This window comes from Olivibacter sp. 47 (genome assembly GCF_030372825.1).
Lineage (GTDB): Bacteria > Bacteroidota > Bacteroidia > Sphingobacteriales > Sphingobacteriaceae > Olivibacter > Olivibacter oleidegradans.
The window spans coordinates 697,281-812,623 of the sequence record NZ_JAUCNR010000001.1; the positions used below are offsets into that span (position 1 = coordinate 697,281).

At 41.3% G+C, this 115,343-nt stretch carries 90 protein-coding genes, 1 tRNA gene and 1 pseudogene (1 of these 92 only partly in view); 38 read left to right on the plus strand and 54 right to left on the minus strand.

The genetic code is table 11. The features are described from left to right. Window positions 1–56: 56 nt before the first annotated feature. From pstC to QT327_RS03060, 3 genes are read right to left on the minus strand one after another with little or no spacing between them, the layout of a single operon-like run. Complete coding sequence (pstC, locus tag QT327_RS03050; protein ID WP_289551989.1) at window positions 57–803, minus strand: phosphate ABC transporter permease subunit PstC; 747 nt, start codon at window positions 801–803, stop codon at window positions 57–59. Continuing rightward, window positions 800–1,756 carry a PstS family phosphate ABC transporter substrate-binding protein gene (locus tag QT327_RS03055; protein WP_013667759.1) on the minus strand — a complete coding sequence of 319 codons (957 nt, stop codon included), beginning with the start codon at window positions 1,754–1,756 and terminating at the stop codon, window positions 800–802. Before QT327_RS03055 ends, pstC begins: the two co-directional genes overlap by 4 nt. Further along, window positions 1,753–2,127, minus strand: coding sequence for a winged helix-turn-helix transcriptional regulator (locus QT327_RS03060; RefSeq protein WP_013667760.1), 375 nt, complete (start codon window positions 2,125–2,127; stop codon window positions 1,753–1,755). The genes QT327_RS03055 and QT327_RS03060 overlap by 4 nt, the downstream gene beginning before the upstream one ends. Before the next feature lie 251 nt (window positions 2,128–2,378). Here QT327_RS03060 and QT327_RS03065 point away from each other — a divergent pair, with 251 nt between their 5' ends. Beyond that, a complete protein-coding gene (locus QT327_RS03065; protein WP_130858436.1) occupies window positions 2,379–2,723 on the plus strand; it encodes a helix-turn-helix domain-containing protein in 345 nt (114 codons plus the stop codon). Window positions 2,724–2,843: 120 nt separating this feature from the next. On the opposite strand, the gene QT327_RS03070 is transcribed toward QT327_RS03065, so the two are convergent. From QT327_RS03070 to QT327_RS03105, 8 genes are all read right to left on the minus strand, one after another. Next, entirely contained in the window at window positions 2,844–3,023 is a 180-nt protein-coding gene (locus QT327_RS03070; protein ID WP_013667762.1) for a hypothetical protein, read from the minus strand. Window positions 3,024–3,288: 265 nt separating this feature from the next. Continuing rightward, window positions 3,289–4,092, minus strand: coding sequence for a methionine ABC transporter substrate-binding lipoprotein MetQ (metQ, locus tag QT327_RS03075; protein WP_013667764.1), 804 nt, complete (start codon window positions 4,090–4,092; stop codon window positions 3,289–3,291). A gap of 11 nt (window positions 4,093–4,103) precedes the next feature. Continuing rightward, the gene (metI, locus tag QT327_RS03080) at window positions 4,104–4,760 is read right to left on the minus strand and encodes a methionine ABC transporter permease MetI (protein WP_149105972.1); all 657 of its coding nucleotides are present in this window, start codon (window positions 4,758–4,760) and stop codon (window positions 4,104–4,106) included. Continuing rightward, on the minus strand, window positions 4,753–5,787 hold the full coding sequence (locus QT327_RS03085; protein ID WP_130858442.1) for a methionine ABC transporter ATP-binding protein: 1,035 nt from the start codon (window positions 5,785–5,787) through the stop codon (window positions 4,753–4,755). Before QT327_RS03085 ends, metI begins: the two co-directional genes overlap by 8 nt. A 137-nt stretch (window positions 5,788–5,924) precedes the next feature. Next, a complete protein-coding gene (locus tag QT327_RS03090; protein WP_149105973.1) occupies window positions 5,925–8,363 on the minus strand; it encodes a serine hydrolase in 2,439 nt (812 codons plus the stop codon). After that, the gene (locus QT327_RS03095) at window positions 8,360–10,465 is read right to left on the minus strand and encodes a S9 family peptidase (protein WP_130858444.1); all 2,106 of its coding nucleotides are present in this window, start codon (window positions 10,463–10,465) and stop codon (window positions 8,360–8,362) included. The genes QT327_RS03090 and QT327_RS03095 overlap by 4 nt, the downstream gene beginning before the upstream one ends. Before the next feature lie 31 nt (window positions 10,466–10,496). Next, entirely contained in the window at window positions 10,497–11,909 is a 1,413-nt protein-coding gene (locus tag QT327_RS03100) for a SusD/RagB family nutrient-binding outer membrane lipoprotein (protein ID WP_130858445.1), read from the minus strand. A gap of 10 nt (window positions 11,910–11,919) precedes the next feature. Then, window positions 11,920–15,072: a SusC/RagA family TonB-linked outer membrane protein gene (locus QT327_RS03105; RefSeq protein WP_130858446.1), complete on the minus strand. Its 3,153-nt coding sequence runs from the start codon at window positions 15,070–15,072 to the stop codon at window positions 11,920–11,922. A 281-nt stretch (window positions 15,073–15,353) separates the two neighbouring features. Here QT327_RS03105 and QT327_RS03110 point away from each other — a divergent pair, with 281 nt between their 5' ends. Both QT327_RS03110 and QT327_RS03115 read left to right on the plus strand, forming a co-directional pair. Next, window positions 15,354–16,979: a dihydroxyacetone kinase subunit DhaK gene (locus QT327_RS03110; RefSeq protein WP_130858447.1), complete on the plus strand. Its 1,626-nt coding sequence runs from the start codon at window positions 15,354–15,356 to the stop codon at window positions 16,977–16,979. 70 nt (window positions 16,980–17,049) lie between these two features. Continuing rightward, window positions 17,050–17,292: a hypothetical protein gene (locus tag QT327_RS03115; RefSeq protein WP_130858448.1), complete on the plus strand. Its 243-nt coding sequence runs from the start codon at window positions 17,050–17,052 to the stop codon at window positions 17,290–17,292. A 157-nt stretch (window positions 17,293–17,449) separates the two neighbouring features. Here QT327_RS03115 and QT327_RS03120 read toward each other — a convergent pair whose 3' ends face one another. Further along, complete coding sequence (locus QT327_RS03120) at window positions 17,450–18,025, minus strand: hypothetical protein (protein WP_289551991.1); 576 nt, start codon at window positions 18,023–18,025, stop codon at window positions 17,450–17,452. A 367-nt stretch (window positions 18,026–18,392) separates the two neighbouring features. Between QT327_RS03120 and QT327_RS03125 the strand changes: the two genes are divergently transcribed. The 4 genes from QT327_RS03125 (at window position 18,393) to QT327_RS03140 (ending at window position 22,201) form a co-directional block, all read left to right on the plus strand. Then, complete coding sequence (locus tag QT327_RS03125; protein ID WP_130858450.1) at window positions 18,393–19,670, plus strand: NAD(P)/FAD-dependent oxidoreductase; 1,278 nt, start codon at window positions 18,393–18,395, stop codon at window positions 19,668–19,670. 124 nt (window positions 19,671–19,794) lie between these two features. Next, window positions 19,795–21,042 (plus strand): gluzincin family metallopeptidase, encoded by a 1,248-nt coding sequence (locus QT327_RS03130; protein ID WP_289551992.1) that lies wholly within the window; start codon window positions 19,795–19,797, stop codon window positions 21,040–21,042. After that, the gene (locus tag QT327_RS03135; protein WP_289551993.1) at window positions 21,039–21,764 is read left to right on the plus strand and encodes a M1 family aminopeptidase; all 726 of its coding nucleotides are present in this window, start codon (window positions 21,039–21,041) and stop codon (window positions 21,762–21,764) included. The genes QT327_RS03130 and QT327_RS03135 overlap by 4 nt, the downstream gene beginning before the upstream one ends. 11 nt (window positions 21,765–21,775) lie before the next feature. Then, window positions 21,776–22,201, plus strand: coding sequence for an acyl-CoA thioesterase (locus QT327_RS03140; protein ID WP_130858452.1), 426 nt, complete (start codon window positions 21,776–21,778; stop codon window positions 22,199–22,201). A gap of 74 nt (window positions 22,202–22,275) precedes the next feature. On the opposite strand, the gene QT327_RS03145 is transcribed toward QT327_RS03140, so the two are convergent. Beyond that, window positions 22,276–23,145, minus strand: a complete 870-nt coding sequence (locus QT327_RS03145; protein WP_130858453.1) for an SDR family oxidoreductase — start codon at window positions 23,143–23,145, stop codon at window positions 22,276–22,278. A gap of 319 nt (window positions 23,146–23,464) precedes the next feature. Between QT327_RS03145 and QT327_RS03150 the strand changes: the two genes are divergently transcribed. Together QT327_RS03150 and QT327_RS03155 are read left to right on the plus strand one after the other, a co-directional pair. Further along, complete coding sequence (locus tag QT327_RS03150; protein WP_289551995.1) at window positions 23,465–23,803, plus strand: hypothetical protein; 339 nt, start codon at window positions 23,465–23,467, stop codon at window positions 23,801–23,803. Window positions 23,804–23,931: 128 nt separating this feature from the next. After that, window positions 23,932–24,717, plus strand: a complete 786-nt coding sequence (locus tag QT327_RS03155; RefSeq protein ID WP_289551996.1) for a BamA/TamA family outer membrane protein — start codon at window positions 23,932–23,934, stop codon at window positions 24,715–24,717. A gap of 80 nt (window positions 24,718–24,797) precedes the next feature. Here the strand turns inward: QT327_RS03155 and QT327_RS03160 are convergent, their stop codons facing one another. The 3 genes from QT327_RS03160 to QT327_RS03170 form a co-directional block, all read right to left on the minus strand. Further along, entirely contained in the window at window positions 24,798–25,013 is a 216-nt protein-coding gene (locus tag QT327_RS03160; protein ID WP_013667779.1) for a DUF2905 domain-containing protein, read from the minus strand. A 16-nt stretch (window positions 25,014–25,029) separates the two neighbouring features. Continuing rightward, window positions 25,030–26,283, minus strand: coding sequence for an MFS transporter (locus tag QT327_RS03165; RefSeq protein ID WP_149105977.1), 1,254 nt, complete (start codon window positions 26,281–26,283; stop codon window positions 25,030–25,032). A 239-nt stretch (window positions 26,284–26,522) separates the two neighbouring features. Next, window positions 26,523–28,016: a gluconokinase gene (locus QT327_RS03170; protein WP_130858456.1), complete on the minus strand. Its 1,494-nt coding sequence runs from the start codon at window positions 28,014–28,016 to the stop codon at window positions 26,523–26,525. A gap of 469 nt (window positions 28,017–28,485) precedes the next feature. Here QT327_RS03170 and QT327_RS03175 point away from each other — a divergent pair, with 469 nt between their 5' ends. Continuing rightward, on the plus strand, window positions 28,486–28,680 hold the full coding sequence (locus QT327_RS03175; RefSeq protein WP_013667783.1) for a hypothetical protein: 195 nt from the start codon (window positions 28,486–28,488) through the stop codon (window positions 28,678–28,680). Between the two features lie 155 nt (window positions 28,681–28,835). Next, window positions 28,836–29,306, plus strand: coding sequence for an LIC11966 family surface protein (locus tag QT327_RS03180; RefSeq protein ID WP_130858457.1), 471 nt, complete (start codon window positions 28,836–28,838; stop codon window positions 29,304–29,306). 119 nt (window positions 29,307–29,425) lie between these two features. On the opposite strand, the gene QT327_RS03185 is transcribed toward QT327_RS03180, so the two are convergent. Next, window positions 29,426–30,790, minus strand: a complete 1,365-nt coding sequence (locus QT327_RS03185) for a sulfatase-like hydrolase/transferase (protein ID WP_130858458.1) — start codon at window positions 30,788–30,790, stop codon at window positions 29,426–29,428. 200 nt (window positions 30,791–30,990) lie between these two features. Between QT327_RS03185 and QT327_RS03190 the strand changes: the two genes are divergently transcribed. From QT327_RS03190 to QT327_RS03200, 3 genes and pseudogenes are all read left to right on the plus strand, one after another. Beyond that, window positions 30,991–32,025, plus strand: a complete 1,035-nt coding sequence (locus QT327_RS03190) for an LLM class flavin-dependent oxidoreductase (protein ID WP_130858459.1) — start codon at window positions 30,991–30,993, stop codon at window positions 32,023–32,025. 254 nt (window positions 32,026–32,279) lie between these two features. Next, window positions 32,280–33,212 (plus strand): endonuclease/exonuclease/phosphatase family protein, encoded by a 933-nt coding sequence (locus QT327_RS03195; RefSeq protein WP_130858460.1) that lies wholly within the window; start codon window positions 32,280–32,282, stop codon window positions 33,210–33,212. 41 nt (window positions 33,213–33,253) lie between these two features. Further along, window positions 33,254–35,565: pseudogene (locus QT327_RS03200) on the plus strand (GH92 family glycosyl hydrolase). Window positions 35,566–35,615: 50 nt separating this feature from the next. On the opposite strand, the gene QT327_RS03205 reads toward QT327_RS03200, so the two are convergent. The 3 genes from QT327_RS03205 to QT327_RS03215 are packed head-to-tail and all read right to left on the minus strand — an operon-like array spanning window position 35,616 to window position 36,857. Continuing rightward, entirely contained in the window at window positions 35,616–35,975 is a 360-nt protein-coding gene (locus QT327_RS03205; RefSeq protein WP_013667789.1) for a hypothetical protein, read from the minus strand. Between the two features lie 46 nt (window positions 35,976–36,021). Continuing rightward, window positions 36,022–36,450 carry a nuclear transport factor 2 family protein gene (locus tag QT327_RS03210; protein WP_130858462.1) on the minus strand — a complete coding sequence of 143 codons (429 nt, stop codon included), beginning with the start codon at window positions 36,448–36,450 and terminating at the stop codon, window positions 36,022–36,024. A 5-nt stretch (window positions 36,451–36,455) separates the two neighbouring features. Continuing rightward, on the minus strand, window positions 36,456–36,857 hold the full coding sequence (locus tag QT327_RS03215; protein ID WP_130858463.1) for a hypothetical protein: 402 nt from the start codon (window positions 36,855–36,857) through the stop codon (window positions 36,456–36,458). Between the two features lie 74 nt (window positions 36,858–36,931). Here QT327_RS03215 and QT327_RS03220 point away from each other — a divergent pair, with 74 nt between their 5' ends. Continuing rightward, complete coding sequence (locus QT327_RS03220) at window positions 36,932–37,906, plus strand: AraC family transcriptional regulator (protein ID WP_130858464.1); 975 nt, start codon at window positions 36,932–36,934, stop codon at window positions 37,904–37,906. Window positions 37,907–38,027: 121 nt separating this feature from the next. Continuing rightward, the gene (locus tag QT327_RS03225; protein ID WP_130858465.1) at window positions 38,028–40,307 is read left to right on the plus strand and encodes a GH92 family glycosyl hydrolase; all 2,280 of its coding nucleotides are present in this window, start codon (window positions 38,028–38,030) and stop codon (window positions 40,305–40,307) included. A 118-nt stretch (window positions 40,308–40,425) separates the two neighbouring features. Here the strand turns inward: QT327_RS03225 and galB are convergent, their stop codons facing one another. From galB to QT327_RS03245, 4 genes are read right to left on the minus strand one after another with little or no spacing between them, the layout of a single operon-like run. After that, a complete protein-coding gene (gene galB / locus QT327_RS03230) occupies window positions 40,426–42,861 on the minus strand; it encodes a beta-galactosidase GalB (protein WP_130858466.1) in 2,436 nt (811 codons plus the stop codon). Between the two features lie 11 nt (window positions 42,862–42,872). Then, window positions 42,873–45,413, minus strand: coding sequence for a glycoside hydrolase 5 family protein (locus QT327_RS03235; RefSeq protein WP_130858467.1), 2,541 nt, complete (start codon window positions 45,411–45,413; stop codon window positions 42,873–42,875). Window position 45,414: 1 nt separating this feature from the next. Next, on the minus strand, window positions 45,415–46,914 hold the full coding sequence (locus QT327_RS03240) for a RagB/SusD family nutrient uptake outer membrane protein (protein ID WP_130858468.1): 1,500 nt from the start codon (window positions 46,912–46,914) through the stop codon (window positions 45,415–45,417). Between the two features lie 18 nt (window positions 46,915–46,932). After that, window positions 46,933–50,034, minus strand: a complete 3,102-nt coding sequence (locus tag QT327_RS03245; RefSeq protein ID WP_210421323.1) for a SusC/RagA family TonB-linked outer membrane protein — start codon at window positions 50,032–50,034, stop codon at window positions 46,933–46,935. Between the two features lie 258 nt (window positions 50,035–50,292). Between QT327_RS03245 and QT327_RS03250 the strand changes: the two genes are divergently transcribed. Beyond that, window positions 50,293–54,426 (plus strand): hybrid sensor histidine kinase/response regulator transcription factor, encoded by a 4,134-nt coding sequence (locus QT327_RS03250; RefSeq protein ID WP_289552000.1) that lies wholly within the window; start codon window positions 50,293–50,295, stop codon window positions 54,424–54,426. Window positions 54,427–54,514: 88 nt separating this feature from the next. On the opposite strand, the gene QT327_RS03255 is transcribed toward QT327_RS03250, so the two are convergent. Beyond that, window positions 54,515–54,958, minus strand: a complete 444-nt coding sequence (locus tag QT327_RS03255; RefSeq protein ID WP_013667795.1) for a YybH family protein — start codon at window positions 54,956–54,958, stop codon at window positions 54,515–54,517. Window positions 54,959–55,377: 419 nt separating this feature from the next. On the opposite strand from QT327_RS03255, the gene QT327_RS03260 reads away from it, so the two are divergent. After that, the gene (locus tag QT327_RS03260; protein WP_207303820.1) at window positions 55,378–56,616 is read left to right on the plus strand and encodes a YaiO family outer membrane beta-barrel protein; all 1,239 of its coding nucleotides are present in this window, start codon (window positions 55,378–55,380) and stop codon (window positions 56,614–56,616) included. On the opposite strand, the gene QT327_RS03265 is transcribed toward QT327_RS03260, so the two are convergent. The 5 genes from QT327_RS03265 to QT327_RS03285 all read right to left on the minus strand — a co-directional run bounded on the left by QT327_RS03265 (window position 56,613) and on the right by QT327_RS03285 (window position 65,955). Then, a complete protein-coding gene (locus QT327_RS03265; protein WP_207303821.1) occupies window positions 56,613–59,957 on the minus strand; it encodes a sulfatase-like hydrolase/transferase in 3,345 nt (1,114 codons plus the stop codon). The genes QT327_RS03260 and QT327_RS03265 overlap by 4 nt on opposite strands. Before the next feature lie 119 nt (window positions 59,958–60,076). Further along, window positions 60,077–61,153 carry a hypothetical protein gene (locus tag QT327_RS03270; RefSeq protein ID WP_289552001.1) on the minus strand — a complete coding sequence of 359 codons (1,077 nt, stop codon included), beginning with the start codon at window positions 61,151–61,153 and terminating at the stop codon, window positions 60,077–60,079. Between the two features lie 19 nt (window positions 61,154–61,172). After that, the gene (locus QT327_RS03275; protein ID WP_130858473.1) at window positions 61,173–61,535 is read right to left on the minus strand and encodes a response regulator transcription factor; all 363 of its coding nucleotides are present in this window, start codon (window positions 61,533–61,535) and stop codon (window positions 61,173–61,175) included. A 7-nt stretch (window positions 61,536–61,542) separates the two neighbouring features. Continuing rightward, window positions 61,543–65,448 carry a PAS domain S-box protein gene (locus QT327_RS03280; RefSeq protein WP_130858474.1) on the minus strand — a complete coding sequence of 1,302 codons (3,906 nt, stop codon included), beginning with the start codon at window positions 65,446–65,448 and terminating at the stop codon, window positions 61,543–61,545. A 192-nt stretch (window positions 65,449–65,640) separates the two neighbouring features. Continuing rightward, window positions 65,641–65,955, minus strand: a complete 315-nt coding sequence (locus QT327_RS03285; RefSeq protein WP_130858475.1) for a hypothetical protein — start codon at window positions 65,953–65,955, stop codon at window positions 65,641–65,643. A 203-nt stretch (window positions 65,956–66,158) separates the two neighbouring features. Between QT327_RS03285 and QT327_RS03290 the strand changes: the two genes are divergently transcribed. From QT327_RS03290 to QT327_RS03305, 4 genes are all read left to right on the plus strand, one after another. After that, window positions 66,159–66,944, plus strand: coding sequence for an alpha/beta fold hydrolase (locus QT327_RS03290; protein ID WP_242627404.1), 786 nt, complete (start codon window positions 66,159–66,161; stop codon window positions 66,942–66,944). Window positions 66,945–67,075: 131 nt separating this feature from the next. Then, window positions 67,076–67,459 (plus strand): co-chaperone GroES, encoded by a 384-nt coding sequence (locus QT327_RS03295; protein WP_013667798.1) that lies wholly within the window; start codon window positions 67,076–67,078, stop codon window positions 67,457–67,459. Between the two features lie 91 nt (window positions 67,460–67,550). Next, window positions 67,551–67,763, plus strand: coding sequence for a hypothetical protein (locus QT327_RS03300; protein WP_130858477.1), 213 nt, complete (start codon window positions 67,551–67,553; stop codon window positions 67,761–67,763). A 69-nt stretch (window positions 67,764–67,832) separates the two neighbouring features. Next, window positions 67,833–68,102, plus strand: coding sequence for a hypothetical protein (locus QT327_RS03305; RefSeq protein WP_130858478.1), 270 nt, complete (start codon window positions 67,833–67,835; stop codon window positions 68,100–68,102). 75 nt (window positions 68,103–68,177) lie between these two features. Here the strand turns inward: QT327_RS03305 and QT327_RS03310 are convergent, their stop codons facing one another. Both QT327_RS03310 and QT327_RS03315 read right to left on the minus strand, forming a co-directional pair. After that, a complete protein-coding gene (locus QT327_RS03310; protein ID WP_013667801.1) occupies window positions 68,178–69,428 on the minus strand; it encodes a PQQ-dependent sugar dehydrogenase in 1,251 nt (416 codons plus the stop codon). Window positions 69,429–69,491: 63 nt separating this feature from the next. Continuing rightward, the gene (locus QT327_RS03315; RefSeq protein WP_289552002.1) at window positions 69,492–70,211 is read right to left on the minus strand and encodes a DUF92 domain-containing protein; all 720 of its coding nucleotides are present in this window, start codon (window positions 70,209–70,211) and stop codon (window positions 69,492–69,494) included. Between the two features lie 73 nt (window positions 70,212–70,284). On the opposite strand from QT327_RS03315, the gene QT327_RS03320 reads away from it, so the two are divergent. From QT327_RS03320 to QT327_RS03345, 6 genes are all read left to right on the plus strand, one after another. Beyond that, window positions 70,285–70,458, plus strand: a complete 174-nt coding sequence (locus tag QT327_RS03320; protein WP_013667803.1) for a hypothetical protein — start codon at window positions 70,285–70,287, stop codon at window positions 70,456–70,458. A 152-nt stretch (window positions 70,459–70,610) separates the two neighbouring features. Beyond that, on the plus strand, window positions 70,611–71,282 hold the full coding sequence (locus QT327_RS03325) for a YceI family protein (protein WP_130858480.1): 672 nt from the start codon (window positions 70,611–70,613) through the stop codon (window positions 71,280–71,282). A gap of 230 nt (window positions 71,283–71,512) precedes the next feature. Next, window positions 71,513–72,136 carry a bifunctional 4-hydroxy-2-oxoglutarate aldolase/2-dehydro-3-deoxy-phosphogluconate aldolase gene (locus tag QT327_RS03330; RefSeq protein ID WP_289552003.1) on the plus strand — a complete coding sequence of 208 codons (624 nt, stop codon included), beginning with the start codon at window positions 71,513–71,515 and terminating at the stop codon, window positions 72,134–72,136. An 11-nt stretch (window positions 72,137–72,147) separates the two neighbouring features. Further along, the gene (gene dgoD, locus QT327_RS03335; protein ID WP_013667806.1) at window positions 72,148–73,296 is read left to right on the plus strand and encodes a galactonate dehydratase; all 1,149 of its coding nucleotides are present in this window, start codon (window positions 72,148–72,150) and stop codon (window positions 73,294–73,296) included. Between the two features lie 97 nt (window positions 73,297–73,393). Continuing rightward, a complete protein-coding gene (locus QT327_RS03340) occupies window positions 73,394–74,701 on the plus strand; it encodes an MFS transporter (protein WP_130858482.1) in 1,308 nt (435 codons plus the stop codon). After that, on the plus strand, window positions 74,701–75,672 hold the full coding sequence (locus tag QT327_RS03345) for a 2-dehydro-3-deoxygalactonokinase (protein WP_130858483.1): 972 nt from the start codon (window positions 74,701–74,703) through the stop codon (window positions 75,670–75,672). The genes QT327_RS03340 and QT327_RS03345 overlap by 1 nt, the downstream gene beginning before the upstream one ends. A gap of 2 nt (window positions 75,673–75,674) precedes the next feature. Here the strand turns inward: QT327_RS03345 and QT327_RS03350 are convergent, their stop codons facing one another. The 7 genes from QT327_RS03350 to QT327_RS03380 all read right to left on the minus strand — a co-directional run bounded on the left by QT327_RS03350 (window position 75,675) and on the right by QT327_RS03380 (window position 84,033). After that, on the minus strand, window positions 75,675–76,895 hold the full coding sequence (locus QT327_RS03350) for an MFS transporter (protein WP_013667809.1): 1,221 nt from the start codon (window positions 76,893–76,895) through the stop codon (window positions 75,675–75,677). Beyond that, the gene (locus tag QT327_RS03355; RefSeq protein WP_130858484.1) at window positions 76,895–78,010 is read right to left on the minus strand and encodes a galactose oxidase; all 1,116 of its coding nucleotides are present in this window, start codon (window positions 78,008–78,010) and stop codon (window positions 76,895–76,897) included. Before QT327_RS03355 ends, QT327_RS03350 begins: the two co-directional genes overlap by 1 nt. Before the next feature lie 26 nt (window positions 78,011–78,036). Then, window positions 78,037–78,972, minus strand: a complete 936-nt coding sequence (locus tag QT327_RS03360; protein WP_130858485.1) for a dihydrodipicolinate synthase family protein — start codon at window positions 78,970–78,972, stop codon at window positions 78,037–78,039. A gap of 74 nt (window positions 78,973–79,046) precedes the next feature. Further along, entirely contained in the window at window positions 79,047–80,192 is a 1,146-nt protein-coding gene (locus tag QT327_RS03365) for a sialidase family protein (protein WP_130858486.1), read from the minus strand. Further along, window positions 80,189–81,151, minus strand: coding sequence for a dihydrodipicolinate synthase family protein (locus tag QT327_RS03370; RefSeq protein WP_289552005.1), 963 nt, complete (start codon window positions 81,149–81,151; stop codon window positions 80,189–80,191). Before QT327_RS03370 ends, QT327_RS03365 begins: the two co-directional genes overlap by 4 nt. A 70-nt stretch (window positions 81,152–81,221) precedes the next feature. Beyond that, window positions 81,222–82,484 carry a sialidase family protein gene (locus QT327_RS03375; protein WP_242627406.1) on the minus strand — a complete coding sequence of 421 codons (1,263 nt, stop codon included), beginning with the start codon at window positions 82,482–82,484 and terminating at the stop codon, window positions 81,222–81,224. A gap of 112 nt (window positions 82,485–82,596) precedes the next feature. Continuing rightward, window positions 82,597–84,033, minus strand: coding sequence for an aminotransferase-like domain-containing protein (locus tag QT327_RS03380; protein ID WP_289552008.1), 1,437 nt, complete (start codon window positions 84,031–84,033; stop codon window positions 82,597–82,599). A 238-nt stretch (window positions 84,034–84,271) separates the two neighbouring features. Between QT327_RS03380 and QT327_RS03385 the strand changes: the two genes are divergently transcribed. From QT327_RS03385 to QT327_RS03400, 4 genes are all read left to right on the plus strand, one after another. Beyond that, complete coding sequence (locus QT327_RS03385; protein WP_013667816.1) at window positions 84,272–85,234, plus strand: ketopantoate reductase family protein; 963 nt, start codon at window positions 84,272–84,274, stop codon at window positions 85,232–85,234. Window positions 85,235–85,252: 18 nt separating this feature from the next. Continuing rightward, window positions 85,253–85,996 carry an SDR family oxidoreductase gene (locus tag QT327_RS03390; RefSeq protein WP_130858489.1) on the plus strand — a complete coding sequence of 248 codons (744 nt, stop codon included), beginning with the start codon at window positions 85,253–85,255 and terminating at the stop codon, window positions 85,994–85,996. Between the two features lie 518 nt (window positions 85,997–86,514). After that, on the plus strand, window positions 86,515–87,627 hold the full coding sequence (locus QT327_RS03395; protein WP_130858490.1) for a helix-turn-helix domain-containing protein: 1,113 nt from the start codon (window positions 86,515–86,517) through the stop codon (window positions 87,625–87,627). A 337-nt stretch (window positions 87,628–87,964) separates the two neighbouring features. Then, window positions 87,965–88,912, plus strand: a complete 948-nt coding sequence (locus tag QT327_RS03400; RefSeq protein WP_289552009.1) for a hypothetical protein — start codon at window positions 87,965–87,967, stop codon at window positions 88,910–88,912. Between the two features lie 85 nt (window positions 88,913–88,997). Here the strand turns inward: QT327_RS03400 and QT327_RS03405 are convergent, their stop codons facing one another. From QT327_RS03405 to QT327_RS03445, 9 genes are all read right to left on the minus strand, one after another. After that, window positions 88,998–89,639, minus strand: coding sequence for a DNA alkylation repair protein (locus QT327_RS03405; protein WP_289552010.1), 642 nt, complete (start codon window positions 89,637–89,639; stop codon window positions 88,998–89,000). Between the two features lie 224 nt (window positions 89,640–89,863). Continuing rightward, window positions 89,864–90,703 carry an SRPBCC family protein gene (locus QT327_RS03410; RefSeq protein WP_165447093.1) on the minus strand — a complete coding sequence of 280 codons (840 nt, stop codon included), beginning with the start codon at window positions 90,701–90,703 and terminating at the stop codon, window positions 89,864–89,866. Next, entirely contained in the window at window positions 90,703–91,026 is a 324-nt protein-coding gene (locus tag QT327_RS03415) for an ArsR/SmtB family transcription factor (protein ID WP_502910520.1), read from the minus strand. Before QT327_RS03415 ends, QT327_RS03410 begins: the two co-directional genes overlap by 1 nt. 460 nt (window positions 91,027–91,486) lie before the next feature. Beyond that, window positions 91,487–91,560: transfer RNA gene (locus QT327_RS03420), tRNA-Pro, on the minus strand. A gap of 74 nt (window positions 91,561–91,634) precedes the next feature. Beyond that, on the minus strand, window positions 91,635–92,783 hold the full coding sequence (locus QT327_RS03425; protein WP_289552012.1) for a glycerate kinase family protein: 1,149 nt from the start codon (window positions 92,781–92,783) through the stop codon (window positions 91,635–91,637). 21 nt (window positions 92,784–92,804) lie between these two features. Next, a complete protein-coding gene (locus QT327_RS03430) occupies window positions 92,805–95,849 on the minus strand; it encodes an efflux RND transporter permease subunit (protein WP_289552013.1) in 3,045 nt (1,014 codons plus the stop codon). 124 nt (window positions 95,850–95,973) lie between these two features. Next, complete coding sequence (locus QT327_RS03435; protein ID WP_289552014.1) at window positions 95,974–97,017, minus strand: efflux RND transporter periplasmic adaptor subunit; 1,044 nt, start codon at window positions 97,015–97,017, stop codon at window positions 95,974–95,976. 4 nt (window positions 97,018–97,021) lie between these two features. Next, complete coding sequence (locus tag QT327_RS03440) at window positions 97,022–98,386, minus strand: TolC family protein (protein WP_289552016.1); 1,365 nt, start codon at window positions 98,384–98,386, stop codon at window positions 97,022–97,024. 111 nt (window positions 98,387–98,497) lie between these two features. Then, window positions 98,498–99,067: a TetR/AcrR family transcriptional regulator gene (locus tag QT327_RS03445; RefSeq protein WP_289552017.1), complete on the minus strand. Its 570-nt coding sequence runs from the start codon at window positions 99,065–99,067 to the stop codon at window positions 98,498–98,500. A gap of 333 nt (window positions 99,068–99,400) precedes the next feature. On the opposite strand from QT327_RS03445, the gene QT327_RS03450 reads away from it, so the two are divergent. Further along, on the plus strand, window positions 99,401–101,455 hold the full coding sequence (locus tag QT327_RS03450) for a M13 family metallopeptidase (protein ID WP_289552018.1): 2,055 nt from the start codon (window positions 99,401–99,403) through the stop codon (window positions 101,453–101,455). Between the two features lie 78 nt (window positions 101,456–101,533). Here QT327_RS03450 and QT327_RS03455 read toward each other — a convergent pair whose 3' ends face one another. Then, complete coding sequence (locus QT327_RS03455; RefSeq protein ID WP_289552019.1) at window positions 101,534–102,613, minus strand: PLP-dependent cysteine synthase family protein; 1,080 nt, start codon at window positions 102,611–102,613, stop codon at window positions 101,534–101,536. A 370-nt stretch (window positions 102,614–102,983) separates the two neighbouring features. On the opposite strand from QT327_RS03455, the gene QT327_RS03460 reads away from it, so the two are divergent. The 3 genes from QT327_RS03460 (at window position 102,984) to QT327_RS03470 (ending at window position 105,119) form a co-directional block, all read left to right on the plus strand. Then, window positions 102,984–104,009, plus strand: a complete 1,026-nt coding sequence (locus QT327_RS03460; RefSeq protein ID WP_289552020.1) for a sensor histidine kinase — start codon at window positions 102,984–102,986, stop codon at window positions 104,007–104,009. After that, window positions 104,006–104,713 (plus strand): LytR/AlgR family response regulator transcription factor, encoded by a 708-nt coding sequence (locus tag QT327_RS03465; RefSeq protein ID WP_130858500.1) that lies wholly within the window; start codon window positions 104,006–104,008, stop codon window positions 104,711–104,713. The genes QT327_RS03460 and QT327_RS03465 overlap by 4 nt, the downstream gene beginning before the upstream one ends. Before the next feature lie 157 nt (window positions 104,714–104,870). Further along, window positions 104,871–105,119: a hypothetical protein gene (locus QT327_RS03470; RefSeq protein WP_289552021.1), complete on the plus strand. Its 249-nt coding sequence runs from the start codon at window positions 104,871–104,873 to the stop codon at window positions 105,117–105,119. 249 nt (window positions 105,120–105,368) lie between these two features. Here QT327_RS03470 and QT327_RS03475 read toward each other — a convergent pair whose 3' ends face one another. The 4 genes from QT327_RS03475 to QT327_RS03490 form a co-directional block, all read right to left on the minus strand. After that, window positions 105,369–106,313, minus strand: coding sequence for a phytase (locus QT327_RS03475; RefSeq protein WP_289552023.1), 945 nt, complete (start codon window positions 106,311–106,313; stop codon window positions 105,369–105,371). 303 nt (window positions 106,314–106,616) lie between these two features. Continuing rightward, window positions 106,617–108,251 (minus strand): tetratricopeptide repeat protein, encoded by a 1,635-nt coding sequence (locus QT327_RS03480; RefSeq protein WP_289552025.1) that lies wholly within the window; start codon window positions 108,249–108,251, stop codon window positions 106,617–106,619. A gap of 160 nt (window positions 108,252–108,411) precedes the next feature. Then, window positions 108,412–111,240, minus strand: coding sequence for a TonB-dependent receptor (locus tag QT327_RS03485; RefSeq protein ID WP_289552026.1), 2,829 nt, complete (start codon window positions 111,238–111,240; stop codon window positions 108,412–108,414). Between the two features lie 343 nt (window positions 111,241–111,583). After that, window positions 111,584–112,465: a hypothetical protein gene (locus QT327_RS03490; RefSeq protein WP_013667864.1), complete on the minus strand. Its 882-nt coding sequence runs from the start codon at window positions 112,463–112,465 to the stop codon at window positions 111,584–111,586. Window positions 112,466–112,538: 73 nt separating this feature from the next. Here QT327_RS03490 and QT327_RS03495 point away from each other — a divergent pair, with 73 nt between their 5' ends. Then, window positions 112,539–113,870, plus strand: a complete 1,332-nt coding sequence (locus QT327_RS03495; protein ID WP_289552027.1) for an MBL fold metallo-hydrolase — start codon at window positions 112,539–112,541, stop codon at window positions 113,868–113,870. A gap of 136 nt (window positions 113,871–114,006) precedes the next feature. Beyond that, window positions 114,007–114,684 carry a tRNA (5-methylaminomethyl-2-thiouridine)(34)-methyltransferase MnmC2 gene (gene mnmC2 / locus QT327_RS03500; protein WP_289552028.1) on the plus strand — a complete coding sequence of 226 codons (678 nt, stop codon included), beginning with the start codon at window positions 114,007–114,009 and terminating at the stop codon, window positions 114,682–114,684. Between the two features lie 123 nt (window positions 114,685–114,807). Here the strand turns inward: mnmC2 and QT327_RS03505 are convergent, their stop codons facing one another. Further along, on the minus strand, window positions 114,808–115,343 hold the 3' portion of the coding sequence (locus tag QT327_RS03505) for a TIGR02757 family protein (RefSeq protein WP_289552029.1). 331 nt of this gene lie beyond the right edge of the window; the window shows 536 of its 867 coding nt (coding positions 332–867); the start codon falls outside the window, past its right edge; the stop codon is at window positions 114,808–114,810.

Genomic DNA, 115,343 nt, shown 5'->3' on the forward strand with positions numbered 1-115,343 from the left:
AAACATAAGCGCAGCATCGTACAGAGGAACCGACATCATTTCGCCAAAGTTATTAGCTAATAAGGCCGGCAAGGATAAGCCGGGTCAAAGATCGACTGCGGCGCAATGGGTACATTGCCGCAAACCATCAAAACGGCTATTGTTTCGCCAAATGCCCTGGATACAGCCAGCACGATGGCGGCTATGATTCCCGGCATCGCCTTCCTTAAAACTACCTTTTTGATGGTCTCCCACTTCGTAGCACCCAATGAAAGCGATGCCTCCCGCAGTTCCTTCGGAATGGTTTGCAAAACCTCAACTATAATACTTACAATTAGCGGAAATATCATAACAGCCAATACGATCCCGCCGGCTAAAACCGTAAAACCGGTTGAGAAATCAACAAAAAAAGGGGCAACATACTTTTGGACTAAAGGCACAACAAATAGCACTCCCCATACACCGTAAATAACCGGTGGAATACCCGCCAACATGTTGATCATAGGTAAAAAGAAATTCTTAAACCGATTGGGCGCATATTCAGAGACATAGATCGCAGTAAGCAAACATAATGGAATAGCAATCGCTATAGACATGCCCGTCACCCACAATGTCCCCATAATGAAAGGGTAAAACCCGAAGGATCCTTTTAGGGGACGCCATACATTCGAACTTATTAACTCCCAGACGGAATAGTCTTGTAAAATAGGCAAAGAGCGCCAATAAAGTCCAACACCTATCAACAAAACCATTGATACGGATAAAATGGAGAAAACGAGCATCGCTCCACTAATTACTTTATCCTTGAACAAACGTATTTTCATTTTATTTTTGCTAATTCCTGAGCCGTTAATTCTTTATTCAAACTCACGTAGCCATTCTCAGGTAAGCGAGCCTGCCCTTTTGCTGAAAGAATATATTCTAAGAAGGATATGAGTATTTTGTTTTTTGGTTTGCCATGGAATAAGAGGCCAAGTGTTCTTGCTGGCGGGGAAGGGTAACGACCGTCACCGATTGCTTGATTTAAACTATCAAGATTTTGATAATAATACTCATAAGGGTCAATTTGTCCATTTTTGTTCCAATCAATAGGAATGATTTGCACATTCTGCTGCGGCTTTCGATCTTTTAAACTATAAACGTAATTCAAGTTACTGAAACCAATCGATAATGGATCTCGCATAATCGCTTGAGCCTGGCCCGGATCACCAAACACACCTATTCCCAACAGATCCTCTTGGGAAGCGTCAAGAAATTTCGCCCATGTTTCCGCAGCACCGGCTGCATCAGATCGAACATACACGTGCATGTCGTAGTCATTGTCAATACCTGCTAACTGATTCCAACGGGTGATTTTTGCTTTCAAAAAAACATCAATAAATTCCTCTTTTGTTAATCCACGCTTTACAATCTGTTCTGCCGCAGGGTTGTTGGCATTACAAGTTGCCACGACGGCATCATTTGCTACGTTGACTAGAAAAGCGCCCTTCTCGAACTCCTCCGGATGAATATCACGCGACACCATACCGATATCTACCATATCGGATAATACGTCAGCGATTCCTTTACCGGCACCTCCCGCTGAAATATTGAAACGTACGTTTGGATGATTTTCTTTAAAATCTTCACTCCACTGTATGAGCATCGGATAAAGCGCAAAAGCACCCGATATAGATATGGTCTCCTGATTTTCCTGTCGTTCTTTTTCTGTGTAGGTACACCCGATTATTCCAAGCAAAACGCCACCTATCAATCCGAAAGATAAGTATTTTATCATTTGTTAAGTTGATTCAATTTTCTTGCTCGGAAACATCTACCCCAATTACTTATTTCTTCAATCACGCCCTTTAGCTCATACGCGATGGCCGTTAGCTGATACTCCGTATATATTGGCCGTTCCCTACAGGCACCTTTTGTTATCAACCCGTTTCGTTCCAGCACTTTTAGTTCTTTTGATAAAGCCCTAGGTGAAATATTTCCGATATATTCTTTTATTTCGTTAAAGCGCTTATGTCCTTTGGCTAAAGCAACAATCAATTTTAAACTCCATTTACCACCTATAGCATTTTGTGCCTCATGGATAGAAGATAGGTCAATAGCAAAGTCAGGCAAAATCGAATCAAGCGGGTATTCTTTAGTTGTTTCCATTTTCTATCACTTACTGCTAAATAAGATAAGGGGTAAAGTTAATAGAAAAAATCAAAAATCTACAAAAACCATAGACATTATATTTATAAATAGGGAGGTTGTCTACGATCGTTATTAGCATTTGTTATGATGTAATAAAAAAATAAATAAAGTCTATTGGTTTAGTAGACTTTCTTGTTTACTTTTGTTGACTACAGTATAGTTACAAAGAAGGATGGCGGACACGATTATCTAGACAAAAAGATTCAAGGATGACAAATGCGGAATTACTTTATCAAATAAAAAGTCATAGAAAAGCCAAAGGCTTGTCGCAAGGCGATATGGCGAATAAGTTGAACATTGTTCTTAAGACGTACCAGAACATAGAAAGCGGCATCACTCGCTTGGATATTGAGCGATTGAAACAAATCGCAAGTCTAATTGACTTAAATTTAAGCACTGTATTTAATCAATCACCGGAGACAATGGCGGGCAAAAATATAGAGAAGGAACTATACCATAAATTGCTTATGGAAAAAGAAACGTACATCACAAAGCTAGAAAATGATATCAAGTTCTACCAAGAAATCTTACGTGAAAACAAGCATTTTTTATAAGAAGTAGAAGTGAATGTAACGCCCCCATCAGCGGAAATTCCTTTGAAGTCGCGGGTAGATTCGAACTACCGTAAAAGGTCGTGCAGACCTCCACCTAACCGCTCGGTCACGCGACATTTTTTAAAGATCTTGACTACCCTCCCCATTGTTTAAGGATTTAACTTCATTTTTCTTTTGGCGTTTTTTTTCTCTTATCGACGTATTTTCATCGCTTTCTATTTCCAGGCAACGCAAGCAATAGTCATATTGAACATCTATGTATACTTGCTCTTCGTCGGATTCAATTCCCCCTCTTTTCATGATTTAATATTTTAAATAATAATCCCTCATAGGTGGCAAACAGCGCTTACTATTCAGTCCTTAAAGTAGTATCTAAAGCACCACCTACCAAAAACACAGAATGATTTTTCAAACAAAGATAAAGAATTTTTAATAAAGAATATTAAGTCTATAAAATTAGTATACTATATTTTACTGCTTATTAAAGTGACTAGGAGATCGTTTACACACGCACGTATTTTGCAGACGCGCAAACGTTCGTTCGGACCATAAACTCCTCAATCACTTACCAACCCTTGATAGCGCCTCCTTTAAATACTTTTTCTGCGACAGCCTCCACTTCGGGGGATTGGTAGGCTTCAACAAATTTTTTCACCTTTTCTTCATGCTGATTGTCAGTACGAGATACGATTATGTTTACATAAGGCGATTTTTCATCTTCCACGAAAATCCCATCCTTTTTCGCAACCAGTCCAATAGAAGCGGCAAAGGTATTGTTTATGATCGCTACCGTAACCTGGGCATCATCTAAAGATCTCGGCAACTGAGGCGCTTCCAATTCGAGAATTCGCAAACTTTTCGGATTCTCAACAATATCATTGACTGTGGGTAATAGACCGACACCGTCTTTTAATTTGATCAAGCCGACTTTCTCCATTAGCAACAAAGCACGCCCGCCATTAGTAGGATCATTAGGAATAATAATGGTATTACCCACTTGCAATTGATCGATATTTTTTATTTTCTTCGAATAACCAGCCAATGGAAAAACGAATGTGTTACCTAAAATAGCGAAATCATAACCTCGTTGCTTTGCCTGCACATCCAAATAGGGCTTGTTTTGAAAAACATTCACATCAATATCATTTTGCCGAAGCGCCTCATTCGGCATCACATAGTCGTTAAACTGCACAAGCTCGACTTCCAGTCCGTATTTTTCTTTTGCCACTCGTTGGGCCGCTTCAGCGAGGCTATACTCCGGACCGGCTTCCACACCTACTTTGATGTGATTGGGATTATTTTTAGATGCATTTCCACAAGATGCAAACACAATTAAAAGGATTATCCCTAACAAGCTAAAATTCTTCATAAATTCTTCAATTATTTTCTATGATCTACCTTCTTTGAAATAAAATCGCCTAGAAACTGAATAAGGAATACCAGCGCAACGAGCAATAGAAGCACAACATTCATTACTACGGCATCGTAGCCTACATAGCCATATTGGTAACCGATATGCCCCAATCCCCCAGCCCCCACAGCCCCACCCATAGCTGAATAACCAACTAAGGTAATAAGCGTTATGCTTGCACTGTTTATAATGGCGGGAAGGGCTTCGGGTAATAATACTTTACGAACAACCTGAATAGGCTTAGCTCCCATGGCTCTTGCTGCTTCAACCAGTCCGTGCGGCACTTCCAACAAGCAGTTCTCAATCATTCTGGCAATAAAGGGCGCAGCACCGATACTTAAGGGCACTAGGGCGGCCCCAACTCCGATGGATGTACCTACTACCAAACGGGTGAAAGGAATCATCCAAACGATAAGAATAATAAAGGGAATCGAACGAAAGACGTTTACAACTACCGCGATAACTCTATTTAACTTTCTGTTAGCCAACATCTGTTCTTCGCGTGTCATAAACAATAAAACACCCGTCGGCAAACCCAAACAGAAACCAAAAAAACCCGATACAAAGGTCATAACGATTGTTTCCCAGGTTCCTTTTAATAGCATCAGCAGCATTGCGTCAGACATAACCTATGACCTCCACCTCTAATTTTTTGTCTTTAAAATAATTAATCACATTTGTTATCGCATCGATACTACCACTGATTTTCAATAACATAACACCGACTTGCATATCTCCTAGCGTATCCATTTTCGCATTCAATACTTCATAATCAATGCCAAATAACTTGACAATGGAAGAAAGCAAAGGCTGATCAGTGCTAGCTCCATTAAAACGCACTTTTAACAATAAATCCTTGCCGTTATCTTCAGAAACCTGTACTAAACGATTCAGATACTCGTGTGCGATATCTACGTGAAGGGAAGAATTTATAAATTGCTGCGTTAAATCAGTCTTTGCATTTGAAAATATTTCTCGTACACTGCCCCGCTCTATTACTCTCCCTTCCGATAAAACAGCAACATCATCACAAATTGCCTTCACTACATCCATTTCATGGGTGATTAGGACAATCGTTATATTTAATCGTTTATTGATATCTTTTAACAAGTTTAAAATGGATCGAGTTGTCGCCGGATCGAGCGCACTGGTTGCTTCATCGCAAAGCAAAACAGCAGGATCGCTCGCTAATGCTCTGGCTATGGCTACACGCTGTTTTTGCCCACCCGATAAGCTAGCGGGATATTCGTCACTTTTACTCTCCAAACCAACTAAATCCAACAGTTCTTTAACTTTTAATTGAATATGTTCTTTTGATGTGCCAATTAACTCAAGGGGAAAAGCGATATTTTCGAAAACTGTTCGCGAGGACAATAAATTAAAATGCTGAAATATCATACCGATCTTTCGTCTGACATCGATGAGTTTACCTGGTGACAATGTCATAAGATCCACATCATTAATCAGCACTTGACCTTGGGTAGGTCTTTCAAGTAAATTAATACATCTTATGAGCGTGCTTTTCCCAGCACCCGATGAACCAATAATTCCATATATACGACCTTCCGGAATTTTCAAGTTGACCTCGGTAAGCGCCTTAATATCGATGTTTTTCTTCCGAAAAACTTTGCTTATATCCTTTAGTTCAATCATATATTTACCGTCCGTAAAGCCGACGATGTCCTGATGTATTATTGATATATCAAAACCAAATTACAGCCTCAACAAGAATAGAGAGGCAAAGGTAGAATAAAAGTTAAAAATCTACAACTCTAATAGACTATTAAGGTTTATTCGGTTGTATCCTTATTACATACATAATGATAAAAAACACCTGATATCTCAGCCAGGTATTGTTGCGCCAACTTTTCATCGACTCCCATAGAAAGTAATATGAGTACATATTTCCTTCCGTCCGGTAAAAAAACGATACCTGAATCATGGCACACCTTGTTGATTGAGCCGGTTTTATTAGCCACTTTGACGTCCGCTGGCAACTCTGCAGGGATTATGCCTCGAAAATGCTGCTTCATCAGTATATCGAGCATTTGTTCGCTCGATCTGCTGTTAATCATTTCGCCTCTTGCCAGTTGTACGAACAAGAGTGATAGATCATAGGCGCTTACCATATTGTTCATTCCATGTGCAAAGGCTTTACTATCTTCCACACCTCGAAGAATTTTCATTTCCTTCGCTCCTAAACGTTCCATTGTCTTCATCACATTCTTTGCCCCCACTAGATCTATTACAATGTTAGTCGCAAGGTTACTACTCTGTGTTATCATTCGCAAAAGCAAATCGGCAAGCGCCGCCTTCTTTCCTATTAATGAATAAAGTCCTTGTTCACTGTCGTCCCGTGCGTCAATTGCATAACTACTACCATCATAAATGCTTTTGAATTCGTTATAAACTTCAACAGAGTCCGACAGCGCTAACTTACCGCGTTCTATTTGCCTAAATGTCTCCGCCAATACAGGTGTCTTCATTGTACTGGCAGCATGAAACAATTGGTGTTCATTATAGAAAAAGGTATCGTTATCCGATAAATCTTTAAATGCTATCGCGAAAGTTCCGGGATTTCCTTTTTGAAGAACTTTCTCTATTTTTCTCTTTAACATTAAGGTATCATTTATGGCGTTTTTATCAGGTTTGAGAATTACCGACTCCCAGTCGTTATCTGCATCAGTAAAGGTCGATATGAAGTTCGCCTCACGGATTGATTTGTCGGGATTCAAAGAAAAGGATAACATGGGCGCTGAACTTCGATCCCGGTTGTCAAAAGCTAGATTAAAGATATCTCCATGAAAGTGCCGTAACGATGCATTTAATTGCGGTGAATTTAAGAATCGTATTTTTAACGAATCATGTTCGGCTTTAATACGAACCTTTCCCAATAACTTATTGGTATATACACCGGTATAGGCTTCTAAAGGTAAACTTAACTTTAACGTGGAGTCGGGACGCAGCTGTTTCTCTATAGAATCTTGTTTAATGCTCGCGTTATCTGCTTCTTTTTTATAGCCGGCGATCCAATCAAAGGACTGTGTTTGTAAATAATAATCTAGCAAGTGATTAATGATGGACCAATAGGCTCCCGACGATAATTGATTAGTCAATACAACAATGCCCAAACGTTTCTGTGGTACCATTGCGATTTGTGAAACAAAACCCGTCAAAAGTCCACCATGCCCGATTACCTCATACCCTCTATAGTCGTATTTTCTGAAACCTAAAGCGTATCCATAGAAATTTTTCTGTGCAGGCTGAAGCCAAGCAGGCTCCTTCGATATCGGCATAGGTCTTACGATCTTCCAAAGCTCCTGCGTCGCGTTCGATGCAAACAAGCGTCCTCCGTTTAATGTTAATCCCGAGTCCAATTGCGCGGCTACCCATTTCGTCATATCAACGGCACAGGATGCTATCCCTCCCGCTGGGTTTCCTGCATCGCCAATATTCTGATCAAAAAAACTGGCAACTACCTTCAATTGGCCTTTTCGTTTCACATGTGCATAAGCAACGTTTTTTTGCTGTTTAAGCATGGAAAACCGGCTTATGCTGTGTTGCATACCTACAACATCGAAAATTCTCTTTTTAATAAAATCTTCCCAAGTTATACCCGACACCTTTTCAATCACTTCACCAGCTGCTATATAGAGAATATTATCATAGGCATATACAGACCGAAAGTCATGTTGAAGGGGTACGTCCGCCAACTTCCGTAATAATTCTTGTCGACTAAAGGTAGAGGGTGGAAACAACAACAAATCATTGGCATATGCGGGTAATCCGCTGTGGTGCACCAATAGATCACGTATCGTTAAATGACTTGTAACATAAGCATCATTCAGTTGAAACCAGGGCAAGTACTTGATTACTCGATCTTCCCATTTTAACTTTCCCTCCTCTACCAATAAGGCTAGAGCCGTTGCCGTAAAGGCTTTACTATTGGAAGCAATACTAAAAAGTGTTTCTTCTGTCACAGGTGCGGCTTCGCCTAACCTCCTCACACCGTAGCCTTTAGTCAGTATGATTTTTCCATCTTTTACAATACCGACGCTTAGCCCCGGCACATCAAAAGTCTTCAGCACCTGATGCACATAGTTGTCAAAGCCTTGGGGTAGAGATAAATCCTGCGCAAGTACCAAGCTGGCCGGAAGCAAGAAACAAAGGAAACTATAAATGAATACCTGTAATCTCAGATACTGAATCTTAAAAATAAAAATTTTCACTTCTCTGTTTTTATTAACGTTTTTTCAAAAAAATCAGCGACTGCGCGGTCAACCTTTAATTGGTTATGATAGCGCATCCAATGATGTGTCTCGTCAGGAATCATAATCGTTTCCAAGTGAATCGATTTCCTCTTTAAACGCTCAATTAAATCAATACTTTGGTGAAAGTCGACATTGCCATCGTCATCACCGTGTATAATTAATGTAGGCGATTTCCAATGATCAACCCACGAAACGGGTGATGACTCCTTAGTTAACTGCATAGCTAGATCCAAGTCAGGCGCCGGTTCAGTCGCACGGAGGTTAATCCGTTCCATGTAATTATGTACACCATGAATATCGACACCTGCCGCAAAAAGGTCTGCATTTTTGCCGAGGGCCAAGGCAGTAAGGTATCCACCATAAGAACCTCCATAGACGCCTATGCGTTGTGCATCTACATCTTTGCGCTTTGCAAGCCATTCACCGGCCGATTGGATGTCTTGATATTCCGATGCGCCAAATCGTCCTGCATTAGCCGGTTTGTGAAACTCGAAACCATAACCGATACCCAGACGGTAATTAACTGCCAATACAACGAAACCCTTGCTCACCAAGTATTGATTCAAGGCATAAGTGTTGGCATAATAATCACCATAGTGCCATCCTGCTAGCATTTGTCGTTGCGGACCGCCGTGAATGAACAGGATGGCCGGATGCCGTTTAACTTTATTCTTAGGCTCAAACAGTTGCCCGTATACGGTTTTTCCATCTATCGATTTCCAACTTACCGACTTTGGCTTTATTAAGGAAGCATCACGAAGTGATTGGGGGATTAACTTTTCTCCAATGAGCTTTACGGAGGCATTGACTTGAAATGGCATCACTGCCGGTGTCGGAGCTAGTTGTTCGGTTGATTTAACAAATACTACGTGCCCGCCATCTCCCGTAAGCTGTGGAAAAGCCTCAATCCCTGTTCCTTTTGTTAACGCTTCCATTTGACTGTGACTAACGGACACTCGATACAGGTGACGTCGGTCGATATCATCGTTATTTTCACCTGTATTAGCACTGAATAGCAGCCACTTTCTATCAGCACTTAAATGTACGTGCTCCACCATAAAGTTCCCTGGTGTAAGCAATGAGGCTTCGCCACCTGCTGATGAAATGCTATATAAATGTGGCCAGCCGTCATGATAAGATAAAAACACAATACGTTCTTTATCCGCCCAATGCAAATTAAAACCTCCATCTGTAGTTGGAACTGAACCACTTAGGCTATGGGGAGAAGACCATATTTTCGTACTGCGACCATCATCCAAATCGCAGCGCCAAATCGTCCAAGGCCTCGCTTTTTGTACCGTTAACGAGTCTGAGGCACCACCAATGGCTGCTGTCCTTACGAAAACAACCGCAGTGCCATCAGGCGCCCATCGAGGGGATAAATCCCGACTAAAATCCGGTGCTAACCATTGAATGGGTGTTTTTATATCATGAAATACGCCAATGAGTGAATGATCATCCCGATCGGAGACAAAAACAACTTTAGAACCATCCGGCGAAAATTGGGCCCCGCCATTTTTACCACGAGCAAAGAATAAAGGCTTCGCTTCTTGCCCACCATTAATGGGAACCGTCCAAAGCTGTCCATCTTGCTCAAATAAAACCTCCTTGCTATCCGGTGCAATGATGGGATAATCTCCTTCTCCTAAACATATTGGATCTCCGCCTTCAAAGGGTATGCTCCAAACTTCTACTTTTGGCTTAATAGGGAGAGATGAAGGATTTCTTGGCTCACTCTCGTCAAAGGCACCATGATCACCGCCTTTTACATAAACTACCCATCTCCCATCGTTCGAAATTTTAAGACCACTCAGTTCTTGCCCATCGTCTGCTAAGAAGTTGGTTAACCGACGCAATTCAAAAGTTGGTCCTTCAGCAACCCATATGTTTCGCTTCCCTTGCTCATTGATTGCCAATCCTATTTTACTTCCCGTACCACCCGTTACTAAGGAAGAAGGAAAGGGATAGGATGTAAGTGTTTCTAAACTCAATTCCTGCGACTTACAAAAGAAGCAACCAATAACAAAAAGACAACCAAGAATATTCTTTTTAAGGTGCATATTTTATTGTTCTAAAACTAAGCGATAGCTATTAAGGTTGATCCCACCAAAGTGGGGTATCTAAGGGCTCATCTGCCGGCACATTACTACTATTTCGGCCACGTTCATCAGCGGGATAAGCAACTCGTCTAATAAAATTATTTAGATAAGCGTTCAATGGCAACCTAAAATCTTTATATTGATAGTCATTTCTTCGCATATCATTCCAAGCTTCGGGATTCAAATAGGTAACAACGTATTTTTCTTTGAAGATCAGTTCCAAACTTAGGTTAGCTGCTCCAACTGCTACCGTTCTATTTTGCAGGTACGCATCCCTATCAGAAACAGCCACGCCCAGTTTGTCCATATGGGCTTGGATGCCTGCTAAATAAGCCTCGTAAGCACGATTATTGTTTCCAACACGTAATGCAGCCTCTGCTTCAACAAATTTAAGTTCTGCGTAAGTCATAATAACCAACGGAGCTGCTTCTGCGGTAAGAGGTGAATTGGTACTGATATAACATTCATCGTGGACTGTATTCGGACCTCCAACATTGCCCTGACCATTGCGAGTTCCAACGTAGTTGCCATTAATAGTCTTATCAGTAATTTTAGCGATGCGCGGATCTTCGAAACCATAGGTAGCCCCATTCAGATGATTAACAAAATTATCTGATAACCAACCACCTAATAGATTATTAGCATTATTTCTAGCAATCTGCGCCCATGGATTTATACCTAGAAAAGTATTCATGCTAGACTCGTCATCCGTTGATTGATAAGAGCTATCCAATGCGGCGAGAACAGCCGTTGGATCATAGCTCGACTTTTTGGACAGCTTATTCAGCAAGCGTGCTCTCAATCCGTAGGCAGTTTTAATCCATGCGCTTACATCTCCGTGGTGCATTAAATCCGAGGTTTCATCCAATTCGCTTGTAACGCCGGTTTTTCGTAGGTCTGCTATTCCTCGGTCAATCAGTTGAAGGGACTCGCTGTACAGTGCATCCTCACTGTCATAAGCCGGCGTTAATATATCATTAGCATAAAAGGCTTGTGAGAAAGGGGCTCTTCCCCAAACATCGGCTACCAAACCTAGCTGATAAGCCATCAATATTCTACCTGCTCCTGCATGGTGAAACGCATCTGTTGAATCGGCCTTTTGGATCATATCATATAGATCGGCCATTGCGTAATAAACGTCATTCCATTCTTCTGAATCATCCGTTACTTGATAGGTGTCAGCTGCCCCACTAGCTGAGGGATTTGCCAGATATTGCGTATAATAGCTTGTAATCAGACCAAACTGTTGCATATTCAACGCTGCTTTTTGCGTCGCTGTTGTCAACATGGCATTGATTGGTGGATCTTGCACCAAATTGGGATTTTCGTTCAGATCAAAATAATCCTTGCAACTTGAACATAAAATAATTCCCAGTAGCGCTATATATATAAATTTTGCCTTCATAATCGTATGTTTAAAAACCAACATTTAAAGTAAACAAAAAGCTTCTAACGGATGGATAAGTCATTCCCGCAAAAGCATCCACATTAGAACCGCTATTTGTTGTTGTGCTCTCCGGGTCGAAACCCGAGTAATCTGTCCATAAAGCCAAGTTGTTTCCGGTGACCGACAACTGAACGCTTTTTACAAAACTATTTTGCAACCACTTTTGTGGAAATCGATATCCTAACGAAACCGAACGAAGGCGTACCCATGAAGCGTCTTCTACAAAGTTCTCGGATACACCGCGGTGGATGATTCTATAATAGCCATCGCCATAATTAAGTCCCGTGGCAGGGTCAACACCCTGACCGAGCCATACCTCCTTTGTATTTGGTGTGCCGTCTGCCAATACACCCTCAAAAACCATATGGTCATTTCTATTTTCCGTGTACTTGGCCATGCCAAAGGCTGAGTAAAAATTCGCTAATTGATTATATCGCTCCTGACCCACTCGGGCGTCAATAAGAAAGGATAAAGACAGATCTTTATAATTAAAGGTATTGCTCCATCCTCCTAACCAATCCGGCTGCACATTTCCTAACTTCTTCTTATTAGCAACCGCATCCAGTATTGGAAAACCGTTATCCCCTATTAAAAGTGGTCTGTTCGGATCAATTTCATCCGATTGATCCAAACCTTGCGCTATTTCGTCCGGTGTATAATAACGTCTTAATACCCGACCATATAAGTCGCCATAGGCTTCTCCGGGGATCAGCCACATGTATACGTTGGAACTCAAATAACCAAATTCATTTCCCGCCTCTATTTGCGTTAAATCTTCCCGAAGCGATAAAACTTTATTTCTGTTCATTGAAAAATTCAAGCGCGTATCCCAACTGAAATCATCGAACTGAACAGGTCTTGCATTAACAGAGAGCTCTATCCCCTGATTGCGCATACTGCCCGCATTAACCGCGGCGTTCACATAACCGATACTTGAAGATACCGGAATCTTAATAATTTGATCTTTGCTTACAGAATGATAATAATTAAAATCGAAACTTAATCTGTTTTGTAAGAAAGCCATGCTTAAACCGGTTTCCCAGGTGTCTGTAAATTCCGGCTTCAACAGTGGGTCACCTAATAAGTTTGGTCGCGTAAACCCACTATACCCTGTGGGGAGACCGCGGTAGATTGCTAAGCCACGACTGGTTGAATATGGGTCAGCGTCCTTACCGATCCTAGCATAGGAGAAACGGAACTTGGCATTATCAATGCCGTCAGGCAATTTCAGATGATCAGAGAACACATAACTAAGTGTGGCAGATGGATAAAAGAAGGAGTTCCGTGGATTTACCAAGGAGGAAGTGATATCATTTCTACCGGTTAGTGTTAAATATAGATAGTTTTTATAGTTAAAGGAAAGTTCACCAAAAATACCCATGAGCCTGTATTTCTCTTCATAAGTGTCAGCCTGAATTGTTTTGGCGTTTGGTAATGAAAACCAATCATATACACTTAAATTAGATCCCTCTGTATTTTCCCGCCTGATATAACGATCGTATAAATCGTGTCCCAACCGTAAAGTCGCACCGAAATCATCTGAAAACTGGTGATCAGCGCTTGCAATGAAAGTGCTATTGATGGAACGGAAGTTTTGATTATAAACCCGCATGAAACCTAGCCCGGGATTCGCATCGGTTCCGTTTTCTTCCACCAATCGCTCACCTACCAAATCTCTAAACCCTAGGGCCGTGCCCAAACGATTATCACGATAAGTATCTATTCCGGCCCGATAAGAAAGGTTTAACCACTCAATTGGTTTATAGGAGAAGTTGACATTTCCTATAAATCGTAAAACGTCATCTTTAAAACGATTGGTTTCGGCTACGTATCGAGGGTTGGTCGTTGTTCCGTAAGAACGCATCGTGCCATTGTCTTCTAAATAGTCATTCACGTCATGACGGGGCGACCAATAAATTAATTGCTCAATGTACCTACCGGCATTACCCCGATAACCACCCGAATTATTAACACTCATGTTGACACCGCCATTGAACTTTTCGCTTAATTTAAAGGTCGTATTCAATCGGGCCTGGTAATTCTTGAAATCTGTCGCCGGTAATACCCCTTCTTGATTTAGCTGGGACAAGGAAGATAGGAAAGTAATCTTTTCTGAGCCACCCGACAATGTCAACGTATTTTTAAACTGAGAACCTGTCCTAAACGCATCTTTAACATGGTCATATAACTGGGCAGGATGCGTTGGATCAATAGCGCGTGCGTCGGCTACCGTTGGTCCCCAAGACGGCCAGAAAGACGCTGGATCATACTCTCCTTGCCACCCCTGCGTATAGGTGTTTTGCAACTCGGGGAAACGCGCAACGTTTTCAAAACCGGCTGTTCCTTGATAGTCAATTTTCAAACTACCGGACTTACCTGACTTCGTGGTAATAACGACCACGCCATTGGCACCCCGTAAACCATATAAAGCGGTAGCGGCGCCTCCTCGTAAGATATTAATGGTTTCTATATCATCAGGATTGACGTCAACCGCTCTATTGCTCAATCCTCTACCTTCTGCTCCTTCGCCTTGAACGGATGTACTGTTATCCATTAATACGCCATCGATCACAAATAAGGGCTGATTATCCCGTGCAGGATCCAATGAGTTGATACCCCGTATCTGGATCCTTGCTCCCTGCCCGGGTGCTCCACCGGTACTACTGATGGTAACTCCCGCAACCTTACCTTGTAAAGCATTTACCATATTAGGTTGCTTATTATAGTTGAGCTCTTCAGCTGTCACTTTTTGCGCAGTATATCCTAACGAACGCTCATCTCTTCGAATACCTAAAGCAGTCACCACCACTTCGTCTAATCCGGAGGCGATGGGTTTTAAACGGGCATCAACACGTGTTTCAGCGCCGACAGTAAGTTCTAATGGTTCCATGCCTATGTAAGAAAACACAAGGATACTTCCGCGGGTGGCAACTAGCTCATAAATACCTTGTGCGTTGGTTTGTGTTCGCCGTTCGGTGCCCTTGATGGTTACCGTTACACCGGATAAACTTTCTCCCGTGTTTATATCAATAACCCTACCCTGAATGGTCTTTTCTTGTGCATAGGCATAGCTTGAACTCAGCACAAAAAGAAACAACAGAAATTGTCTTAATTTTTTCATATCATTTTGTTTAGTTAATTAGGTGGCAAACAACTTAAATAAACATGAAGTTCAAACTCTTCATACATCGAAAAGCGAACAGCTATAAAAAACTAATCCCTTGATTTAATACGTTTATAATGGTAAGGCCAATTTAAAAAGAAATCTTTGGATTATGCGTTTTTTGTAGTATTTTTTTTCGAAAACGAAAAATAACGCATAAAACTTCTTCAGTTTTACAATCTTACCAATAAATGAACATCTAAGAGAAATTCTTCATTAACTTGCCAAAAAAATCGATCATGAAATTCTTTATCAATAAAGTGGATCAAATCGTAAATGAAGCGATAGACGGACTCTTAACTAATCCTAATTTGGTTAAATTGGATAGTTTCCCAGAAGTACGTGTTGTACTACGCAAAGATTGGGACAAGTCAAAAGTTGCAGTCATCTCCGGTGGCGGATCCGGGCATGAACCTGCCCACGCCGGCTTTGTAGGAAAAGGGATGCTAACAGCCGCCGTTTGCGGAGACATATTTGCCTCTCCATCCGTTGATGCCGTTTTATCAGCCATCTTAGCTACGGCTGGTTCTAAAGGGTGTCTACTTATTATAAAGAATTATACAGGCGATCGGCTCAATTTCGGCCTAGCTGCGGAACAAGCACGAGCACTTGGTCTTCAGGTCGAGATTGTAACCGTTGATGATGATATTGCACTTGGCACCGATGTAAAAAGAAGAGGTCTGGCGGGGACATTATTCGTTCATAAAATAGCAGGGTATCTAGCCGAGGAAGGCAAGTCGCTGCAGGAAATTGTAGAGGCAGCACACCATGTGATTGATAACACGATATCCATCGGGCTATCACTTACCGAATGTCAACATTTAGGGCAAGAACCTACCATGCGATTAAATGACAATGAAGTTGAACTAGGCTTGGGTATACATGGAGAACCCGGAATAGAAGTTATTCCTTACGCACAAGCTGATAAGCTCATGGAGCTGGTGGTCGACAAATTAGCACAGCACTTACCTGAAGAGAACGGAAAATACGCCATGATTTTCAACAACATGGGAAGTGTAAGTCCAATAGAAATGAACTTATTGCTCAATAGTTTTCGTAAAACACATTTGGCCGATAAGGTTGAATATGTTGTTGGCCCGGCGGCACTGATGTCGTCTATTAACATGAGCGGCTTCTCCGTTTCGCTGCTCGCGTTAAATAACGACCTTGAAAGGGCGTTAATAGCACCTGTTAATCTCGCTACTTGGCAAATACAGACGTTTTCGAAACCGAACGTTGTACCACACCCGATGCTTCCTAAAACCATTCCGTACGAAGCATCAAGCAATAGTCGTGTACAACAATTTATAGAATGCATTGCTGAACTTTTGATTTTGTCGGAAGCGGAAATCAATAAATTGGATATACAAGTTGGCGATGGGGATGCGGGCTCTACTTTTGCAATTGCCGGACGGCGCTTGTTATCGTCCATTCATGCACTACCTTTAAATGAGCCTGAAAAATTATTGTCAAGTATAGGTCGTATCTTATCAAGGGAAACCGGTGGTTCCAGTGGTGTTCTTTTATCCATCCTGTTTACCGCCGCCGGAAATGAATTTTCAACCTTACAAGACATGGGGCAAGCGCTTCTGCAAGGATTAAAGAAAATGAACACATACGGCGGGGCTCAAGTAGGTGATCGCACCATGGTGGATGCACTGCAACCCGCTTTTGAAGCATTGGCTCAACAAAAGGATCTTCAGGAAGTAGCGAAGCAAGCTCGAAAAGGTGCCGATGGAACAAAGAATATAACCAAGACCAAATTCGGCCGCTCCGCATATCTGTCCGAAGCTGTATTAAAAAGTGTACCGGACCCGGGCGCAGAAATTGTCGCGCGTATATTTGAACGTATTGCTTCTTTATAAAACAGCGAAGCGCTATCAAAGGGTTTATATCGGCGAGGCAATTGTATTTTAATTTAAGTATGTTTGCAGCATGGAGCAAGCATTAACACACGAGTTACTGAATAAATTAAAGGAGGACGGCTTCACCGTTCTTTTCGCGCCCGGACAGCATCATCAGCAATCTTATGTATTTATACCCATCGGAGTGGATGTTGATGAATTCCAACGTTTAACAGCGCTTCCCGATTATCAGCAAGATGCTTTTTTTACGCTGGAAGAAGCATTACTTATGGAGGAAAGCGAGTTATTTAAGCATAAAGTAATTACTAGTTAGCGGCACTTTTCTTATTGTTAAATACAGTAACTTTAATCAGCATCAACAAAGGCATCTCCCCCAATAAATAACATATTCATAGAAGGCCTTGCCGGACTACCTGAAGCACCTACTGCAAACGAGCGACGTACTTCCCGACCGTCATTATAACGAAGAGTCAACGTATGTTCATCAATAGTATAAGTGCCGGCATTTTTACTTTTTTCCAGGCAGCGGAGCTCGGTGTACTGATGCCTGAATTAGTTCCTTCTTCGAAGTACTGATTATCTAGAAAGCTAATCTTATTAATGATCAGTGCATGGGTACCGTTGCCATAGTCTCCGCCGCTCGTCCGCTTATATACGTTTTTTAATGGTAGGCTCTTATGATATGCATAAGCTGGGAACCAATTTCCTGAGCCTAATTTGTAGTCAACAGTTTTTCCTTTATAATTAGTGAGGTAATAGACACCGTTCTTTAATTGCCACTTGCCCCAAGCTTTCGGCTTTTGCTGTTTGGAAGTACCAATCTCCACTTCATCGAGCGGCTCTTCACCTACCTCAAAATAATCGCCGTTTTTAAATAGCACAAGGGGTTCAAAGGTAATGGACACCGGATAGCCGCTAATCGCTCTAAAAAACCAACCTTCAATTGCCAACGGTCCTTGCCTTATATCTTTTTCTTTTTGTTGGCTGTTAGTAATTGGGATGACGCCAATCGTAAAAAAAACAAAAATCAACAATCTCTTTTTCATAAGATATTTCTTTTCAATAGTTCTCACTAACTCCAAGACTGGTTCAAATATAATGAGCTGCCTGAAAAGAAAACATCCTAAAAAACCATGATATTGTTATAGCTATTCTTAGCCACTTATAAAGACACCGTGCGATAAAGCTTGTAGTTTCATGTTTATCCGTAAAAATGTATTCCTTCCTGTTACCTAAATTAGTCATTACAACTTAATAATTACGAATAAGAGCCGAAGACGATTCTTTTCTATGCCAAACAATATGTACTTTGTACCAGTTAAATAGGTGACCTGCACGTGCTGGATCAGAAATTCAAAAAATTAACCTAGGATTCAGGACCTGGTATTGTTAAAACAAAAAACAATAACATATATGAAAATAGTAGTTGTTGGCGGTGGATTTGCCGGCATTAATTTCATAAAATCCATCGAATCGGATAAAAGATTCGAAATCACTTTGGTGGATAAAAATAATTATCACTTTTTCCCTCCGCTCCTCTATCAAGTCGCTTCCGCATTTATTGAACCGTCCAATATTAGCTACCCCTTTCGCCGAATGTTTCAGAAAAAAGATAATTTGCGTTTTCACATGGGTAGTTTAATTCAAGTGAATGTATCGGAAAACACAATCGATACAGATACAGGAACTTTATCATATGATTACCTTGTTCTCGCATTAGGTACAGAGACAAACTATTTCGGCATGGAGTCGGTAAAAAACGACTCGCTACCCATGAAAACAATAGACGAAGCCCTTCATTTACGCAACCATATTCTCTTAAATATGGAGAAAGTAGTCAGAATGCAGGACACCGCTCGGCGAGATGGCTTACTTAATATTGTTGTGGCGGGAGGTGGGCCTACCGGTGTTGAGTTTGCGGGAATGTTGGCTGAATTAGGCGGTTATATAGCGGCAAAAGAATATCCTGAGATCAAAGATTTTAGATCGCATATTTACCTTGTCAATTCCGGGCCTGTATTACTGGGCCCTATGAGTAAAACTGCCCAACAAGAAGCGGAGAAAGTTTTAACCAAGTTAGGTGTTAATGTGATTTTAAATGCGGCAGTAAAGGATTACCTCAATGGGCGTGTCATCTTGTCGAATGGAAGGACAATTGAGACGGAAGCGCTTATCTGGGCTACGGGAGTTATAGCACGAGAAGTTCCCGGATTACCATCGCAGGTTATAACCCGGGGACGGCGGATTATAGTCGACGCTTTTAATAAAGTAGTAGATACTGCCAATATTTTTGCCATTGGCGATATATGCTATCAAACAACGGACCCCCATTTTCCTGAGGGCCACCCACAGCTTGCTCAAGTGGCTATACAACAGGGAAAATTACTGGCAAAGAATTTATCCCGGGCAGTTAGCGGTCAAGAACAAAAATCTTTTCACTATAAAGATAAGGGAAGCATGGCCATCATTTCCAAATACAAAGCAGTAGCTGATCTTCCAAAGTTTTCTTTTAAAGGATTTTTTGCCTGGGTGCTTTGGTTATTTATCCATATAATCCCCTTAATAGGGTTTAGAAATAAGATGAAGCTGATATTCAGCTGGATGTGGTCTTTTATTACCAATGATCCTACCCTACGTTTAATATTTCGGCCAGGCTCGCATCAAAAGAAGAGAGATAAAGACGATTTTTAATTGGTTTCAGAACGAAACAGCATTTATCTTAAATAAACGTCCGCCAGATTAGCTATTTTTACACTGGCAAATCCCGGACAACAGCAATTTAATAGAATTTTCCATCCTTTACATTCGTTCTTCAATGAAAACCACAAAAATCTTAACGCTTTTTTTCTCATTATTTATAGCGATGGAGTTTAGCGTGATAGACGCCTTTGCTCAATTTTATCCCGAAAAAATCTTTGCACCGGACTTCTATACCTATAAAGGAGACGAATACAGAAGTGCCAGTGGCAAACCTGGCCCTAAATATTGGCAAAATCAGGCAGATTACCGTATACAGGCATCTTTTGACACACTTAACTATAATTTGGAGGGAATAGTGGAAATCCGCTATCAGAATAACAGCCCAGATAAACTAGACCAACTTTGGCTTCAGCTGGACCAAAACAATACCTTGGCTAGTACACGAGGGAATCGAATACAAGCACCGATCGCAGCTGTAGATGCGCGTAAAGGCTATCTAATCAGCTCGGTTAAAATAGAAAGGAACGGGGAATGGGTAGATGCAAGTTATCTAATTGAAGACACCCGCATGCAGATCCGACTGGCAGCTCACCCACTAAAGTCGGGTGAACAACTCAAGCTTTCCATCAAATATGCTTATACTTTACAGAAACAGGGCGGTGGAGGGCGTTCCGGCTATCTAGATACTAAAAACGGTAAGATTTTTGAATTTTCTTATTGGTATCCGCGCTTATGTGTCTATGATGATTATTATGGCTGGAATACGCTACCTTTTATGGGTAGCGGAGAAATGTATCTCGATTATGGAAATATTGATTTTTCGATAACCGCACCCGCCGGTGCCTTGGTCGTTGCTACAGGCGATCTAATCAATAAAGAAGAAGTTTTAACAGAGAAAACATTAGCCCGGCTTGCCAAAGCTCAAGAATCGGACGCAACGGTCATGATACGCTCAGCATCAGAATTAAAAGAAGGCTTAACAAAAAACAAACGTGGCACGGTAACCTGGCATTTTAATATGAAAAATACGCGCGACGTAGCCTGGGCGTTATCCTCTGCTTTTATTTGGGACGCAGCGCGCATTAATCTACCGGATGGTAAAACAGCCTTGGCACAGTCGGTATATCCTATTGAATCTACAACCGACTCGATTGCTTGGCCAAGGTCAACGGAAATGATCAAAGCTTCAGTGGAACACTATTCAAAAAAATGGTTTGCATTTCCATATCCGGTAGCTACCAGCGTCGCTGGGCCTGTTGGCGGCATGGAGTTTCCCGGCATGGCTTTTAATGGTTATCAAGCGAAACCCTATATCATGTATCTTTTGGCATCACACGAAATAGGACATACTTGTTTCCAATGATCGTAGGATCTAATGAGCGTCGTTATCCTTTTATGGATGAAGGATTCAATACTTTTCTTAATATTTTGGCGCAGGAAGAATTTAATGATGGGGAATTTGCTCCCAAAAGAGACGGTGAGTATGCACCGGGAGGTGGACATCCGGCGGATGAAATTGTTAAAGTGATTGCGGAAAGCGGAGAAGCTAATACGCTAATGACGCCTCCCGACGCCATGGATCGTAAATATGTGCATCCTCTCGCCTATTTCAAATCTGCTTTTGGTTTGGTTTTACTTAGGGATGTCATTCTCGGACCGGAAAGATTCGACTACGCATTCCGACAATATATTCATAATTGGGCTTATAAACATCCACAACCGGCAGACTTCTTCCGTTCGATAGAAAACGGTGCAGGAGAAGACCTATCCTGGTTTTGGAGGGCTTGGTATTATAATAATTGGCAGTTAGATCAAGCCATTAAAGGGGTGAGCTATGTAAATGGAGAACCAAAAAACGGAGTAATTATCACGGTGGAAAACAAACAACAAATGGCTATGCCTATTTTGGCACGCATTAAAGAAAGTAATGGTACAGTTCACAATTTCACCGTTCCTGTAGAAATTTGGCAACGGGGAGCTGATGCTACGTTTAATGTGAGCACGCAATCAAAAATAATAAGTGTTGAATTAGATCCCGAGCATAAAATTCCGGACATCGACCGATCAAATAATAGTTGGAAATAAATTAGAGGACAATGGAATTTTTAAATTTAAGGTGGGCAGATCTCGATCCTAATTTTCATTTGAGACATAGTGTTTATTATGACCTTGCAGCCCAGGAAAGAATTGCAATTTTAGATCGTTACGGCATAAATGCTGCTGTTATGATCGATCAACATTTTGGGCCGGTACTATTTAAAGAGGAGTGCGTATTTAAACGGGAAATCCGATTATCTTCCCGTATATATATTGACACAAAAGTTCTGAAAATGAAACGCGACGCTTCTTTTTGGGTAATTCAACACAGCTTTATAGCGGAAACGGATACATTACACGCCCTTCTTAAAGTGGAAGGAAGTTGGATGGATACCATCAAACGAAAATTAGCACGCCCTGTCCCTCCAATCGTACTTGAAGGTATGGAAAACTTCCCTAAAACAGCAGATTTTGAATACATCTAAACTTGTAGATGTACGCTTAGCCGCGAAGTCTTTATTTGCTAAAGATTTCGCGACTAGGCGTTAGAAAGTACGCATTAGAAAAAAGAAGCGTAATCTTGAGCAAAAGTTCGAAAATTCCGGGGCGATCTGCCTGTTATTGTTTTTACCGCAGCACTTACTCCTGCGGCCTCTCCCCTAGCGTAATGAGCATAATCTTCTATTAGCCCCGCCGCCTGCCATTGAGGAAACCCGAAGCGAATTAGCTCTTGATACATTTCATCGGGTCCTACATTTATAAATCGGATGGGCCGACCCAATTCTTCTGAAAAACAAGCAGCTATTTCCTCATGCGTGATTGCCTCTGGGCCTGTAAGATCGTAAATCCGATTTTCGTGTCCTTTACCAGTCAGCACTTCGCCAGCCACCCTAGCAATATCGCGGATATCAATTAAACTTATACGAGCATTGCCAATGGGCGCAAAAAACAATCCTTGTTCGGAAATAAGCTTTCTAAAACCTAATAGCCCCTGCATATATAAATTAGGTCGTAAAAAAGTATAAGGTATGCCACTGGCCGCTATTTTCTGCTCAACCACAGCATGATATCTTAAAAAACGCACAGGGGAAACCGGATCTGCTGCAAATTGGGACAATTTAACCAAGTGTTCAACACCTTCCTCTTTCGCCGCTTTCACTAAATTTAACTGCAAGAATTCGGCCTGTTCAGAGGAATCTGTTAGCAGAAATACTTTTTTTATCCCTTCTAATGCTTTTTTGAGACTATTCATATTGGCAAGATCTCCGTGAACAATCTCCGCCCCTTTATATTGAATTAAGCTTGTTTGTTTTGCGCCTTCCCTTGTTAGCGCTTTAAATGAGACATTTTTTTCAGCTAAATAAGCGGTTAATTGTGTGCCTACCGCGCCCGTTGCGCCGACTATTAAAATAGATGCTTTGCTTGTCATAACGTTATATTTATATCGCAAAATTCGGCTTGATGAACCATTCAAAATTGTAAGAAAACGAAATGTTTATTTTACCAATGTTGCTTTATCGATAGAAATATTACACGAATCATCTAAACATAAAATAATCATTTCGTGTTATGGATATTGCTCGGGCGAAAAGCAATTGAAATTTTTGGATTGAAAATTGTTTACGTTCGTTCTGAACATGTTTAAAACAAAGAAGAATATTTTGAAATTTAACAGCTCGTTTAATTCCCGGAAGTCGCTTCTTCGTAAGCACCAAACGTTTAAAAAACACTTAAAGACATGGCTAAGCATGTTCTGTTTGTTAAATGTATATGTATTTAGCTACGGACAAGATACAACTGCAGTGAGAATAGATGAACCTAAGCAGAAAGCTGATTCAACTTTTTATCAATATGATATCAGTGATTTAATAAGGAACATTATCCATCCTAAGAGAAAACCTGATTCGCTTAAGAAGAAATCAGGTATTACCCCTATGCCTAATATAGCTTACAATCCAAGTATTGGAGCCCAGATTGGAATTAAGGCAGTGGCAGGAAAAGTTTTAGGAAACGACCCCAACACGTTGATGTCGGTTGCTGCTACTTCAGCTTCGATTACTACAAAAGGCATCATTACTTTTACTTAAGTCATAACGTTTACACACCCGGGAATAAATGGAATTTACAAGGAAGCTTAGTAGCTGCAAGAACCGTATCACCCGACTTTGGGATTGGAATTGGGCACGCGGGCGGTGACACTGACGAAGACCGGGTATTGACCAATCCCGAACGTAGAGGCTATACGCAACATGCACAATACTATAACTTCCGAGAAAAAATCTACAAACAGATTCAGGAAAACCTATTTCTCGGAGCAGGTGTATCTTTTGATATCCGTAGGAAAATTGTAGACAGACAAATAGATCAGGGACTTACTCCTTATCATATCTATAACGAGCGATATGGTTTTAAGCAAGAAGACTATATGGCGAATGGCTTCCTGTTCAATGTACAATATACTACCCGCGATAATCAAAATCGTGCGTATAAAGGTATTTATTCCGACGTTGGCATCCGCGTTAATCAAACATGGATAGGAAGTAGCCAAAGTGCTGTACAGATTACGACCGATTTTCGCAAATATTGGAGCTTGTCGAAACGCAACCCTGAACATGTTATCGCATTCTGGAATTGGGGCTCTTATCTCGTCAGTGGAGCCCTACCTTATTTGGAGCTACCTGGTACAGGTAAAGACCCAAGTTTCCGGAGTGGCCGGGGTTATACCGTTTCATATTTTAAGGGTCCATTGTATTTTTATTCGGAAGTTGAATATCGTTTCCCCATTACACGAAACAAGTTCCTGAGTGGTGTTACTTTTTTCCATGTACAAACTGCGAATGACGATCTAGGCACTAAGCTATTCCAGCGTTGGCAACCAGGGGGAGGAGCAGGACTTCGTGTACTCTTCAACAAAGCGACCCGCACCAATCTTTGCCTCGATTATGCTTTTGGTCGATATGGCGCCCGTGGTTTTTTCCTCGGACTGAACGAAGCCTTTTAGCAAATTCTCAAGTCAGTCCAAGGAAATATACCTATTCCGATAGGCAGAAAAAAGTTAGGCAGCTGCATTCGATGTATCGGTTATTCCAAAAATTTCCGATACATCCAAATCAACAAACTTATAAAAACAGATAAGATGACCATGCTGGTAATGGGCATAAAAAAAGTGAATCCCGGTTTTTCTATGCGAATATCCCCAGGGAGCTTTCCGAACCAATTCAGATTAGAATTGGTAAAGTACATAATACAGCCTATAACTACCAAAAGACTTCCTATGTAGATTACTACCTTAGCCATACTTTTTTTAAATTTGTTAATTTATTTCATCCTGTTCAACTTCCGATCGTTCTTTCCGGCGTCCAAGTGCCATCAACGGAGATACCGTAAAAGAAATCAAACCTATTAATACAATTGCTCCGCCTAATATAAAAAACGTGCGGCCGATTCCAATATAATCAGCTATAAACCCCGTGCTCAACAAACCGATGACGGAGGGTAATATCGCAATACTATAGAACATGGAAAATACCCTTCCCATCATAGCGGGATCAATTTCCTCTTGAATAATCGTCGTAAAACTCGCGTTATAAATAGAGGCGGCGACACCGCCAATGGCGGTTAAAATTGCAAAGAAAATAAAACCGTTCATCGGTAACATACCGGAAATAGCTAAAGAAAGGCCCAACAGTATGTGCATGTAGTTAATTAAAATAACTTTACTGGCATTGGGTTTAAAAACCCCTAATAACCCGCCTCCCACTAACATTCCTATTCCCCATACGACTTCAATTAAGCTCATTTCAAATTTGCCACCTCCAAAATGCTGTAATGTCAACAACGGAAAAAGGACGGCTACCGGCATAATGCAAAACGTGGCTAAAATGGAAAAAAGAAACAAATAAGATAGTCCTCTATTCTTTGTAACGGCACGGACCCCAATCACGATATCCCGTCCTACTTGTTCAATACTTGCTTTATCTAATATTTGTTGAGCTGGATTTGGAATACGTATAAACAGTAACGACAAAATTGCAATAAAAGCGCCAACAACATCGAGTAAAAGAACATGACCAATATCTAAAAGACCGATGGCAAATGCGCCCAATGCGGGTCCCGCAATATTGGAAACAGATTGGATAATTTGATTAATACCCGCTATACGTAATAGCTGCGATTCAGGTGCCAACAAAGGCACAGACGCTTGCATGGCTGGCATATGAAAAGCAGACCCAGCCGAGCGGAGTCCCAACAACAAATAGATATATATTAACTCAAAATGACCTGCATAAAAAAGTAAGGACATAGCGATGGTGCAAATGCTTATAAAGCCGTCTGCAAAAATCATCGTCTTTTTTCGGTCCCACCGATCGATGAAGACACCGGCAAAGGGCCCTATAAGAGCTTGTGGCAAAAGACCGGCAATAGCCGCATAAGCTAACACCTCTGCGGAGCCCGTTTCTATGCTCAACCAAATGATAACCGCAAAATTAACTGCTGAACTACTTAATAAGGATATAAATTGACCCGTCCAGATAACGAGAAACTTTCTTTTCCAAGAGATTTCCATAAAAAAATGATTAATACCTCAAGAACCTATTGAACTCAAGGATGTTAAACAGAATCTAAAATAAAAGTAATGTTCCAGGAGATGTCCTGAAATAAGATAAGTGTTAAAGAAGTGCTCTTATTAAGCCCTATCTCTATACATAACAATTCTAACGGAAAAAATTAGCCTCATCGGTTATAATTTTAATTGAGAGCAAAATTAACTAAATGCTCCTTATCTCGCAAGTATACTGAACTACGTTAAAATTCGTCTTTTAATTTGATATACAATCGCTCGAAAATTTTAAAATTATTCATATAAGCCTCATGGTCCGCTTGTTTTGGCAAAAAAGAAGAAATGGTTACATCTTGATCATTATAAATAGAAAAGCCATCGATTAATTGTAATGCATTCATACCAACAATGGTCGCTCCCATCGCTGAACTTTCAATGGTCTTTCGAACAAATACTTGTTTGTTGAATATATCTGCAAGCATTTGTACCCAATCACTTGATCGGGCAAAACCGCCGCTCACGAAAATGCAACGGAAAGAACCGGAGGCCTCCTCCAAAGCCCGCGCCACACTGTACAAGCCAAAGAGTACACCTTCCATCATGGCTCTAATAAAATGGGCTTGTTTATGATGCTTTTGAACACCAAAGAAGACGCCTTTTGCATTTGCGTCCCAATGGGGAGCACGTTCGCCTGTCAAATAAGGCAGGAAAACCAAACCATTGGATCCGGGGCTTATCGCAGCGGCTTGTTGAGTCAATAAGGGAATTGTTTCCTCCAACGCTTGTCCATTTGAAGACACAAAACCTTCCTGATACCACTGCAGAATATTGGCGCCGTTATTCACTGCCCCACCCAGCACATAGGTTTCAGGTGATATTACGTAGCTGAAAATCCGTTCCTTTTCATCCCGTGCCGGTTTGTCTGATACCACGCGTATAGCCCCACTGGTTCCAATCGTAACAGAGGCAACGCCTGCATCCATGGCTTGTGCACCTATATTGGCTAAACAGCCATCACTTCCACCTACAATAAAGGGAGTATCGATCGGAAGCCTCATAAAATCGGCATAGTGCGCGTTTAGGCCTCTTGAAATATGCGTAATCGGCACTAATGAAGATAAACGCTCGGCAGAAAGATCTAGTAACGACAATGCAGGATTATACCATTGCTGCTTAGCCGTTTCCAATAATCCCGTGGCAGAAGCTATGGATACGTCAACGATATAGGTTCCAAATAATTTAAAGAATACGTATTCCTTAATAGAGATAAATTTATATGCCGCCTTAAAAATATCAACCTGGTTTTCTTTCATCCACCCAAGCTTGCAAAGTGGCGACATGGGATGAATAGGTGTACCTGTCTTCAAATATATATCGTGGCCTAAAGATGTGCCCTTTAATTGCGTCGCAAATGCTTCACTCCTGGTGTCCGCCCAGATAATACAATTGGTTAGCGGCCTTCCCGCTGAGTCTACGGCCATAAGGCCATGCATCGCACTACTGAAACTGATACCGCGTAATGCCGTCGCTGCCTGATTTCCATTCATAACTTGACGCACTGCGGCGATACAGTTGATGACGGCTTCGAACAGGACTTCGGGATCTTGTTCACTATAAGTGGGTAAAGGAGAAATAACCGGATAGGACATGCGGTGTTCGGTTATCACCTGCCCTTGTAAATTAAAAGCCAAAGCCTTTGTACTCGTAGTTCCAATATCCACGGCTATAATATATTCCATATGAAGTAAGCTCCTCAGCTTTAAAATGATTTTATCTCTCCATTAAGAAGAGAAAATTGTAAAATATAAATATAGTGGTTAGTCCTTTATTCGAAGAGTTTTATAGCAGAAAATATTACACATAATGGATTTTCCGAAATTGCGTGCTCTTTACATTGCAATATTCAGCAATCTCTTATTTCCTCCCGGAAATAAGAAGCATATTTTTCTCATCGGACAATCAAAAAATTACGTATATCACAACAGCAGCAGTCTGTCAAGTATTTACTTAGAACTAACGTTGCGAGAAACACAAAATCACTTCAATAACAGAGAAAAAAAACTATTTATCGCCAACTACACTTCTTTTCGATAAAAACAAGCAAACAAAAAACCATGAAAACACCGAAACATCGCCAGATTCTCACATTAGCTAAATAAAATTTCATATCTTTATTTTTTCCTGCATTCAAACATCGTTTTTTCGCATATGACAAGATTTATCAAAATAATGCATCCAACAGGATTGACTGAATGGATACATATTGATCAGATTTTTTCGTTTTATCCCTTAGAAAACCCCACACCCACACAACAAACCATACTAAACTTAGTCAATGGAAATAAAGTAACCATTTCACAAACAGTGGATGAAGTATTAAAGCAGTTAAAAGATCTTCGATAAAATTCGGTCGCTGGTCTGAGAGAAGAATAGCAACAAGCTGACCATCTCGCTTTAAGCTCATTGCTTCCTTAAAAACCCCTAAAAACAGCGATTTACACGTACTAAATGCGAAATTATCTTTGCTCTAAAAAAGTATTTATCTTAAAAGAATTTCCATGAAAAAAGTATTTATCGGTTTATCTATGATCTTATGTTTACTGACCGCTTATAATTGCAGTCAACCAAAAGATCCTGCGGCGTATAACAATGAATTAATGACCGTAATTAATGACAACGAAAAGCATATTAACGACATGAACGCTGCCATGACTGCTGCCGATTACAGCAAAGCATCAGAGGTAAGAAAAGCTTGGGAAACAAGTTTAAGTGAGCAGATTGCAAAAGTAGAAAAAGCGGGCGATTTTAATGGTGACGAAGTGCTTCAAAAAGGGATATTAAGCGGCTTGAAAGCTTATCAAAAAATTGTAACCGACGATTATCCGAAGCTAATTGATATACGCGCCAATAAAAAAGAAGACCCTCAAACCGAACAACAATTGCTAGAAAATATTAATAACGCCTTCGAAACCGCTGCCAATGACGTCAACAAAGCTTCGAACGATTTCGAAAGTAAATACGCGAAGTAATATTTCTATTGACCCTACACTACCTATTGCTAGAAAAGAAAATCGTACCTGAATATAGGGGCCTGTTTTCCAACACAGAAGACAGCCCCTTCTTCTGCTACCGGCGCGCTACTTAATTTCTATTTGGATGTTGCGTTGAAAGCATCAAACAACTTTTTTAGCTCTTTTGCTTTTTCAGGGAATTCGTCGATAACATTGGTTCGCTCACTCGGGTCATAGGAAACATTAAAAAGTTCTTTGGCTGCAGGATAAGCTTTTCCTGAATTATTATTTATGCCAGCTGGCAACTCCCGATATTTCCAACTACCACTTCTTACTGCTTCCACGTTGCCATGATTAACCAAGTAAATAGGACGGTGTTCAAAATCCAGATCTTTAGCTTTTCCCATGAGCAATGGGGCGATTGATTGCCCATCCAATTCGCGTGCTTTAGGTAATGAGGCATCCGTCAATTCAGCTAAAGTAGGTAATACATCTACGTTGCTAATCGCACTTCGCAGTACGGCTCCTTTTGGTGTGCGTCCTTTCCAGTAAACAATAAACGGCACACGTACCCCGCCCTCATAAGTCTGTGCTTTAGACCCCTTGAACATGCCCGCAGTGCCCACATGCCAATTTTTTGTAACACCGTCGCCACTCATTCTAATAGGATACTCAATCCATGGTCCGTTATCACTGGAAAAAATCAACATGGTATTATCGGCCAATCCTTGCTCTTCCAATGTTTTCCACATCAAAGCCAGCTGCTTATCCAAATCTTCTACAACAGCACCCAAGGCTCCTCCAAAGTGCAACGCTTTCATCCGATCGGCTTCGGCAGCTAAAGCGACCGGTAAGTGAGGCATATTATGGGCGTAGTATAGAAAAAAGGGTTGATCTTTCCTTTGTTCTTTAATAAAACGGATAACTTCTTCGCTGTAAATCCGACTTAAATTAGAATCGGCGGGACCTTGTATCGCAGGCTTTCGGTTTCGAAAAATTTTAATTGTCGTATCTGTTTTCACGTAGGGATCGCGATAATCATGGCTATACAACATGCCAAAAAATGAATCAAAGCCCTGCCCCGTTGGATAGTTGAAATCATGCTTATCTCCTAGGTGCCATTTTCCTACTAAAGCGGTGCGATACCCCACTTCTTTTAACATTTCGGCAATGGTTATTTCTTCGTCCGGCAGCCCTAATGTTGATCCAGGGCCTATCGGATCCGGAAGATTATAACGAGAAGCATAACGTCCGGTCAATAAGGATGCACGTGAAGGCGTACAGGAAGGACTCGTCACCATGAAATCGGTAGCACGAACCCCATTAGCAGCCATTGAATCCAAAAAAGGGGTCGATATGCTAGGGCTACCATAACAACCTAAATCGGAGTACCCCATATCATCGGCCAATACAAGAATAATATTGGGACGCTCTTGCGCGCTTCCGGAACCGAACAGGTAAAAACAATATAAGGCTGTAAGAATTATTTTTTTTATCCACATAGGCTGTAAAATTATAGATTCAGTCGTTAAGACCCAATCATTTTTGCAAGAATCTATAAACTTATTATCCTACATCAAGAACAGACAATAAACGAGTTCTTACCTTTGATTACAATTAACAGTAAAGCCCTTAATGACGGCAATACCTTACAAAGGGTACCCTTAAGGCGATTACTTTTAGGAAATTACGAAAAATTACTATGGAATTAGGTTTAAGCATGTTTGGCGATTTATCGTATAATCACGATACAAAGACCTTTCAATCCGCTCAGGAGCGGATTAAAGAAATACTGGAAGAAATAAAATTGGCAGATGAAGTCGGACTAGATGTTTTCGGCATTGGCGAGCACCACCGCCCTGATTTCGCTGTTTCCAGTCCGGAGATTATACTGGCTGCGGCAGCTGGTATGACTAAACAGATTAAACTGACCAGTTCGGTAACGGTACTCAGTTCAACGGATCCTGTCCGCACCTATCAGAATTTTTCCAGTGTGGATTTGATATCAAACGGTCGGGCCGAAATTACAGTCGGACGAGGTAGTTTCACCGAATCCTTCCCTCTGTTTGGATATAACCTAGGCGATTACAATGGTCTGTTTGCGGAAAAATTAGATCTCTTACTTGCTATTAATAAAAACGAAGTGATTACTTGGAAAGGCCGATTCCGCGCACCTTTGGAAGAACAACAGGTACTACCCCGCGCTACCGGAAAGGGCTTGGATATTTGGGTTGCCGTTGGAGGTACTCCTCAATCGGTCATGAGAGCAGGTCGGTTAGGACTGCCATTAATCATCGCCATTATCGGTGGCATGCCGATACAATTTAAACCTTTTTTTGAATTGTATAAACAGGAATACATAAAGGCTGGTCATGATCCGGCAAAAATGCGGATCGCTACGCATTCACATGGACTGATTGGCACGCATGGTCAAGAGCTAGCCGATCGTTATTTCCCTTTATATGCTGAGCAAATGAATCGCATCGGGAAAGACCGCGGCTGGGCACCGTATACAAAAGAGCAGTTTGAAGGTGGCCGAAGCCGTGATGGTGCCCTTTTTATCGGCGATGTCAATCAGGTGGTGGATAAAATACTTTATCACCAGGAACTTTTTGGCTTGACCCGCTTTCTGCTACATGCCGATGTGGGTGCCCCTCCGCATAAAGAATTGATGACAACCATTGAATTGTTAGGTACCAAAGTAGCGCCGGCAGTGCGAAAAGCGCTGGGTAAATAAAACTTACTCAGGCTAAAGATCGTTTACGTAAGCTGAAACAATGCCTGAAAAATTCCGATTGTGCTTAAACAACATGTAAAGACAAAAATACATAGTAAACTTTATTTTCGCGCCAAAAAGCTTAGTTTTGTAGGAGCCATTGACTTAGTATAACCAGGTAGCCGTTCCCGTCTTTCTCCATTTTCAAATTCGGTAACTAAAACACTGATTACGCTAAATCAATTTAGCTTTATTAAAACTAAAACAAACGATCAATGTATTTACTAAAGAAAAAAAGCTTGCTTTTGCTAATCTGTCTTAGCTTACTCTCCTCTTCTCTATTTGCACAACGTTTTTACGTGGCTACTTATAATATTCGAAATGATAATAACAAAGAGGATGCTGCACGTGGCGATGGCTGGAAACAACGTTATCCCATTATCGCCGACTTAATTCGGTTTCATGAATTTGATATCTTTGGCACACAGGAAGGCTTATATCATCAACTGGAAGACCTGAAAAGCAGCTTACCTAATTATAACTATACCGGTGTAGGACGTGATGACGGAAAGCAGGCAGGCGAATACTCCGCGATATTTTATAATATGGAAAAATTTGATTTGCTAGATCACGGAGATTTTTGGCTTTCCACGCAAACAGACTATCCTAATAAGGGCTGGGACGCTGTTCTTCCTCGGATTTGTAGCTGGGCCAAGCTGCAAGTAAAAGCAAATGGGAAAACGCTCTACTTTTTTAACGTGCATTTTGATCATGTGGGTACGACTGCCAGAAAGGAAAGTGCGAAACTTATTCTGAGTAAGGTCAAAGAATTGGCAGGAAATCACACCGCCATTCTTACCGGCGACTTTAACGTCGATCAGCATAGCGACAGTTATCAAGTATTGGAGCAATCTCATATTTTACAAGATGCTTTTGAGGCGGCTCCTTTCAGATACGTAACGAACGGCACTTTCAATAACTTCAATCCAAATAGTAAAACGGACAGTCGCATCGATCACATTTTCTTAACAACAGACTTTAAAGTTCATAAATATGGCATTCTGACCGACACTTATCGCTCGATGCTACAAAATCCGCAAGATGCCTATCAATCGGGTAATTTCCCTAAAGAAGTGCGGTTAACAGATCATCGTGCACGTGTACCTTCAGATCATTTTCCGGTCATGATCAGTCTTGACATGCCTTAATCTTTTCCTCTACTATTTGTGCTATCTGAAAAAACTAAAAAATGAAATTGAAAGCCCACTTTAAAACGACTTTTATTGTTACAGCCCTGCTCTTTACGCGCACATTCATTATGGGCCAAGAAAACACTGATCCTGTTTCATATGTGAACACATTGGTTGGTACGCAATCCAAATTCGAGCTCTCTACCGGCAATACCTATCCCGCCATTGCTCTGCCCTGGGGCATGAACTTTTGGGTTCCGCAAACCGGTAAAATGGGCGATGGATGGGTTTACACCTATACAGCTGACAAGATAAAGGGTTTTAAACAGACTCATCAACAAGTCCTTGGATGAACGACTATGGACAATTCTCCTTGATGCCATTAACGGACAAACCGGTATTCGACGAAGACGAGCGTGCCAGTTGGTTTTCCCATAAAGCGGAGATCGCAAAGCCTTATTATTATAAGGTGTATTTAGCGGATCACGATGTGGTCACCGAAATTACGCCGACCGAAAGGGCGGCCATGTTTCGGTTCACATTCCCTGAAACGAAAAACGCCTATGTAACTATCGACGCTTTTGATAAAGGCTCTTATGTTAAGGTTATACCCGAGGAACGCAAAATAATCGGGTACACCACACGCAACAGTGGCGGAGTGCCCGACAACTTCAAAAATTATTTCGTTATTGTTTTCGATAAGGATTTTACTTATCAGGCAACGGTTGATCAAAAGCGCATTCAAGAGAAACCTTTGGAAGTACAAGCAGATCATAGCGGGGCTATTATTGGTTTTGCTACCGCTAAAGGCGAACAAGTACATGCACGGGTTGCTTCCTCTTTCATAAGCTTTGAACAGGCGGCTATCAACCTGAAAGAACTGGGTGCCGACAATTTTGATCAACTTGCATCAAGGGGAAAAGAGGTATGGAACAAAACGCTCGGTAAGATTGAAATTGCCGATGAAAACATCAATAACCTACGTACTTTTTACTCTTGTCTGTACCGTTCGGTTCTCTTCCCAAGGAGCTTTTATGAAATAAACGCCGAAGGGAAAATCGTTCATTATAGTCCATACAATGGAAAGGTTTTGCCAGGCTATATGTTTACGGATACCGGATTTTGGGACACCTTCCGTTCTTTATTTCCATTCCTTAATCTCTTATATCCTTCAATGAATGTGAAAATGCAAGAAGGGTTGGTAAATGCCTATAAAGAGAGTGGTTTCTTACCCGAATGGGCCAGTCCGGGACACCGCGACATTATGGTAGGCAACAACTCCGCTTCTGTAGTAGCAGATGCCTATATTAAAGGTCTAAAGGGTTATGACATCGAAACCCTATGGGAGGCATTAAAACATGGCGCTAATAACGTGCACCCCACAGTCTCCGCATCCGGACGTAAAGGTTATCAAGAATACAATCAATACGGCTATATCCCCAATGATCTAGACATTAATCAGAACGTTGCCCGTACCCTGGAATATGCGTATGACGACTGGGCAATCTATACCTTAGGAAAAAAACTTAACAAGCCGCAAAAAGAAATAGCCATCTATGCAAAAAGGGCCATGAATTATAAAAATGTGTTCGACATTCACTACAAGCTGATGCGTGGCCGAAAAGCGGATGGCAGCTTTTCCGGCGCATTTAAGGGCACTGATTGGAGCCGAGATTTTACGGAAGGAAATAGTTGGCATTACAGCTGGTCGGTCTTCCATGACCCGCAGGGCTTGATTGACCTAATGGGCGGTAATGGCGCTTTTACCAAAATGCTCGACTCGGTTTTTATTATTCCAGGTGCTGAAGGTATGAAAAGCCGCTCCATGATACATGAAATGCGGGAAATGCAAGTGATGAATATGGGGCAGTATGCTCATGGAAACCAACCGATTCAGCATATGATCTACTTATATAACTATGCAGCTGAGCCATGGAAAACACAGTATTGGGCTCGGGAGGTTATGGATAAGCTTTATGCCGCTGGTCCGGACGGCTATTGTGGAGATGAAGACAATGGTCAGACTTCCGCTTGGTATGTCTTCTCAGCGCTCGGATTTTATCCGGTATGTCCTGGAACCGACCAATATGTTATTGGCTCACCTTTATTTAAGGTGGTTAAACTGCATTTAGAGAATGGTAAGCAAGTAACCATTAAGGCACCTAGGAACAGCAGCGATCACCGCTACATTAATCGCGTTGAATTGAACGGTAAAGCTTATGGTAAGAATTATTTTCTACACAGTGATTTACAGGGTGGAGCGAATATTGTCTATCAAATGGAAAAAACACCCAACAAAGAAAGAGGTATAGCACCAACCGACGCACCTTATTCTTTCAGTAAGGAAATAGAAAAGACCTTAGAGAAATAAGAAACATCAAAGGAAGTCTCCTAGGTAGGCTTCCTTTGATGTTTTGTTTCCTATCGCTCCAATTCTAGCTCATCTGGATCTATTTGTCCCCTATGAGACACAACCTCCTTATGTAAGTGGTATTTTAATTGACCTTTTACATGCATTGTGTTCACCTTTGCCAGCTCGTGAAGTTTTACCAAAACATCATTGCTGTATTGCTTTGCGTCATCAATAGATAAGGAAGGATTGAACTCGATCAACTTATTGGCGATGTCTTCCACAGTCCCCTCCATCATATACCCTAAGGTATAAATTACCTGATCCACCACAGGTGCATTTGAATCAAAATTAGCAGGTATTTTCAATGGTTCTGCCATATCTTTATAGTCATCAAAAGATAAGGATACTGTCTTGCTTGATTTTTCCATAGCTGTTCATATTATTATAATATAACCCATAATGCTGAATAGTGTTTTAGTTACTGCCACCAAGCGCCTCTGATACAGCATAACTATCTTCCAGTAGGCGGTATTGACTTATCAACCCTTCTTGTACTCTTATCAGAATAGAGAAAAGTGAATCAACGACCTGATCAGTAGGCAGCATTTTCGTAGAGAATTCGCCTACAACAATCGCTACTTCATCGTCAACAAACAGATACTGAATCGAGGCTGTCAGTGGTTTCGTATTCGACCATAGATCCTCGAAAAACATACGTATCTCTGACTTGGCACTCCTTTTACCCAACCAGCTAGCACGACTAAAATTACCGGGAATATACCAATCCACCGATTCAGCAAACAGTCTCATGATTTTCGTTAAATCTCTATTGGCCAAAGCCTCCATGTAATTGTATACCACATCTCTTGTTTGCGCGCTTTGAGCAGTTGCTATCGTTTTCATATGTTTTATGTATTAACTAATTTTTTTGTATTTGATGAGCCCTCTCGGAGATAGCGATGCTGCAAATATGCCATGAGTGCTACCCAAATAGCTACCAGACTAACTGCTAGATTCCCAACAGGCGACAGACGAAAGGCATCGGTTATCAAAATCAGGACACTGACTAATACCCAAATGATATCAAGTGTAATAACGAGCTTTACACCTTGTGGCTTTGCTTGACTTCGACGGCTCGCGTAGTAAACCAAGCAGGCAAAAGCTACTAAAAAGGCACCCACTGCAACGAGCGGAATCCCATTTGATACTTTAAAAAGCTCAGCAATATTTTCGGATAAAACAATTAATAACAAACCCGTTGCACCTGAGCTTAGTGCATTCACAAACATTACTTTTTTTAATCTTTCCATAGCTGTTTTTTTTTATCAAAATTATCTTTCATTGCTAAGGAAAAATTGATATTTTGCGACAATCTGAAAACAACATGCAAATCCTCGCGGTACATCTACAGGCTTTTATTAATTACTTATCTATCCGTCAGCATGGAAAAAACCTGCTAGATAACGATCGTTTACCAACCTCGCTATCTACCCATCTGCATGATGGACATACCGTTATTTCGACCGATTTGTTCTATGATATCCTTGATCAGGTAAGACTGCAATTACAAGATGAGTATCTTGGACTGCGCGTTGGTAGTTTCCTTAACTTAAACGCATTAGGCCTCATTTATCAGATATCTTTGCAAGCAACCAGTGTAGAAGAAGGACTGTATTATTTACGCAACTTTGTCGACGCCACTTTACCCATTGTCCAACTAGACAGCAGACTTTCTCAAGGAAGATATACGATTCAGCTTTCCATTAAAGATGGCCCGAATCATCTTAGCCAGATCGTACTGGAGTGTGTACAAACGATTATTATGAAAGAGCTTCGGATGATGTGCGTAGAAGGTATCGAGATTCAGGCGCGCTCGCCCTATTACGACAGCCACTATCCGGAAGACTTCACCTATGGGAAACACCACGAAATCGAATTCGAGAACATCGTGTTAAAGTCGACAATCAGAAGCTATCGTAAGCATTGTTTAGATTACCTGGTTCCTCAATACTTACAATTCATTGAGCGAATCAAAATGGATGACGAGACCTTTGCCAATAAAGTAAAAATTGCGGCACTGAATCTAGCTACACCAGCCCTTCCCAAGTTAGAACAGGTTGCAGAAAATTTTAATCTCAGCCCGCGTACATTTCAGCGCATTTTAGCAAAAGAGCAATTAAGCTTCCGGATGCTGACAGATAGTTTAAATAAAGAACTTGCTTTGCTTTTATTACGACACGATGGCTATGCCATCGCTGACATTGGCTACCTACTAGGCTATGCTGAACCCGCCTCTTTCTTGCACAGTTTTAAAAAATGGTATGGACAAGCACCCGGTGCCATTAAACGGCAACTATAAAAATCTCTTTAATTACTGCTAAAACATATTAGTAATTTCAAAAACAAAATACTAAGCTTATATTTACGGCAAATAAGTTTATACCTTTTGGCTTAAAGTACATAGTCAACACTTTACAATCATGAAACGACCAACTATTTTAACCATTTTACTTTCAGTGGTATTTGCGACTAAACTTTTTGCGCAAACAGCAAAAGATCCGGTCGACTATATTAATCCTTATATCGGAAATATCAGTCATCTGCTTGTTCCAACTTATCCGACGGTCCATTTACCTAACAGTCTTTTGCGTATCTATCCGGAGCGCGAAAATTTCACGGGAAACGTACTGAGGGGCTTACCGCTTATTGTAACCAGTCATCGGGGAAGTTCCGCGTTTAATTTAAGTCCTTTTCAAGGAGTGGTAAAAGATATCAAGCATGTACTTCCCTTGAGCTACGACAATGAAGTAATCAAACCTTATTTCTATAGTGTAGACCTTGATGAACAGAATGTTGCGGTACAATATGCTCCTTCGCATCAATCCGGTATTTATGAGCTTCATTTCAATCACCCGGAGAAAGACACCTATTTGATTTTCAACACCCGAAATGGTGAACTATCTCATGACAACCGGCATATCAGTGGATACCAGAATTTAGATAAACAGACCAAGGTATATATCTACTTGGAAACGGATGTGCAGCCTATTGTTATTGGAACAAATCAAGGTGATAAGGTCGGCACAAACGATAAAAGCACAAAGGGCGAAGATGCCTATTTTATCGTACAATATCCTAAAGGCACCACTAAAATAAAGCTACGTTATGGTGTATCCTTTATCAGTACGGAGCAGGCAAAAAGAAATCTTCGTAGGGAGATTAGGGATTTTGATTTAGCGACGATTTCAAAAAGGGGGCGCGACATTTGGAATCAGACATTGAACAAAATAAAAGTTACCGGCACCGATGAGGATGCAAAAACTGTCTTCTATACGTCTTTGTATCGGACTTACGAAAGGATGATCTGCCTTTCTGAAGATGGAAAATATTTCAGTGCTTACGATGGTAAAGTCCATGACGACAAAGGCAGACCCTTTTACACCGACGATTGGATCTGGGACACCTATCGGGCGACCCACCCACTTCGCATATTGATTGAGCCGGAAATGGAGGCAAACATGATTAATTCCTATATTGTTATGACGCAACAAATGCCGCGCGCGTGGATGCCTAATTTTCCCGAGGTTACGGGGGATAGTCGTAGGATGAACTCCAATCATGCAGTGGCGATGGTTGCAGACGCATATAATAAAGGGCTTCGGAATTTTAATTTGGAAGAAGCTTATCGGGTAGCCAAAGCAGCCATCACAGAGAAAACCTTAGCTCCCTGGTCGGCTAAACCAGCAGGCGTACTGGATCAATTCTATAAAGACCACGGCTATTTTCCTTCCTTGGCACCAGGCGAAAAGGAAACCGTACCGGAAGTGCACAGTTGGGAACGCAGGCAGCCCATTGCGGTGACACTCGGCACAGTATATGATGAATGGTGTTTATCGCAAATAGCTAGCAAGCTTGGAAAAACGGATGAAGCCAAATACTTTTCGGAAAGAAGCCTAAACTATCGCAAAGTCTTTAATCCTGAAACAAAATTTTTCCATCCAAAAGATACCTTTGGGGTTTTTATACCTCATATGGATTACCGATTTCCTCCCGGTATTGGTGGCCGCGATGCTTATGATGAAAATACCGGTTATGTTTATCGCTTCGACGTACCTCATAACATTGGTGATCTCGTACAATTAATCGGCGGAAAACAGGCATTTATTGATGCCTTGGAAGATATGTTCAGTACGCCGCTGGGTAAAGGAAGACCCGATTTTTACCATATTTATGCGGATCATAGTGGAAATGTTGGTCAATTTTCAATGGGTAATGAACCCGCCATGCATATCCCCTATCTATACAATTATGCGGGACAACCCTGGCGTTCGCAAAAACGGGTGCGTACATTACTTCAGCAATGGTTCCGCAACGATTTGATGGGCATCCCAGGTGATGAGGATGGTGGAGGCCTTACTTCTTTCGTCGTGTTCTCCCAATTGGGCTTTTATCCCATCACCGCCGGTTTACCCATGTATGTCATCGGAAGTCCAACCTTCGAAAGTGCCACGCTGGACATCGGTGATGGTAAGATATTCAGTGTGGTTTGCGAGAATTATTCACCTGACAACAAATACATCCAGTCAGCAAAACTCAATGGCGTATCCTGGAACAAATCCTGGTTTAGCCATGAAGATTTGATGAAAGGCGGTAAACTTGAACTGGTTATGGGGAAACATCCCAACAAAACCTGGGCCACCGGAGATGACGCCATTCCGCCATCGTTTAAGATGAATGATAAATTAAAAATTAAAAAGTAAAAAAGCTTGCCTCTCGTAGTGATGGCCTACCTGTTGAAAGGCAGGCCATCATTATCACATTAACCACTTCTCTACTCAACGTTTCAACCACTCAACCATCAGCTAATCATCACATTAGCTACTCAACTTCCAAGGCCATCCTTTCACTTTTCAACTGAGCTCCGCTTACCTTCACACGAATTGCCCCCTTCTTCTCCGCAGCTTGTACAATAAAGACCAGCTTTCCATTAAACGTTTTCATTTGCGGGATATGAAAAGGCTCTAAAGACGTTGCGTCTCCATTACAGACGGCCTTAAAGCTACCTGAACCTTCTACCGTAAAAGACAAGGGAACAGCGGCATCCGGGCAGAGATTACCCTCGCTGTCAATCACTTCAACCGTTATAAAAGACAGATCTACTCCATCAGCAATCAATTGATTTCTATCGGCACTTAATCTTAAACCGGTAGGCTTTCCCGCAGTATGTACTTCCCTTTCCTGAGCTATGGCACCGTTTTCATTATAGGCTACTACTTTTAACGTACCTGGTTGGTATACCACCTTGTTCCAACGCAATCGATAACGGTCTAATTTGCTCGCTGGATTTTTCTTGATTCTTCCCTGGCTGACGCCATTCACAAAGAGTTCCGCTTCAGGGAAATCTGTATAGCAATACACGGGGATGATATCGCCTTCCTTGCCTGGCCAAGTCCAATGTGGTAATAGATGCAGGGTGTGCGCTTCTTGATTCCATTTACTACGGTAAAGATAGTAGCGATCTTTTGGTAATCCCGCTAAATCGCAAATTCCGAAATAAGAACTTCTGGAAGGCCAAACCTGATCATAAGGTGTCGGTTCTCCCAGATAATCAAACCCCGTCCATACAAACTCTCCTATTACCCAAGGTTTATCATCTTGCAGTTCCCAATCCTCTTCCGGTAAATTCGACCAACTGCAGCTCTCCAGATCATATGATGAGCTTTGGGCATCCGGATAGGTTTTTTGTTGATAAGGTTGTACCGGATATTTATAAACACCACGCGAACTGACTGTTGAAGCTGTTTCGGAACCCAAAATAAAACCTTGAGGTAGCTTATCGTAAGCAGTTTGATAACGGTGGGTGCGGTAGTTCAATCCCGGCACATCTAAGAGTGCCGCAAAATTGTTGGCAATTGCATTATCTACACGATCCATCCCTATGGTAACAGGCCGTGTCGGGTCTTCGCGATGGCAAATATCCTGCAGGCGCTTAGCTATTCGATTACCTCCGTCCATGCTTTGTTCGGGCACTTCATTGCCAATGCTCCACATCACAATGGACGGATGATTGCGGTGACAGCGAATCAAATTTACTAAATCGCGCTCTGCCCATTGGTCAAAGAAACGATTATAACCGTTTTTACATTTTGCAGCTTTCCACTCGTCAAAGCTCTCGGCCATCACCATCAATCCCAGTTCATCACAAAGCTCCATTTGCCAGGGTGAGGGCATGTTATGAGCCGTGCGAATGGCGTCCGCGCCCATTTCTTTCATAATTAAAAGTTGCCGTTTCAAAGCCGCTTTATTAATGGCGGCACCCAAAGGGCCTAAATCATGGTGCAAGCAAACGCCCTTAATCTTTCTAGATTTTCCGTTTAACATAAAACCACCGTGAGCGTTGACCTTTACCTCACGAATACCGAAGCGAACGGAATCCACATCCACTAATCGATCACCATCATAAAGTTCGATCTTTGCTAAGTACAAAGCTGGGCGCTCGGGCGACCACAATGCAGGTCGCTCCAATATTAGATTTTCCTCTATCGGAATTCCACGCCAAACTAAATTCGCCTCCTTTGTGAGAAGTACATGGCTTTTCTGATCGAGAACGGTTGTTACTGCCCGCAATTTCTTGTTTTGGTGCGCATTCAGTTCTGCCTTTATACTAATTTGTGCTAAACTGTCGGATACCACTGGCGTGGTAACCGATAGGCCCCAGGGCACCACCGCAGTTTCATTTGTAAATAATAGCCGAACAGGCCGATATAAACCTGCTCCCGGATACCAACGCGAAGATTCCGGTTGATTTTCCAACCGAACGGCTAACACATTTTCGCCTTCAACCCCTAAAAAAGGAGTGATATCGAAATGAAAAGAGTTATAGCCATAGGGCCAAAATCCCACTTCCTTTCCGTTGATATAGACCCGTGCTTCGCTCATAGCTCCGTCGAATATAATGCTTGCACGGCGGCCGGCTAAAGATTCTTTCGGCAACGTCGTCCGGTACCATCCTACTCCTATGTAGGGAAGTGCGCCGGTGCGGCCCGTTTTTTCGCTAGGTATCGTTTCACCATTTTGCGTAATGGCTACCGTTTGTTTATCGATTTCTTTATCAAACGGACCAGTGATAGCCCAATCGTGCGGAATATTTATTTTTTGCCAATTTTGATCGTTAAAATCAGGTTGTTCGGCTCCTTTTATATCGCCTCGCTGAAAAGACCATCCTTTATTTAAATAAATTTCTTTTCGTACCTGAGCCGACAACAGGCTGACTGCCATCGTCGCCCATAGGGTAACCGCCATACGCTTCTTCATGAATAAAATCGTTACTCTAACCAAATAGCCTCTAAGTATAATCCCAGCGACTTGTTCAACAATAAGTTATCTCTTTCGATATAGATTTGCAATTTATCTATTTTTTGGATATCGAGCATCTTTTCCAAACTACTTAAAAACCATTGCGGCAAAAATCCAGGATACGGGCGAGGTAAAAGAAAGGTCTTTCCCTGCTGAAGTAAATCGAGTGGAATCCGAATCAGTGAATCGGTTGATTTCAGTGTTATCTCTTTCGAGAAACATTGCCCATCGGAGTCAATTAAGCCGATACTGATCGGTAATGCGGCAATCCCTTCCATTCCTCCTCTGATTATCAATTCCCTTGCTCCAAACACATTCGTTAGTCGGGCAGGCTGAATAGGAAGCTGTAAAGCAAAACCTGGTAATGCGTCCGCATCCCGTAAGGTTACGTTTAAGACGAATGCACTCGACCTAGGCCGAATAACGTAATCATGACGAATCGACGGATGATGTGATGGAAAAGTAAACACTCGGCGATCATTTTCCGGTCGATACAATAGAGACCAATTACCTTGCTGTAAAATATCGTATGTCCACCATGCTGATGAAAAATCGTCCCAAGCCTTTGGCTCTCCCTTATAATTATCAGGAAAGCGCTGGCGAGTACTTCCATTTTTTATCCATACGCGATAGTTGAGTCGGCCTGCCCTTCGCCACGCTGTAGGGATCGGAGCAGCAAACAATCCTGGCTTTATGCGTAGCATAGGAACCTGCTGTGCAAAGCTGCCCCATCTTTCCATATCCATAAGCAGGCTGTCACCAACTACTTCACCAGCAACATAAACATGTATTAAACTATCCGATCTCAATGTTGGTGGAGCCGGCTTAACGAACAAACCAGTGTATACTGGTTTTGGAGCGGCAAATTCGCGTAGCGATAGAGTTCCCATGGTTGTCGACCGATCTTCTAGCTCAACTCCTTTTCTTGTTAGGAGATAAGTTCCAGGACCAAGGACGACAGTGCCGTGCTTAGCTACTTCCGAAACCGTATTTCCTTCATTCAATCCATGTATCTGAAAATCAGCTCCCAGATCGGTTAAATTAATTTTTAGTTGATGAAAGTTCCAAGTTACCCGATTGACCTCTTTTTTCAAAGAGGGAGTTTCAAATGGATCGGAAAGTGCTATTACATCAGGCATCAGTTCCAAACGCCAGACACCATTTTCAAGCTTATCCAAAAAATAAGCCCCCGTTCCGGGAAAGTCGATTACCGGCGAAGAGCCAACGCCTGCAAGATGTCTCAAGGAGGTTGGATCGACGGGTCGCTCTTCCGTTGTCGTGGTATAATAAAAAGCCGTGTCGGTGTTCATTAAACTCAGTTGTTTCAAATAATCTAGCTTAAATGGACCAAAAGAGGCGCTTTGAGGATACTTACCATAATGACCACCCGAAGGTAAACTTCTAAATACGTACCCCGCTATTAACAAGCTAATGGCTTTCGCTGGTGTATATGCCAGGTTTAAATAATGGGTTTGATATTCGGTATTTGCATAAGCAATGGCTAGCGGATCGTAAGCAAACTGTGTGGCCCATTGAAAGCCCGCCTCGCGGAAACTACGGGCCATAGCAGGAAACAAAATCGGCTGGACCTGATCCGCGGCATCGAACTCATACACCATTTTTGGCTTTTTTAGAAATCCCGGGATTGTATCGAAAGGAATTGTATAACGATCGACATGTGGCAAAAAATTCCCTTGAAGGCTACCTCCCGCCACCAAACCCACGGGATACCATTGAAAGCTAAAACCATCGGCGGCTGAACGGGCAACTGCAGCTGCTTTACTCGGGTTTTGACTTATATTATAAAAAATCGGTTTCTTCCAACCCGTCTTTTTTATCACCTGTTTTAAGGTATTAATGTAGGTAGTAATTTGTTGTTCGTCTCCACCGTGATCTGGTTCATTATTGATTTCAGCAGCCACTATATTAGGGTCTTCTCCATAGGTCAAACCCGTATACGGATTTTTATGGGAGAAAAACTGTTGCAAATAGCGCTCTTGCGCTTTAATAGCTTCTTTATTCGTTGTGGAAGCCGCTTTTCCGTAATAGGCAGAAAAACCGGGAAGCTTTTCGTCCCGTTCAGGATAACCATTTCCCCAAAAAGCGATGGGCGTAATGAGCGCATAAATCCCCCTACGTTTTAGCTCGGCCAAGAGAAAATCAAATAATCGCAAGTGCTCATTTGCCATTAAATTACCTTCCCGATCGCTGATTTCAACGTCCCATACATGTACGCGAAAGGCATTGAGACCCAGACGTGATAAGTGGTAAACGTCTTGCCGAATAGCTGCCTCCAAATCGATCCCAAGCTGTTTATGAGCTCGGTAAGCATGTGCAAAAGGTGTTGTATAGTTAACTCCGAAAAAGCGAGCCTCCTTTCCCGAGGTCTTCCAACGCATTATTCCTTGCTTATCCACGACCAAAACACTCGTGTTGTCATGTGACTGGCCCTTTGCAGACGATATCAACAACAGAACCATTGCGATATGGAAATATTTCTTAACATTCATATCAATAGCCGGTTGTTTGCGTTAAAGTTCCTCCACTTACATCTAAGGCATATTGCGGCACAGGAAAGAGCTCGCCACTCGGTGTTTTCCCTACTTCCTGTAGTGAAGACACCCATTTACCATGTCGGATAAGATCCATCTTACGTACGCCTTCCAAGTACAGGTCCCAAGCTCGTTCCTGCAAGATCGCATCATTTAGTTGTGCTTGGTTTAAATCATTAGACAAAGGCTCTAATCCCGCGTGCTTGGCGCGCACTTCATTTACTAAATTGAAGGCTTCAGCAGTAGGACCTTGCTGCTGATTAATGGCTTCTGCTAGCATTAATAATACATCGGCGTAACGTAACAAGGGGATATCATTGCCCTGTACATCGGCACCGGGACTCGACTCGTCCGGATATTTTTTTAGTACCGGCCCGCGCATATTGCTGCGATTTCTCTCCCTTCCATCTTTGGCCGTATAAGAAGGAACCATTAATGTCCGCCGCTTATCAGCCGGATCAAAAGAATCATAGAATTGCCAAGTCGGACAAAACACCCCATTCGGATTAGCCCACCCGCCACTTATTTTCGTACTTTGAAAATCGCCCGGCAAGCAATACATAGCGTAGGCATTAAAATTACCACCAAAGTTGCCACTGGTAGGAGCCGTCGGGTCAACACTGATGGCATAAATTGTTTCATTGTTCCGTTCGGTACCTTCACGGAATAGGCTGGCATAGTCGTCCACCAGTGCATAACCCATCCCCATCATTTCTCGTCCTACTGCTTCAGCTCGCTGCCAGTTTTTTTCGTTTAAATAAAGTCGCATAAGGTACCCCATGGCTAAGCCCTTATTGAAGCGCCCGTATTCAGTTGGACTTTGTACCAAATGATCGGCCGCGAACTGCAAATCACTTTCAATGCTTGCAACAAAAGCTTCTCTCGATAACCTCGTTAAATCTTTTTCAGCTTCGGTATTAATTTTCTCCGGATCGAGAATGACCGGTAAAGGGCCATACATATGCAAGAGGTAATACATAGCCATTCCACGTCCCATACGTGCCTCTGCGCTGAAGCGGTTTTTAGCCTCTTCACTTATTGAGGACGTGGCGATATCCTTTAATACTTGCGTCATACCGGTTACATACCGGACCTTTTCAAAATGGCTGGTTTTGTCTTGCGTCCGTAAGAAAGTAAAATTGGCGCGACTGAAAAACTCCCAAAACCCACCCCACTCTGAAAAGGTGTTAAAGAGATCGGTAGATAAATCAAACATTGCCAAATGCCCATATTCCGGACTGAAAAACATGTTCTGGTAAGCAACATCGTTATAACCCCATTTAGAACCAAAGGGTTTATAGGCTTGCAGCGTATAAAGGTTAAAGTCGGCTTCCGTGCGCGGAAAGTTATCAGGTGAAAGCACCCCGGTAATAACCGGGTCAAAATTCTTTTTACAGGCACTAAGGGATATAACCAAAAGTAGCAGGCTGTAAAGGGTATATTTATTGAAGGTTGTCATATTATTTCTATTTTTACATTAAAAACTTGCTCTTAGCCCCAGAGAGATGGTCCGCGCCATGGGATAAGGTGCCGGCCCTCCTTTAATAGATACCGCCTGCACCTCAGGATCAACTCCATCAAAACCGGTGATGATAAAGGCGTTCTGTACATCGGCGTATACGCGAAGCGAATTCATTAATTTACTGATGGCACCTGTTCGGAAGGTATACCCCAGCGTAATATTACGACAGCGTAGGAAGTCGCGCTTAGCCAATCGGGTATCTACACCGGGATCTAAACCTAATGCCGCCTCATTAAAAGCAGCCCCAGGTTGCGTACCGCTTGGGTTGGAAGTACTCCAAGCGTCTTTGATACGCGTGGTTCCGCCTTGTTGATTACCCAACAGATTGACTGGATCGCCCCATAATGTGGTATAGTCATATCCCCAGGCTCCGAATTGTCCGTAAAGAAAGATCCCTAAGTCGAAATTTTTATACGTAAAATTGTTACCAAATCCGACAATCAATTTTGGAATTCCCGAATAACTGACCACATCATCAAAATTTAAGGCACCATCACCATTACTATCCACAAAAATCGGAGAACCGGGCTTTTGTGCATTCTGTGGCTGCCAGGCGGGTACTTCTTGTCCAATTTGCAAAATACCAGCTGTTGGATACACATAAATAATATTGCTGCCCACAGGATCGGTAACGCCTGCATAAGGAGGCGGAGGTTCGTTGGCAAAACGTTCCACCCAACGATTTTGGTAATGTGTTAGGTTCACCACCGAGTTCCAAGTGAAGTTATCACTACTTAGGTTTACCGTGTTTAAGCTAAAATCGAAACCAGTGCGCCTTTGATGCCCGCCATTGACAGGCGAGGTTGAGATAATCGATAATTGAGGCGTCGTAGCGTTGGTTAACAAACGAGTTTTGTTCTCGATAAAGTAATCGAAAGAGCCGTTGATTCTATCCCTGAATAAGCCAAAATCAAAACCGGCATTGAATGTTTTGGTAATAGGCCATTGCAAATTGGGATTCGTAAACGCATTTACGCGGTAAGGAATATACCTTACCGAGCCATTTTCAAATGCAATCGCCGTAGCATCTGGTCCATAAGCGCCGTAAGCTACACTTCCCGGACGCTCACCGGCGGTACCGTAGCTGGTGCGTAATTTGAGCAAACTGATTGCCTCTATCTTTTTTATGAAAGGTTCATTGGAGAATTTATAAGCGAGGGAGGCCGAAGGAAAATTTTGATATTTCTTATCCGGAAAGAACTTATCAGCCCCGTCTCTACGTAAAGAAAGTGACAACACAAAACGATCAGTTAGTTCCACATTACTACGGATAAAAAACGATCGCAACTTATTTTTACCCCGATAAGATCCAATAGTGGGTATGCCAGTCGCAGTGGCCAAGTTATCGGTATTAATCACATCGGGCATATCAAATGCTTCCACGTTAAAACCCGAGAAATCTTCCAGATACTGGCCTACACCGGTCACTGCGTCGATTGCCAACCATTCGTTTAGACGCTTGCGATAAGAAACCGTCGCTTCCATTGTTTGATTTTGCCTACGTGTCTCTGCTAAAGATGCACGCGATCGATAAAGTTGACCCCAGAACACGTTAGAAGGGATAAAGAAATTGCGGAGGGAATTTTCGTCATTATTACCGTAGAGCACCTTCGCTGTCAACTCATTTGGGATCAGTGTAAAATCGAGTGATGTATTGATTGTTAAACCATTAAATTTCGTTTGGTCTTTAATCGTCAATAGGGATACAGGATTACCGGTCACTGCAAAAATGGAATAATTACCATCGGCGTCGTAAATAGGAACCGTTGACGGATAACCTAATGCCGCTTGCAGAGCATTGAAACCTTGCGTACCGGCTCCGCCCGTCTGCCATCCTGCTTGAGGGTTGGCATACTCATTTCTATTGGCATTGACATTAGTATTTAAGCTCAGCCATTTACTAAGCGCAAAAGTAACATTCAACCGGCCGGACCATCGTGTTAAATCGGAATTCTTTACGGTGCCCGTTTGCTTATAGTAATTGGCGGAGGTGTAGTAAGTCACTTTTTCTGTCCCTCCGTTAAGACTTAATTGATGATTATCCACGTTACCATTCCGCAGCACCTGATCAAGCCATCGCGTACCTTCTCCTGCACCATTGATTTGTTCTTGTGTAAAACGGGGCGAATAGGCCCTCAGGTCCGGCGTACCTTGTCCAAAGGGTTCCATATTATTGTCTGACAAATACTTATCAACGCTCAGCTGATTATGATACACCATATAGTCCCTTGCATTCAAAGGCTCCAAGTATTTCATGTTATTGACAAAGGAATGGTTGGCATCATAGCTAATATTCATACGCCCAGCCTTGCCTTTTTTCGTAGTAATGTACATGACCCCATTAGCGGCAGAAACACCATAAATAGCCGCACTGGCATCTTTCAGAATTTCAATCGATTCAATGTCGTTGGGATTCAGACCCGCTAATGGACCGCGATCAACGCCTTGAATCTCTACTGACCCGTTATCCGGTTCCAGCGCATTATTCGGAAACACAACACCGTCCACCACAATAAGGGGTGTTCCCTTTCCGCGGATGGAGACATTAATATTACCGCCAGGTTGTGAACTCTGTTGATTTACCTGCAGACCCGCTGCCCGGCCAAATAACAGTTCCGGAACAGAGCTATTAGCTGCTGTCGGAATTTTCTTCGGATCGATTTTCGAGACGGAAGTGGTTAGATTTTCTTTTGTCGTGGTGCCATACCCGACCACTACCACTTCATCCAACGCGTTCTCTTCTTCTACTAAGGTCAGATTAATCACGTTTCCTGTCACCTTGATACGCTGTTCTTGATAACCCACCGCCTTTATCAGTAGGCTAGCATTGGAAGGCACGCTCAGGCTGTATCGTCCCTCTGCATCGGTAGAGGTGCCAACGGCGGAACCTTGTACAAGAACCGATACCCCGGGAATCGGTTGGCCATCGCTTTGCGCGATGATTTTGCCACTCACTTGTATGTTTTGCTGCGCATGCATCTCGGAGACGAGCATACACAGTGCAAAAAGAAAGCAAGTGAAGTTCTTTAGTTTAAATTGATCATTAAACATCTTCATAGCATGTTTTAATTGGTTAAAATCTTTGTTTGGTTAGTCACATCGCTGCAAATGAAGGGTATTCGACGATTTCTTTTTGTTTCAATCGTACATACTTTTGGTTCGAACATGCATAATAGCATGATACAATTTGTGCGTCGGCTCCTTTAAGCCGACCGCACATTTATTGATGCAAGTCACAGTAAGAAAAGTGTGATACGCTATAGCCAATACCGAAATTATTTCCTTAGATTCGTAATAATAACCAGCACCTAATCAATGCAGACTGTTCAATTATATCAACGGATTTCGTGGTACGTCCTCTTTATACTATTCTTCTACTGCATGATTGGTAATCCCTATTACCTAAAGGCTAAAGACGGCCTCCACTTTCAACACATTAATCACTTCCAAGGACTTTCCAATAATACCGTTGAATGTATATTTCAGGACACTAGGGGCTTCATGTGGTTCGGCACTCGAGATGGGCTCAATCGCTATGATGGATATGAAGTGATTTCTTATCGCAACATACCCAACAACCCGCATTCGCTTAGTGACAATTACATTACTTGCATCTATGAAGATAAAACCGGTGGCTTATGGATAGGGACTTTAAACGGTTTGAACTATTACGACCGCGCAAAGAATCAATTTAAACGTTTTAAAAGTAGTGACAATAGAGAGTATGCTATTAGTTGCAATCGCATTAGCGCCATAACGGAAGTAGGCGGTGCCTTATGGATTGGCACATTTGGAGGAGGATTGAATCGTTTGGACAAGCGGACTGGACATTTTATTACATACCGCCAAGTAGCACATAAAGCAAGTCTTGTTGACGACTTTATCCGTTGTTTTTACGTCGATCAAAAGCAACGTCTGTGGATCGGAACGCAGCGGGGGCTCAGCTTATTGGAGCCAAAAAAAGGCATTTTCTGTCAGATCCCGCACGATAAAGGGCTGGATATTTTAGCCATCGTGGAAGATGCTAACCATCAAATCTTACTGGGTACCAATAACGAAGGAGTTTATTCATTTAATACACAGCTTCTTCGCTACGAAGAGCGCCGATATCACGAGGGCATCAACGGTGGCATCACCAGCGACCTGATCCGGGCCTTACTGCTAGATCAACAGCGTCGACTTTGGGTTGGCAGTATTAACGGTGGACTAAGTCAATATAACCCTCAAACGGAAGAGTGGAGCCATTATACTGCCGAGCCGGATAATCCCAACAGCCTTTCGCAGCGCACAATCTCAGCTCTTTTTGAAGACCGTCAAGGAAACCTTTGGATCGGCACCCATCGAGGCGGGGTTAACTTATACAGTCCGCATGCTAAGAAATTTGAACTTTTCAGAAGAACCGCCCATAGGGAAAGTCTTGGCTATAACGACGTCACCGCCTTTTGCGAAGATAGTAAAGGGCGTATTTGGGTTGGAACGGACGGAGGCGGCCTCGACTTATTCAATCCTAAAACGAAGAAGTTTACCCATTATCGTCATGATCCGAAAAATTCACAAAGTCTAGCTTCTAACGCGGTCCTTCATATCATGGAAGACCGCAATGGACGATTATGGGTAAGTACTTGGGGTGGCGGAATTCATCTTTTTAATCCTGAAAAGGGTACTTTCAAACGTTACCTGCACGACGAAAATAACAGGGCTTCCATCACTTCCAATTTTGTGCATGAAATTTTCGAAGATGCTCGAGGACAATTTTGGGTGGCTACCTATTACGGTGGACTTAACCGCTTTGATCCGGAGAAAGGTACATTTTCGCGCTTCACGTATGGAAACAATCTACAGAACGTATTCAAAGGCAACAATGTCGTGGCCATTGAAGAAGATAAGCATGGCCAATTATGGTTTGGAACGGATGATGGCGGCTTAAATTGCTATCAGCCTGAATCAGGAAGAATTATACATTACCTGGATAACTGGGAAAAGAATCCTTATGTACGCATTATCCATGAAGATCGTAAAGGCCGACTGTGGTTAGGACTCGATAAACTGTATCTTTTTGACGAAAATAAAAAACAATTCCTACCCAATCCTGCATCTTCTGACTTATCGCAAGGATACATTAAGGGCATACTCGAAGACGAACAAGGCAATTTATGGCTGTCAACCACCAATGGACTAGTAAAATATCACCCGGAAAACCAAAATTACAGACGGTACAATATGAACGATGGTTTGCAGGATTTAGAGTTTGAGGCAGGAGCTTACTTAAAAACCCGCGAGGGTTCATTTCTATTTGGCGGTATTAATGGCTTCAATCGATTTGTTCCGGATAAATTGGCAGAAAATAGGGTAAAACCTCCGCTGTATTTTACTTCATTCGAACTATTTAATAAGAAAGTAGAGGTAGGCGAAAAAGGATCACCCCTGCCTGTCGATATCAGTGTTGTTGACCTTATTTCGTTAAGGCATCAACAATCCAGTTTTTCAGTTACGTTTTCTGCTCTTAATTATATAGCTTCTGCCAACAATCAGTATGCGTACAAATTAGAAGGTTTTGACAGCGATTGGATTCGTACGAATGATCGCAAAGCGGTTTATACGAATCTCAATCCGGGGAAATATATACTTCGCGTCAAAGCATCTAACAATGATGGTGTATGGAACGAAAACGAGAAAAAGTTATTCATCGAAATAAAACCACCCTTTTGGGCCACCTGGTGGTTCCGAGCTTGCGGCTTGGCGTTTTTAGCTGTGCTCCTCTTTCAGTATATTAGGATAACTCGAGAAAAACATAGGCAACGGTTGGAAGACCAAAAGAAGGAAGAATTGCACCAGTTGCAGTTGCAGTTTTTCACCAATATATCCCATGAGTTTCGCACGCCCCTTTCTTTAATTCTGGGACCGATTGAAAATCTATTGCATGAGGAAAAAAGTGCCGGAAAAGAACTGCAGGTTTATCAGCTTATTCATCGCAACGCTAAACGATTGATGGGTTTAATTAATGAATTGATGGATTTCCGTCAAGTAGAAACCGGTGGGTTTAAATTGAATGTACGAGCGGGTGATATGAGTGAGCACGTACGCCGGATAGCCGAAGATTTCACTCTTATCGCCAAACAAAACCAAATCACCTTCACGGTACAGCTGCCAGATGACGATGATTTAACATGGTTTGACCCAACCATGCTGGATAAAATTATGCTTAACATTCTCAATAATGCCTTCAAATACACGCGTACAGAAGGCAACATTCACGTTAAGTTATTGAAAAGTATAAATGAGCATCATCCGGCCTATCCGCATCAATTACGTATCCCACCCATTTATCCTGCTAAAGCGTATCGATATTTTGTGGTGAAAGATAACGGTATAGGCATTTCCGAAAGTTCACTGCAGCATCTATTTAAACGATATTATCGCATCGCCGATTACCATATTGGCTCAGGTGTAGGATTAGCCTTTGTTAAGAGTTTGACCTTGCTACATAAAGGTTATATCGAAGTTAGCAGTGAAACCGACCAAGGAGTTGAATTTATGGTTGCAATTCCATGTGATCGGGAAGATTATCAAGAACATGAAATTAATCATCAAGCGGCTGCATCCTCAACTGATATAGTTATTCAAACGACGTCTGCCGTACAAAACAAGAAAAAGAGTAAACGCCCTATACGAACTGCTGAGGAAAAGGCCCCGCATATTTTACTGGTGGAAGACCATGATGAATTACGTTCCTTTATCAAAGATCAATTAGGTTCCAGCTATCAGATTTGGGAGGCTACCAATGGCATAGAAGCTCTCGACTTTTTGCAGGAACGTTTGCCGGATCTGATCATAAGCGATGTGATGATGCCAAAAATGAATGGGGTTCAGTTATGTAAACGACTTAAATCGAATCCGGAAACACAATCAATTCCTTTCCTCATACTTACTGCCAAACAAGACGAGGATGCTCACCTTGCCGGCGTAGAAGCCGGGGCTGACTACTACTTTTCGAAACCTTTGAATATGGCTTTTTTACAGCAAACCATCCGTAATATTTTTATGCAGCGTGCAAGTATCAAAAGACGCTTGGCAAAAAACAGCCAGCTCGTTGCGCTCGAAAAGGCACATAGACAAAAAGACCGCGCTTTTACACAGAAAATTGTAAAAATTATTGAAAACAATTTATCCAATCCCGCGCTGGATATTATCTTTCTTTGTAAAGAAACCGGCATGAGTCGCACCAAACTTTATCAGGAAATTAAAATGATTCACAATCAATCGATAGGTGATTTTATTCGTTCTATACGAATGAAGCAGGCTGCTCACTTGATGGTGTACGATAATCTACCGATTGCAGAAGTTATGTTCCGGGTCGGAATACAAACTCAATCCTATTTTACCAAAGCTTTCAAAAACGAGTTTGGTAAAACGCCTACGCAATATTTAAAAGATTTAGAAAAGAAGTAAAATCGGCCGAGTGTCGGAATCTGTCGTTACGGATCAATCACGATTAGATACCATGTATCTTGCAGCCAAACAGCTACTTATTTCGCCACTATTTTCTTTTCATCAACCATTTACTAAACCATCCCATTTTTTGAATGCGGCAATTATGAAAGGCGGTCATTTTCCATTTCCCAGAGGGATCACGCACCCATACAGACGTATTAATCGATAAACGATTGGGTGCCACTTTCTTCTGCCATCTAAATTTAATGGCTCCTCTAGCTATAACGACAACAGTCTTTTCATTGAGAAAACGAATATCGGTAATATCCCCTTCCAACTTAGCTCCTTTGAACATAAAATTGTTCATCAGCTCTTTGTGGGCCCGTACATAGGCGGCCCTTCCTTTAAGATGCATCCCGTTAAACGTTATATAATCGCAATCCTCGGTGAGATGCTCGCCTGCAGCCTTGAAATCTAAGGTTTCAAACGCCTGGTAAATCGAGCGGTTGGCTTCCTGAATAGCTTTTACATCCATCGAATGTTGATTCATATGACTGGCTTTTAAATTATGTAAAATAGTATCGGTTTTCATCATATATCGCTCAGGTCAATTATTAGCGTAAAAATAGATAGCGTCAACGCAAATGGCCACTGTTTTTCCGTTAACCATTGCAAATCATCGGTAAACAACCAGATTCAATCGGTTAACCGAACAAGTTACTTTTCACATTAGCTAATAAAAAGACGCAAGGGTATTAAAATGGTTGCATTGGTGAACAACAGTTTTGCTTTTATTTTCAATATCCACTAGTATTAATTATTTATAGACCTAAACAAAGAACTTAAAAATGATGTTACAATAAATAGATGTTCTAGTCTGGTATTTTCATGAAGAGAATTTCATAAAGAAATATCAATTAGAATGCTTATGTTTATTATTCATAAAACAATAAACTAAAAATAAGTTTCATGCACTGTATGAGGGTCCATCTTTTAGTATCAATCCTTTTGATGCCATTTTTTGCCTTTGCTCAAACGAAAACATCTGACGATCTCTTCACCGAAGCAAGGAATGCAGCTTTCGAGCAAAAAAATTATGAGAAGGCTAAACAATTGGCAAAAAGGGCGTTAGCTCAATCGCCCGATTATACGGATGTTGCCATTTTCTTAGGTCGGGTATATACTTGGACCGATCAACCGGACAGCGCAAGAAACGTATTTGAAAACATCCTTTTGCGAGGCGTAACATCGGAAGATCTTTTTTTGGCTTACGCCTCGCTTGAGTACTGGAACGATAATAATCATAAAGCGCTAAACCTAGTTAATCAAGGTTTAACCATAAACGCTTCTTCTGAAGATTTGTTATTACTAAAATCCCGTATATTATATGCTGAAACAAATTATCGAGAGGCCGAGCAAGTGATTGGTAATCTATTGAATATCAACAACCAAAATACTGAAGCCCGAGCATTGGCGGCACGGATTTCAGACAACAGTGCATTAAATGCGATAGGTATTGTCTATAATTTTGTCCATTTTAATAAACAATTTGATGATCCCTGGCATTTGGCCGGTATCAGCTATAAAAGACAAACGAAATTCGGATCGGTTATAGCCAAACTGAATTATGCAAACCGTTTCAAAACCAATGGTTTTCAATATGAACTAGAAGCTTATCCCAGAATTTCAAAAATGTTCTACATGTATCTAAATGCGGGATACTCGGGCGATGTCGGAGTATTTCCCAAATATCGTACGGGCGCCTCACTTTACGCCAATTTACCGAAAAGCTTTGAGGCCGAGATTGGTTATAGACAACTTTATTTTACTGACGCCACTTGGATGTATACCGCATCGGTAGGAAAATATTTTAGAAACTTTTGGTTTAATTTTCGTACCTATCTTACTCCTGATAATGAAGACATATCGCAATCTTATACATTCACCACCCGTTATTATATCGGGGGAGCGAACGACTATTTCGGTGCCGCTATCGGCACGGGTATATCACCGGACGATAAAAATACAAACGTCCTTTTGGAGGAAGCCTATAAACTACGTACCAACAAAATAATGCTTGAATACAATTTCTCAGTGAAAAACCTCCATATATTTAATGTGAACGCAAGCTTTTTCAGGCAAGAATACCAGCCTACCATCAAAGGGAACCAGCTAGATATCGGTATCTCCTATCAAAAGCGGTTTTAATGATTTGGAAGTGGGCCGCTAATGAAACGCAATAGTGAATCTGGAAGCAACGAGTTGTTCTTTATGAATCGATCGTTTTTCTCTTTATATCGATGAAAGGCCGCACGCAATTCATCCCGAATACGACTGTCCTGAACAACTTCCTCATCCAGCCCCTCCGTAAACATGTATAAAGACTCTTCGTTTAGATGATATTTACCCATAACAAAATCGATTAATTGTGATTTCGTCTGCATTAGTGGCAAGCTCTGTTCACTTACCATAGTTGACAAGGTATCCAAACCGTTCCCTAACCAGGTAACATTTTCGGGAATCTGTATGGAATATTGCTTATTTAGAAAACGGAGTAGTGAAGGCGTTATATCTAAATGACTAACAATGTTGGTCAGTTTTGCAGTGCGTTTCAACAGCGGCGAATATATAATTAACGGAACATGATAACGATCTATTTTTGTACGCATAGGTATCTCGGGCATTCTGTGATCGCCGGTGATAATAAAAATAGTTTGATTGTAATCGTTCCTTTGTCGATAGGCCATAAAAAACGATCTTAATGCATCGTCTGCATTCAACACACTTGTGAGTTGTAAAGCATATCGCCTTAATTCAATACGCTGTTGCGGATTAGAGGTAATATCAGCAAGTCGTTCGTCGAATCGTTTTGCAAAAAAATCCGGGTTATTGATAAGAAAAGGATTATGTGTTGAAACGGATAGAAGCACGCTTACTTGTGGTTGCTTATCATTCTCATTCCGGCTTTTTAAAAAATGGTTAAATAGCGATTGATCATCATATCCCCAGCTGAAATCATTTGAAGCAGGTAATTTTTTATAGCTAGGCGGAAACGTTTTCCCATCATTCAATTCGGATAAATCATTTTTCTTCAAAAAGATGTCCATATGATCAAACGAGGCATCCCCTCCATAATAAAATGAGCTGTGGTATCCATTTTTCTGTAGTACGTTCAACAATGAATAATGTAAGGGCATTTGTTCGCCCAGCTCCAAAAAGCCATGTTCTCCAAATGGTAACGATGCCAATACCGATGGTAGAGCGGCAAAAGTTCTCCCACCTGCGCTTAGGCAATTTTCCCAGTAAAGCCCCTGTTTAGCAAGGGAATCCAAGAATGGCGTAAAGTTGCCTAAATAAGCCCCCTCGTTAACGAATGCCCGACCAAATCCTTCCATTAAAAGAATAATAATATTAGGTTTTTTCTCGCTTTTGCGAAAAAAGGGACTTAGTACATCTTCCGTTTCGTCTACTCTTAAGAAAGGGTAGTTCAGTGGATCTAAATAGTAGTATTCCTTAACGGAAACTTCCATATCTCCTACCGATGTCTGTTCATTATTAAATTGTAAAAGGCCACCAGGAAAATAATTTAGGTAGCTTTGTCTATAAAAATAGTTCGATTTATTGGTTACGAGGCTCTTTTCAAAATCGCTAGTCGACCAATGGTCTCTAAATAATTTATCCGAATTGACTAAAAACGACCCTATTCCCGCGACAAAAAAGAAACCGATAAATGCCATAGACCACATCTTTCTCAACTTTATCCAACTAAAACATGCAATACCGACAAAGATGACAATAAGTAGCTTTAGAACATTGACAACATTGATTGCGCCGGATGAACCGATTGTTTGTTTAATTTCAGACGATGAGTAACTATAAATATCAGCACCTAATGGAACAAGCGATACAAGAAAATATTGAACAAGAATAGTTTGTACTAAAAGGATAAGTACAAAAATGCCGGCCGTTACAATTAAGGCCCATTTCGAGGAGATAAAACGAAGGATGTAAAAAACTATAAAACCAAAGAAGCTTGCCGAAAGCCAAAATAAAAATTGATTGAAAAGCATTTGCGCAAAAAGTACACCACCATTTGATAATGGACCAAATTGCTGTGTATAAACGATAAATTCAATGAAGCTAGCGATCAATAACAGCCCTAAAAAAACAATAGATAAATTAATATAAGGGGATACCAGCATGTTAAAACGTTGGGATGACGTTTCAGCTGCTGATGAGTGTTGAGACGCCTGCTTGGCATTAAAACCCCGTCGCGTCATATCTCCCCAGGCTTTTTTCTTGAGTAAATAATCACGGAGTCCCCGGACTGCAGATAATACCACAAAAGGATGGAACAAGAAAGGTTCTAGAATAGCTGTTAACACTAATTTTACGACATCGGTATTCCTTCTATAAACACGATAGGTTACAGTATCAACCAAGATGGCGTAAATAGAGTAGAGAACGCCGAACACCATGACGAAACCGAGCAAAATAAAGAAAGCGGGCCAATCAACTAATCCCAGTATGAGGAAAACAAAAAAACCTATAAACCCTATAAATTCTATTATCGGCCCTAAAAATTCAAATAAAAACCAATATGGATAACTAATTAAACCCGTAATGCCATATTTCGGATTAAAAAATAATTTCTTATGTTTCCATAAGGTCTCAATTGTGCCACGCATCCATCTATTACGTTGACGACTAAGAATCTTAAAACTATCCGGTGCTTCCGTCCAGCATAAAGGGTCAGGTATATTAACAACACGGTACGCTTCATTCTGTTCTTCCATATAGCGCCTCATTCGGACAACCAACTCCATATCTTCTCCAACTGTGCCATGATCATAGCCACCTGCCTTGAGTATGATTTCTTTATCGAATGCCCCGAATGCACCCGATATTAGCAACAAGCCATTTGCACGACTCCAGGCAAGTCTTCCCAGCAAAAAAGCCCGAATATACTCCAATGCTTGGGAACGAGCTAACCAACTTTTTGGCAGCTTTACTTCAACAAGCTTACCATTTTCTATCCTACAATCGTTAGCCAATCGGATAATACCACCACAAGCAATTGTCCGTTTATCTGTTTCTTCCATGAAAGGTTTCGCCAGCTTCAAGATAGCATCCTGCTCTAAGATGCAATCTACATCTATACATACTGCATAGTCGTTACTTGCGATATTTATCCCCACATTTAAAGCATCTGCTTTTCCACCATTCTCTTTATCAACGACTAATAGCTTCTTAAATGCGGGATTCTTACTTTTGTACACTCCCTTAACTTCCTTCGTTGGCAATACATAATCGACGTAAAAATCTGCCTTAAAAAGTTCATACGCATCAATCAATTTTTGCAAAGAGTTATCTTTGCTTCCATCATTGATAATAATAATTTCCAGGTTGACATAATGAATGGAAAGAAGGGAACGTACATTTTCTACAATAGTGGCTGATTCATTGTACGCCGGAGCCAATAAACTAAAGCTTGGAGCGTTAGTAGAAGTAGCTAAGAGACGATAGTCCGTAAAGCTATTTTTACGCATATGCTTTATAATCGCACCCAATGAAAAAAGCCCTATCCATAAATACACTAAACATAATAATATGGCATAAAGTAGGATTCCAAACGTAAAGAATTCATAAAAAAACAACTGCCAGTTCATTAATAATGTCCTTCCATAGCTTGGTTAATAATTGTTTTAGCTGGTTCATCGAGTTGCTTCTTGGTCTCTTCCAGGACAGCAACTCCTTTTGCGGAACAGTTTAAAATAGCTCGGGCTGCACCTAATCTAACTTTACTGTTGTCATTATTATAGAATTCATGTAATAAAAAATTTAGTTCATTTATGCCTGCAATATTCTCTAAGACACGAATAGCCCGCATTTTGTATGCGTCAGATGCGTTATCATAAACCTCAATGACAGCAGCCGCTGTATTTTCTTGAGAAATACGTTCTAGCGTTTTCAGCGACTGCATTTGTACTTTTATTGAAGATGCCGAAATTTTTAATAAGACGCTTTCATGGAGTTCAAGTAATTGAAATTTTGCAATAAGCTTCAATGCAAATATAACAACGCTCTGATTATCCGAATTTAACCAACACTGAACATGATGTGCTGCATTAAGTGGTAATTGCCCGATCGCACTTAGCAGCTTAAGCTGCTGCCAATCTGAAATTGGATTTTGCAAATCATCTAAGAAAGCCAACCCTTGGAACCCCTTCAACCTAACTAAGCCGTACTGTGCTTCTAATCTAATAATGTCCTTATAATGATTTACCAAACTTACAATTTCGGGTTCCGCTTCCGAGATTTGCATGGCACTTAATTCTTGTATAGCGGAAGCCACAATATGCGCATGCCTGCTGGACAACCTTGCTGTACTGTCTTTGTCTAACCTCAGTTGTTTATAAACTACCTTTAAATTGGACGCTGCAATACCTGAAAGACTTTTTTCCGCATTCACTAAACTTCTTGCTAAGTATTTTCTAAATCTTCGATTAGTTAAATGGTCATTTAGCGCCGTGGGTGGCTGCAATGGAATATCAGCGGATGCTGCCTCATATATTACGATGGCTATTAGCTGTTGCCAAGATTTCCTTAAATCTGCAGCACGGTTTTTTTCAATCAAAAAAAACAAAATGACAATAAAAACCAGGAAGAGAAGACTTACCATCACGAGAGTTGCCCAAAAGAAATCAATAATGGGTAAGCCAAGAAGTGTTTCGTTCAACTGCATAATTAATACAGAATTCTATTTAGCGTCCAACGGTAAAACGTTTAATACGAAGAATAAGCTCTCCTGGACTAAACGGTTTGACAATAAAATCATCAGCACCCAACTTAAAAGCGTCCAAAACAACTTCTTCTTGGCCTAATCCCGAAAGAATAATAATGGGTATCGCTTTTTCTTTTATGGCGCGAACGGCAGTCACTATTTCTAAACCCGAAACATAAGGCATCATAATATCCGTGATAACCAGATCGGGGAGTGTTTCCTTTATTTTCTCAAGGGCATCCTTTCCATCGATGGCAGAAATTATTTGATGGTTTTCCTTTGACAGCCTGAATTCAAGAGTTTTCCGTATTAACTCGTCATCTTCTGCAATTAAAATAATCATTCAGCTACTAGTTAAAAGGTGTAATTCCAATTATTTTCTTTACTATTTTTATTTCTTCAAAAATCTTGCGCAACAAGTCTTGCCGAGTAATTTCTACTATACTGTCAGCCCTTTCAAGTTCCTCGGCAAGTTCATTCAGAAGAAGCAAACCGGCCGTTCTTGAGGTTCCTAGCAATTTATGCCCTATCTTTTTTAAAGACTGAAGATCTTGTTCTTCTTGAGCTTGTTCTATTTTCTTGACGGTACCTTCTAACTCAGATATGGTCAATTTTATGAATTCCCTTTTAAACATTTCATCGCCAGCGGCGTAGTCGTCCATCATATGATAATCGACGTGTAAATCGACCGTTATCTCATCTGTTTTTTCCTTAAAAAGCCAGGTCTTGATCTTTAACTCAATATCTGCTTCCACAATAGGTTTTGCGATAAAATCATTAAACCCGGCATCTAAGCATTTCTCCATCTCCCCTTTCACATTGCCGGCAGTAAGTGCTATTATGATAACATCAACGCCGGAGGGCAAAGACCGAATGCTACGTGTTGCTTCTATTCCATTAAGTTCGGGCATTTGAATGTCCATAAAAATAAGGTCTGGCATTTTGACTTTGCAGGCCTCTACCGCAAGCAAACCATTTTCAGCTTTTTCAATTGACGCAAGTGGGGCAATGCGTTCGATAATTGTGCTCGTTAACAACATATTAACCGCATTATCTTCGGCAATAAGCACATTAAAAGGACGAACGACAGCTTTAGATGGCAACCGATCGCTTTCTTCACCATTTACGACATCAATCTTTTGCGTTCGCTTAAGAGCCTCGTACATCTCTTTCGTATTAATCGGTTTCCTTACCCGTGTTACCATTAATTCATTTGATTGTTTAACAATATCTTCGTCTTCAGATGAACTGTATAGCAAAATAATTGGAATGTTGGAATATTCCGCTTTTGGGCTCTGTCGTATTTTTCTAATTACCTCTAAGCCATCTAAAATCGGCATCTGGTAGTCTACAATCAGTAAATCATATTTTTTATTGTCGTATAATTTTTGCAGGGCATCGAAGCCATTACTAACAGATTCAGAATGAATATTTTTCAACGCCAACATCCGTTCCAGTATCATCCTATTATGATCATTATCATCTACGATCAAAACAGATTGCAAGTCGTTTAAATCACCATTTCCTGCAGGATCTCCAAGCTCAAACGACGTTTCTAAGTTAAAAAAGAACGTGCTTCCAATCCCGACCTCGCTTTCCAGCTGCAGATGACTGCCCATTAACGCTAACAATTTATTGGAAATAGTAAGACCTAAACCTGTTCCCCCATATTTCTTAGTAATAGTACTATCTTCTTGGGCAAAAGCCTCAAAAATTTCATGTTGTTTGTCTCGTTGAATACCGATACCCGTATCTGTTACGGAAAACCGCAAAGTAGTTTTGTTATCTGAGGCGCTTATTTGTACTTCTTCTATTTTCAGTTCTATTTCTCCTATTTCTGTAAATTTGACGGCATTACCCAGTAAATTAATAAGTATTTGTTTTAATCGTGCATCGTCCGCCCAGATAAAACGCGGAAGATGAGGAGACATATCGAGAATTAATTCCAATCCTTTCTTTTGAGCTTGGTAGGTGATAACGTTTATTACCTGTTCACTCAAGTCAAATAAGTCTATTCTTTCAGAATTCAGCTCCAGTTTACCCGCTTCGATTTTAGAAAAATCAAGGATATCATTAATAATCGCTAAAAGCGAAACTGCAGAATCATTAACGATCGTGAGATACTGTTTCTGCGTATCATTTAATGAAGTTTTTAATATCAGATCAGTAAAGCCAATCACACCGTTGAGAGGCGTTCTTATTTCGTGGCTCATGTTAGCAAGAAATTCAGATTTAGCTTTGCTGGCTTGTTCCGCTATTTTTTTTGCCTTCCGCAATTCCTCGCTCTTTTCAAAACTTTCTGTTATATCCTGCGTAAACATAACCAGTCCCCCCACTTCATTATTAAAGTGACGCCAAGGTCTGATTTCCCAAATAAGGTGTTGTTCGTGGTCCCATCCCGGTGGCGTCCAGACATCGTCATTTTTTTTATGCACCTCGCCATTCAGACATTTTTTATGAATTTCTTTCCAATCGTCAGGAAGATTCGGAAAAACATCGTAATGTGATTTGCCAATAATACTCACATCTGCTAAATGATAACTTTCATACCATCGTTTGCTGACGGCAATATATCTTAAATCTTTGTCTAACATTGCTACAGCCGCCGGCGCATGCTCAATGAACGTTCGAAGCCTGGCCCTTTCCTCTATTAATGCAACTTCTGCCCGCTTCTTTTGATCTATATCTTGGAAAGTACCGAAAATCCGTTTGCATACACCTTCTATCATTTCGGGTTGTCCGTGGCTTCTGACCCAAATCAATCGTTTCTTTGCGGTGCGTAACTGTAATTCTAAGTCATAAGGTATGCCTTTCGTCACGGCTTCTTGAAATGCTTCTTCTATATACGCACGATTCTCGTCTTCATAAAAGGCCAATGCCTGTTCAATGGTCGGTTCATAATCGACTGCGACTTCATGAATACTTTTTGTAACATCCGACCATATAATTCTATTATTCGTTAAATCTACCTCCCAGCCGCCAACCCGCGCGACGCGGTTGGTCTGCTCCAACATTTCTTTCGTCTTCTTGAGATCACCCTCCAACTTCAAACGCTCAGTCATGTCAATCGCATTTCCAATAATGTAATCGTTACCTTCTGCGTCTTGCTCTAACACATTATTATAGAGCCAAAACAAGGGCTGTCCGTCTTTATGAAGCGTTTTCATAAGCCCTGTATCTTTGCGATTTAATTTGATACGATTCAAATATCCTTTCAGAAATTCGTGATGATAGGGTGGAACTAAATCGAATAAGGACATTCCTAGAATTTCTTCCTTTTTATATCCTAGTATGGCAGCACCTGCTTGATTGACCGACAAAATATTGCCCGCTAAGTCGTGTGTACACATCAGGCCCTGAGAATTCTCAAAAAAAGAACGAAGTTTATTTTCGCTTATCTCTAGCTCTTGATTCTTTAGCGTTTCTTCCGTCATATCACGACCAACGACGAAAATCTCATTTTCTCCGATATTAGGAGTTACAGACCATTGGATCGTTCGATTAGATCCGTCTTTTGCCAATAAACGATTAGTAAAATGAATGGTGTTCTTTCCGGATCGCCTATCCGAAAGTTCGTCCTCTGTCTTCCTGATATCATCCGGATAAACAAACGTTAAAAGTTTCTTTCCGAGCAACTCGCTTTCTCGCCAACCTAAAAGGTCTTGGAAAGCGGGATTCACCATTTTTATGATGCCTTCGGAGGTGACCGAGCTGATCAAATCTTTTGATATGTCAAACAATTTAGAAAAGTACTTTGCTTCTTGGGTATTCTTTCTCTCAAGTATTAAAGTAACCACCTGCTTAGCCAAAAGCTCAAGAAGTCTTTTCTGCTTTTCGTTTAATTCTTTCGGCTTTTTATCGATAACACATAATGCTCCCAATGCATATCCGCGAGGATCAATTAACGGGTAACCTGCGTAAAAAGCGATATTTGGATCTCCTGTAACGAGTGGGTTATGAACAAATCGGCTATCTTTTGCTGTATCGTTTACTTGGAAAACGCTGTCATTTAAAATGGTATACTGGCAAAAGGAAATATCACGGCTCATTTCAACCGTATCGATACCTTTCTTCGATTTAAACCACTGTCTGTTTTCGTCAATAAGTGATATAAGCGAAATTGGGGTGTCGCAAATCAAACTAGCCGCTTCAGTAATGCTATCAAAGTCTTCCTCTTCAAGTGAATCAAGTATATCATAATTTCTCAGCGCCTGCACGCGCTCTTTCTCGTTTTCAGGAATTGGAAAACTTATCATAATTTGGATTTATTGTACACCTAATATACAACAAACAAAAACAAATTAAGTTCTTTATAAAGAAATGTAAGATGATTTAGAAATATCAATGTCGAATCAAAACGACCTAATTTTCATAAAACCGACACAAGTATCACAATAATTCACATGAAAGCTGGTTGCAGTATACTCTTTGTACGTGATCATCATAGTCTAATTATTGTATTGAATTGCCTCTGCCTTATAGTATGAATCAGCATCTTCGCCGCCTGTATATTCAATGCCATGAATAATAACTCCATCTGCACCGACAGCTTTAGCCTTTTCAACTATTTTCCGCTTCGCCACTTCTTCATTGAGCAAAACCTTCGAAGATATATGTCCGATAACTTTATAGTCTTTTTTAACGTCTTTGCTTGCATAATAAACATCCATATGCATCGTCGGATTAAATCGATCTCCAAGATAAGATGTGCCGACGCAGGACATCATACTCAATAAAATAGGTAAAAATAGCTTTTTGTTCATAATTGATTCGATTGTTACTGGTTAGACTGGTGAAACACGTTTTGGTTTAGCAAACGGTTATAACTTGTCGCTATATACCCGGATATTGCCGCATTTCGAGTGCTCACATTCACTAATTCAACTTAAATTTACGTTCAATATTTACATTCATCATGACACGTAGATTACCAACCATTACATTATTAATGCTAGTTTTTTTATCTATGAAAGCTCAACAAACACAAATTGGCAGTTATGCCCAAGTAAATGGCCTGAAAATGTTTTATGAAATCCATGGTAAAGGCAATCCCTTAGTATTATTACATGGAGGAGGATCAACCATTGCAACTACTTTCGGCCGCATTTTACCCGAACTTGCCAAAGCACATCAAGTAATTGCAGTAGAGCTACAGGCACATGGGCACACTACTGATATCGATAGGCCACTCAGTTTCGAACAGGATGCAGATGACGTGGCGGCACTCTTAAAGCAGCTGAGCATTAAGAAAGCGAGCTTTATGGGTTTCAGCAACGGAGGTACCACCTGCTTGCAAATTGCTATACGACACCCCGATTTAGTAGACAAGCTTATTGTGGCCTCTTCCAATTATAAGCGCGGCGGACTGCAACCCGGCTTTTTTGAGGGTATGGAGCAAGCAACACTTGATAATATGCCACAACCATTGAAAGACGCCTATTACGCTATTAATCCTGACCCAAAGGGGCTACAAGCCATGTTTGAGCGGGATAAGGCTAGAATGCTTGCATTTAAAGATATAAGCGATGAGCAAATAAAGAGCATTCAGGTTCCTGTGCTTGTCGTGAATGGCGATACGGATGTAATTCGTACCGAGCACGCACTTGAACTTTCCCGGATGTTACCGCATGCACAACTGGCCATTCTACCTGGTGGGCACGGTGATTATCTAGGGGAAATTTGTGCGCCAAATAAAACAAGTAATATGCCCGTCTTCTTTGTCGCTTTGATTAACGACTTTCTTGGGAAATGACGCCGGAAAACGCACTCCTTATAATTATACTGCCATCAAAACGGATAGACAAGATTTAGTAATGTCAATATGACATCTTCCATCCTTGTTGCACAGCTTTTGCTGAGGCTCGAAAAAAGGATTGATTTTGCATGATGACCATTCATTTGACAGAAAATAATAAACTGAAAAAGTTGATTGTTGTAGGAGATCGGGTGCTGGTAAAACCGGCGAAACCTAATGAGCGGACAGAAAGCGGGCTCTATCTACCACCCGGGGTTCAGGAGAAGGAAAAGGTGCAACAGGGTTATGTTATAAAAACAGGGCCAGGTTATGCTATTCCCGTACCCGCTGATGAAGATGATGCTTGGAAGCCACAAGAAGAGAAGGTAAAATATATCCCCCTACAGGCGAAGGAAGGAGATTTAGCAATTTTCTTGGTAAACGGCTCCACCGAGATCTTGTATCAGGGTGAAAAATACTTCATTGTTCCACAAGGGGCCATTTTAATGCTGGAAAGAGAAGAAGAACTCTAATTCTTTGCATGGCGGCGATTTTTCAAATTTGTTGCTTGACTAAACAATATCACCTCATGACTGTTAAGTTAAGCAACAAATTATTTCTATTATGAAAAATCTTAAAAAGCTATTCGCAACACTATCAGCTTGTTTATTTTTATCGATTATTGGCTGTGGACAAAATAGCCAGGAAAACGAAACGGAAGGTGATTCTTATCGAGATACCGTAGAAGCGCCTACGACTAACGATAACAATATGCGCAATGACCAACCGACGGACGAGTTGACAACAAAGGATTCGCTGAGTACCGACTCTATTTGATGTTGCTGCTAAGCCAACTTGCAAGCAAACTTATCTTTACCTATTTTTGCTAATAATGTTAGCAAACAAATGAAAGAAGAGATAAATTTTTACTTATTACAGGCGGATAAATTCAATCCTTATATTAACCGAAAGGAGCATCTTCAACGTATTTATCCTAAATTGACGTGGGAAACGATTTTAAGCCACCGACGAGAAGTCTATACTCGAGATCGGATAATCATCTACTTAAAACAAAACATAGAAAGATTAGGTGCGCTTGGCTTTAGGGAAGTAGCGGAGCGGCATCTCCATCAGTACGAACGGGAAAGCTATCCGGAGTTATTTTATGACGAGTGAGCTTGGTAGCCACATAAAAACAAAAGGTTCTTTTTAACAAGGAACCTTTTGTTTTTTATACTGTCGGTCAGGGTTTTATTCGCCTGCTTTTTTACCTACTCGAAACAACCATCCGGAATCAGTAACTGCATACAGGGCACCGTCCGGTCCTTCTGTTATTGCCCGGAAACGTTGCGCTTGATCGGCTAGCAGTCTTTCCTCTCCAACTACCTTATTATCCTGAATAACAAGACGAGCTATGTGCACACCACTCAAGGCGGAGATAAATAGGTTATCCTTCCATTCAGGAATCACGTCGCTGCTGTAAAAGGTAATGCCGCTGGGTGAAATTACAGGGTCATAGTAATAAATAGGCTGCTCTAAACCTTCCTTTTGTTGAATGCTATCGCCAATTTTTTTCCCACTGTATTCGATACCATAGGTTATAATCGGCCAACCATAGTTTTTACCTGGAAGAATACGATTTACTTCATCACCTCCCCTTGGTCCAAACTCGGTTTCCCAAAGATCGCCCGTCGTAGGATGAAAAGCTAGGCCTTGCACATTTCTATGGCCATATGAATAAATCTCAGGGCGCGCATCCCCCTTACCCTCGAAGGGGTTACCTGGAGCAGGTTTACCGTCCTTTGTAATTCGAAGAATTTTACCTAAGCCCGACTTCAAGTCTTGGGCTTGAGGTCTTGTTTCCAGATCAGAACGCTCGCCGGTGCTCACGATGAGATTACCTGTTTTATCAAAGAGAATACGACCACCATAATGTAATGTTCCATCATGAACAGGTGTCGCTTCGTAAATGACTTGCGCCTGCTCAATTGTCTTTTCGTCAGCAGCTAACTTACCTTTGCCAACTGCTGTCAAGTTGCCGCCGGCCTTAGGTTCTGAAAAAACCCAATAAACCATCCGGTTATTTGCAAAGTCAGGGTCTATTGTTAGCCCCAGTAAACCACCTTGTCCCCTTGCATCAACCTTAGGTAAGCCCGTAATGGCCTCGCTGATTTTACCGTCTTTTGCAACAATCCGCATCGTACCACCTTTTTCAGTAATCAGAAACCTTCCATCCGGTAGACAGGTGATACCCCAAGGATTTTTCAATTCTTTGTTGAGTACGGTGACCTCGTAAGGAGTGCTTGTTTTTACAGCGCCTATACGCGTTTGTCCCGCGAAAGCTGGTTTATAGTCGCTATTCGGTGAACCCGTCTCTACCGGTGGTAAGCTGGTTGTATCCGCGCCTACCGGTCCGCCGTTCTTATTGGCTGAAGAACTACAAGAGGCAACAGATAATGCTAATCCGGAAAGCAATCCTAAAAATGTTGAGTTATATGACATAGTTTATCTTTTTTGCGATTATAAAACTATTGAATTTTATTTATATCAGCAATTAATCCTACACTAACAAAAAAAGAAGAGTACCATCAAAGCTCCCAGAAGCGTATTAAGAAAATTTACGCCGTTATTTCCCAAATATTGCTTTCTTTCCAAACTCGCACCTAAAATAGAATCGAACAGGTTACCTAAAAAACCCGCAATAGCGATAAAGACGGCTACTTTATTCAATCCTGCATAAACAATCCCCATTAAAGCTGAAGCCATAAGTCCTATCAAGGTACCTTCCACGCTGACGACACCATCTTCACCTCGGATGTCGTGTTTGAAAGTTAACATGTTATAAAAAGAACGGCCATAAAGGGTACCTAATTCGGAAGACAAAGTATCTGCCAATGCCGCTGCAAGACTGCCGACCATCATGATTTTATAGACATCGGTATGCGACACATCTATCAAGCATAAAACTGCTAGCAATCCGGCAACACCTCCATTTGCAAACACCTGTCCCGCTCCCCGTGTTTCTTCATGCTTAGATAAGGCAAGTAACCGCGCTTTATCTATTTTCTTATGTGAAGTTGCCAATACGGCAAGGCCAAAAAATAAGCATAACATCAACAATTCCTTGATTCCCATAGCATAAAAAACCAACAAGCCGATACAAGAGGCTAGCCCGGCAGCAGAAACCGTTAGCTTTTTCGTGAGAACGGCTAACATGGCACAGATTAATAATACAAAACAAAGAATTAGCGAAGAATTTCCCATTAAATTGTCAGGATTATCCAATATAACATCATTTAACAAATTATTATTATTAGAGTTTCTACCTTTACCCCATCACACATAAAACAATTGCGCTATGAATTCCACAACATTATCATTGAAGGGAAATAGTGAAATACTTATCAAAAAACCAGGCGTAAAAGAACTGATCGCCGTTGCAAAGGGAATGAAAAAAGATGGATTTTCCTATGACGAAATCGCGAGAGAAACAAAACTCACACTAGCTTTTGTTATGTCTTTGTTTAAATAGTTCGTTTGCGTGCGTTGCTACCCCTTATATAGCAGCGCACGTAAAATGCAAATGCACGATCATTTGATGTTTAAACATTTATTATTTTAGCAGCTATTTTATTTATCAATCCAATCTACTATTTTTGTAGACATTTAAACAAAAAATAGCGTATGAAGACAATTATCCCAGCATTCGCCCTCGTGCTCCTTTTAGCAGCATGTGGTGGTTCAACAAGCGATCAAGCGAAAACCGAGGAAAAACAGGAAGCAGCGGCAGCAACCGGTAGTTCTTACAGCATCGATACAACCGCTAGTCAGGTCACTTGGCAAGGTACTCATAAAGGCGGCTTAGCTCCTCGTTTTGGAAACATTAAGGTTACAGGTGGTTCATTATCCGTTGAAAACGGGACGGTAGCCGCAGGCGATTTGGAAGTAAGTCTTGCCAGTCTGCAAGTTGATCCTAAGTCTGTTACCGAAGAGGGCAAAAAACATACAGATTTAGAAGGTCATCTAAAAAGTGCTGATTTTTTTGACGTCGCAAAACATCCTGCTGCAAAATTTGTCATCACCGCTGTAGCACCTTACGACAGCACCAAGCAAAAAAGTTTGCTTCCCGGTGCTACTAATTTGGTCAGTGGCAATTTAACGTTAAAAGATAGCACCCTCAATATAACGTTCCCTGCACAACTTACGGTAGCTGAAAACGAAGTGACGGCTAAAGCAAAGTTCACGATCGATAGAAGCGCTTGGGGTATCAACTATAAAACAGAAGGAAGTCCTGAAAATTGGGCGATCAGCAAAGACGTTGAAATCGGCTTTGATTTGAAAGCTGTTAAAAAATAATTCCAAAAAAGTAGTTTGTGAAGGCCTGACGTCAATGTTCAGGCCTTTTTTTATGTCACTAGTCCTATACCAATTTATATACTCATCCAAATAATATAGCAAGCCGCTAACTAAGTCATTTTCTACCACATTGTTATCTATAATAAAAATGACCGCCCATTTTTAAGGTTTTCTTTTTATCTTAGGTCGCGTTGTAATATTTCCACTTATATACGCTAACATCAGCACTTATGTCTATACTGCAGCACATTAAAGAAAATCAATTAGTTGCGATTGTTAGAGGAGCAGATCCAAAGGATATCCTCTCTATTGCGGAAGCACTGTATGAAGGGGGAATCCGTTTATTAGAGATTACCATGAATTCCACCGAACCTCTGGCTGCCATCGAGCAGGTGAGCAATAAACTGGGCGATAAGCTCATTATCGGCGCGGGAACTGTACTGGATAGCACGATGGCAAAAGATGCCATTCATGCCGGTGCGCATTTTATTCTTTCTCCTATATTGGATAAGAGGGTCATTGAGACGACCAAGAGCCTAAACAGGGTAAGCATTCCAGGTGCTTATACAGCGACGGAAATTTACCAAGCTTACCAAATGGGCGCGGATATTATAAAAGTTTTCCCGGCTACTTCACCATCTTATCTAAAAGACATTGCCGGTCCGCTGCCACACATCCCTTTGCTCCCAACCGGTGGCATCACGATCGATAATATTGCAAACTTTAAAAAAGCAGGGGCCGTAGGCTTCGGAATCGGAAGTGCGCTCGTGGATACCAAGCAACAAGTGACCGGCCAATACCTGCTAAACCTCACCCATACCGCTAGAAAATTTGTAGAAGCAGTTAACGTATAATAGCAATTCAGATGAAGATTAAAAGTTATGAATTATTTCAGGTACCTCCACGATGGTTGTTTTTAAAAATAGAAACCGATGAAGGGATCGTGGGTTGGGGAGAACCGGTGATCGAAGGTAAAGCGGCGACAGTAAAAACAGCAGTCGACGAATTGATGGAATACCTGATGGGTAAAGATCCAATGCATATTGAAGATCATTGGAATGTGCTATATCGCGCAGGCTTCTATCGCGGTGGGCCGATTATAATGAGTGCAATTGCCGGTATTGACCAAGCGTTGTGGGACATCAAAGGTAAATTTTATAATGCCCCTATTCACCAGCTATTGGGAGGAAAAGCGAAAGACAAAATGAAAGTCTACTCCTGGATTGGAGGCGATCGTCCGGCAGAAGTTGGCTTAGCAGCGAAAAAAATGGCTGAACAAGGCTTTCTTGCGGTAAAAATGAATGCCACTGAAGAACTCCAGTATGTCGACAGCTATGATAAGATAGACGAAGCGGTTGCAAGGATTGCAGCGGTACGAGAGGCTGTTGGTCCGGCTTTTGGGATAGGGATCGACTTCCATGGACGGGTACATAAACCCATGGCAAAAATATTGGCAAAAGAGCTGGAGCGCTATAGACCGATGTTTATCGAAGAGCCTGTACTACCCGAGAATAACGAGGATCTGCGAGAAATCGCCAACCATGTGGCTATTCCAATCGCAACCGGGGAGCGGATGTTTTCTAAATGGCAATTCAAGGCTTTGCTGAAAGAAGGGTATGCTGATATTATCCAGCCTGATCTTTCCCATGCCGGCGGTATTACCGAATGCAAAAAAATCATCTCCATGGCAGAAGCGTTTGACGTAGCGGCAGCTCCGCATTGCCCGCTCGGCCCAATAGCGCTTGCCGCCTGCTTACAGGTCGATGCTACCTGTCATAATGCTTTTATTCAAGAGCAAAGTTTAGGTATACACTATAATGAGGGAAGTGATTTGCTCGATTATCTCGTAGATAAAACCGTATTTGAATATGATGGGGGCTATGTAAACATCCCTGACAAACCGGGACTAGGTATTGAAATTAATGAAGAACATGTAAGAAAAATGGCTGCCATTGGGCACAATTGGAAAAATCCGGTTTGGAGGCATCAGGATGGCAGCGTAGCCGAATGGTAATTGAGTTATTGCGTTCTAACCGGTTTGTCTGACTACGAAAAGCCGATAGCTAATTAATTACAACTGATAACTACCTGCTAAAAGCTAATACCTAAATATGAAACCGACAAAAATCAGGCATCAGATGCTCTTTCTGATCTTTGTAAATGTAGTTATAAACTACATGGATCGAAGTAATCTAGCCGTGGCGGCATCTGATATTGGTAAAGAATTTAAATTCTCATCCGTACAGATGGGGCTTATCTTTTCAGCCTTTAGCTGGACCTATCTTTTATTTCAAATCCCGGGCGGAATTTTAGTCAAGCATATTAGTCCAAGAATATTATACGCAGTCAGCCTCATTAGCTGGTCCTTTGCAACCCTCATACAAGGTTTTGCCAAAGGCTTTGCCACTTTGTTCGGGCTACGTATGATAACAGGCGCATTCGAAGCGCCGGCCTTTCCAATTAATAACCGCGTAGTTAGTGCCTGGTTTCCGGAAAATGAAAGAGCATCGGCCATAGGAATTTATACGTCCGGCCAGTTTTTAGGTCTTGCTTTTTTAATGCCGATACTTTCAAAAATTCAAGCTTATGTAGGGTGGAAGGGTCTTTTTGTTGTAACGGGACTCATCGGCGTCATTTGGGGTTTTGTCTGGTATTTTTTTTACCGTGATCCGATGAAACATACAAAAGTCAATAAAGCCGAGCTCGAAGTTATAGAAAGCGGAGGTGGCTTATTGGACCGAACGCTTACAGGGACCGGTCCGAAAAGAAGCTTCCGGTGGTCCGATCTAAGGGAAGTATTATCCTACAGAAAATTGTGGGGCATTTACATTGGTCAGTTCGCTGTGAATTCTACCTTATGGTTTTTTCTTACCTGGTTTCCTAAATACTTGGTTGACTACCGCGGAATGGGCTTCATCCAATCGGGATATTGGGCTTCTATACCGTATCTTGCTGCGTTCTTGGGTGTGCTTTGCTCTGGCTTCCTCTCCGATTATTTGATTCGAAAAGGCATTTCAGCGGCAAAAGCACGTAAACGTCCTATCATAATTGGTCTTTTAATCTCTGTACTCATTTTGGGTGCTAATTATGTCAATGCACCTAGTCTGGTGATTTTATTTATGTCTTTGTCTTTTTTTGGTGTCGGCTTTGCTTCGATCACCTGGATATTTGTTTCTACCCTTGCACCGAAACATTTGATTGATATAACGGGCGGTGTTTTCAATTTTATCGGCCAGTCGTCCGGCATTATCGTTCCCATAGCCATTGGCTTTTTGGCAAGTGGTGGTAATTTTGCACCTGCTTTGATTTTTGTTGCTTCGCTTGGCCTCCTAGGTGCCTGTTCTTACCTCTTTTTAGTGGGAAATGTTGAACGCATAAAATCTAATGATATTGCTGAATTACCAAATAGTGAAATTTAATGGATACATTTTTAAGCTGCGATTGGGGAACAAGTTCCTTTCGATTACGCCTAGTTGAGGTAAAAAGTTTCAAGATACTTGCCGAAATAAAAAACGATTCAGGTATTTTGGAGACATTTACCGCTTGGCAACAAAACGAGCCTGCGACGAATCGTGTTTTGTTTTACACTTCAATCATAACGAACCACATCCGAATACTAAGCGAGAAGCTTCGTGTTTCGCTTAAGGGAATACCTGTAGTACTATCAGGAATGGCATCGTCTACGATAGGGCTCATTGATTTACCTTATAAAGTTCTACCCTTTGAAATAGATGGTTCTGACTTGCACATCGAAATGTATAAAAGTGACGAGACGACCAATCCGCTTATTATTGTCTCCGGTGCAAGAACTGAAAACGACGTTATGCGAGGAGAAGAGACCAAAATAGTGGGCTGTGCTCAATTGATCGGAAACGATGAGTCCGAGCAGCTGTTCGTTCTTCCAGGTACGCATCCAAAACATGTTCTAATAAAAGATCGCCGGATTATCGGTTTCAAAACCTTTATGACCGGCGAATTTTTTGATCTCCTTTCAACAAAAAGTATCTTGTCAGGATCTATAGCCGCGGGAGAAGATTTAAATAGTCGGGCAAATCAGAAAAGTTTTATGGAAGCAGTACAGCTAAGCCAAACCACCGATCTACTTCACCATAGTTTTCTAGTTCGGACCAATCAAGTATTGGAACGCCTTTCTAAACAACAGAACTATTACTACCTCAGTGGGCTGCTTATTGGAGCGGAGCTAGCGAGTCTGGAATCAAAAAAATCCATATACTTACTTGGGGGGCCCGCGCACCGTTCCTTATATACCTTGGCGTGTTCGACCCTCGGTATTGAGATTATACAGTCATGGGATGCCGATCGGGCTTTGATTCAAGGGCAGGCAACAATTTTCTCAAGAATGAAAGATAGTTCATCCCTTCTCGCTTAACACTAATCTTTTTTTACTTTAACGGCAAATAACGTCCAAGTGGCCAAAAGTAGCAGGACAGCGGAGAACTGATAAATAATCGAGAGATCAATCTGTGCATCTTTCAATGCGCCTCCAACATATACCATCAGCCCTCCTACGATGGTACTCAGAAAATTGAGGAAACCATAGCCCGTAGCGATATATCGATCATCGGCCACTTGCCTTAAAATAGGCATCAGGTTAGCATCATTAAATCCTCTTGCCAGACCAAAGATCAGCATCGCAATGATGGCAATGCCAAAGACAGAAGTAGATGCCATTAAAAAAAGAAACGGGGCGCCCAAAGTAAAACCGATAATAAGCATATAAATTCGGCCCCTATTGTTTTTACGAGTCCAACGATCTGCCAAAATCCCTCCTACGATGACGCCAATAAATGAACCGATCTGAATGTATCCGGTGGCGGAAATTCCGGCTTCGCCGAGGTCAAGGTGAAAATGCTCTTTAAGAAAGGTAGGTAACCAACCGTAAACAAGCCAATTTACAATACCTAACACTGCAAAATAAAACAAGAGAACGTAAAACGAGGCCTTACTAAAAAGATTTTTCAGTGCCCCACGGATGTTAACTTCTAAATCGATTGGAACTACTTCCGTTAAATCACTTTGCGTGCGTTGATGATCTTTTAAAATTTTTAATAAAATAAAAGAATAAACAATTCCAACAATACCAAAAACGTGAAAGCCATAGCGCCATCCCCATAGTTCTGCAATGTACCCACCGATACCGCCCAATGCTAATCCGGCATATAGACCACTCATATGTAAACCGGTTGCCAGCGACCGTGTCCGCCCTCGGTGGTAATCGGTTATTAGGGCCAAAGCGGCAGGAATATAACATGCCTCACTTATACCCATGATGATGCGCGCAACTAGCATTTCGGAAAAAGAGCTTGCAAAACCTGTCCATAAGGTAACCGCCGACCACACCATAACGCTAAAAACAATCACTTTCTTTCTACTGTACTTGTCGGCGAAGAAACCTCCAAAGGGACTTAAAATCCCATACGACCAAAGAAAGACCGACGTCAATAGACCGAATTGTGCATCCGACAGTTTGAAATCAGCCACAATAGGATCGTGCATCGAAGTTATTAATATACGATCAAGGTAATTTAAGAAGGCTACTACCCATAATAAAGCTACAATAAGCCATGCGTAACGATTAACAGTATGTTTCATTATTGATCCGTTATTTTTTCAGGTGTCAGTCTTAGCACGCGAGGGGTACGAACGGCAGGTCTTACTTCTCCCCCCGGTATTATGACAGCATCGTTCCATATAGTTAAACTGGTCGTTACCGGAGCCCAGCTGCTCCCATTTGGATTGGCAATTGCATCTTCTTTTTTATCAGTGGGAACCTCTCCTATTTTCTTCCAGGTATTTGTGGACACATCATAATCTAAAATGTTCGTAGAAAAACCGGGGTGTTGCTGTTTCAATTGATTTGCTTTTGCAGCCAGCTTCCCATCATCGCCTCCAAAAATTAAAAGATGGTATTTGTTAATACCATAAGCCGGATTTGGCGCCGCTACAACTGATTGGGGAAGATCGGCTATTTTCTTCCACCCTACCTGGGGGGTATATTCATAGGCATCTTTCAGGTATTCCCTAACTCCATCCACCAGCTTTGCTCCGCTGAATAAATACAATTTACGATGCTGAACACCTGCAACCGCTAACATTCTGGACGGTCCCGGCCAAGGGTCAAGTACCTTCCATTCTTTCGTATCGGCAGCAAGATCCAATGCCCAAAAATTTTTCTCCGTTGTCTTGGAGTCCGGTTTCCTGATACCGCCCGCTATATAAATAACATCTCCTAACAGTACCCCTGTACAATTGGCTAATGGGTGGGGTAAATCGGGCAATGTACTTTTTTCAATTCTTCCGTTGTCATATCGCAACATCCAAACTTCCTTGTGATGACCATTTTCATTACTCCCTCCGATAAGAATCACTGCATTTCTCCAAGATACGGATACTCCATAACCTAATGGTTGCGACAACCTCCCTACTTCTTTCCATTTGGCGTTTGGGTTGTCTAGTGCGAATACCCGATCGTACCATACCTTATCAGAACCGGTCCAAGGCGCACCGCCATCGGGAAAATTTGCACCACCTATAACCAAAAGTGCGCCATTGCTGACTCCAACAAAAGAACCCGCAAATCCAATCGGATCCGGGAGTGCTTGCAGCTCATCCCATTTTAATTGATTTGTAGAAACGAACTGCGCCACTCCTTTATTTAAAGAAAAAGTCATAAGAAAAATGAGAAGTGAATAAGAAGATCTGTCCATGCTAACATTCAATTATATTTTACAGCTCACTGCTCTTCGCTCAGTATTTCCGAAGCCTGCTTCACCACGTCAAAAAAACCGTTCACATCTAAGGCGTTTTTCAGCTGCAGCACGTCGTCTTCATTTAGCGGCTCAAGTGGTAGCCGACAAGGACCGAGATCAAAGCCTATCATCTTCATGATTGCCCGTTGCGCAGGAATCGGCGGATATTTTACAAGACAACGCACCATGTTAACCGAATGCAATTGCATGTTTGCCGCTTCCTCATAATGTCCGTTTTTATAATACCTTAATAGTTGTAAATAGAGCGATGCAGAAAAAGTATAAGTGCTACCAATAGCTCCCATCGCGCCAACGGCAAGTGCCGGTAGAAGCATCTCATCGTAGCCGAACAGCACATCAAACTTACCCCCTTTATAGTTTAGACAGGCTTGATATTCATGTAAGGTAGAGGCGGTATATTTAAGTCCGGCAAAATTAGGGATCACTTTTTCAGCCTGTTCCAAGAAGGCGAGCATATCAATGGCGATGCCCGTTAATGTAGGGATATGATAATAGTAGAAGGGTGTATGAGGTGCTGCAGAAGCAATCTGAGCCATACTATTCACCAGATTGCTCACAGTAGTAGGTTTAAAGTAAAAAGCTGCGACGGAAGAAATAGCATCAGCGCCAATCTGTTCTGCATGGGCTGCCAATCGTCGACAGTCCGCAATCGAACTGTGTCCAACGTGCACCAGTACCAATATCCGTTTATTAGCAGCTTTCACATAGGCCTCAGCAATAGCCATGCGTTCTTCCACCGTTAAATTCGGCCCCTCTCCATTCGTTCCGCAAATAAACACACCAGATAATCCATCGGCTACCATTTTATCTACTATTCTCGGGATAATATTCAGATTTATTGTTCCATCTTCGTGATACGCCGCAAAAGTTGCCGCTATTAATCCGGTAATTTTATTCATATATTTATTTATTGTAAGTTTTATTTATTTCCAAACAACTCAGTGCACAATTTTCGTTTCACGATAAGTTATTATTATTTATTATCGGTCAGCCAGTCAAGCTTAAAGGTCTTCAACACGATGTTATAGTTCCAGTCTTTTCCCGAATTTGTTTCAAACAAGCAATAAACGGTTCCATCCGCCCCTACCGCAACATCTGAATAGCCGGATGGCCCTTCGTGAATCAGCTTACTAATAGGCCACGTCTGTCCCTCGTCATAGCTGACTTTAGCAGTTAAGTTTTTACGGGGATGTTTTGGAATATCGCGGCTATCAGGATTGAGAAATAGGATACCTTTCTTCCTGTCGGATAACCTAATAATACTAGCCATGCAGATCGGATCGAAAAGTTCTTCATCAAAGACAGGTTTCGACCATCCGCTGATGCCGTCCTTACTATAGCTTACACCACGCAAATGTTTTTCCGAAGTATTTCTGATATTCACCATTACCCTTCCGTCCTTTAATTGAACTGCCATGGTTTCGCTGGGATTTTTAAATTCAGCCGAGTTTTTAGCGATGATTTCACCTCGTTTCCACGTTTTTCCGAGATCATCGCTATAAATGGTTGCAATGCAAGAAGGGGCGTGGCTCCGATGAGGTACCGTCTTAGCAGGATCACTCAACCAAACCGGGACAAGCAATCTGCCATTTTTTAGCTGAATGCTATGTCCGGGGCCAGGTGCTAATACTTTCCAATCATACGCTGGCTTAAAGGCGTCAAAAGTGGCGGTGATATCCATGGCAGGGCTCCAGGTTTCTCCATCATCGGTAGAAAAAGTATAATAAGCTCTTGCGTAATCCCGCTGATAAAGCAGGTGAATTGTCCCCTTACTGTCAACGATAGGCGTGGGATTACTGGTAGGGCCACTTTTCTTGGGAGCAATAACGATTGGGGCTTCCCAAGTGCGCCCTCCATCTTTGCTTCGACGCATCAACAAATCCATTTCTGACCAGTCGCTCGCGGTACCGATCCGACCTTCACAAAAGGCCAATAAGGTGCCTTTTTTACTCATTACGAGCGCAGGAATCCGCGTTGATGCATAGCGTTCATTCGGAGTAAAGACAATACTGCTATCCACAGCCATTCGCTCAGAAGTATGTTGCCCGGCCACACATCCGTAACCAACAATTAAAAAGTTGATCAGTAGATACAGATATTTAAATTTATTCTCTCTCATGGCTTTGTGTTTTGATTTTTTGTGCTTCGTTGCATAAAAACTTCCGGCAAAAGCTCGGCACATCGCTGCTTAACAACGTGTATTTCTTCTTCGGGAATCCAGCGATACGGCCATCGCAAACGGGTACTTATAGGTGTCCATCCACCTACCGCAGCCATAAACTTATCCACCGCTTGGTTAGCATAAGCTTGATCCCGAATATAAGGCACCATGCATTGCTGCATAAATTGTTGAATACGCGATTGCATTTCGAACGGATCACCTGTTTTGTTCACCATATCGTTATACCAGTTTTGGGCAAACGCAGGGTGTAAGCAAGCGACATTAGAATAGGTACCATGGGCCCCTTGGGAGATGCCGGTTGCGAGTTGATGCCCGGGTACAAATACTGAAAACGGAACCGGCAACTCGCTCATCTCCCGATACCACTTCTCGTCTCCTCCCGAAACCTTACATCCCGCCAAGGGAATTCCTGCTAGTAGAATCTCTGCAAAGTCACTCGGTAAAAGTTTCGTTTTCGCATGCGGTGGGTTATACAAAACCAATCTAATCGGATCAGCTTCTTCCGCCAATCGCGTTAAAAAATGGATAATCTCCGCCTGAGACGGCACAAACCAATCCGGCAAAATGACTTGAACGGCAGACGGTTTTAGCAGTTTGGCTCGTTTTAATCGTTCCAAGGATATTTTAGGACTCATATGCGAGCATCCGATCTGAAAAGGCATGGATGCAGCGTTACATTTTGTGGCTAAAATTTCATTTATCTGATCAAATTCGTCTTCAGTTTGATTGTAAAATTCTCCAGCCGTACCATTTGAATAAATTCCGTTCACTCCATGGGCAATTAGCGTGTCTATCTCATCTTCCAATTGTTTAAAATTAATACTTTCGTCATCATCAAGTGGAAGCAACAAAGTTGCCCAATTACCGTAGATCTCATTTGCTTTTAGTGGAACCATTTTGTTTTATCTTCAATTTCCTAACTTTTAGTCTTCGATTATTCATACTCCCAATAAAGCTTCTTTTTAATTACGGTTCCGTGCGGCCATTCAATATCCAGGCTAGGTTAAATTTGTTGAACTCAATAGATTTGTTACTGTTGGCTGAATCGTGTACATTTTCATTATATTCAATCAGCGCACCAATGCAATAATCCGAGGTCTTGACCATGCTCGAGTATCCACCGTAAACCACGGTACTTGTCGTATAATTGCAGTTTCCGCTGTTGTACAAAGCTCTGCTTATTGGCCAGGTCTCTCCATCATCATAGCTGATGCGAACAGTCATATTACAGCGTTGACTTGTGCCGTTTGGATTTAAAAAAATTATTCTATTCGGATCATCCACATTATATCGAAGTATAGAGCCCTCGCACTTCGGATCGGGAAGAGCGGAAACAGCAGAAAAAGAAGAGAAATTTCCGGAAATTGACCCCACAGACTTCCTTCTTGTTTTTGAAATATTCCACTCCGTTGTATTGGGACGATCATTCCGCATTAAACTTCCGTTCATTAGCTCAACGATGGTACTTTCATCCGTACCACCCGGGACAGGTTCATAACTCCAGGTCGCTCCATGATCATCACTATAAATATTTCTTCCGTATGCCGGAACAATTAATCTACCTGGATGATCGTAAACAGTTCTGATACCGATCCCTGGACCAACACAATCCCATTTATAACTCAAAGGAGTTAATGTACCGGTGCGATCTACGGGATCAGACCAATTAGCGCCATGATCATCACTGTATGAAGTATGAATTCTTCTATCACCCCAAGCTTGAAAATCCGACCATTTGGTTTTGAATTCGTCGTTCCATTCTAAAAAGAGCCATATTCTACCGTTTACGCCTACCGAAGGGTCATAAACAGCTGTGGGATTTCCCCAGGTACCATTTCCTTTTCCCACTACCTCTCCTAATGCCGACCAGGTTGTTCCGTTATCCATCGACCTTTTAAATACCACATTGATATCGCCATAGTCGCTTGGACTCCAGCGCCTACCTTCCGCAAAAGCTACCAGCGTTCCATTCTTGGTTTTAATAATAGACGGAATACGGTACGAATGGTAAATCCCTTCACTACCTCCGTTAAAAACAATTATCCGCGTGTTAATTGGTGCTGCTAAGGCTGCATGCTCAGTAAGACTTTGCTCCTGATCAAGACCCGGTAGTTTTTCTCGATCGGCATTTGTTACTTTAGCGCAACTCAATGCGATAGACAAAACAAAACCTAAACCGAGGTATGCCAGATTAATTGGTTTAGTAGTCCACATTTTAACGTTATTCATTTAGATTTATATTTAGCTATTAGTACTTATGTAGTACATATCAAATGTGACAACTATTTTAAATATTTCCAAATTTTTATCGAAAAACTTCCTCGGCTCGCAGAATTGGCTATCACAATTCTCTACAGGCAAGTTCTCCCAACAACTTAAGATCTCTTTCCAATTTCTCATCCCACAATAGTCCGTAGTTTAACCGGAGGCAGTTATCGTATTGGTTTTGTAAGGTGAATATTCTGCCCGGAGCAAAACTAATTTTATATCTCAAACACTTTTCATAAAGAGTGACAGCATCGATAGCCTTGGGTAATTCTACCCAGATAACAAATCCTCCTCGCGGTCTGGTGGCCATTGTCCCCTCAGGGAAATAGTCTGAAATAGCCCTTGAAAATTTCAACATGTTGCCGTGAAGTGTGTGCCTTAGTTTGCGGAGATGACTCTCGTACCGACCGGTTTCGAGAAACCACGCAATAACTTCGTGGGTAACAGACGTGGATGAAATACTATGATAGAGTTTCATTCGCCTTACCTCGTTTTTGAATTTTCCAGGAGCGACCCAACCGACCCGATAGCCCGGGGCAAGCGTTTTCGACACGGAGCTGCACCATAGCACTAACCCACTTTCATCGTAAGTCTTGCATGATTTCGGACGTTGTTGACCAAAATATATATCGCCATTGAGATCATTCTCAATAAGTGGGATGTTATATTTTTCCAAGAGACGTACGGTCTGCTTCTTATTTTCATCCGGCATACAACTGCCTAGCGGATTACTGAAATTGCTGATAAAAAGACATACATTTATTTTGTTTGCCTTCAGTGCATCTTCCAACGCATTTAAATCAATACCATGCTGAGGATCCGAGGGCAATTCTAATACTTTAACACCTAAAACCTGAGCTAGTTGCAGCATTCCAAACGAAATCGGGCTTTCCATCGCCACCGTATCGCCTCTTTTTGTTAATGCCATCATGCAGTAAGATAATGCATTCAAGCAACCGCCGGTTGTGATAATTTCGTCGTGGTTCAAATGCCCCTCCATCGCAAAAGACCATCGGGCAATCTGACGTCGTAATCTTTCATTCCCTTCGATTTTATCATACATTACGCCGCTTCCTTTTAACTCTCTCATCGCCACTGTTAAACCCTTATTGAGTTTTGCAATAGGCAACAATTCATTCGCCGGAATCCCTAAAGCAAGTGCCAAATGGCCATCTTCTCCCAAACCGTCATAAATTTTGCGAACTAATAGCTCGCTGTCGGCATAATGTGCTTCGGCCTCGGGTTTGGTAATTTGAGGAAGCGCCGGGACTTTCGTCTTGGAATAACGCACATAATATCCCGATTGAGGTTTCGTTTCAATCAACATTTTACTTTCCAGATTATAATATGCACTTAATGCCGTATTCTGACTTACTCCATATTCACGGCAAATAGTCCTTAAAGAAGGAAGCTTATCACCTGTTCGTAAAGCACCATTTAAGATTTGTTGCTCAATAACTTTGGCGATCCGTATATACATGAAATCTAATTTCTCTTTAACTTTTTTCATTCGTTATTCATTTAACTGCTACCATCAAAAATAACATATCTGCATCTGCTATCATAAAGATGTTTTATCGAACTTTGTTTATCAAAACGAACGTAAATACGATGGCACACAATGAGATAAAAACAGGTTTTCTTTTCGCAAATCGCGAACTACTTATTCTTGCATTTCCGGGAAATATCCGATCCCGAAAAAACACCTACTATAGTATGTACCGTAAGATCGCCTAAAACCAGCAACAATGGACTCAGTTCAAAAACACATATTTATTATCGGTTCAGGAGCCATCGGCAAAGCGCTCGCCGTTTTCCTTAAACTTGCCGGAAGAAAAGTGACCGTAATCAGAGGAAGGGTAAAAGATGCTTGCACAACAACCAGGCGTATAGGTATTGAAATCCAAAATGGCGTGACCCTCGAAGCCAATGTCAAAATTACAACATTGGATTCGCTTCCAATGATTGATGGCATTGTTGTTCTCTCCAACAAATCGTTTGGGAATGAACAATTGGCGCGTGCACTAAAAGGAAGAACAGGTAACTCCCCTATTGTTCTCTTGCAAAATGGGTTAGGTATAGAGCAGTCCTTTCTAGATCACGGATATCCACAGCTATACCGTTGTGTACTCTTCGTAACTAGTCAGCTAATCAACCAATCTAATATAAGGTTTAAGCCCGTAGACATTTGTCCAATCGGTATTGAACGGGGAAATAAGGCTGATCTGGAAAGGGTTGTCAACCACCTCAATACACCAAATTTTAGGTTCAGAAGCGAACTCCACTTACAGCATATTATTTGGAAGAAAGCTATTATAAATTGCGTTTTCAATTCCATTTGCCCCTTATTGGAAATTGACAATGGTATATTTCATAGAAGTCAGGACGCGCTAAAAATTGCACGCAGAATCATTGTAGAATGTATTAATATTGCTACAGAAAAAGGGATAGCAATTCGTCAGGACGAAGTCGAAACCGGTTTGCTGCAAATAAGTCAGTTGTCTGAAGGACAAGCGATATCGACTTTACAGGATATTCGAAACAAAAGAAGAACGGAAATAGAAACGCTGAATCATGAAATAGTACGGATAGCGGAGCAGATGCATCAGCAGGACAGCGTTCGTGAAACCAGATTGTTGGGCGAGCTTATCAAGCTCAAATCAGAGCTTACCCAAAACATTATAGATACGGAAGTAATTGGCAAATTATAAAGGAAAGAAAGTATTACTATGAAAACAATACTAATAACAGGTGCAAGTAGAGGAATTGGCGCTGCGACAGCGCTTCTTGCCGCCCGAAATGGTTATGCAGTAGCAGTTAATTACCAAAAAAATCATAAGGCAGCGAATGAGGTTGTCAACCAAATTCTTTCCATGGGAGGCGAAGCCATTGCAATTCAGGCCGACGTTTCTAAAGAAGATGAAATCCTTCATTTGTTTTCCGTAATTGATAGCCGGTTTGGAAATCTCCATTGCCTCGTTAACAATGCAGGCATACTGGAACATCAGATGAAGCTTGTCGATATGGATTATGCCAGGTTACAGCGGATGTTCAAAGCCAACATCCTTGGTTCGTTTCTTTGTTGTAAGGAAGCGATTAAACGTATGTCTACAAAATTAGGTGGCAAAGGCGGCACCATTGTTAATGTTTCATCCATTGCTTCCAGAACCGGTGCACCTTTTGAGTATATTGATTATGCAGCCACTAAAGGAGCGTTGGATAGCCTTACGATCGGATTGTCTAAAGAGGTGGCGGACGAGGGTATTCGGGTAAATGCCGTTCGTCCTGCATTTATCTATACCGATATACATGCCGATGGCGGGGAACCTGATAGAATTAATCGACTAAAAGAAGGCATACCATTGAAAAGAGGTGGTTTGACAGAAGAAGTAGCTGAAGCTATTTTATGGCTTGCGTCAGAAAAATCTTCGTATTCTACAGGCATTTTCATCGATGTCACCGGAGGCAAATAGATGAATTTTAACCACTTAAAAGATAAAACATAAAGAAAAAACACCTATTTATAAACCGTATCAAAACCTCATGACAAGGTGCTTGTAAAATTGATGGGACATACTCGCCCGAGTAAATTCCGCTCCCATACAAGACGATCCAAGATGATTTTTATCAAGCGCTAAACACTGCATATCGCCCTAATGGTTTTTCATTGAACCTCGCATTTTTAGTTCGGTTGGATAACATCGAACTGTACAAAATAAAGACCTATGTACTTTGGTAAAAACAACAGTTATGACCAAGTGTAGCATCTTATTTTTGGGAATACCTCCTATCGCGATATCAAGCAGTATCGCTAAAGCACAGCATTATGATTGCGAAATGCCTGCGTTAAACCGGTTGATGACCAAGATGGCTTGTGTCATACAGAAAGAGCACATGCCAGGATTAACAATTGGGCTATGCCGATCTGGAATATGTAATTCATACTTTCACGCAAATACCATAAATTTACGAAAACAGTCCAAAATATCTAATGTCTGAAATAAATACCTTAGCTGCTTTTTATGCCTTTTCGGGCGGAGCATTATGGCTATTAGGATCCCTGCTCTTTATTGGATTTGATAAAGTAAATACCCAAGCCAACCGATGGCTTGGGGCATTCTATTTTATTCTGGCATGCAGTTTTACGCAACTTTTTCTAGAAGAATTTGAAATAGGTGGCAGTTTCCTTATTCATCTGCTCGAGCTACCAAGATGGGCGATGCTTCCCTGTCTATATATGGCAGTAACCGGCTACGTGTCCCCATCTTTACCAAAAAAAGATAAGCTTCTCCACTTCGTTCCTTTTTTGCTTTTCCTTGTATTTTCTTTGGTGTACTTAATGCCAAAATTCTTTAATGGGCAATACCATCTGCCGATATTACCTCCGTGGATCGGCTTTATCGTTCGATATTTTTCTTTTGGCCAGATGGTTTATTATTGGATCGTCTGTTTCTTGTTGCTCCGTCGTCACCAAAAGAATATAAAACGAGTTTCTTCTTTTACCGATAAAATAGATCTGGAATGGCTAAGATATCTATTGATTTCCGTGTTAGTTTTGATTTTTATCCGCATACTGAGCATATCCAGCATTCACGTAACTTATTACTCCCCAATCCTTTATTTTTTAGGAATAATTCTTTTGGCCTATTCAACGCTGTCTCAGAAATCAATTTATGCTATCGAGGCATATCAACCGCCGGAAAAAGACGGAATTGCACCCCAGAAAGTGTTAAATGAACGGCTTACCGCAGAACAAGTGGAGGAGCTCAAATCCATCGTTACGAGAAAAACAGACAGTGAAAAGTTGTACCTCGATCCAAGTTTGACACTTTCAGTGCTTTCCGGTAAAATTGGCATCAGCACCCATGAACTCTCTTATGTTCTCAATAACGGGCTTGGTAAGAGCTTTTATCAGTTTATAAATGAGTTACGGACCGAGGAAGCAAAATCTTTACTCTTATCAGAAGACACCAAGCATTTAGATATGCTCGGTGTTGCTATCAGAGCTGGTTTTAATTCCAAAACTACATTTTATACCACCTTTAAAAAAGCGACTAAGCTCACACCTAAAGAATACATTAAAGCAAATTCAAAGACTAGTTGACAGCAATTCCGTTCATTTGCATCCATCCGAACTTCTTCTAATCACTGAATGGTTATCATTGCATCATAAGATAATTACGAAATACGCATGTTCGAAAAACACAAGCGCATGCGTATTCCATATGATCATTAAAAAATAAATCATAATCGGATGAATCCAATGAACAAGTCTGCAATCGCTCCAAAAGATTCGTGTGGTCATCGGCAGCATTTTATTCGGAAACGTATTTCTTGCAATAAGCTGTTTTGCACAGCCCCCCGGCCGTACATTGCCTTCCCACTTATTTTTTTATTGAATGATAACGAAGCGACACAGGTCTCATGTTTCGAGACGATGTATGGATCAAAGCAAAATAGAAGGTTATGATATGGAAGATTTTAATCGAATTTTCGTCATTTGGTATATATTAGTCGTTTGGACAGCTGATGGAATAGCACAGCAAGTGACGGACGAAAGCTTTAATTATTCGGTTTCCATCCCTATGTACGGGGTAGGAAATGGCCCCGTAATATTATTTGATGAAGCCCATAATAATGCGTCGACATTGAAGGGGACCTATGCCGCCTTTGGTAAACTGCTAACAAGTGACGGTTATCAGGTAGTAAGCAGTAAAGAAAAGGTGACTCTAGAACTTTTAAAAAAAGCCAAGATCTATGTAAGCGTCAATGCGATGTATGATATGGAAGACTGGGATTTACCGGCGAGGTCGGCCTTTTCCCAAGACGAAATAAATGAACTCTGCCATTGGGTGGCCAATGGGGGAAGCTTATTTCTTGTAACGGATCATATGCCCTGCGGTGCCTCGGTCAATGAACTAGCAGGAAGATTTGGAATCAACATACTAAATGGCTTCGCTATTCGAAAGGATGGTCGGCCAGAGATATTTTCAAAAGAAAAAAAAACACTTATTTTAAATGAGATTACCAATCGTCCCGGTAAAAAAATCGATAGCATTATGTGCTGGGGTGGAACGGGATTTATTGTTCCGACCCATGCCCATGTAATTTCTGTATTGGGCGACGATTACCGCATCTACCTCCCTAGCTATGTTTCCCAAATAAGAAAAAGATTATCAGACACTATTCCTTATATTTCCGGAAGAGGGTTAGTGAATGGCGCATATTTAGAATTTGGTAAAGGAAGAATTGTCATATTCGGTGACGGGGCACCTTTTTCAGCGCAGCTCCAAGGTGTCAAAAGTGAGAAAAGAGGCATGAATCATCCCGCAGCAACACAGAATGCCCAATTTCTGCTTAATATTATACACTGGTTAGACAGGAAATAATAAATGTAAAAACAGCTATTTCCAGTGCGGGTTTTGGCAACTTTTGTTAGCCCGCTATTTGCTCATCCATCTATATGCTACTCCTTTATTTTTTCAGCTTAGCTACTTGTATGGCTATTAATTTGGGCAAATAATTAGGTGTACAATTTTTAGCAACTATTTCATCTTTATACAGCCCTGTACGTTCTCCCAGTCCAACACATCTCGGACGATACTTCTCTTCAAAAATTCCGATTTGAGCCGTCGTGAAATTCATTGCCCATTGGACTTCAGGCACTTCTTTTTCGATACGTGCTTCAATTTTAGAAAGTAATTCTTCACTATTTGACGGTGGTGTTTGTCCAACCCAACGTAAACGAGCTTGGTAATACCAAAAAATTCGTCTTTGTAGTGAAGATTGACTGTTTTCCCAAGTTTCCATTAATGAAATAGTCTTTTTGTCTTTTGAAAGTTGGTTTGCCATTAACCAGTCTATTAGTTGAAGTCTTTCATCTTCATGATGTTGCTTCATGTCGTTATCCAAATTGTCAATGAGTTTTTGCGAGAGTTGCTTTTTGTCCATAATCAAAATTGCCAACTGTCGGGGTAAAAATTGGCCTGTTGACCAAAGCTCCAAAGCCAATTCGTGGTCTTTTTTTATCTCACCCGCAATTTTTCGTAGGTCTCCCAGCTTAGTTTTAGCATTGATCTGAGCCAAGATGTTTTTCGCTTGTGAAGAGAGTTCCATATCAATCTTTTTGTTTTCGGAGAAATAAACAATTTCTGACCTTGAATAACCGTCCGCTTACCTTGTTGTTCTCGATTCAGGAAAATATTTCTTTGTGTTTGTTTCGGTTGTATTTTCCATCTTAATTAGCCTTGTTTCCAAAGCTAAAAAATCCAATAAGAAAGGTGACGATAATCCCAATTATATACCCTAAATAATCCATACAGTAAGCTTGAATTTTTGTTTTATTCTTTTTCGGAGAGTTCCTTGATAATGTTTATCGCATCATCCCACATTTTCTGATGAAACGGGATATCGCTTTTTGCCATTTTACCAACTTCAATGGAAAGTATGTATCCGTCTTTATCAGGAACGATACGATACTTCTCATAGTAATCGCCTAATGCGGTTTTGGGTTTCTGTTCCACATCATCATAGTAATGCAGTTGTAAATATTCTTCCGGTCTATGAACTTCTACTACTCCAGTTGCACCGATATTGTTTTCTGCATCTCTCCAAATAATTAGCGAGCCTTCATTCCAATCTGTTTCTGCAATCGCACCTCCACCAAATGCTGTTCCCCATTGATTATTAGGATTAAGAACAATATCCCAAATATTTTTCAGACTTGCCCGAATGCGAATTGACTTGTTAAAGCTGTCTGTTTCCACAAAATTGCGAAGCGATTGCCCAAGGATACTTTCCCAACCCTCATTGAAATCTGCTTTTTCGAAGTCAGGATGCGACAGAAAGCTGTCCGTACCTGAATGGGTCAGTTTCAAACGGGTTTTGTTCTCGTCTTCACTAAACAACTCAAATGTTACTAATGATTGTCCCTCATAACCCTCATAGCTCCAAGTATAAGCAATTTTTGTTATTGGCTTAGCTTCCACAACCTTACACTTGTGCAAATATATTTTCCCCTCGTTTTCTGCAGAAAATTGAAACTCAAATCCAACTTCTGCTTTGAAGTCGGATACGTCAAAATACCACTGTTTCATTTGGTCTTTATTCGTAAGAGCTTCCCAAACTTTTTCAATCGTGGCTTCGTAAATACGTTCGATTACTACTATTTTCTTGTTCATTATTTTGATTTTTTATTGTTGTTAAGAAATTTGCCCAATGCGTCCAATTTGCTTTCCCAAAACTGTTTGTACTGTGATACCCATTCGTTTATTTCGTTCAGTTTTTCCAATTTTGCTTCGCAAATCCGTTCACGTCCTTGTTGCTTCATATTTAGCAAACCACATTCTGCTAATATTTTTAAATGGAGTGATATGGCTTGCCGACTTACATCAAACTGTTCAGCAATGGTGTTGACATTGACAGGTTCTTTTGCAATCATACCGATAATAGCTCTCCGTGTCGGGTCTGCAATAGCTTGAAATACATCTCTTCGTGCCTCCATAATATGCAAGTATTTGCTTGCAAATATAAAAGCAAGCATTTACTTGCGCAATTTTTTTTATACTTAATTTCAATTAATACCGTGGAAGCATAACTTATTAGCCATTAACGGATAGCAATAAATCGAGCAATATGCTTACGTGCTCGACAACCATTCCATTGACAGAAGTTGGGTATAGGAAGGGTAGCAGGATTACTTCGCAGCACTCGGTGATCCTGTAGGTGAGGGTGACAGACAAAAAGCTCCGCACTACGTGCTTGGCTTTTGTTGTTTACTGATTGAACTGGTGAACTCGGCTCCCGCTGGATTACCTCGCTGCGCTCGGTGATCCTGTAGGTGAGGATGACAGACAAAAAGCTCCGCACTACGTGCTTGGCTTTTGTTGTTACAACTCGCTCAAGCAAGCTTGGCTCGTTGTAAAACAACAAAAGCCCTTGCTTTCGCAAGAGCTTTTTGTCTGTCGGGGTGGCAGGATTCGAACCTACGACCTCCACATCCCAAATGTGGCGCGATACCGGGCTACGCTACACCCCGATCTTTCCATTTAACAATCGTATTCTTTTGTAAACGGAGTGCAAATATAGAATTTGTTTTCTAATAAATAAAATTTATTTAACAGTTTTTTTTGATGCAAATTGCAGGAACTTTCCTATCAATTTGCCGGTGCGTTCTAGGTTTTCAGCAGTACATTTTTTTAGTTCCTCAAGGGACACTGCTCCATGCCCCGTTGGAATTAAGATATCAAAATAAGCGTCCATTTGTTCATTCGTTTGCAGGGGGACGTTACCGGCTACTCCGATGACAGGTAGTCCCAAGGCTTTCGCCCTATATGCCACACCGAAAGGGCCTTTTCCATCTAATGTTTGTAAGTCAATAGCCCCCTCTCCTGTTATCAGCAAATCGGCTTTGGTGAGCTTTTTATCGAAGTCCGTCACTTTCAAGAAATAATCAATCCCATTCAATAGCTCGGCATCCAACATAGCCCACAATCCCGCAGCCACCCCACCTGCTGCACCACCTCCTATTAACCGACCGGCATCTTTCTTTAGCTGAGTTGTCCAGATACAATTCAAATGCTCTAAAAAATCGTCCAATATCTCCTGTTGTTCCACGGAAGCACCTTTTTGTGGTCCAAATACAAAAGCGGCCCCCTTGCTCCCTAGCAGCTTGTTTTTTACATCTGTTAAAACAGTAAACCGGCAGTATTCAATTCGCTTATCTAATCCCGACAAATCAATTCTTTCAAGTTTCAAAAGTCCCAATGGAGATACCTTTAGCTCCTCTCCCTTTTTATCTAGAAACTTGGCGCCCATTGCGCTTAATATACCACAAGCTCCATCCACGGTTGCCGAACCTCCTACACCTAAAATAACATATCTTGCACCCCTGACTAGAGCATCCTTTATCATAAGTCCGGTTCCCTGACTGGTTGCCTTCATGGGATTTAGTTCATTGTCGGCTAGCAATCGTATCCCCGATGCATCGGCCATTTCAATGTACGCAGTAGCAGTCTTCTGATCATAGCCGTAATTGGCCTTGATTGGCCTACCTAAAGGATCAATTGTATTGACTTCAACAGTATTCAGACACAGATGTTTGATCAACAACTTCATGGTGCCATCGCCCCCGTCTCCAATTGGAAAACAGCTAAGGGAACATATCAGCCCACTCTCTTTCAGGCCTTCAGCCAATGCAATGGCTGCTTGATCGGCCGCCAAGCTATTCTTAAACGCATTAGGTGCTATGAGTATCTGCATAACTATTCTTTTGCCAGGCTGTTAATCAATTCGTGGCGGCATGAGTTTATATACGACCGGTGTTATGATCCGCGACAGAAGGGTCGAGCTAATTAATCCGCCTATCATAACAATAGCCAAAGGCGAAATGAGGGGATTACTCGACCAAGCAATCGGTAGCAAACCGCCAATGGCTGTCAGTGTCGTTAGAATGATAGGTAAAAATCTTATTTCACCTGCCTTCTCAATTGCCTCATTCAATTCCATACCTTCACGCCTGAGTTGATTGGTAAAATCCACCAGCAAAATTGTGTTCTTGACCTCTATGCCTGCTAACGCCACAATACCGATCGTGGCTACAAAGGATAACGTGTTACCGGTGACCAGCAACGCCAGTACCGCCCCGACGATACCTAATGGAATGACTGAAAGAACAATAAGCGTACTCTTGAAGGTCTTGAATTCTAATACGAGTACCGCAATAAAGAGAAAAACAGTAACCATAATGACGGTTCCAAACCCACCGAATGACTCTTGTCTACTTTCTACTTCACCACCCATTTCGTAGTGGTAACCGGTCGGTAGCTTCATACTATCCATCTTCTTAATTACCTCATTGATAACCCGGTCATTTAAATACCCTTTCTTAACAAACGCATTAACCGAAATCGTTCGTATCTTGTTGATGTGATTTATGCTGACAGGCGACGACTCAAAGCCGACTTCGGCTAATTGCTTTAATGGTATAGCTACGCCTTGTACATTGTTTACGTAAAGATTATTTAGTACCGATAAATCCGGATAAGCCGCTCTTGGCACGCTAAGGCGTATACGGTAGTCGTCATCGTCTGATGCAGGATTTGTATAAGTAGCTAAATCGATACCTGCCAACGCCATACGAATTGTTCTATCGATGGAAACACTAGGCACGCCAAGACTTAGTGCTTTTTCCTTGTTAATGCTTAAACGAATATCGGTTTTATAGTTCTTAACGGGGTTATTCACATAAATGGTCCCTTCTGTTTCTTTTAAAGTTTGTTCAACATGAGCGGCCAACGATCGTAAAGTGTCTAAATTTTCACCAAACAAACGAACTTCAACCGGTGATATAATGGGCACGCCTTGCTCAAAATCTTTTACTTCTACCTTAGCGCCCGGGTACGGCGTCCACGCATCTCTTAACCTTTCGATAATGGCGACCTTTTCATCTGATTTAACGTCACTCCTAAGTTGAACGAAAATTTCAGCAAAGTCGGTGCGCTGATTTTGTTGGGCAACGTTATAGTAAATACGTGGGTTACCTTTGCCCACATTCGCTGTATAATACTGCACCTGAGGAATCGATTTTAATTCTCGTTCTATTTGTCTGGTAATGCTATCGGTATAAAATATACTTGCTTGCTGTGGTGCAGAAATATCAATTAAAAATTGTGGCTTCTCCGATGCCGGGAACAAACTGAAGCCAATGACAGGAATCAAACCCAGCGAACCAATGAAAATGATGCCTGCCACCAATATCGCGATCCACGGTTTTTTAAGCGCCTTATCCAGCAAGACGGCATAGGTTCCGTGAATAATCCGTTGAAAAGCCCTTAATACAGCATTTCCTTCCGGGTTCTCATGCGCTTTCAACAAACGACTTGATAGAAAGGGCACAACCGTCAGCGCAATAATCATCGAGGCAATGACGGTGCTGATAACGGCTACCGGCAAACTTCTAATGAAATCACCGGAAGCTTCCGGCATAAACATTAATGGCATAAAGGCAATGACCAGCGTTGCCGTACAACCCAGAACCGCCATAGCAATTTGCCCTGTTCCTTTTATCGCAGCATCAAGCCTTGAATGTCCTTCCCGCAGCCATCGTTCTATGTTTTCAACCACAACGATGCTGTCGTCCACCAAAAGTCCCAGTGCAACAACAAAACCAACGATACTTAATTGGTTTAAACTGAAACCAAAAATATGTAAGAGCACTAAACCGATGGAAAGAGAAAGAGGTATCGCTATCATCACGACCATGGAAGCCCGATTTCCTAGTGGCAATAAGGTAATTAAAACCAATGAAACAGCAATTAAAAAATCAATACCCAAACCGCTCAAGCGATGATTAACATTCTCCGCCTGATCAAAGTGCAGCACCAAATCCATGTTTTTTGGCAAGCTTTGCTTAAATTTTTCAATAACAGGCAAATAAGCCTCTTGCGTTTTGCTTATATTTTCACCGGATTTCTGTGCCGCATTAATTAACAAGCAACGGTAACCATTTAGGCGGGTAATGTGGTCATCAGGTGCAAAGTCGGGATAAACTTCCGCAACATCCTTTAACAATACATTCTTCCCTTCGCTACTAAATACAATCGTATTCCCAATCTCATCGATACTTTGGTAGTTACCGCTGGTTTTGACACTGAAGGACTTCCCCCCGCCCAATATGCTACCGCCCGGAATATTAGCGGCTTCACTTTGAACCGCTTCCATCACCGTGTTAAGTGGGATATGCATCTGCGCCAAACGATCGGGGTGGACATCTATGCGCACCAGCTGCTCGGGCAAACCACTTATTTTCACTTCTTTGAGTGACGAAATCTTCTCCAATTCATCTTGTAGATTTTCCGCTACTTTCTTTAATGCCTTTCGGGATGCATTTTGGGATATTAACGCCAACTGAACAACATTTACCCCGCTGGGTTCCACCTTCTGAATGTCTATATTATAAATATCTTGAGGCAACTCTGCGCGTAATGCGCCGATTTCCCGCACCAGCTCCTGATATTTACTATCGTAATCACTTTCAAACTTATACTCCACCGTTAATACAGCGAGCCCATTTAAAATGGTAGTTTTAATCCGCTTAATATCATCCAAGCCATATATCTTCGTTTCCATTGGCTTAACCACCAGTTCCTCCATATCTTTTGGACTTGTCCCGGGATATACCACTACCACCGGAAACATAGGCGTTTGCATTTCCGGATCTTCTGCCCTGGGCATGCTTAACATAGTGCTTATGCCCACTACTACCACCATGATGACCATAATCAAGGTGAACTGGCTGTTCTTTATTGCATACGATGAAAGGTTCATTTTTTTTAGCTTTCAGCAGTCAGCAATCAGCTTTCTGCTACTTAACGAATTCCTGCTCTACTACTTAACTACTTAACCACTTAACCACTCAACTACTTAACGACTTAACCACTCAACTACTTACCTACTTAACCACTTTAATTGGCGACCCATCTGTTAAATAGGCACTTCCTGAAATAATCAACGATGGGGTGTTTTCCAATCCCGCTGAGATTGACACCGTATTTTGTTGAATAGCATCCACCTTTACCTCAACCTGCCTAGCTGTTTTTCCGTCATTCGTAACGAAAACAAAAGCCTTTCCGGCATCGCCATCTAAAATAGCGTCGTAGGGTATTTGCCAATGAGACGCATCTTCCTTCGTCTGTATGACAGCTTGGGCAAACATACCCGCACCGATTTTTTTGCCGTAATCACCCGGAAGAAGTTTAAGCATAATGGTGAATACACCGGAAGCGGGGTCGATCCCTTCCGATTTTTTATAAACCAGCGCTGCCACCTTGTTCCCAAGCACTTCGGAAGAGATAATAGCAGAATCACCAACCGCTATACGCGACCACTGTTGATCACTCACACCTACTTTCAACTGCCAATCGCTGCCCCCCGTCCTATTCAACTGAAGCACAGGACTTCCCGGACCCACAACTTGCCCGTCATTCACAAAGCGTTTCAGCACATAACCTGCTGAAGCCGCCCTAATCTCAGTTTGATTTCGATTATAATTGGCTGCCCGCAATTGCTCTTGAGCAATTCGAAGGGCAGTTTCGGCATTCTGTAACTGTTCAAGGGTGGCTACACTATCTTTGAATAAGGCTTGGGCCCGCTGAAAATCACGTTGTGCTTTTTCCTCAGAAAGCTTAGCCTGTCCGACACTCGCAGCAACCTCTGTCGGATTCAGCGTTGCCAACAATTGACCGGTTTGTACGGCATCACCCTCTTTCACATATATCTTACTAACTACGCCACCATTTTTAAAAGAAAGAATCGCTTCGTTGTCGGTTGTAAAAACGCCGGATGTCTTGATTTGCTGTCCCACCGATTTCTGAGATAATGTTAATAATTTTACGGGTATCGTATCCTCACGGAGCCCATCGGCCGATCGATCGCTGGTGCTTTTACAGGAAACAAAAGCAACCAGAAGTACTAATAGAGAACCAAATCTATTCATAATCTTATTTTTTTAATGGATAAGTGGCTGTTTCCCTTTCCAACTCCGCGGCAGCCAACAAGACGTTATATTTATTAATGAGTGTAGATAATTGAGCAGTGGTTAATTGATTTCTTGCGTCAATTGTTTCAATGTATGTATTAGAACCTACTTTATACCCCTTTTCAATCAGCCGTTGATAAGACGCGGCAGCCTCTAATTGTTTTAAAGAAGAGTGATAATTCTGCCACGCGGCAATCAGATTGTTCTTCGCGATCCTCGAGCTCACTTCCAGTTGTTGCTGCACATGCGCTCTATTAAGAGATGCGTCAGCCAACTCTAATTGCGACTGCTTGATTTTTATGCGGTTTCTATTACCGGTATATATAGGCAAATCAAATTGCAAACCAACCATCAAATAACGCGATTGATCGTTGAAACGCATTTGTTCCGCTTGTGAGCCCAAATCCAAAAATCCGCTGATCTTAGGAATGGAAAACTTTTTGTTCATCTTAATGACATTTTCATTGATAGCTATCACTTGTTGAAGTGATTTCAACTCCTCACGTGACTGAATATCAGGATCTGCCTGTAACAGAACAGTTGCTTTTTCCAAGGCCGCATCAGCATTATACAGAGTATCTATGAATGTCTCTCCTTTTCTGTTGAGTAATGCGTTAAAATATAACCGAGCGTTTATTTGTTGTTGCTCCGCCTGGGTAACCTGCGATCTTACCTGCTCGATTTCGCTGTTAGCGCGAAGCACATAGGCCGGTAGTCCTTTACCGTTTGCCAATAGACGTTCGTTAACCCGCTTGGATTCCTCAGCCAGTTTTAATGCCGATTCATATATTTTTACAGCTTGGTGTGCATTTAAAAAGTTGAAATAGGCCGACTTAATATTTTTCACCAATTCACGCTCGTAAGTCTGCACCTCAAATTCTTGTAAATGAACCTGTTGCTCATTAATCCGTTTATTGTATCCAATATCCGTATTAATAATGGGTACCGTCGTTCTAATCCGAGCGTCATAATAGTTCTTTGGCAAAAAATTGATCGATTCGTTCTGCAGCTGAGGAAAGTTTTGAGAATTTGTCAATTGATTCAAGGTCGTATATACCGGGTTCATCAAATCACCTAAAGGCAATAATATATTTCGACCTCCCGAGGCCGTGCTATAAGTTGCCTGAAGAGCAACGCTTGGCTGGTACATACTCTTTGCTGTCTGGAGAGCCAACATCGCCTTATCCAAGGAAATGTTTTTTTTCTTGAGCACTAAATTGTTATGTCTTCCCTCCTCGATATAAGCATCTAGCGTACTGATTTGCGCCCTCGACAAGAAGGGGATCAGTAACACTAAACAACAAGTTATTATAAACAGTGTTTTCATTATTAACAGTGTTCTTTAATGAATAAAAAAATTAACCTTTTATCTGTTCCAAAAATTTAATATAACTATCAAAAGCGCAATCAAGAATTTGAGTCCCCTCCTTTAGCTCAATCAAATGCTTCTCAACGACATGGGTGATATGCCCGTGCATATTAAGCGCACACAAGCCGTGCACGTCGACCAAACCAACAAGGAAAACATTTTAGTGTCATGTCCCTTAAAATAACCGGATCGTTGACATTCAGCGATGGTGTAAACCAGAAAGTTAAAAGCCTCTACACCATCGTCCCACTGCTCTGCCTCGCTACCGCAAATTTTCTGAAGATATTCCAAAGGCTCCTTCATGATAAACATAAGCTCATAAAATTCACGATTTTCCATGGAAAACTGCAAATAGGTTCGCCCCATCGCTTTCAAGCGCTCAAATGGGTCATCCACGTTACTAAGGGCAGAAAATTTAGTGCGCAACACCTTGAATCCTTCCTTCTGTAACGTATAGATAATATCGTTTTTATCTTTATAATAAAGATAAATGGTAGTCGGACTGAACTCAATGGCTGATGCTATTTTCCGGATAGAAGTAGCTTCATAACCTTCTTTCAAAAACAGCACTTTCGCAGCGTCCAAAATACGCTGACGCAAATCTTCTTTATGCCTCTCTTTGCGTTCCTTTATTCCCATTTTTTATACCTCAAGCAAATAACACAGCAAACATAGTTAACAGTGTTAATATTTCCAAATTTATTTTGTAATCAGCTCTTAGATGTTAGTCAAGAGGTGTCATTAATTAGCTTGCGGCAGACACCGAAACCTCTCCGTCTTATAATATTGTTACACCAATCCATATATATTCAAAAACAAAAATTTTACCTTCGTTCAAAAAAATTGGCCGACTAACAAATCGGTATTTGTTCAAATAAGCAATAAACATTTGGGCATCTATAAAAAAGAATTGTTTATTTTTAACTTAATGATTCAATTTGCCAAATTTCTACAACAAATAATTTAACACACATGAAGTATTATTCCCCTTTACTTTACTGCAGTCTGGCCTTTGCTGTCTTTCAAGGCTGCTCGCAAGCTGAAAAGAGCACAACACTCACTAATACTCCTGAGAAACTAATCGATCCTGCCAATATGGACACAACTTTTAAACCGGGAGATGATTTTTTTCATTATGCAAGCGGCGTCTGGCTGAAAAACAATCCAGTACCGGCCAAAGAAACGCGTTGGGGTAGCTTCAACCAACTACGAGATTTTAACGCAAAAGCAGTAAAGAGCATTTTGGAAGAGGTTTCCACAAAAAAAGATGCAAAAACAGGTAGCGTAGAACAACGCGTGGGGGATTTTTTCTCGAGTGCGATGGATAGCGTTGGAATCGATGCTGCGGGCAAAGAACCAATTAAAGATGATTTAACGCGCATCAACAGTATAAAGGATATCGATGGCGTTGTCAAAGAAATTGCATTTCAGCGAACTATTGGAATTGGTTCCCCTCTTTATAATTTTTACGTCGATCAAGACGAAAAAAATACAGCAGCCAACATTGCGCAATTTGGTCAAGGTGGACTCACACTCCCTGATCGCGACTATTATCTAGTTAATAACACGAGAAATCGTGATATTAAACAAGCCTACGAAACTTATGTTCAGCAGCTATTTACCCTGGCAGGAACTAACGACACGGAAACGGTTAAAAAGTTTGAACAAATATGGAATATAGAAGCTGCTCTCGCGAAAGCCGAATGGAGTCGGGAGGATATGCGAGATCCCTACAGAACCTACAACAAACTTACATTAGCCGACTTAAAGAAGAACGCTCCCCAACTCAATTGGGAGACGACTTTTAGTACGCTAAAGATTGAGGATGCAGACAGCGTAATAGTCAACAATCCTTCATTTTTCGTCGAGGCATCTAAGCTACTTGCAAAAAAATCGGTTGACGAATGGAAAACATATTTGCAATGGAATATGCTTAAAACTGCAGCACCACACTTAAGCACGCCTTTTGTCAAAGCTAATTTTGCTTTCACACAGGCCCTGACAGGTCAGAAAGAGATGACACCCCGTTGGCAACGCAGTTTTGAAGTGATTGATCGTTCCATCGGTGACTTATTAGGCCAATTATATGTAGCCAAATATTTCAAACCTGATGCAAAAAAACGAATGGTTGAATTGGTAAAGAACTTATCGGAAACTTACGAGGAACGAATCAAGACACTGGACTGGATGAGTGAAACGACCAAGAAAAAGGCCATTGAAAAACTACAGGCCTTCACACCCAAAATCGGCTATCCCGATAAATGGGAAACCTATGACGGTTTGGAAATAAAGAAGGATGATTATTATGGAAATATCCGCCGTGCCAAGATATGGAACTATAACGACATGGTGGACCAGTTAGGCAAACCGGTAGACAGAACACGTTGGGGTATGACACCGCCGACTGTGAATGCCTATTACAATCCGGCAAACAATGAAATTGCTTTCCCAGCCGGTATTTTACAATTTCCGTTTTTTGACTTTTCGGCAGATGATGCAGTTAATTATGGTGGGATCGGCGCCGTCATCGGTCATGAGATGACGCATGGCTTTGACGATCAGGGAAGGCAATACGCTGCCGATGGTAACTTAAAAGACTGGTGGACAAAAGAAGATGCGGATAATTTCAAAAAATTGGCGAATAAGGTGGTGGAGCAATACAATGGCTACACCGTTCTTGATACACTTCATGTAAAGGGCAAGCTCACCTTGGGAGAAAATCTGGCGGATTTGGGCGGTTTGGCCATGGCCTATGCAGCATTCAAAAAGACTCCTCAAGGGCAATCCAACGAAAAGATTGATGGCTTTACCCCTGATCAGCGTTTCTTTTTATCATGGGCTCAGGTATGGCGTATGAATACTACACCTGAAACAGCCGCTCAATTGATTTTGGTGGATCCCCATGCACCTGCTACAGCACGGACAATCGGCCCCCTAGTTAATATGGATGCTTGGTATAAAGCCTTTAATGTAAAAGAAGGCGATAAGCTATACAAACCGGAGAATGAACGAATCAGGGTTTGGTAGAAAGGTATAAAGCGTAGGGTATAGGGTATAAGGGGGCGGCATACCTTATACCCTATACCTAAAACCTTACCTTAAATCTCAATAAGCTCCAAACATAGGTTCTTTTAAACGACAGATAGGATGATATTCTTTAAAGTCAACTGCCATAGCGATATATCCGTCTCTTACGGGTTCTTCTCTAACCAAATCGGTGCTTAAGTACTTTTTATTGTCATCACATAGCAAAGTAACAACAACTGCATCTTCCCCCAATTCTTCCTTCAGCTTAATGGCTCCAATCACATTAGCACCCGAGGAGATTCCTACGGCCAATCCTAACTGTTCGGCCAATTTTTGGGCCATCAAAATAGCATCACCATCATTCGCCCGAACTACCTTGTCCAATTGATCTAACTGAACAATGGCAGGTATAAATTCATCAGATATCCCTTGTATCCGGTGCGAGCCAACTTTAAATCCTGTAGATAGCGTAGGACTTTCGGCCGGTTCCAAAGGATGAATCCGAACTTGGGGATGTACACTGCGTAAATAACTTCCTACACCCATGACTGTCCCACCGGTGCCGACTCCGGCAACAAAAGCATCTGGCTGTAGGCCTTTGCTTTTTAATTGTTCCCAAATTTCACGTCCTGTTGTTCGTTCATGTGCTTCACAATTATACCTGTTTTCAAATTGGCGAGGTAAAAACACACCGCCTCTCTCAGCCATCTCTTCACTCATTTTAATACTTCCCAAAAAGCCACCCTCCTCTTTACTCACCAACACAATCTCGGCTCCCATGCTTTTTATGATGTCAATACGTTCGCGACTAAGCCAGTTAGGCATGATAATTTTAACCGGGTGCCCAAGCGTCCTGCCAATCGCTGAAAAGGCTATTCCCGTATTCCCACTCGTTGCTTCAACGATGGTGTCAGTTGGTTTTATTTGACACCCTAAATAAGCTTTATACATAATATATAAAGCCATCCGGTCTTTAATACTTCCAGTTAGATTATAATGTTCGCACTTGACGTAAATCTTATTGGCTTTTCCAAGATATTTGTAATGTAATTCCAGCATCGGCGTATTACCTACTAAATGCCATAAATGCTTGAATCGACTATCCAATTCAGGCGATAGGCAAGCGCTTAATACCTCTTCTTTTGAAATAAAGTTCATTGTATTCAATTTATTGGTTGATAAAAAAATTGCCCTATATTCTTTAGAAAATTCTATATAGACTTAGTAGACAAAGGGTTATTTTTTTTAGCGAAGTATTTTATTGGTTAAATTAACTCCACACTTATTAAGACAAAGGCTGAGCGCCGATATTAGCAGCAAAGGTAGTCTTTTTTATATAAACAATGAAATTCCCTTAATTACGATCGCAATCGGCATAAGCAAGTACGTTGATTTTATGTTTTGTCTACACAAATGCCTGAATCGTCGTCCATAACAACCTTATTGTATATAGTAGCGAACAACCGATTGCACAAGCAAATCTATTTCCTTACTTTCATTTAAAACTTGATAAAGAAGCATTGTTAGCATGTTAACATCCTTATCCTTCAAGCAAGTCCATGTGGCTCTTCATATTTTTATATGGAGCGTCCTATTGCTTTTGCCCTATCTTATCGGATCTGCTGACAATAATTATCAAATTGGTGCTATACCCGGTTGGCTCTTTACACTAACAGGCATAATACATGCCGCCATATTTTATGGAAATGCCTATTTTCTTTATCCAAAGCTATTCAATAAACGATTCTGGTGGTTATATATAGTTGGTAGCCTCTTGTTAATTTTCGTTTCTCTCCGATTAAAGCATTGGCTGCTTTTAAACTATTTTGCTGAAATTCCCCGTAGTCCTTTGGTTTATAGATTCCTCTTCGCTCCTTCCATTCTTGTCTTTGTCATAAGTTTTGTTTACCGTATGGTGTTAAACAGGATTCGAGCAGAACGATTACAAAAAGAACGGCTAGCGGTTCAATTACAGGCCGAACTTAAATTTCTCCGCACGCAAATCAGTCCGCATTTCCTTTTCAACGTATTGACCAACATGGTGTCCCTTGCCCGAAAAAAATCTGATAAATTAGAAGAATCCCTTATTATGTTGTCAGGTATAATGCGTTACATGCTTTACGACACAGAAGGCAAAAAAGTCGCTTTAATCAAGGAAATTGAATATTTAGAAAATTACATTCAGCTGCAAGCCTTGCGATTTGGGCAAGAAGTCAGGATAATCAGCCAGCTGTCAAGGCCAGCCGAGGACAAGCAATATGTTATTGAACCCATGTTGCTAATACCATTTGTTGAAAATGCTTTTAAACACGGTGTTACCCACTTGGAAGCTCCACAAATCCATATCTCTTTGACAGTACAGGATGACGTGCTCTTTTTTGAAGTTCGAAATCACTATCAAAGCCAGCATAAAACCGTCCATGAACGATCAAGTGGTATAGGACTGGAGAACACGAAACAGCGTTTAGAACTTTTATATAAAGAGAAATACGCATTAAAAACCAATGCAGACAATAATCTGTTTTGCATACAACTTACTCTTAAACTAATATGATGAGGTGTTTAATTGTAGATGATGAAGTATTGGTGCGAGAGCTGATGGAAGATAATATTCGGCAAGTACCCTTTCTAAATTTAATAAAATCCTGTAGAAATGCGCTGGAAGCGGCAGCTGTATTGCACCAAGAACCGATCGATTTAATTTTTCTGGATATACAAATGCCGCAAATAAGTGGCCTGGAATTTCTGCAGACACTCAAAAAACCACCATTGATCATCTTGGTTACCGCTTATGAGCAATATGCGTTAGAAGGTTTTAATCTACAGGTGGTAGACTATCTCTTAAAGCCCTTTGGCTTTAAGAGATTTTTAAAAGCTTGCAATCGCGCACAGGACTTGTTCGCCATGCAAACCGCCGTAACACCAAAAAAGGAGGAGACGGATCACTTCTTCGTTCATGTTGAGTATACTTTAGTTAAGATTTTGATAAACGAAATAGACTATGTGGAAGGGCTTAAGGACTATATTAAAATTCACTTATCCTCTACATCCAAACCCGTGTTGACGCGCATGACCATGAAATCGATAGAAGAACGATTACAGCCTTTTTCTTTTATACGTACACATAAATCTTACCTGGTTGCTGCAAATAAAATCACGACCATTAAACGTGATTTCGTATGCATTCGAGACCAAGAAATCCCGGTTGGCGAATCTTTCAAGGAACGAGTTAATCAATTATTGAATCTCGGAAGTTAAATTTTTGCTGTTTGTCGACACATATGCTATCCTGGTCTACTTTCCTAAAATACTAAAATCAAAGCCACTAATTTTAAATCAGTAAGGCAAAAAACTGCATCAAAAAGGAAATTTGGTGAAAGCCTTATGAGAAGGTTTAATTTTAAAATTTGGTATTATGTTAGTCTTCATTGCAATTCGGATACTTTTTGTAGCCTGCATGATTTTTATAATCGGCTACATTTATGGGGGATTTTCCCGCAAGCCTGTGTTGGCGACCATTTCGAAAGTCGCTGCAATTCTCGTTATTTTTCTTTTTATAGCAGCCAATATTTTCGCTTTCCAATGGCGAGGCAATAGGCCTTTTGGGAAACACGTACATCATTGCGATCAGATTGAATACAGGCAAGATAAAGAAGAACGTTAATTTACTGGAGTGGGTTTTGACAATGCCGTCTGCACAAGTTGCGCAGACGGCGTTTTGTTATTACGAAACAATGATAAACAACCCTTTATTTTTTCGAGATAATTCGCTCGTTTACTTTTCTCCAATCAAAGACATGAAAGGTTCGGTTGGTACTCATAGCCACCAAAATCCCTTCAGGAAATTGCGCTCCTAAATTTACGGAACTAGCGTCGGCTCCATCCGTCTCCATTGCACTAACAGGAATTTCAGCTAATAAGGATATTCGCTTTTATTGGCTTTCGTTCCTTCCCGAGGATAAACCATAAAAGTATGCGAGCCTTGGTTAGACACGAGAATATAACCGGTTTCAGCCCCCGTTTTGTAAATAGCAATTCCTTCATGATCCTTTGAAAAACCACTTTGTCCGAAAAGAGCTAGTTCTTCATTATTATTTACCGCAGGATCAGCCATATATTTCCGAATCCCTGTTTGTTCATCGGAATAATAGATATAGCCCAGTTCGTTATCGACCGCAATGGCTTCAATTTCCTTCTTGCCACTATACTTCCCAAATTTCCGTACAAGGTCACCGCTGACAGATCCGGCTCCATTGTCTCTTAACCGATATTGCCATAAATAACCCACTGCCGGGCCCGATTTTCTGCCTACCACCGCAAATACTTGCTTGTCTCTCGGCCGCGTATACAAAGCAATGCCCATTGGAGCTCGCTCCTCTTCACCTACAAATACATCTATTCCGCCGTTATCCACGGGACTTAAATCAGGCAGCGTAAAAACTCGTATTTTATTTGTTTCACGCTCAGTCAACACCGCAATGTCCACACTTTTCCCGTTCAATTGAAAACCGTAAGCAATATCAACGTTATTCGGCCTTTTAATCCCCTCTACTCTTTTGACAATTTTCCCCTGCAGATTAAAAGCATAGAGAGCTCCATCACTATCTTTATCCGTTCCGATAATTAGGCTTTTTTCCACCTGTTCCGAATTAATCCAAATGGCCGGATCATCACTATCATGTTTAACCTTTTCGGTAATGACCGTTGCAACTAATGTATCTGTTGGGTGATCCAATGGTTGAGTTGATTTACTATCATTTTTATTGCTAGCCGATTGACAACCAAAAGCCAGTACAGTAGCCATAAACGCTAAAACGAAGTATACTTTATTTCTTTTGTTCATTATTCTTTTTCTCACAAAAATGCCTTTATTGACTGAATTAAATCAATTTTCAAGCGTTACAAATAGTGAACATGATTAAAAATAAAGGCAACAATTTGTAACAATACGTCCTAAATTTAGATTATGCCCACCTCTTCTCTGTTATTGAAATAGTATTAATGATGCATTTATAGAGTTTTAATAAAGAGTTAATAAGGATATTACCCTTATTAACCCTTTGTCAACACCTTATTAAATCCTTATCAACCCTTTGTTAATAGTAACAATAGTATCAAGTATTCGAGTGGAAAGCCTAATTAAACCATAAACAAGAACGCTTTATATAGCTTGAAGAAATGCCGTTAAACTCTTGCCCGGCTCGACACCTAATTTTTTACGAAGACGATACCTGGATACACGAAGACTGTCTGTAGAGATACCCAAGAGGGCAGCCATGTCCGGTGTATTCATGTTGAGTTTAATGAGGGAAACCAGGCGCAGATCTGCCGCAGATAAATCAGGGTTAATCTGTTGTAAATGCAGAAAGAAATCTTGATTAATTTCTTCGAATACTCTTCGGAAATCAACCCAGCTAGCTTCTTTATGAAAGCTTTGGTTAATCTTATTGAGTAATTGCCTAAGCTCTTTTTTATAGCTTCTACTATCGTTTCGAATAATTTCAGTCAAAGCCAGTTTCATTTCCTCCAGCAATTTATTTTTTTCAATTGCCTGGAGCGTATGAGACGTAATTTCTTTTGCTTTGCTTTCGATTTCGATCTGTAATTGCTCTTCCTGAAGTTTTTTATTTTGCAGCTCTACTTCCATTAAACGTTGCTTAGCCTGTAGCAGATCCGTTTCCTGATCGCGAAGCTGCCTTTCATTGCGTATTTTTTGCCGCTCGTTTCTCACCACGATTATGAATAAAAGAACCAATAAACAAGCGATAATACCAAGTGTTGCATAGATAATAATGGCCGTTCTGCGCTCCTTCGCCAATTGTGCGATGCGGGCGTCTTTACGATCAATATCGTAAAGTACCTTAAGCAGAGCAGCTTGGTTTTTACTATCTTCATTATAGATTTCGATATACAGCTTCCGACTCAACTCTAAATAGTAAAATGCACTATCCGCATTTTTCAGAAAACTATAGGTCTTCCCTAGGTCCCTATAAGCACTACTTAATCTGCTCCATGCTTTGTTTTCTTTAGCTAACTTTTCGGCCAGTCCGGTATAGATCAAGGCCTCTTGGTATTTGCCCGTCTTTCTGTTGATATCTCCTATGTTATTATAGGCATCAATTAGCATTGGAATATTACCGTTCGCTTTAAAACGATTCAATGCTTTGGTAAAGTATTGATAGGCCTCAACATACCTTCCCTTATCTTCATAAATACTTCCTAAATTCTCGTTGATTAAAGCTATGCCGTCTAAGTCATTTATTTGCTCAAAGGCTTGCATAGCCTTTTGTTGAAAGTAAAAAGCGCTGTCGTAATCGCTACATTTTTCATAAAGATGCCCAAGATTTCCATAAGTATTTCCTTGTCCTTTAACATCTTCTGATCTTTTATAGCTATTTAAGGCTTGGAAATAAAGGCGTTTAGCTTCTTCTCTTTGATTGTTTAAAAATAACAAGAGAGCTAAATCATTCAGGTTTGCCGCTCGTTGACTTTGGTTTCCTCGCTCCAGCAGTTTTTCTGCTTGTAGATGGTAATTTAATGATTGCGCGAAGAGGCCCGAGTTATAACATATCTGCCCCATCTTTTGCAAGGATAAGGCTTGTTTAAGCCTATCGTCTTGCCTTTCGGCTTGCAGATAACGTTCATTCTCTATGACTAATAAGGAATCGGAAGGTCGAATATCATACAGATCTAAATGCCCAATATCCAAAACAGCAGAAGGTGTTTGCGCTGTTAAAAAACGTGGATAGCATAATATCCAGGCAATTGCAAAGATACAGACACGAAAACGTACCATATCACAAAAATAATCGCCTGATATTAATTTATTGTTAATTAAAATCTTATAAAGTGTTCGCTTAATAAACGAAGTTGCCGCAGTTATATACCATGACCTAGGTCTATAATAAAAAGGGCTATCTAGTGCATGACAGCCCCTTTTATTTTTCTATTATTACTTACATATCAAACTTAAGACCTAGATTATAACGTGGTTTATAAAACTCATTTTGCATCGGACGATTACTGGCGCCCCAATAATAGCGTAACGATTGATTGGTCAGGTTATTAGCTTCTACAAACACGCGCATATACTTTCCGAATTTATACGAAGCATTTGCATCTAAGAAGAATTGGCTATCGTAATAAAAATCGCTAAAAGCATCGGATCCTATTTCATCGATGTAAGCAGCTGTATAATTGGCTGAGACACGCGCGGAAAAGCGTTTATTTTCCCACGATAACGAACCATTCACCATATGTGGGGCAGTTTGTGGCAAAGTCATATTACCTCTCGGGTTACCATCCGCATCCGCAATACCTTTCGCTTTCGACTTGGTGTAGGTGTAGTTGGCATATACGCCAAAACCTTTCAGGAATTTACCGGGCAGGAAGTCCAATTGACGCTGAATAGCAAGCTCAAAACCATAAACATCCACATTATCGCCGTTACGATCCTGCACAAAACGCCAAGTTTCTCCTTCCGGAATTAAATTGCTTGCTCCTGGAAAATCGTTTGCAAACTGTTCTGCCGTATAATCTCTATTACTGTATTTATAAATAAAATTCTTCAAGTTTTTATAATATACACCTCCGGAAATAATACCGACCGACTTAAAATACTTCTCCGCCATGAGATCGAAGTTCCAAGCATAAGTCGCTTTTAGATCCGGATTACCCGCCACGACAAAACCATCGTCTATGTTAGACTGTACATAAGGGGCGATCGCATAATAGTTCGGTCTGGCCAAGCTCGTTGTAACAGCACCTCTTAATACCAAGTCTTCTTGAGGAACATACTTAAAAGTTACACTCGGTAATACGTTTGTATAACTATTTTTAACAGACCTTGTACCTGCCAGTTCTTCCTCATCGGCCACCACATTTCCGGTATAGTCGATATTGGTATGTTCGATCCTTGCCCCTAAAATCATGGACAATTGACTATTGAAATCCTGATCCCAACGAATATAACCCGCGGTTATTCGTTCTTTGGCTTTATAATTTGCGGATAAATACTCATCGGGTTTATCCTCTTGCTCAAACTGAGACGCATCTGTCAAATCAAGGTTACCCAATAAATGCTTGTCGGCAAATAAACCGGGCGCATATTGGTTACCTGGTTCAAAGGCACCTGTCCAATTGACAGTTTGCACATTGCCTAAAACATCATATTGTCCGCCAAGTGGTGTGTATTCAAAGAATTCATTTCTCCGTTCCTTCTCTTTCAGACGTAAGCGGGCACCAAAACGCAAGCGACCTTTTTCACCGTCAATCAAGGAGAAAGGAACCCGAAAGTTCAGTTTTGCACCTAGTTCGGTTTCATCGGTATAATCATGATTTTCGCTGATGGCGTCAAGTTGACTTAAACCAGCATTTGGACGGTCATACACTAAATCTACCGGGCGATCATTAGAAGAGGACATTTGTTGGATCAATAAGTCTTCTTCGCTTTCGTATTCGTAGTTAATGTATCGTTCATGTGGCCGGTCTTCACTTGCCTTCGCATAACTCACCGCCCAATCCATATCCAAGGACGAACCCAGCAGGTGGTTCCCACCCAATGAATAGTTTTGCACACGTTGGTCTTCTAAGCGAGCATAATCAACGCGGTTATTACCGATGCCCCCTTTAGTTTCGCGCGAAATTTTATCGAGTTTAAAACCTCCCGCCACTCCCAGATCTTCTTCCGCCAATTCCATATCGGTTCGCACACGATATCGGTTTTCCCAGTCGTCCCGCCAATTGTAAATGAGATTAGCATATAAACTATGATTCTCATTAATTTTATAATCAAAAGCTCCCGCCACACTTCTTCTAACACGGTGCACATTGTATCTTCGAATATCTTCGCGAGATAGCCACGCATTGCCATCTTTATCCTGTTCCCATTCGCCTTCAATACCTTCGGAGCCCAGTTGATTATTGTTGTAAGAGCCACTCAACACCATACCGAATTTGTTATTAGCAAAACGGTTTCCATAAACAAAAGCACCGGTATAAATGGGTGTTTGGTGTAAGGGGTTATAACCGCCTGCTAAGGTTGCTGATATCCGTTGCCCATTTGGTGAAGCCCTCGTAATCAAGTTCACCGATCCACCGATGGCATCCGCGTCCATGTCGGGCGTTAACGTTTTATTCACCTCGATGGTTGAAATCATATCCGAGGGGATTAAATCCATTTGTACCCGTCGATTGTCGCCTTCTGCCGAAGGGATCCGATCGCCATTGAGTGTCACGGAATTTAACTCCGGTGACAATCCACGCACGATAATATTACGGGCTTCTCCTTGGTCATTCTGCATGGTAATACCAGGAACGCGCCGCAAGGCGTCACCGATATTGGCATCAGGGAAACGTCCTACTTGATCAGATGAAATGATATTGGTGATATTAGATTTACTTTTTTGTTGATTAAGCGCCCTGGCCTGTCCTCGGAGACGATCACCCATAATGACTACCTCGTCCATCGTAACGGAACCGTCTTCTAACATAAAATTGACAACTGTATTTTCCCCCGCAGTTACCAGGACCTGCTGCTTTGTCCTTTGATAACCCATATAAATTACTTCCATTTCATAGGTTCCTGCAGGCACATTTAAAAATTCATAGTCGCCATTTTGACCTGATATAGTATAACGGTTTCCAACATTGAGGCGTACAGTGGCTCCCGGCAAGGAAGCTCTTGTAAGCGATTCTTGCACTTTTCCGGAAATTACTCCATGCTGTTGTGCAAAAGCGATAAAGGATAAGGTCAAGAGCAAACAGCTTGTAAAAAGTTTTTTCATTTCTTTGATGGTTTAGTATTTCACTTAAGACATGACAGCTTGATATTAACATCTCACTTGTTCATGTTACAAAGTTGATGAACCTCACCATTCCATGAAAAGGCAAACGTTACAAAATATATACCTAGCCCTTTCAACCGTTAACAGCATAGCAGCAAGCAGATAAAAACAAATCACAAAACACTCATTAACAAATACTTACAAACAAACAAAAGAACCATTAAGTTTATGTTAAATAGAAGTTAGCTTTGGAGCAGTGAGAAGTAAGATTGAAGGTATAAGGTGGAGTATGATATCCATAAGGCTTATAGCTTATAGCCTATTGCTTATAGCTTATAGCCTATTACTTAAAGCCCGCATGTCTCTTATGAAAATAAATATGTGCGGGCAATCCAAAAGGTTTTTCACTTGTCGTATAATAACCGGACCCGTCCCGTGCAAAAGTGATTGCTTCGCCTTGCGGTTCGGGCTGATAAGGCTGCATAGTGCCTTCATGACGAAACATTTCGGGTATAGACTCACCTTGCTTACGCTTCCAATAATACACATTCAGTAGATTTTTTATCAGCACCTCCTTACCATCCGGCGAGATATCGGCACTTGTAACAAAGGTATAAGGAATGGAGATACGCTTTTTCAGGGTAATCGTATCAGTTTTCTGTGCAGGAAGTATCGCTTCATAGACACCAACATGCAGGTCGCGCTTACTTATGATATAGAGCTTTTTATCAATAGGGTCGAAAAATAGGGACTCAGCGTCTTTCGGACCGTCTTCATAGCGAAGAGTGTACGTTGTAATGGACTGTTTAGGAATGGTATCAACAACGTTGTTCTCATTAATTTTTGGCTCTTCAAACTTATGAACATAAATAGTTGAATGTTTTGCCAAATTGTCGCCAATATCGCCAACTAATAAATAAGACTTCCCGCTATCTTTCATGGCAGCCATATCTTCCCAATCACGGGCGTCAATTCCTTCTAAATAATAGGTTGTTTTATGTCTCGCCGCGCTATCCAGCAAAAACACACGGGCCTGATCACCGCTATCGTTGTGTGTCCAGAAATAACCTGGATTATAACCACTGCAGACTAAACCCGAAGCTTCGTCGATAGCGTCATAAGTAATCTCGCCTTTATCGATTGCTTCTCCAAATTCACCTTGTTCTATGGGGCAGAATACGGTAAGAAGAAACGATATACCGATGATGTGAATAATTAAACGCATAGTAATTTATTTGACAATTAAAGGTTCCCCCTCCCTGACCATTTTTTGTACCTTTGCCCATATTTTGGTTGACATGCAGATAGAACAATTTTACGACACCGGGCTCTCCCATGCTTCTTACGCTATTGTTAGTAATAACGAAATGGTACTGGTTGATCCGGCAAGAGATCCTGAGCCGTACCTCGCCTTTGCAAGAGAAAATCATGCCAAAATTATCGGCATCATTGAAACACATCCTCATGCAGATTTTGTAAGCAGTCATTTGGAGCTTCATAAACGTACGGGAGCCGCCATATATACCAGTAAATTAGTAGAAGCGGATTATCCACATCAATCTTTTGACGAAAACGATGTGATTGAAATTGGTAGTCATACCTTAAAAGCACTTAATACTCCCGGACATTCACCCGACAGTATTTGTGTACTGTTGAGCGATCAAACCGGAAAAGAATTGGCTTTATTTACAGGTGATACCCTTTTCGTTGGAGACGTTGGACGACCTGATCTTCGCGAAAATGTTGGAAATGTAAAGGCAAAAGCGACCGAATTGGCAAAAGCCATGTATCATACCTTGCACAGCAAAATCATGAAGTTACCGGCTGACGTGGTAGTCTATCCCGCACACGGCCCTGGCTCGCTTTGTGGCAGGAGCATGAGTAAAGAGTTACAAAGCACTATTGGCAAAGAGCTCAAAGAAAACCCGGTTTTACGCCCCATGGAAGAGTCGGAATTTGTAGAATTGCTAATGGATGACCAGCCTTTTATTCCAAAGTACTTTGTCCATGATGTAGCAATCAATCGTTCGGGGGCCGACGATTTGGAAGCAAGCTTGGCACACATTATACGTATAGTGGAATCAGAAATTGAAAACACTACCGCTTTGCTCATCGATGCGCGCCCTGCACATGTATTCAAAGCCGGGCATTATCCACATGCCATTAATATTCCGGATGGCAACAAATTTGAGACCTGGGTCGGCAGTATTGTTGGGCCGGGCGAATCATTCTATTTAATTGTTGCGGAAGAACGAAACGCGGATGGTTTATTACGTAAACTGGCCAAGATCGGTTATGAGAGTCAGTGTAAAGGCTATCTCACATCAACGGAAAGCAGTAATGTAAGTCCAGCGTTCGATCTTTCTTTTTTCAAAGAAAACGAAACTGACTTTACAATTATCGACATTCGCAATGATAGCGAGCTAAAGAAGGGCAAGTTGTTTAAGGAAGCCATTCATATACCCCTGCCCCGATTACGGGAATCGCTTCAAGCAATACCGGAAGAAAAGCCGATTGTCGTACATTGCGCCGGCGGCTATCGCTCGGCTATCGGCTCGAGCATTATTGCCGCTCGTGTAGCGGTACCTGTATACGATTTAAGTACTGCTGTACATGAATTTGAGAAATAGTTGAGTGGTTGAGTAGAGAAGTAGTTGAGTGGCTTAACGCTTTGATAATTCAACGTTTTAACTACTCAACATTTTAAACGATTCACCTATTTAACGTTTCGACAACTCAACTATTCAACAACTTAACGTAAAACAAATGAACTTTGTAATAACCGCTGACGGCTCGAAAACTATTTTCCATGAAACGGTCGGAGAGCATTATCACTCCAAGCATGGAGCGGTGCAGGAAAGCAGGCATGTATTTCTTCAATCCGGGTTACAATACCTCCTCCAACAGGGGTTAACTTCACAAAATGAGAAAGTATCGATTCTAGAGGTAGGATTCGGAACAGGTCTTAATTTTTTGTTGACCGCGGATTATTGCTTGAAACAAAACATTAAATTAACCTATACCGGTATTGAAGCCTATCCACTCGAAGTTGAGGTGATTGCACAAACGGGTTATGACAAAGAAGTAGATGCTACTCTTTGGCATTCATTCTTGGAGCATTATGGCCAAACTCTATCCAATCCGCAATGTTTAGTGAACGAAATAGACTTAACGATTGCCCATCAAGAAGTACTTAGCTTCAACAGCAAACAATGTGTTGACGTACTTTATTTTGATGCCTTCGCTGCGATTCATCAGCCGGAAATGTGGACATTGGAAACGCTTGAACATGCATGTTCCTTTCTAAAACCGGGAGGCGTATTTGTAACCTATGCTATTACAGGCAACCTAAAGCGTACGATGAAAAGTCTGGGATTTTCCATAGAAAAAGCACCCGGAGCACCGGGAAAGCGGGAGATGTTAAGGGCTGTTAAAATTGGTTAATTAGGTAGTGGAATGGTTAAGTTGTTAAATAGTTAAGTAGTAAAATCTCGACTACTCAATGTTTTGACCTCTCAATTAACGTCTCAACTACTCAACGTTTTGACTTCTCAACCACTCGACAATTTACAATTCCCCTTCAACCCCCAGCCCGAATAAAGCAAAGTCGTATTTCACGGGATCGTTGGCATCTAGTAGTCGAAGGTTGTCTGTTAGTTCAACAGCCGTATTCCAATCCGTCTGTTTACGCGTAATTAAACCTAAATGCCTGGCAACCCGTTCAACATGAACATCGCAGGGACAAATTAACTCGCTCATTCTTATTCGCTTCCAAATACCGAAATCCACTCCTCGAAGATCATTGCGAACCATCCAGCGTAAAAACATATTAAGGCGTTTACAAGTTGACTTTTGAGCCGGTGAACTGATATGTTTTCGTGTGCGGGTAGGGTAATCCGGTAAACTAAAAAAATATGCCCGAAAACGATTCAATGCATCTTCAACCTTTAAATTCGGACGTATAAGCTCAGTTTGATAACACACATTACTGCTCATCTCTTGACTTGATACAGCTTCTTCCTTCCCTTCCATTAAAAAGTCTTCCCTAAACTCGCTCGACATCGATGAAGGCAAAAACGCATCCTCCAGGGAGTTAAAACGTT

Bases quoted from the DNA above. Each gene is read 5' to 3' on its own strand.
- pstC (WP_289551989.1), bottom strand. From the start codon at position 803: ATGAAAATACGTTTGTTCAAGGATAAAGTAATTAGTGGAGCGATGCTC.
- QT327_RS03055 (WP_013667759.1), bottom strand. From the start codon at position 1,756: ATGATAAAATACTTATCTTTCGGATTGATAGGTGGCGTTTTGCTTGGA.
- QT327_RS03060 (WP_013667760.1), bottom strand. From the start codon at position 2,127: ATGGAAACAACTAAAGAATACCCGCTTGATTCGATTTTGCCTGACTTT.
- QT327_RS03065 (WP_130858436.1), top strand. From the start codon at position 2,379: ATGACAAATGCGGAATTACTTTATCAAATAAAAAGTCATAGAAAAGCC.
- QT327_RS03070 (WP_013667762.1), bottom strand. From the start codon at position 3,023: ATGAAAAGAGGGGGAATTGAATCCGACGAAGAGCAAGTATACATAGAT.
- metQ (WP_013667764.1), bottom strand. From the start codon at position 4,092: ATGAAGAATTTTAGCTTGTTAGGGATAATCCTTTTAATTGTGTTTGCA.
- metI (WP_149105972.1), bottom strand. From the start codon at position 4,760: ATGTCTGACGCAATGCTGCTGATGCTATTAAAAGGAACCTGGGAAACA.
- QT327_RS03085 (WP_130858442.1), bottom strand. From the start codon at position 5,787: ATGATTGAACTAAAGGATATAAGCAAAGTTTTTCGGAAGAAAAACATC.
- QT327_RS03095 (WP_130858444.1), bottom strand. From the start codon at position 10,465: ATGCACCTTAAAAAGAATATTCTTGGTTGTCTTTTTGTTATTGGTTGC.
- QT327_RS03100 (WP_130858445.1), bottom strand. From the start codon at position 11,909: ATGAAGGCAAAATTTATATATATAGCGCTACTGGGAATTATTTTATGT.
- QT327_RS03105 (WP_130858446.1), bottom strand. From the start codon at position 15,072: ATGAAAAAATTAAGACAATTTCTGTTGTTTCTTTTTGTGCTGAGTTCA.
- QT327_RS03110 (WP_130858447.1), top strand. From the start codon at position 15,354: ATGAAATTCTTTATCAATAAAGTGGATCAAATCGTAAATGAAGCGATA.
- QT327_RS03115 (WP_130858448.1), top strand. From the start codon at position 17,050: ATGGAGCAAGCATTAACACACGAGTTACTGAATAAATTAAAGGAGGAC.
- QT327_RS03120 (WP_289551991.1), bottom strand. From the start codon at position 18,025: ATGAAAAAGAGATTGTTGATTTTTGTTTTTTTTACGATTGGCGTCATC.
- QT327_RS03125 (WP_130858450.1), top strand. From the start codon at position 18,393: ATGAAAATAGTAGTTGTTGGCGGTGGATTTGCCGGCATTAATTTCATA.
- QT327_RS03130 (WP_289551992.1), top strand. From the start codon at position 19,795: ATGAAAACCACAAAAATCTTAACGCTTTTTTTCTCATTATTTATAGCG.
- QT327_RS03135 (WP_289551993.1), top strand. From the start codon at position 21,039: ATGATCGTAGGATCTAATGAGCGTCGTTATCCTTTTATGGATGAAGGA.
- QT327_RS03140 (WP_130858452.1), top strand. From the start codon at position 21,776: ATGGAATTTTTAAATTTAAGGTGGGCAGATCTCGATCCTAATTTTCAT.
- QT327_RS03145 (WP_130858453.1), bottom strand. From the start codon at position 23,145: ATGACAAGCAAAGCATCTATTTTAATAGTCGGCGCAACGGGCGCGGTA.
- QT327_RS03150 (WP_289551995.1), top strand. From the start codon at position 23,465: ATGTTCTGTTTGTTAAATGTATATGTATTTAGCTACGGACAAGATACA.
- QT327_RS03160 (WP_013667779.1), bottom strand. From the start codon at position 25,013: ATGGCTAAGGTAGTAATCTACATAGGAAGTCTTTTGGTAGTTATAGGC.
- QT327_RS03165 (WP_149105977.1), bottom strand. From the start codon at position 26,283: ATGGAAATCTCTTGGAAAAGAAAGTTTCTCGTTATCTGGACGGGTCAA.
- QT327_RS03170 (WP_130858456.1), bottom strand. From the start codon at position 28,016: ATGGAATATATTATAGCCGTGGATATTGGAACTACGAGTACAAAGGCT.
- QT327_RS03175 (WP_013667783.1), top strand. From the start codon at position 28,486: ATGACAAGATTTATCAAAATAATGCATCCAACAGGATTGACTGAATGG.
- QT327_RS03180 (WP_130858457.1), top strand. From the start codon at position 28,836: ATGAAAAAAGTATTTATCGGTTTATCTATGATCTTATGTTTACTGACC.
- QT327_RS03185 (WP_130858458.1), bottom strand. From the start codon at position 30,790: ATGTGGATAAAAAAAATAATTCTTACAGCCTTATATTGTTTTTACCTG.
- QT327_RS03190 (WP_130858459.1), top strand. From the start codon at position 30,991: ATGGAATTAGGTTTAAGCATGTTTGGCGATTTATCGTATAATCACGAT.
- QT327_RS03195 (WP_130858460.1), top strand. From the start codon at position 32,280: ATGTATTTACTAAAGAAAAAAAGCTTGCTTTTGCTAATCTGTCTTAGC.
- QT327_RS03205 (WP_013667789.1), bottom strand. From the start codon at position 35,975: ATGGAAAAATCAAGCAAGACAGTATCCTTATCTTTTGATGACTATAAA.
- QT327_RS03210 (WP_130858462.1), bottom strand. From the start codon at position 36,450: ATGAAAACGATAGCAACTGCTCAAAGCGCGCAAACAAGAGATGTGGTA.
- QT327_RS03215 (WP_130858463.1), bottom strand. From the start codon at position 36,857: ATGGAAAGATTAAAAAAAGTAATGTTTGTGAATGCACTAAGCTCAGGT.
- QT327_RS03220 (WP_130858464.1), top strand. From the start codon at position 36,932: ATGCAAATCCTCGCGGTACATCTACAGGCTTTTATTAATTACTTATCT.
- QT327_RS03225 (WP_130858465.1), top strand. From the start codon at position 38,028: ATGAAACGACCAACTATTTTAACCATTTTACTTTCAGTGGTATTTGCG.
- galB (WP_130858466.1), bottom strand. From the start codon at position 42,861: ATGAAGAAGCGTATGGCGGTTACCCTATGGGCGACGATGGCAGTCAGC.
- QT327_RS03235 (WP_130858467.1), bottom strand. From the start codon at position 45,413: ATGAATGTTAAGAAATATTTCCATATCGCAATGGTTCTGTTGTTGATA.
- QT327_RS03240 (WP_130858468.1), bottom strand. From the start codon at position 46,914: ATGACAACCTTCAATAAATATACCCTTTACAGCCTGCTACTTTTGGTT.
- QT327_RS03245 (WP_210421323.1), bottom strand. From the start codon at position 50,034: ATGAAGATGTTTAATGATCAATTTAAACTAAAGAACTTCACTTGCTTT.
- QT327_RS03250 (WP_289552000.1), top strand. From the start codon at position 50,293: ATGCAGACTGTTCAATTATATCAACGGATTTCGTGGTACGTCCTCTTT.
- QT327_RS03255 (WP_013667795.1), bottom strand. From the start codon at position 54,958: ATGAATCAACATTCGATGGATGTAAAAGCTATTCAGGAAGCCAACCGC.
- QT327_RS03260 (WP_207303820.1), top strand. From the start codon at position 55,378: ATGCACTGTATGAGGGTCCATCTTTTAGTATCAATCCTTTTGATGCCA.
- QT327_RS03265 (WP_207303821.1), bottom strand. From the start codon at position 59,957: ATGCGTAAAAATAGCTTTACGGACTATCGTCTCTTAGCTACTTCTACT.
- QT327_RS03270 (WP_289552001.1), bottom strand. From the start codon at position 61,153: ATGCAGTTGAACGAAACACTTCTTGGCTTACCCATTATTGATTTCTTT.
- QT327_RS03275 (WP_130858473.1), bottom strand. From the start codon at position 61,535: ATGATTATTTTAATTGCAGAAGATGACGAGTTAATACGGAAAACTCTT.
- QT327_RS03280 (WP_130858474.1), bottom strand. From the start codon at position 65,448: ATGATAAGTTTTCCAATTCCTGAAAACGAGAAAGAGCGCGTGCAGGCG.
- QT327_RS03285 (WP_130858475.1), bottom strand. From the start codon at position 65,955: ATGAACAAAAAGCTATTTTTACCTATTTTATTGAGTATGATGTCCTGC.
- QT327_RS03290 (WP_242627404.1), top strand. From the start codon at position 66,159: ATGAAAGCTCAACAAACACAAATTGGCAGTTATGCCCAAGTAAATGGC.
- QT327_RS03295 (WP_013667798.1), top strand. From the start codon at position 67,076: ATGATGACCATTCATTTGACAGAAAATAATAAACTGAAAAAGTTGATT.
- QT327_RS03300 (WP_130858477.1), top strand. From the start codon at position 67,551: ATGAAAAATCTTAAAAAGCTATTCGCAACACTATCAGCTTGTTTATTT.
- QT327_RS03305 (WP_130858478.1), top strand. From the start codon at position 67,833: ATGAAAGAAGAGATAAATTTTTACTTATTACAGGCGGATAAATTCAAT.
- QT327_RS03310 (WP_013667801.1), bottom strand. From the start codon at position 69,428: ATGTCATATAACTCAACATTTTTAGGATTGCTTTCCGGATTAGCATTA.
- QT327_RS03320 (WP_013667803.1), top strand. From the start codon at position 70,285: ATGAATTCCACAACATTATCATTGAAGGGAAATAGTGAAATACTTATC.
- QT327_RS03325 (WP_130858480.1), top strand. From the start codon at position 70,611: ATGAAGACAATTATCCCAGCATTCGCCCTCGTGCTCCTTTTAGCAGCA.
- QT327_RS03330 (WP_289552003.1), top strand. From the start codon at position 71,513: ATGTCTATACTGCAGCACATTAAAGAAAATCAATTAGTTGCGATTGTT.
- dgoD (WP_013667806.1), top strand. From the start codon at position 72,148: ATGAAGATTAAAAGTTATGAATTATTTCAGGTACCTCCACGATGGTTG.
- QT327_RS03340 (WP_130858482.1), top strand. From the start codon at position 73,394: ATGAAACCGACAAAAATCAGGCATCAGATGCTCTTTCTGATCTTTGTA.
- QT327_RS03345 (WP_130858483.1), top strand. From the start codon at position 74,701: ATGGATACATTTTTAAGCTGCGATTGGGGAACAAGTTCCTTTCGATTA.
- QT327_RS03350 (WP_013667809.1), bottom strand. From the start codon at position 76,895: ATGAAACATACTGTTAATCGTTACGCATGGCTTATTGTAGCTTTATTA.
- QT327_RS03355 (WP_130858484.1), bottom strand. From the start codon at position 78,010: ATGGACAGATCTTCTTATTCACTTCTCATTTTTCTTATGACTTTTTCT.
- QT327_RS03360 (WP_130858485.1), bottom strand. From the start codon at position 78,972: ATGAATAAAATTACCGGATTAATAGCGGCAACTTTTGCGGCGTATCAC.
- QT327_RS03365 (WP_130858486.1), bottom strand. From the start codon at position 80,192: ATGAGAGAGAATAAATTTAAATATCTGTATCTACTGATCAACTTTTTA.
- QT327_RS03370 (WP_289552005.1), bottom strand. From the start codon at position 81,151: ATGGTTCCACTAAAAGCAAATGAGATCTACGGTAATTGGGCAACTTTG.
- QT327_RS03375 (WP_242627406.1), bottom strand. From the start codon at position 82,484: ATGAATAACGTTAAAATGTGGACTACTAAACCAATTAATCTGGCATAC.
- QT327_RS03380 (WP_289552008.1), bottom strand. From the start codon at position 84,033: ATGAAAAAAGTTAAAGAGAAATTAGATTTCATGTATATACGGATCGCC.
- QT327_RS03385 (WP_013667816.1), top strand. From the start codon at position 84,272: ATGGACTCAGTTCAAAAACACATATTTATTATCGGTTCAGGAGCCATC.
- QT327_RS03390 (WP_130858489.1), top strand. From the start codon at position 85,253: ATGAAAACAATACTAATAACAGGTGCAAGTAGAGGAATTGGCGCTGCG.
- QT327_RS03395 (WP_130858490.1), top strand. From the start codon at position 86,515: ATGTCTGAAATAAATACCTTAGCTGCTTTTTATGCCTTTTCGGGCGGA.
- QT327_RS03400 (WP_289552009.1), top strand. From the start codon at position 87,965: ATGGATCAAAGCAAAATAGAAGGTTATGATATGGAAGATTTTAATCGA.
- QT327_RS03405 (WP_289552010.1), bottom strand. From the start codon at position 89,639: ATGGAACTCTCTTCACAAGCGAAAAACATCTTGGCTCAGATCAATGCT.
- QT327_RS03410 (WP_165447093.1), bottom strand. From the start codon at position 90,703: ATGAACAAGAAAATAGTAGTAATCGAACGTATTTACGAAGCCACGATT.
- QT327_RS03415 (WP_502910520.1), bottom strand. From the start codon at position 91,026: ATGGAGGCACGAAGAGATGTATTTCAAGCTATTGCAGACCCGACACGG.
- QT327_RS03425 (WP_289552012.1), bottom strand. From the start codon at position 92,783: ATGCAGATACTCATAGCACCTAATGCGTTTAAGAATAGCTTGGCGGCC.
- QT327_RS03430 (WP_289552013.1), bottom strand. From the start codon at position 95,849: ATGAACCTTTCATCGTATGCAATAAAGAACAGCCAGTTCACCTTGATT.
- QT327_RS03435 (WP_289552014.1), bottom strand. From the start codon at position 97,017: ATGAATAGATTTGGTTCTCTATTAGTACTTCTGGTTGCTTTTGTTTCC.
- QT327_RS03440 (WP_289552016.1), bottom strand. From the start codon at position 98,386: ATGAAAACACTGTTTATAATAACTTGTTGTTTAGTGTTACTGATCCCC.
- QT327_RS03445 (WP_289552017.1), bottom strand. From the start codon at position 99,067: ATGGGAATAAAGGAACGCAAAGAGAGGCATAAAGAAGATTTGCGTCAG.
- QT327_RS03450 (WP_289552018.1), top strand. From the start codon at position 99,401: ATGAAGTATTATTCCCCTTTACTTTACTGCAGTCTGGCCTTTGCTGTC.
- QT327_RS03455 (WP_289552019.1), bottom strand. From the start codon at position 102,613: ATGAACTTTATTTCAAAAGAAGAGGTATTAAGCGCTTGCCTATCGCCT.
- QT327_RS03460 (WP_289552020.1), top strand. From the start codon at position 102,984: ATGTTAACATCCTTATCCTTCAAGCAAGTCCATGTGGCTCTTCATATT.
- QT327_RS03465 (WP_130858500.1), top strand. From the start codon at position 104,006: ATGATGAGGTGTTTAATTGTAGATGATGAAGTATTGGTGCGAGAGCTG.
- QT327_RS03470 (WP_289552021.1), top strand. From the start codon at position 104,871: ATGTTAGTCTTCATTGCAATTCGGATACTTTTTGTAGCCTGCATGATT.
- QT327_RS03480 (WP_289552025.1), bottom strand. From the start codon at position 108,251: ATGGTACGTTTTCGTGTCTGTATCTTTGCAATTGCCTGGATATTATGC.
- QT327_RS03485 (WP_289552026.1), bottom strand. From the start codon at position 111,240: ATGAAAAAACTTTTTACAAGCTGTTTGCTCTTGACCTTATCCTTTATC.
- QT327_RS03490 (WP_013667864.1), bottom strand. From the start codon at position 112,465: ATGCGTTTAATTATTCACATCATCGGTATATCGTTTCTTCTTACCGTA.
- QT327_RS03495 (WP_289552027.1), top strand. From the start codon at position 112,539: ATGCAGATAGAACAATTTTACGACACCGGGCTCTCCCATGCTTCTTAC.
- mnmC2 (WP_289552028.1), top strand. From the start codon at position 114,007: ATGAACTTTGTAATAACCGCTGACGGCTCGAAAACTATTTTCCATGAA.